Source organism: Pantoea sp. Cy-639, assembly GCF_011752525.1.
In the GTDB taxonomy this organism is placed as follows: domain Bacteria; phylum Pseudomonadota; class Gammaproteobacteria; order Pseudomonadales; family Pseudomonadaceae; genus Aquipseudomonas.
Genome location: NZ_VWXI01000002.1, coordinates 115,344 through 228,073 on the forward strand (window position 1 = coordinate 115,344; position 112,730 = coordinate 228,073).

At 64.9% G+C, this 112,730-nt stretch carries 106 protein-coding genes and 1 pseudogene (2 of these 107 cut by a window edge); 44 read left to right on the top strand and 63 right to left on the bottom strand.

What is annotated here, in order from left to right:
- A protein-coding gene (locus tag F3J43_RS02800) for a LysR substrate-binding domain-containing protein (protein ID WP_166883295.1) crosses the window boundary here: on the top strand, positions 1-102 show its end. The gene continues 780 nt to the left of window position 1, outside the view; only the last 102 of its 882 coding nucleotides appear in the window; the start codon falls outside the window, past its left edge; it ends in the stop codon at positions 100-102.
- Between the two features lie 79 nt (positions 103-181).
- On the opposite strand, the gene F3J43_RS02805 is transcribed toward F3J43_RS02800, so the two are convergent.
- The 6 genes from F3J43_RS02805 to F3J43_RS02830 form a co-directional block, all read right to left on the bottom strand.
- Positions 182-1,600 carry an amino acid permease gene (locus F3J43_RS02805; RefSeq protein WP_166883296.1) on the bottom strand — a complete coding sequence of 473 codons (1,419 nt, stop codon included), beginning with the start codon at positions 1,598-1,600 and terminating at the stop codon, positions 182-184.
- 661 nt (positions 1,601-2,261) lie between these two features.
- Positions 2,262-3,332, bottom strand: coding sequence for a 23S rRNA pseudouridine(2605) synthase RluB (rluB, locus tag F3J43_RS02810; protein WP_166883297.1), 1,071 nt, complete (start codon positions 3,330-3,332; stop codon positions 2,262-2,264).
- A gap of 217 nt (positions 3,333-3,549) precedes the next feature.
- Positions 3,550-4,314 (bottom strand): SMC-Scp complex subunit ScpB, encoded by a 765-nt coding sequence (scpB, locus tag F3J43_RS02815; RefSeq protein ID WP_166883298.1) that lies wholly within the window; start codon positions 4,312-4,314, stop codon positions 3,550-3,552.
- Positions 4,315-4,325: 11 nt separating this feature from the next.
- Positions 4,326-5,153 carry a segregation and condensation protein A gene (locus F3J43_RS02820; protein ID WP_166883299.1) on the bottom strand — a complete coding sequence of 276 codons (828 nt, stop codon included), beginning with the start codon at positions 5,151-5,153 and terminating at the stop codon, positions 4,326-4,328.
- The gene (locus F3J43_RS02825; protein WP_166883300.1) at positions 5,150-5,779 is read right to left on the bottom strand and encodes an L-threonylcarbamoyladenylate synthase; all 630 of its coding nucleotides are present in this window, start codon (positions 5,777-5,779) and stop codon (positions 5,150-5,152) included. Before F3J43_RS02825 ends, F3J43_RS02820 begins: the two co-directional genes overlap by 4 nt.
- 13 nt (positions 5,780-5,792) lie before the next feature.
- Positions 5,793-6,653: a PHP domain-containing protein gene (locus tag F3J43_RS02830; RefSeq protein WP_166883301.1), complete on the bottom strand. Its 861-nt coding sequence runs from the start codon at positions 6,651-6,653 to the stop codon at positions 5,793-5,795.
- A 67-nt stretch (positions 6,654-6,720) separates the two neighbouring features.
- Between F3J43_RS02830 and F3J43_RS02835 the strand changes: the two genes are divergently transcribed.
- The 6 genes from F3J43_RS02835 to F3J43_RS02860 all read left to right on the top strand — a co-directional run bounded on the left by F3J43_RS02835 (position 6,721) and on the right by F3J43_RS02860 (position 10,834).
- On the top strand, positions 6,721-7,317 hold the full coding sequence (locus F3J43_RS02835; protein ID WP_166883302.1) for a septation protein A: 597 nt from the start codon (positions 6,721-6,723) through the stop codon (positions 7,315-7,317).
- A 1-nt stretch (position 7,318) separates the two neighbouring features.
- Positions 7,319-7,618, top strand: coding sequence for a YciI family protein (locus F3J43_RS02840; protein ID WP_166883303.1), 300 nt, complete (start codon positions 7,319-7,321; stop codon positions 7,616-7,618).
- A gap of 141 nt (positions 7,619-7,759) precedes the next feature.
- Positions 7,760-8,152: an SH3 domain-containing protein gene (locus F3J43_RS02845; RefSeq protein WP_166883304.1), complete on the top strand. Its 393-nt coding sequence runs from the start codon at positions 7,760-7,762 to the stop codon at positions 8,150-8,152.
- A gap of 7 nt (positions 8,153-8,159) precedes the next feature.
- Positions 8,160-8,837 (top strand): response regulator transcription factor, encoded by a 678-nt coding sequence (locus tag F3J43_RS02850; RefSeq protein WP_166883305.1) that lies wholly within the window; start codon positions 8,160-8,162, stop codon positions 8,835-8,837.
- 178 nt (positions 8,838-9,015) lie between these two features.
- Complete coding sequence (locus tag F3J43_RS02855) at positions 9,016-9,432, top strand: Spy/CpxP family protein refolding chaperone (RefSeq protein ID WP_166883306.1); 417 nt, start codon at positions 9,016-9,018, stop codon at positions 9,430-9,432.
- Positions 9,433-9,502: 70 nt separating this feature from the next.
- Complete coding sequence (locus F3J43_RS02860) at positions 9,503-10,834, top strand: sensor histidine kinase (protein ID WP_166883307.1); 1,332 nt, start codon at positions 9,503-9,505, stop codon at positions 10,832-10,834.
- A gap of 52 nt (positions 10,835-10,886) precedes the next feature.
- On the opposite strand, the gene F3J43_RS02865 is transcribed toward F3J43_RS02860, so the two are convergent.
- Positions 10,887-11,444: an NAD(P)H nitroreductase gene (locus F3J43_RS02865; protein ID WP_166883308.1), complete on the bottom strand. Its 558-nt coding sequence runs from the start codon at positions 11,442-11,444 to the stop codon at positions 10,887-10,889.
- A 169-nt stretch (positions 11,445-11,613) separates the two neighbouring features.
- Here F3J43_RS02865 and F3J43_RS02870 point away from each other — a divergent pair, with 169 nt between their 5' ends.
- Positions 11,614-13,068, top strand: coding sequence for a TrkH family potassium uptake protein (locus F3J43_RS02870; RefSeq protein WP_166883309.1), 1,455 nt, complete (start codon positions 11,614-11,616; stop codon positions 13,066-13,068).
- On the opposite strand, the gene F3J43_RS02875 is transcribed toward F3J43_RS02870, so the two are convergent.
- On the bottom strand, positions 13,025-14,071 hold the full coding sequence (locus tag F3J43_RS02875; RefSeq protein ID WP_166883310.1) for an AraC family transcriptional regulator: 1,047 nt from the start codon (positions 14,069-14,071) through the stop codon (positions 13,025-13,027). The genes F3J43_RS02870 and F3J43_RS02875 overlap by 44 nt on opposite strands.
- 156 nt (positions 14,072-14,227) lie before the next feature.
- Here F3J43_RS02875 and F3J43_RS02880 point away from each other — a divergent pair, with 156 nt between their 5' ends.
- A complete protein-coding gene (locus F3J43_RS02880; protein WP_166883311.1) occupies positions 14,228-14,539 on the top strand; it encodes an Mpo1-like protein in 312 nt (103 codons plus the stop codon).
- Between the two features lie 36 nt (positions 14,540-14,575).
- Here the strand turns inward: F3J43_RS02880 and F3J43_RS02885 are convergent, their stop codons facing one another.
- Complete coding sequence (locus F3J43_RS02885) at positions 14,576-15,391, bottom strand: UDP-2,3-diacylglucosamine diphosphatase (RefSeq protein WP_166883312.1); 816 nt, start codon at positions 15,389-15,391, stop codon at positions 14,576-14,578.
- Positions 15,392-15,525: 134 nt separating this feature from the next.
- Between F3J43_RS02885 and F3J43_RS02890 the strand changes: the two genes are divergently transcribed.
- Together F3J43_RS02890 and F3J43_RS02895 are read left to right on the top strand one after the other, a co-directional pair.
- Entirely contained in the window at positions 15,526-16,293 is a 768-nt protein-coding gene (locus F3J43_RS02890; protein WP_166883313.1) for an AraC family transcriptional regulator, read from the top strand.
- Between the two features lie 121 nt (positions 16,294-16,414).
- The gene (locus tag F3J43_RS02895) at positions 16,415-17,305 is read left to right on the top strand and encodes a DMT family transporter (RefSeq protein WP_166883314.1); all 891 of its coding nucleotides are present in this window, start codon (positions 16,415-16,417) and stop codon (positions 17,303-17,305) included.
- Here the strand turns inward: F3J43_RS02895 and F3J43_RS02900 are convergent, their stop codons facing one another.
- A complete protein-coding gene (locus F3J43_RS02900) occupies positions 17,306-17,587 on the bottom strand; it encodes an Rdx family protein (RefSeq protein WP_166883315.1) in 282 nt (93 codons plus the stop codon).
- Between the two features lie 67 nt (positions 17,588-17,654).
- Here F3J43_RS02900 and F3J43_RS02905 point away from each other — a divergent pair, with 67 nt between their 5' ends.
- Positions 17,655-19,841: a patatin-like phospholipase family protein gene (locus F3J43_RS02905; RefSeq protein WP_166883316.1), complete on the top strand. Its 2,187-nt coding sequence runs from the start codon at positions 17,655-17,657 to the stop codon at positions 19,839-19,841.
- Positions 19,842-19,924: 83 nt separating this feature from the next.
- Here F3J43_RS02905 and F3J43_RS02910 read toward each other — a convergent pair whose 3' ends face one another.
- On the bottom strand, positions 19,925-20,362 hold the full coding sequence (locus tag F3J43_RS02910) for a MarR family transcriptional regulator (protein WP_166883317.1): 438 nt from the start codon (positions 20,360-20,362) through the stop codon (positions 19,925-19,927).
- A 489-nt stretch (positions 20,363-20,851) separates the two neighbouring features.
- Positions 20,852-22,648 (bottom strand): annotated as a pseudogene (gene recQ / locus F3J43_RS02915) (DNA helicase RecQ); the annotation flags it as partial.
- Positions 22,649-22,894: 246 nt separating this feature from the next.
- On the opposite strand from recQ, the gene F3J43_RS02920 reads away from it, so the two are divergent.
- Both F3J43_RS02920 and F3J43_RS02925 read left to right on the top strand, forming a co-directional pair.
- Positions 22,895-23,482 (top strand): YecA/YgfB family protein, encoded by a 588-nt coding sequence (locus F3J43_RS02920; protein ID WP_166883319.1) that lies wholly within the window; start codon positions 22,895-22,897, stop codon positions 23,480-23,482.
- Positions 23,483-23,491: 9 nt separating this feature from the next.
- Positions 23,492-23,857: a YbaN family protein gene (locus F3J43_RS02925; RefSeq protein WP_166883320.1), complete on the top strand. Its 366-nt coding sequence runs from the start codon at positions 23,492-23,494 to the stop codon at positions 23,855-23,857.
- Positions 23,858-23,901: 44 nt separating this feature from the next.
- Here F3J43_RS02925 and F3J43_RS02930 read toward each other — a convergent pair whose 3' ends face one another.
- Positions 23,902-30,294: a retention module-containing protein gene (locus tag F3J43_RS02930; protein WP_166883321.1), complete on the bottom strand. Its 6,393-nt coding sequence runs from the start codon at positions 30,292-30,294 to the stop codon at positions 23,902-23,904.
- A 485-nt stretch (positions 30,295-30,779) separates the two neighbouring features.
- Here F3J43_RS02930 and F3J43_RS02935 point away from each other — a divergent pair, with 485 nt between their 5' ends.
- From F3J43_RS02935 to F3J43_RS02945, 3 genes are all read left to right on the top strand, one after another.
- Complete coding sequence (locus tag F3J43_RS02935) at positions 30,780-32,153, top strand: TolC family outer membrane protein (RefSeq protein WP_166883322.1); 1,374 nt, start codon at positions 30,780-30,782, stop codon at positions 32,151-32,153.
- Between the two features lie 76 nt (positions 32,154-32,229).
- Positions 32,230-34,365, top strand: coding sequence for a type I secretion system permease/ATPase (locus F3J43_RS02940; RefSeq protein ID WP_166883600.1), 2,136 nt, complete (start codon positions 32,230-32,232; stop codon positions 34,363-34,365).
- 78 nt (positions 34,366-34,443) lie between these two features.
- The gene (locus F3J43_RS02945; protein WP_166883323.1) at positions 34,444-35,799 is read left to right on the top strand and encodes an HlyD family type I secretion periplasmic adaptor subunit; all 1,356 of its coding nucleotides are present in this window, start codon (positions 34,444-34,446) and stop codon (positions 35,797-35,799) included.
- Between the two features lie 139 nt (positions 35,800-35,938).
- Here F3J43_RS02945 and F3J43_RS02950 read toward each other — a convergent pair whose 3' ends face one another.
- The 3 genes from F3J43_RS02950 to F3J43_RS02960 all read right to left on the bottom strand — a co-directional run bounded on the left by F3J43_RS02950 (position 35,939) and on the right by F3J43_RS02960 (position 39,275).
- Positions 35,939-36,538, bottom strand: a complete 600-nt coding sequence (locus tag F3J43_RS02950; RefSeq protein ID WP_166883324.1) for a tRNA-uridine aminocarboxypropyltransferase — start codon at positions 36,536-36,538, stop codon at positions 35,939-35,941.
- Between the two features lie 137 nt (positions 36,539-36,675).
- Positions 36,676-38,241: a PAS domain-containing methyl-accepting chemotaxis protein gene (locus F3J43_RS02955; RefSeq protein WP_166883325.1), complete on the bottom strand. Its 1,566-nt coding sequence runs from the start codon at positions 38,239-38,241 to the stop codon at positions 36,676-36,678.
- 140 nt (positions 38,242-38,381) lie between these two features.
- Positions 38,382-39,275 carry a LysR family transcriptional regulator gene (locus tag F3J43_RS02960; protein ID WP_166883326.1) on the bottom strand — a complete coding sequence of 298 codons (894 nt, stop codon included), beginning with the start codon at positions 39,273-39,275 and terminating at the stop codon, positions 38,382-38,384.
- A gap of 225 nt (positions 39,276-39,500) precedes the next feature.
- Here F3J43_RS02960 and speB point away from each other — a divergent pair, with 225 nt between their 5' ends.
- Both speB and F3J43_RS02970 read left to right on the top strand, forming a co-directional pair.
- Positions 39,501-40,451: an agmatinase gene (gene speB, locus F3J43_RS02965; protein WP_166883327.1), complete on the top strand. Its 951-nt coding sequence runs from the start codon at positions 39,501-39,503 to the stop codon at positions 40,449-40,451.
- Positions 40,452-40,658: 207 nt separating this feature from the next.
- Positions 40,659-42,038, top strand: coding sequence for a sodium:solute symporter family protein (locus tag F3J43_RS02970; RefSeq protein WP_166883328.1), 1,380 nt, complete (start codon positions 40,659-40,661; stop codon positions 42,036-42,038).
- Between the two features lie 176 nt (positions 42,039-42,214).
- On the opposite strand, the gene F3J43_RS23970 is transcribed toward F3J43_RS02970, so the two are convergent.
- Together F3J43_RS23970 and ptrR are read right to left on the bottom strand one after the other, a co-directional pair.
- Complete coding sequence (locus F3J43_RS23970) at positions 42,215-42,343, bottom strand: PA1414 family protein (RefSeq protein ID WP_256660254.1); 129 nt, start codon at positions 42,341-42,343, stop codon at positions 42,215-42,217.
- 124 nt (positions 42,344-42,467) lie between these two features.
- Complete coding sequence (ptrR, locus tag F3J43_RS02975; RefSeq protein ID WP_166883329.1) at positions 42,468-43,361, bottom strand: putrescine utilization regulator PtrR; 894 nt, start codon at positions 43,359-43,361, stop codon at positions 42,468-42,470.
- A 106-nt stretch (positions 43,362-43,467) separates the two neighbouring features.
- Between ptrR and F3J43_RS02980 the strand changes: the two genes are divergently transcribed.
- A complete protein-coding gene (locus F3J43_RS02980; RefSeq protein WP_166883330.1) occupies positions 43,468-44,634 on the top strand; it encodes a YbfB/YjiJ family MFS transporter in 1,167 nt (388 codons plus the stop codon).
- A gap of 34 nt (positions 44,635-44,668) precedes the next feature.
- Here the strand turns inward: F3J43_RS02980 and F3J43_RS02985 are convergent, their stop codons facing one another.
- The 4 genes from F3J43_RS02985 to F3J43_RS03005 form a co-directional block, all read right to left on the bottom strand.
- Positions 44,669-45,595 (bottom strand): DMT family transporter, encoded by a 927-nt coding sequence (locus tag F3J43_RS02985; RefSeq protein ID WP_166883331.1) that lies wholly within the window; start codon positions 45,593-45,595, stop codon positions 44,669-44,671.
- 91 nt (positions 45,596-45,686) lie between these two features.
- Positions 45,687-46,091, bottom strand: a complete 405-nt coding sequence (locus F3J43_RS02990; protein WP_166883332.1) for a transcriptional regulator — start codon at positions 46,089-46,091, stop codon at positions 45,687-45,689.
- A gap of 262 nt (positions 46,092-46,353) precedes the next feature.
- The gene (locus F3J43_RS24265) at positions 46,354-46,632 is read right to left on the bottom strand and encodes a BrnA antitoxin family protein (RefSeq protein WP_353618185.1); all 279 of its coding nucleotides are present in this window, start codon (positions 46,630-46,632) and stop codon (positions 46,354-46,356) included.
- A gap of 276 nt (positions 46,633-46,908) precedes the next feature.
- Positions 46,909-48,234: a DEAD/DEAH box helicase gene (locus F3J43_RS03005; protein WP_166883334.1), complete on the bottom strand. Its 1,326-nt coding sequence runs from the start codon at positions 48,232-48,234 to the stop codon at positions 46,909-46,911.
- 145 nt (positions 48,235-48,379) lie between these two features.
- Between F3J43_RS03005 and F3J43_RS03010 the strand changes: the two genes are divergently transcribed.
- Positions 48,380-49,672 (top strand): mechanosensitive ion channel family protein, encoded by a 1,293-nt coding sequence (locus F3J43_RS03010; RefSeq protein ID WP_166883335.1) that lies wholly within the window; start codon positions 48,380-48,382, stop codon positions 49,670-49,672.
- 366 nt (positions 49,673-50,038) lie between these two features.
- Here F3J43_RS03010 and F3J43_RS03015 read toward each other — a convergent pair whose 3' ends face one another.
- From F3J43_RS03015 to F3J43_RS03025, 3 genes are all read right to left on the bottom strand, one after another.
- Positions 50,039-50,908: a carboxylate/amino acid/amine transporter gene (locus F3J43_RS03015; RefSeq protein WP_166883336.1), complete on the bottom strand. Its 870-nt coding sequence runs from the start codon at positions 50,906-50,908 to the stop codon at positions 50,039-50,041.
- A 214-nt stretch (positions 50,909-51,122) separates the two neighbouring features.
- Positions 51,123-51,722 (bottom strand): FMN-dependent NADH-azoreductase, encoded by a 600-nt coding sequence (locus F3J43_RS03020; RefSeq protein WP_166883337.1) that lies wholly within the window; start codon positions 51,720-51,722, stop codon positions 51,123-51,125.
- Positions 51,723-51,826: 104 nt separating this feature from the next.
- Positions 51,827-52,147: a 3-phosphoglycerate kinase gene (locus F3J43_RS03025; RefSeq protein ID WP_166883338.1), complete on the bottom strand. Its 321-nt coding sequence runs from the start codon at positions 52,145-52,147 to the stop codon at positions 51,827-51,829.
- Between the two features lie 49 nt (positions 52,148-52,196).
- Between F3J43_RS03025 and F3J43_RS03030 the strand changes: the two genes are divergently transcribed.
- The 4 genes from F3J43_RS03030 to F3J43_RS03045 are packed head-to-tail and all read left to right on the top strand — an operon-like array spanning position 52,197 to position 56,381.
- Entirely contained in the window at positions 52,197-53,120 is a 924-nt protein-coding gene (locus tag F3J43_RS03030; RefSeq protein ID WP_166883339.1) for a PA3225 family LysR-type transcriptional regulator, read from the top strand.
- 13 nt (positions 53,121-53,133) lie between these two features.
- Positions 53,134-53,946, top strand: a complete 813-nt coding sequence (locus tag F3J43_RS03035; protein ID WP_166883340.1) for an alpha/beta fold hydrolase — start codon at positions 53,134-53,136, stop codon at positions 53,944-53,946.
- Positions 53,940-54,497: a peptidylprolyl isomerase gene (locus F3J43_RS03040; RefSeq protein ID WP_166883341.1), complete on the top strand. Its 558-nt coding sequence runs from the start codon at positions 53,940-53,942 to the stop codon at positions 54,495-54,497. Before F3J43_RS03035 ends, F3J43_RS03040 begins: the two co-directional genes overlap by 7 nt.
- A gap of 51 nt (positions 54,498-54,548) precedes the next feature.
- A complete protein-coding gene (locus F3J43_RS03045; RefSeq protein WP_166883342.1) occupies positions 54,549-56,381 on the top strand; it encodes an ABC transporter ATP-binding protein in 1,833 nt (610 codons plus the stop codon).
- A gap of 59 nt (positions 56,382-56,440) precedes the next feature.
- Here the strand turns inward: F3J43_RS03045 and F3J43_RS03050 are convergent, their stop codons facing one another.
- The gene (locus F3J43_RS03050; protein WP_166883343.1) at positions 56,441-57,568 is read right to left on the bottom strand and encodes a GNAT family N-acetyltransferase; all 1,128 of its coding nucleotides are present in this window, start codon (positions 57,566-57,568) and stop codon (positions 56,441-56,443) included.
- A 238-nt stretch (positions 57,569-57,806) separates the two neighbouring features.
- Here F3J43_RS03050 and F3J43_RS03055 point away from each other — a divergent pair, with 238 nt between their 5' ends.
- Positions 57,807-59,051 (top strand): putative porin, encoded by a 1,245-nt coding sequence (locus F3J43_RS03055; RefSeq protein ID WP_166883344.1) that lies wholly within the window; start codon positions 57,807-57,809, stop codon positions 59,049-59,051.
- A 142-nt stretch (positions 59,052-59,193) separates the two neighbouring features.
- On the opposite strand, the gene F3J43_RS03060 is transcribed toward F3J43_RS03055, so the two are convergent.
- The gene (locus F3J43_RS03060; protein ID WP_166883345.1) at positions 59,194-60,315 is read right to left on the bottom strand and encodes a beta-ketoacyl-ACP synthase III; all 1,122 of its coding nucleotides are present in this window, start codon (positions 60,313-60,315) and stop codon (positions 59,194-59,196) included.
- 247 nt (positions 60,316-60,562) lie between these two features.
- On the bottom strand, positions 60,563-64,468 hold the full coding sequence (gene hrpA, locus F3J43_RS03065) for an ATP-dependent RNA helicase HrpA (RefSeq protein ID WP_166883346.1): 3,906 nt from the start codon (positions 64,466-64,468) through the stop codon (positions 60,563-60,565).
- Between the two features lie 571 nt (positions 64,469-65,039).
- Here hrpA and F3J43_RS03070 point away from each other — a divergent pair.
- Both F3J43_RS03070 and F3J43_RS03075 read left to right on the top strand, forming a co-directional pair.
- Entirely contained in the window at positions 65,040-66,404 is a 1,365-nt protein-coding gene (locus tag F3J43_RS03070) for a glutamine synthetase family protein (protein ID WP_166883347.1), read from the top strand.
- A 26-nt stretch (positions 66,405-66,430) separates the two neighbouring features.
- Positions 66,431-67,738 (top strand): NAD(P)/FAD-dependent oxidoreductase, encoded by a 1,308-nt coding sequence (locus F3J43_RS03075; protein WP_166883348.1) that lies wholly within the window; start codon positions 66,431-66,433, stop codon positions 67,736-67,738.
- 117 nt (positions 67,739-67,855) lie between these two features.
- Here the strand turns inward: F3J43_RS03075 and fadD1 are convergent, their stop codons facing one another.
- Together fadD1 and fadD2 are read right to left on the bottom strand one after the other, a co-directional pair.
- Entirely contained in the window at positions 67,856-69,550 is a 1,695-nt protein-coding gene (gene fadD1 / locus F3J43_RS03080; protein ID WP_353618199.1) for a long-chain-fatty-acid--CoA ligase FadD1, read from the bottom strand.
- Positions 69,551-69,855: 305 nt separating this feature from the next.
- Positions 69,856-71,544 (bottom strand): long-chain-fatty-acid--CoA ligase FadD2, encoded by a 1,689-nt coding sequence (gene fadD2 / locus F3J43_RS03085; RefSeq protein WP_166883350.1) that lies wholly within the window; start codon positions 71,542-71,544, stop codon positions 69,856-69,858.
- Between the two features lie 205 nt (positions 71,545-71,749).
- On the opposite strand from fadD2, the gene F3J43_RS03090 reads away from it, so the two are divergent.
- Positions 71,750-72,694: an alpha/beta hydrolase gene (locus F3J43_RS03090; RefSeq protein WP_166883351.1), complete on the top strand. Its 945-nt coding sequence runs from the start codon at positions 71,750-71,752 to the stop codon at positions 72,692-72,694.
- A gap of 34 nt (positions 72,695-72,728) precedes the next feature.
- Complete coding sequence (locus tag F3J43_RS03095; protein ID WP_166883352.1) at positions 72,729-73,199, top strand: MaoC family dehydratase; 471 nt, start codon at positions 72,729-72,731, stop codon at positions 73,197-73,199.
- 64 nt (positions 73,200-73,263) lie between these two features.
- Here the strand turns inward: F3J43_RS03095 and F3J43_RS03100 are convergent, their stop codons facing one another.
- The 8 genes from F3J43_RS03100 to F3J43_RS03135 form a co-directional block, all read right to left on the bottom strand.
- Positions 73,264-74,502, bottom strand: a complete 1,239-nt coding sequence (locus F3J43_RS03100) for an RNA polymerase sigma factor (protein ID WP_166883353.1) — start codon at positions 74,500-74,502, stop codon at positions 73,264-73,266.
- Entirely contained in the window at positions 74,502-74,987 is a 486-nt protein-coding gene (locus F3J43_RS03105; protein ID WP_166883354.1) for an SRPBCC family protein, read from the bottom strand. The genes F3J43_RS03100 and F3J43_RS03105 overlap by 1 nt, the downstream gene beginning before the upstream one ends.
- 21 nt (positions 74,988-75,008) lie before the next feature.
- Positions 75,009-75,353: a YciI family protein gene (locus F3J43_RS03110; protein ID WP_166883355.1), complete on the bottom strand. Its 345-nt coding sequence runs from the start codon at positions 75,351-75,353 to the stop codon at positions 75,009-75,011.
- 46 nt (positions 75,354-75,399) lie between these two features.
- Positions 75,400-75,825, bottom strand: a complete 426-nt coding sequence (locus F3J43_RS03115; RefSeq protein WP_166883356.1) for a YybH family protein — start codon at positions 75,823-75,825, stop codon at positions 75,400-75,402.
- Positions 75,826-75,929: 104 nt separating this feature from the next.
- Complete coding sequence (aac(6'), locus tag F3J43_RS03120; protein ID WP_166883357.1) at positions 75,930-76,382, bottom strand: aminoglycoside 6'-N-acetyltransferase; 453 nt, start codon at positions 76,380-76,382, stop codon at positions 75,930-75,932.
- Positions 76,379-76,852, bottom strand: coding sequence for a GyrI-like domain-containing protein (locus tag F3J43_RS03125; protein WP_166883358.1), 474 nt, complete (start codon positions 76,850-76,852; stop codon positions 76,379-76,381). The genes aac(6') and F3J43_RS03125 overlap by 4 nt, the downstream gene beginning before the upstream one ends.
- 274 nt (positions 76,853-77,126) lie before the next feature.
- Complete coding sequence (locus tag F3J43_RS03130; RefSeq protein WP_166883359.1) at positions 77,127-77,768, bottom strand: LysE family translocator; 642 nt, start codon at positions 77,766-77,768, stop codon at positions 77,127-77,129.
- A gap of 80 nt (positions 77,769-77,848) precedes the next feature.
- On the bottom strand, positions 77,849-78,814 hold the full coding sequence (locus tag F3J43_RS03135; RefSeq protein ID WP_166883360.1) for a threonine dehydratase: 966 nt from the start codon (positions 78,812-78,814) through the stop codon (positions 77,849-77,851).
- 91 nt (positions 78,815-78,905) lie between these two features.
- On the opposite strand from F3J43_RS03135, the gene F3J43_RS03140 reads away from it, so the two are divergent.
- Positions 78,906-80,258, top strand: a complete 1,353-nt coding sequence (locus F3J43_RS03140; protein ID WP_166883361.1) for an aminotransferase-like domain-containing protein — start codon at positions 78,906-78,908, stop codon at positions 80,256-80,258.
- Positions 80,259-80,287: 29 nt separating this feature from the next.
- Here the strand turns inward: F3J43_RS03140 and F3J43_RS03145 are convergent, their stop codons facing one another.
- Complete coding sequence (locus tag F3J43_RS03145; protein WP_166883362.1) at positions 80,288-80,545, bottom strand: DUF2790 domain-containing protein; 258 nt, start codon at positions 80,543-80,545, stop codon at positions 80,288-80,290.
- Between the two features lie 265 nt (positions 80,546-80,810).
- On the opposite strand from F3J43_RS03145, the gene F3J43_RS03150 reads away from it, so the two are divergent.
- Complete coding sequence (locus F3J43_RS03150) at positions 80,811-81,260, top strand: GNAT family N-acetyltransferase (protein ID WP_166883363.1); 450 nt, start codon at positions 80,811-80,813, stop codon at positions 81,258-81,260.
- On the opposite strand, the gene def is transcribed toward F3J43_RS03150, so the two are convergent.
- From def to F3J43_RS03165, 3 genes are all read right to left on the bottom strand, one after another.
- On the bottom strand, positions 81,215-81,751 hold the full coding sequence (gene def, locus F3J43_RS03155; RefSeq protein WP_166883364.1) for a peptide deformylase: 537 nt from the start codon (positions 81,749-81,751) through the stop codon (positions 81,215-81,217). The two genes, F3J43_RS03150 and def, sit on opposite strands and share 46 nt — an antisense overlap.
- On the bottom strand, positions 81,751-82,707 hold the full coding sequence (locus F3J43_RS03160; protein ID WP_166883365.1) for a YihY/virulence factor BrkB family protein: 957 nt from the start codon (positions 82,705-82,707) through the stop codon (positions 81,751-81,753). Before F3J43_RS03160 ends, def begins: the two co-directional genes overlap by 1 nt.
- 192 nt (positions 82,708-82,899) lie before the next feature.
- Entirely contained in the window at positions 82,900-83,079 is a 180-nt protein-coding gene (locus F3J43_RS03165; protein ID WP_166883366.1) for a CsbD family protein, read from the bottom strand.
- A gap of 232 nt (positions 83,080-83,311) precedes the next feature.
- Between F3J43_RS03165 and F3J43_RS03170 the strand changes: the two genes are divergently transcribed.
- Entirely contained in the window at positions 83,312-83,692 is a 381-nt protein-coding gene (locus tag F3J43_RS03170) for a hypothetical protein (protein ID WP_166883367.1), read from the top strand.
- Here F3J43_RS03170 and F3J43_RS03175 read toward each other — a convergent pair whose 3' ends face one another.
- The gene (locus tag F3J43_RS03175; protein WP_166883368.1) at positions 83,693-84,529 is read right to left on the bottom strand and encodes a CvfB family protein; all 837 of its coding nucleotides are present in this window, start codon (positions 84,527-84,529) and stop codon (positions 83,693-83,695) included.
- A 130-nt stretch (positions 84,530-84,659) separates the two neighbouring features.
- Between F3J43_RS03175 and F3J43_RS03180 the strand changes: the two genes are divergently transcribed.
- Positions 84,660-85,394, top strand: a complete 735-nt coding sequence (locus F3J43_RS03180; RefSeq protein WP_205297603.1) for a DUF6279 family lipoprotein — start codon at positions 84,660-84,662, stop codon at positions 85,392-85,394.
- A gap of 126 nt (positions 85,395-85,520) precedes the next feature.
- Here F3J43_RS03180 and aceK read toward each other — a convergent pair whose 3' ends face one another.
- Entirely contained in the window at positions 85,521-87,236 is a 1,716-nt protein-coding gene (gene aceK, locus F3J43_RS03185) for a bifunctional isocitrate dehydrogenase kinase/phosphatase (protein ID WP_166883369.1), read from the bottom strand.
- A gap of 172 nt (positions 87,237-87,408) precedes the next feature.
- Between aceK and F3J43_RS03190 the strand changes: the two genes are divergently transcribed.
- Positions 87,409-88,287 (top strand): DMT family transporter, encoded by an 879-nt coding sequence (locus F3J43_RS03190; RefSeq protein ID WP_166883370.1) that lies wholly within the window; start codon positions 87,409-87,411, stop codon positions 88,285-88,287.
- A gap of 67 nt (positions 88,288-88,354) precedes the next feature.
- Here the strand turns inward: F3J43_RS03190 and F3J43_RS03195 are convergent, their stop codons facing one another.
- The 3 genes from F3J43_RS03195 to cysK all read right to left on the bottom strand — a co-directional run bounded on the left by F3J43_RS03195 (position 88,355) and on the right by cysK (position 91,725).
- Entirely contained in the window at positions 88,355-89,242 is an 888-nt protein-coding gene (locus tag F3J43_RS03195) for a DMT family transporter (RefSeq protein WP_166883371.1), read from the bottom strand.
- Positions 89,243-89,659: 417 nt separating this feature from the next.
- Entirely contained in the window at positions 89,660-90,595 is a 936-nt protein-coding gene (locus F3J43_RS03200) for an aspartyl/asparaginyl beta-hydroxylase domain-containing protein (RefSeq protein ID WP_166883372.1), read from the bottom strand.
- A 155-nt stretch (positions 90,596-90,750) separates the two neighbouring features.
- Positions 90,751-91,725 carry a cysteine synthase A gene (gene cysK / locus F3J43_RS03205; RefSeq protein WP_166883373.1) on the bottom strand — a complete coding sequence of 325 codons (975 nt, stop codon included), beginning with the start codon at positions 91,723-91,725 and terminating at the stop codon, positions 90,751-90,753.
- A gap of 298 nt (positions 91,726-92,023) precedes the next feature.
- On the opposite strand from cysK, the gene F3J43_RS03210 reads away from it, so the two are divergent.
- Together F3J43_RS03210 and F3J43_RS03215 are read left to right on the top strand one after the other, a co-directional pair.
- Positions 92,024-92,869 (top strand): AAA family ATPase, encoded by an 846-nt coding sequence (locus tag F3J43_RS03210; RefSeq protein WP_166883374.1) that lies wholly within the window; start codon positions 92,024-92,026, stop codon positions 92,867-92,869.
- 13 nt (positions 92,870-92,882) lie between these two features.
- Positions 92,883-94,061, top strand: a complete 1,179-nt coding sequence (locus F3J43_RS03215) for a vWA domain-containing protein (RefSeq protein ID WP_166883375.1) — start codon at positions 92,883-92,885, stop codon at positions 94,059-94,061.
- Between the two features lie 108 nt (positions 94,062-94,169).
- Here F3J43_RS03215 and F3J43_RS03220 read toward each other — a convergent pair whose 3' ends face one another.
- From F3J43_RS03220 to F3J43_RS03235, 4 genes are read right to left on the bottom strand one after another with little or no spacing between them, the layout of a single operon-like run.
- Positions 94,170-95,093, bottom strand: coding sequence for a 5-oxoprolinase subunit C family protein (locus F3J43_RS03220; RefSeq protein WP_166883376.1), 924 nt, complete (start codon positions 95,091-95,093; stop codon positions 94,170-94,172).
- Positions 95,090-95,785 carry a 5-oxoprolinase subunit PxpB gene (pxpB, locus tag F3J43_RS03225; RefSeq protein WP_166883377.1) on the bottom strand — a complete coding sequence of 232 codons (696 nt, stop codon included), beginning with the start codon at positions 95,783-95,785 and terminating at the stop codon, positions 95,090-95,092. Before pxpB ends, F3J43_RS03220 begins: the two co-directional genes overlap by 4 nt.
- Positions 95,782-96,561, bottom strand: a complete 780-nt coding sequence (locus F3J43_RS03230; RefSeq protein WP_166883378.1) for a 5-oxoprolinase subunit PxpA — start codon at positions 96,559-96,561, stop codon at positions 95,782-95,784. The genes pxpB and F3J43_RS03230 overlap by 4 nt, the downstream gene beginning before the upstream one ends.
- A gap of 10 nt (positions 96,562-96,571) precedes the next feature.
- Positions 96,572-97,858, bottom strand: a complete 1,287-nt coding sequence (locus F3J43_RS03235) for an MFS transporter (RefSeq protein ID WP_166883379.1) — start codon at positions 97,856-97,858, stop codon at positions 96,572-96,574.
- A 128-nt stretch (positions 97,859-97,986) separates the two neighbouring features.
- Between F3J43_RS03235 and F3J43_RS03240 the strand changes: the two genes are divergently transcribed.
- A complete protein-coding gene (locus F3J43_RS03240) occupies positions 97,987-98,898 on the top strand; it encodes a LysR family transcriptional regulator (RefSeq protein WP_166883380.1) in 912 nt (303 codons plus the stop codon).
- Positions 98,899-98,934: 36 nt separating this feature from the next.
- On the opposite strand, the gene F3J43_RS03245 is transcribed toward F3J43_RS03240, so the two are convergent.
- From F3J43_RS03245 to F3J43_RS03255, 3 genes are read right to left on the bottom strand one after another with little or no spacing between them, the layout of a single operon-like run.
- A complete protein-coding gene (locus F3J43_RS03245; protein WP_166883381.1) occupies positions 98,935-99,456 on the bottom strand; it encodes a DUF2937 family protein in 522 nt (173 codons plus the stop codon).
- 10 nt (positions 99,457-99,466) lie between these two features.
- The gene (locus F3J43_RS03250; protein WP_166883382.1) at positions 99,467-100,240 is read right to left on the bottom strand and encodes a class II glutamine amidotransferase; all 774 of its coding nucleotides are present in this window, start codon (positions 100,238-100,240) and stop codon (positions 99,467-99,469) included.
- Positions 100,241-100,256: 16 nt separating this feature from the next.
- Complete coding sequence (locus F3J43_RS03255) at positions 100,257-100,766, bottom strand: MFS transporter (protein WP_166883383.1); 510 nt, start codon at positions 100,764-100,766, stop codon at positions 100,257-100,259.
- A 91-nt stretch (positions 100,767-100,857) separates the two neighbouring features.
- Between F3J43_RS03255 and F3J43_RS03260 the strand changes: the two genes are divergently transcribed.
- Both F3J43_RS03260 and F3J43_RS03265 read left to right on the top strand, forming a co-directional pair.
- Positions 100,858-102,906 (top strand): S9 family peptidase, encoded by a 2,049-nt coding sequence (locus tag F3J43_RS03260; RefSeq protein WP_166883384.1) that lies wholly within the window; start codon positions 100,858-100,860, stop codon positions 102,904-102,906.
- A gap of 119 nt (positions 102,907-103,025) precedes the next feature.
- Entirely contained in the window at positions 103,026-103,499 is a 474-nt protein-coding gene (locus F3J43_RS03265; protein ID WP_166883385.1) for a cyclic nucleotide-binding domain-containing protein, read from the top strand.
- 15 nt (positions 103,500-103,514) lie between these two features.
- On the opposite strand, the gene F3J43_RS03270 is transcribed toward F3J43_RS03265, so the two are convergent.
- The gene (locus tag F3J43_RS03270; RefSeq protein WP_166883386.1) at positions 103,515-103,805 is read right to left on the bottom strand and encodes a hypothetical protein; all 291 of its coding nucleotides are present in this window, start codon (positions 103,803-103,805) and stop codon (positions 103,515-103,517) included.
- Positions 103,806-103,937: 132 nt separating this feature from the next.
- On the opposite strand from F3J43_RS03270, the gene F3J43_RS03275 reads away from it, so the two are divergent.
- Positions 103,938-104,303: a YajD family HNH nuclease gene (locus F3J43_RS03275; protein WP_166883387.1), complete on the top strand. Its 366-nt coding sequence runs from the start codon at positions 103,938-103,940 to the stop codon at positions 104,301-104,303.
- Between the two features lie 72 nt (positions 104,304-104,375).
- Positions 104,376-104,846, top strand: a complete 471-nt coding sequence (locus tag F3J43_RS03280) for an RNA methyltransferase (protein WP_166883388.1) — start codon at positions 104,376-104,378, stop codon at positions 104,844-104,846.
- A gap of 25 nt (positions 104,847-104,871) precedes the next feature.
- Here F3J43_RS03280 and F3J43_RS03285 read toward each other — a convergent pair whose 3' ends face one another.
- Both F3J43_RS03285 and F3J43_RS03290 read right to left on the bottom strand, forming a co-directional pair.
- Positions 104,872-106,080, bottom strand: a complete 1,209-nt coding sequence (locus F3J43_RS03285; RefSeq protein WP_166883389.1) for a hypothetical protein — start codon at positions 106,078-106,080, stop codon at positions 104,872-104,874.
- A 49-nt stretch (positions 106,081-106,129) separates the two neighbouring features.
- Entirely contained in the window at positions 106,130-106,579 is a 450-nt protein-coding gene (locus tag F3J43_RS03290; protein WP_166883390.1) for a YcgN family cysteine cluster protein, read from the bottom strand.
- A gap of 144 nt (positions 106,580-106,723) precedes the next feature.
- On the opposite strand from F3J43_RS03290, the gene F3J43_RS03295 reads away from it, so the two are divergent.
- Positions 106,724-107,317, top strand: a complete 594-nt coding sequence (locus F3J43_RS03295) for a nitroreductase family protein (protein WP_166883391.1) — start codon at positions 106,724-106,726, stop codon at positions 107,315-107,317.
- Between the two features lie 63 nt (positions 107,318-107,380).
- On the opposite strand, the gene F3J43_RS03300 is transcribed toward F3J43_RS03295, so the two are convergent.
- The 5 genes from F3J43_RS03300 to F3J43_RS03320 all read right to left on the bottom strand — a co-directional run bounded on the left by F3J43_RS03300 (position 107,381) and on the right by F3J43_RS03320 (position 112,076).
- A complete protein-coding gene (locus F3J43_RS03300) occupies positions 107,381-108,313 on the bottom strand; it encodes a D-2-hydroxyacid dehydrogenase (protein ID WP_166883392.1) in 933 nt (310 codons plus the stop codon).
- Positions 108,314-108,387: 74 nt separating this feature from the next.
- A complete protein-coding gene (locus F3J43_RS03305; protein WP_166883393.1) occupies positions 108,388-108,681 on the bottom strand; it encodes a YcgL domain-containing protein in 294 nt (97 codons plus the stop codon).
- Positions 108,678-109,811 (bottom strand): ribonuclease D, encoded by a 1,134-nt coding sequence (gene rnd / locus F3J43_RS03310; RefSeq protein ID WP_166883394.1) that lies wholly within the window; start codon positions 109,809-109,811, stop codon positions 108,678-108,680. Before rnd ends, F3J43_RS03305 begins: the two co-directional genes overlap by 4 nt.
- 85 nt (positions 109,812-109,896) lie before the next feature.
- Positions 109,897-111,534: a phosphoethanolamine transferase gene (locus F3J43_RS03315; RefSeq protein WP_166883395.1), complete on the bottom strand. Its 1,638-nt coding sequence runs from the start codon at positions 111,532-111,534 to the stop codon at positions 109,897-109,899.
- Between the two features lie 176 nt (positions 111,535-111,710).
- Complete coding sequence (locus F3J43_RS03320) at positions 111,711-112,076, bottom strand: 5-carboxymethyl-2-hydroxymuconate Delta-isomerase (protein WP_166883396.1); 366 nt, start codon at positions 112,074-112,076, stop codon at positions 111,711-111,713.
- Positions 112,077-112,193: 117 nt separating this feature from the next.
- Between F3J43_RS03320 and F3J43_RS03325 the strand changes: the two genes are divergently transcribed.
- A complete protein-coding gene (locus F3J43_RS03325) occupies positions 112,194-112,430 on the top strand; it encodes an HP1242/YdcH family protein (protein WP_166883397.1) in 237 nt (78 codons plus the stop codon).
- A gap of 86 nt (positions 112,431-112,516) precedes the next feature.
- Here the strand turns inward: F3J43_RS03325 and F3J43_RS03330 are convergent, their stop codons facing one another.
- Positions 112,517-112,730 carry the 3' end of a trans-sulfuration enzyme family protein gene (locus tag F3J43_RS03330; protein ID WP_205297604.1) on the bottom strand. 956 nt of this gene lie beyond the right edge of the window, so the window shows 214 of its 1,170 coding nt (coding positions 957-1,170); the start codon falls outside the window, past its right edge; the stop codon is at positions 112,517-112,519.

Consider the following 112,730-nt stretch of genomic DNA (forward strand, 5'->3'; position numbering starts at 1 on the left):
CCATTCGCCAGCCAGCGCAGCTACTACCTGATCTACCCACCACGCAACGAAGCGCTGCCATCGCTACGCGCGTTTCGCAGTTGGCTGCTGGAACAGATCTGAGCCCCCAACAGCGCGGGAACAAGCAATAAAAAACCCGATGCCAGTCGCCCGGCATCGGGTTTCTTCAAGCCATTACGGCTTACTTGGCAATACTGCTCGCGGCACCGTTGGTCGATGCGCCACGCTTGCCCTTGATCAGGTAGGCCAGGTACATCACCACCAGCCAGACCGGCATCGCGTAAACCGACACCTGGATGCCCGGGATCTGCAGCATGATGCCCAGGATCAGCACCACGAACGCCAGCACCAGGTAGTTGCCATAGGGGTACCACAGCGCCTTGAACAGCGGCTTCTGGCCGGTACGGTCCAGGTGCTGGCGGAACTTCAGGTGCGAGTAGCTGATCATCGCCCAGTTGATCACCAGGGTCGCCACCACCAGCGACATCAGCAGTTCCAGGGCGTTCTGCGGCATCAGGTAGTTGAGCAGCACAGCGATCAGGGTCACGGCCGCCGACACCAGGATCGAGCGCACCGGCACGCCGCGACGGTCGACCTTCGCCAGCGCCGCCGGGGCATCACCCTGCTCGGCCATGCCCAGGAGCATGCGGGCGTTGCAGTAGGTGCCGCTGTTGTACACCGACAGCGCAGCGGTCAGGACCACGAAGTTCAGCAGGTGCGCGGCAACGTCGCTGCCCAGCAGCGAGAACACCTGGACGAACGGGCTGCTGCCATAGCTGCCGCCGGACGCGTCGATGCTGGCCACCAGGCTGTCCCACGGGGTCAGCGACAGCAGAATCACCAGGGCGCCGACATAGAAGATCAGGATGCGATAGATGACCTGGTTGATCGCCTTGGGGATCACGGTCTTCGGCTTGTCGGCCTCGGCGGCGGTGAAACCGAGCATTTCCAGGCCGCCAAAGGAGAACATGATGAACGCCAGGGCCATCACCAGGCCGCTGACACCATGCGGGAAGAAGCCACCATGGGCCCACAGGTTGGTGACCGATGCCTCAGGACCGCCGCTGCCGCTGGTCAGCAGGTAAGCGCCCAGGGCGATCATGCCGACGATGGCGGCGACCTTGATGATCGCGAACCAGAACTCGGCCTCGCCGAAGATCTTCACGTTCATCAGGTTGATGGCGTTGATCAGGATGAAGAAGCCCGCCGCCGTGACCCAGGTCGGGATCTCCGGCCACCAGTAGTGGATGTACTTGCCCACCGCCGACAGCTCCGACATGCCCACCAGGATGTACAGCACCCAGCAGTTCCAGCCCGACAGGAAGCCGGCGAAGCCGCCCCAGTACTTGTGCGCGAAGTGGCTGAAGGAGCCGGCCACCGGCTCCTCGACGATCATCTCGCCAAGCTGGCGCATGATCATGAAGGCGATAAAGCCGCAGATGGCGTAGCCGAGGATCATCGACGGACCGGCGGACTTCATCACGCCGGCCGAGCCCAGGAACAATCCGGTACCGATCGCGCCACCCAGGGCGATCAGCTGGATATGGCGGTTCTTCAAGCCACGCTTGAGTTCGCCAGACTGTGAGTTATGTCCACTCATGAACGAAGTCACCTGCTTGTTTTTATCTGTGACGGAATCGGACCCACCGCGCTCGTGGCGCAGCGGAATGGCAAGGTGGTTACCTTGGGTTCTTGGACGGGTCTCTCGTGAAGGGCAGCAAAGCCCCAGGCGGATCAACCGGGTGTCGGCAAGAGTGCGCGGTACGCAAGGGAGTCACAGGTAAAACGCGGCGCATTGTATACCCCTGCGAACGCGCAGGCGTCAACGCGTTGCGTCGTTTCCTGTGGAAAAAACGCACCGGTCCTGGGGTGAAAGCCTGGAAAGGCGGAGTGATCGGCGTACATGGCGCCTCCATTTGTTGTTTTCGATGCCCGGCTCTGCGGCCCGGCCCTGCACACGGCAATGGCGCTATAACAGCGTGGGGACGGGGGTTTGGGAAGGGGGCGCGGGGTAATGCGCAGGCTCTGGGGCGGAGGATTCGGCAAATTTTTGTTACGCCAGCCGCCAAAATAAGTGTCGAGACACGAGAAATCGACCAGATGCGTATAAATTTCTTTACAAGCCGGTTCAAAAAGTTTCCACATGGCATGGAAAATTCTTTTTGATCAGTGGCTTGGGGCGGCCAAGTGACGCAGCAGCGCTTTTCCACCCGGCACAAAAAAGCCAGCCCGAAGGCTGGCTTGTTCAGGACCTAGGCCGATCAGCCGCGCGGCTTCTCGCGACCACGACCACGCCCTGCCGGCTTGTCGCCCTCAGGACGCACCGGACGCTTGCGCATCTCGCTCGGGCGTTCGGCAACGGCGCTACCGCGGCCACCCTTGCGTGGCCCAGCCTCTTCGCGCGGCGCACGAGCCGGGCGCTCGCCCTGGCCTTCGGCGGCCGGGCGCAGGGTACGAACACGCTCGCCACGCCCCAGCGGACGCGTCGACTTGCGCTGCAGACGCTCGAGCTTGTCCTTGGCCTTGAGTTTCATTTCCGGCAGCGCCACTGGCTGCAGGCCGACTTCGGCGGCAAGGATGTCGATTTCACCCTGGCTCATTTCGCGCCAGCGCCCCATCGGCAGGTCGGAGTTGAGGAACACCGGGCCGAAACGCACGCGCTTCAGGCGGCTGACCACCACGCCCTGGGATTCCCACAGGCGCCGCACCTCACGGTTGCGGCCTTCCATCACCACGCAGTGATACCAGTGGTTGAAGCCTTCGCCGCCCGGCGCCTTCTGGATGTCGGTGAACTTGGCCGGGCCGTCCTCGAGCATCACGCCCGCCTTGAGGCGGTCGATCATGTCGTCGTCGACCTCGCCACGCACACGCACCGCGTACTCGCGGTCCATCTCGTAGGACGGGTGCATCAGGCGGTTGGCCAGCTCACCGTCGGTGGTGAACAGCAACAGGCCGGTGGTGTTGATGTCCAGGCGACCGATGTTGATCCAGCGCCCTTCCTTAGGACGCGGCAGGCGGTCGAACACGGTCGGACGCCCTTCTGGGTCGTCACGGGTGCAGATCTCGCCATCGGGCTTGTTGTACATGATCACCCGGCGGGTCGCCTCGGCGGCCTCGACGCGCTTGATCAGCTTGCCGTCGACGGTGATGGCGTCGTGCAGGTCAACACGCAGGCCGAGGGTGGCCTCGACGCCGTTGACCTTGATACGGCCCTGGCTGATCCAGGCCTCGACGTCACGACGCGAGCCGACACCGATGCGTGCCAGCACCTTCTGCAGCTTTTCGCCGGACGGCGGGGTGGGTTGTTGGTCTTGCAGGTCTTTGTCACTCATCTGGGCACCTCCCGGTGTAGAAGTGAAAGCGGTTCGCGGCGACAGATGCGCCGCAGGGGGCGCGAATCATACGCGGTTCGGCGGGGGAACGCACTGCAGGGTAGTAGGTTTTTTGCCAGGTGCCCGGGCTTTGCGCCCAACGGTGTGTCGACCGGGCCTGCGTCTTCGCGGGGCCAACCCGCTCCCACCAGGCCTCGCACCTTGCCGCGTGAAGGGCCTAGGCCTTGGGCTCGACCTCAGGCGCCTGCGCCTCGTCGCGCAGGTCGTCGAAATCAGTCTTGAGCCCCTCCTCCATCGCATCCAGTTCCACCAGCAAGCTGCGGAAACTGGTCTCCTCCTTCGGCTCAGCTGGCTCGGCCTCTTCCTCCTCGCCCAGGCTGGCATCGGCCAAGGCCTGCAGGTGCGCCGGCACTGGCGCCTCGTCCGGATCGAGCAGCGGCTCCGGCTCCAGCTCACGCAGCTCGGCCAGGGCCGGCAACTCGTCGAGACTCTTGAGGTTGAAGTGATCGAGAAACGCCTTGGTGGTGGCGAACATCGCCGGACGCCCAGGCACTTCACGGTAGCCGACGATCCGGATCCACTCGCGCTCCATCAAGGTCTTGATGATATTGCTGTTGACCGCCACACCGCGCACATCCTCGATCTCGCCACGGGTGATGGGCTGGCGGTAGGCAATCAGCGCCATGGTCTCCAGCAAGGCACGCGAATAGCGCTGCGGGCGCTCCTCCCACAGGCGGCCGACCCACGGCGCGTACGCCTCGCGGATCTGCAGGCGATAACCACTGGCCACCTCCTTGAGTTCGAAGGCGCGGCCGCTGCATGACTTGGCCAGCACGTCCAGGGCTTTCTTGAAGACAGCCGGCGCCGGACGCTCGGCTTCTTCGAACAGCTCGTAGAGGCGCTCGAGGGATTGCGGCTTGCCCGAGGCCAACAGGAAGGCCTCGATCAGCGACGCCAGTTCGCGGGGTTCGTTCAGGTTCATCGGTCGTCAGGTCACTCTGCCCGGGCACGGACATGGATCGGGGCAAAAGGCGCATTCTGCACCAGTTCGATCAGCGATTCCTTCACCAGTTCGAGAATCGCCATGAAGGTCACCACCACGCCGAGCTTGCCCTCCTCGGCGCTGAACAGCTCGACGAAAGGCACGAAGGCACCGCCCTTGAGACGCTCGAGCACCTCGCTCATGCGCTCGCGGGTCGACAGCACTTCGCGGGTGATCTGGTGGCTCTCGAACAGGTCGTTGCGGCGCATGACCTCGGCCATGGACAACAGGATCTCCTCGAGGGCCACCTCGGGCAGCAACTTGCGCGCCTTGGCCTGAGGCGCCTCCAGACGCGGCACCAGCACCTCGCGCCCCACCCGCGGCAGCTCATCGAGGCCTTCGGCGGCGGCCTTGAAGCGCTCGTACTCCAGCAAGCGGCGCATCAGCTCGGCGCGAGGATCACCCTCCTCCTCTTCCACCTCGCTGGAACGCGGCAACAGCATGCGCGACTTGATCTCGGCCAGCATGGCCGCCATCACCAGGTACTCGGCAGCCAGCTCCAGGCGCACGTTCTTCATCAGCTCGACATAGCTCATGTACTGGCGGGTGATCTCCGCCACCGGGATGTCGAGGATGTCGATGTTCTGCTTGCGGATCAGGTACAGCAGCAGGTCCAGCGGGCCTTCGAAGGCTTCGAGGAACACTTCCAGGGCGTCGGGCGGGATGTACAGGTCCACCGGCATTTCGGTGAGGGCTTCACCGTAGACCAGGGCCAACTGCAGTTGCTGCGGCGCATCGGCCTCTTCGGCCGGCGCCTCGGGCGCCTCTACCTGGCTCACGCGCTGACCAGGAACGGGGTCGGGTCGCCGCAGCCTTCGCGGATCAGCTCGGCTTCGTCACCGGACAGGTCGATGATGGTGGACGCCTTCAGGTCGCCAAAACCGCCGTCGATCACCAGGTCGACCTGGTGCTCCAGGCGTTCGCGGATCTCGTAGGGATCGACCATCGGCTCGTCATCGCCCGGCAGGATCAGGCTGACGCTCATCAGCGGCTCGCCCAGCTCTTCGAGCAGGGCCAGGGTGATCGCATGCTTCGGCACGCGCAGGCCAATGGTGCGGCGCTTTTCGTGCAGCAGCAGGCGCGGCACCTCGCGGGTGCCATTGAGAATGAAGGTATAGGGGCCAGGCACATGGGCCTTGAGCAAGCGGAAGGTGCCGGTGTCGACCTTGGCGTACAGCCCCAGCTGCGACATGTCGCAGCACATCAGGGTGAAGTTGTGGGTCTTGTCCAGGCCGCGCAGCTTGCGCACCCGCTCGATGGCGGACTTGTTGCCGATCTGGCAACCCAGGGCATAGGCCGAGTCCGTCGGATAGACCACCACACCGCCCTTGCGGATGATTTCAGCGGCCTGCTTGATCAGGCGTGGCTGTGGGTTCTCCGGATGAATCTGGAAAAATTGGCTCACGTAGTCGTCCTGTTCATACCGCCATAGGCTGTTCATGTCGGAAGCGGCGCCACAGAGGTGGCAGGTCCTCGGGCAATGGCCGATAGGCACCGATCTCGCCCCAGGTGCCGGGGCCGTGGAAATCGCTACCGGCGCTTGCCAGCAGGCCGAACTCACGGGTGAGGATGGACATCGTTCCCACCTGTTCGGGCGGCATCATCCCATTGACCACTTCCAGTGCCTGCCCACCTGCCTGAATATAGTCGGCAATCAGCCGTCTGCGCTTGCTGCGGGTGAGCTCGTAGTGCATGGGATGAGCCAGGCTCACCCAGGCGTTGGACTCGCGCAGGGTCGCGACAGTTTCCTCCAGCGTCGGCCAGTGCAACTTGACATCGCCCAGCTTGCCGGCGCCCAGCCACTTGCGAAACGCCTCGCCACGGTCCTTGACGAAGCCGGCACGCACCATGAACTCGGCAAAATGCGGACGCGCCGGGGCATTGCCGCTGTCGCCCAGTTCCTGCTGCACCGCCCGCGCGCCTTCCAGTGCGCCTGGCATGCCCTTGGCCGCCAGCTTGCGGTCGATCTCCTCGGCCCGCAGCCAGCGACCACGGTGCAGGTTGTCGATGGCCGCGAGCAGCGGCGGCGCGTCCAGGGGGAAGTCGTAGCCGAGCACATGGATGGTGGCGCCGCCCCAGGTGCATGACAGCTCCACCCCGCTGACCCAGTGCAGGCCCCGCTCGGCACAGGCCTGACGCGCTTCGGGCAGGCCTTCGAGGGTGTCGTGGTCAGTGAGCGACAGCGTCCGCACCCCGTGCTCGTGGGCCCGGGCGACCAGCGCCGTGGGCGACAGGGCGCCGTCGGAGGCTGTGCTGTGACAGTGCAGATCAACATTCATGGAGGAGCGCTTTCGCAGGAATCGATGTTTGTTATTATGCCGTCACATCCCGCTTCTGGCTGCCACTGTGAAACAATTCATCGATTTCATCCCGCTGCTGCTGTTCTTCATCGTCTACAAACTTGACCCGCGTCCCGTCGAAATCGCCGGCCACGGCTTCGAGTTCGGCGGGATCTACAGTGCCACCGCCATGCTGATCGTCAGCTCGCTGGTGGTCTACGGCGCATTGTTCCTGCGCCACGGCAAGCTGGAGAAGGGCCAGTTGCTGACCCTGGTGGCCTGCCTGGTGTTCGGTGGCCTGACCCTGGCCTTCCACAGCGAGACCTTCCTCAAGTGGAAGGCGCCGGTGGTCAACTGGCTGTTCGCCCTGGCCTTCGCCGGCAGCCACTTCATCGGCGACCGGGTGCTGATCAAGCGCATCATGGGCCACGCCCTGACCCTGCCGGACACCATCTGGACCCGTCTGAACCTGGCCTGGATCGGTTTCTTCCTGGTCTGTGGCGCGGCCAATCTGTTCGTCGCCTTCACCTTCCAGGACTTCTGGGTCGACTTCAAGGTGTTCGGCAGCCTGGGCATGACCGTTCTCTTCCTGGTGGCCCAGGGTGTCTACCTGTCGCGTCACCTGCACGACAACGATCCCTCCACCTCCAAGACCAAGGACTGACATGCTCTACGCCATCATCGCCAGCGACGTGGAAAACTCCCTGGAAAAACGCCTCGCCGCCCGCCCCGCCCATATCGAGCGCCTGCAGCAGCTCAAGGCCGAGGGCCGTGTGGTCCTCGCCGGCCCGCATCCGGCCATCGACAGCAACGACCCGGGCGCAGCCGGCTTCAGCGGCAGCCTGATCGTTGCCGAGTTCGATTCCCTGGCCGCCGCCCAGGCCTGGGCCGACGCCGACCCGTACATCGGCGCGGGCGTCTACGACAAGGTCGTGGTCAAGCCGTTCAAGCAAGTCCTGCCCTAGTCTCTGTACAAAAAGAAACCCTGAGCAAGACCACTACAGGAGCCCGCCTTGCTGGCTCCTGTAGCCTGCGCAAGCCAGCCCATTCATAAATTCCGACCTACGGCCGACAACCTCCTGAACCGATTCGAATCAGGAGTTCCAATGCGTCAAGGTCCGATGTCCCTGCTGCTTTGCCTGTTGCTGCTGTCCCCCTTCGCCATGGCCGAACAGCCGCTGTCGCTGGAAGCCGGGGCGCGGATCACCGAACTGCAGCAGCGCCTGGAAGAAAGCGAGCAACAGCGCAATGCGCTGGCCCAGCAGTTGCAAAACCAGGACAACCAGCGCGAAAGCGCCCAGCTCACCCGCCTGCGCCAGGACAACCAGCGCCTGAAACTGGCGATCAAGGAGCTGCAGGCGGCCGCCAGCGCGCCTCAACGCCTGATCACCGACCAGCAGCAGTGGTTCCTGATTGGCTCGGTCGTTGCACTGTTGTCGGTAGTCTGCGGTATCTTAGCCAGCGGCGGACACAGAAGACGCCGTCAATGGTTGAATTGAGTGAGACATGAGCGAGCTGTTACTGATTGATGATGACCAGGAGCTGTGCGAGCTGCTTGGCAGCTGGCTGACCCAGGAGGGGTTTGCGGTCCGTGCCTGCCATGATGGCCAGAGTGCACGCCAGGCCCTGGCCGACCACGCCCCGGCGGCGGTGGTACTGGACGTCATGCTGCCCGATGGCAGCGGCCTGGAACTGCTCAAGCAACTGCGCAGCGAACACGCCGAGCTGCCGGTGCTGATGCTGTCGGCCCGCGGCGAACCGCTGGACCGTATCCTGGGCCTGGAACTGGGCGCCGACGATTACCTGGCCAAACCCTGCGACCCCCGCGAACTCACCGCCCGCCTGCGCGCGGTGCTGCGCCGTAGCCATCCCAGCGCACCCAGCAGCCAGGTCGAAATCGGCGACCTGACCTTCAGCCCGGTGCGCGGCGTGGTCAGCATCGACGAACGCGAGATGACCCTCACGCTCTCCGAAAGCCGGATTCTCGAGGCCCTGCTGCGCCAGCCCGGCGAACCGCTGGACAAGCAGGAGCTGGCGCAAATCGGCCTCGGCCGCAAGCTCACCTTGTACGACCGCAGCCTGGACATGCACGTCAGCAACCTGCGCAAGAAGCTCGGCCCGCACCCCGACGGCCGTCCGCGGGTGGTTGCCCTGCGCAGCCGTGGCTACTACTACAGCCTCTGAAAGCCGCCACACGCCATAAGCTGCAAACGCCAGGAAAGAGCAGATCGCCCACTGCGCTGCTTTTTCTTGCAGCTTGCTGCTCTTTACCCTTCCTTTACCCTCCCCTGACCGCCCTTGACCTTGATCTCCCTAGACTGTGCTCATCCGGTAACCACCGGCCCCAGAAAGGAGAGACACCATGCGCAAGACCCTTATCGCCCTGATGTTCGCCGCCGCCCTGCCGACCGTGGCCATGGCCATGCCCGACGGCGGTTCGCGCCACGACGGCCCGCATCACCGCGGTGACGCGCCTTTCGCCCAGCTGGACCTGAGCCGCGACCAGCGCCAGCAGATCGGCAAGCTGATGGGCGAGCAGATGCAACAGCGCCGCGAAATCACCGAGCGCTACATCAACAAGCTGCCGGCCGCCGACCAGAAAGCCATGAAGGACGAGCTCAAGGCCAGCCACGACAAGACCGACACCCAGGTCCGCGCGCTGCTCAAGCCTGACCAGCAGAAGAAGTTCGACGAACTGCAGAAGGAACGCGCCGCCCGCAAGGCCGAATGGAAGGAGTTCCAGGCCTGGAAAGCTGAAAAAGCCGGCAAGGCCCAGTAAGCTGTGACCCTCGACGCCCGGCCCGCTGCACAGCGGGCCGGGCTTTCGTCCTTTCACGGAGGTGCTCGTCTTGCGTTCACTGTTCTGGCGCATCCTGGCCAGTTTCTGGCTGGCCATCGCCCTGGTCGCCGGCCTGTCGATCCTGCTCGGCCACATGCTCAACCAGGACGCCTGGATTCTCAGCCGCCACCCCGGCCTGAACTCCCTCGCCAGCCATTGGGCCCAGCATTACGAACAGGAAGGCCTGGAAGCGTCCCAGCGCTTTCTCGAACGCCGCAAGCAGCGCTACAAGATCGACGTCCAGGTGCTCGACGAAAGCGGCGACGCCGTGGTGCCCGGCACCTTCCCGCGCCGCGCCGCGGCCTTCGAGGCACGCCAGCACAACGACGAGCGGCGCCTGCCCTGGCGACGCCTGACCGAGGAATACACCAGTCCGACCTCCGGCGAGACCTACCTGCTGATCTATCGCATCCCCCATCCGGAACTGGCCGCCTGGCACCGCGAAAGCCTGATCTGGCCGCTCAGCGCCCTGGGCATCGCGCTGGTGGTGCTGACCCTGTTCAGCTTGCTGGTGACCCTGTCGATCACCCGCCCGCTCAGCCGCCTGCGCGGCGCCGTGCACGACCTGGGGCAGACCAGCTACCAGCAGAACAGCCTGGCCAGGCTGGCCGCGCGCCGTGACGAGTTTGGCGTGCTGGCCAACGACTTCAACAAGATGGGCGCACGGCTGCAAAGCCTGATCGGCAGCCAGCGCCAGTTGCTGCGCGATGTGTCCCACGAGTTGCGCTCGCCGCTGGCGCGCCTGCGCATCGCCCTGGCCCTGGCCGAACGTGCCGAACCAGAGCAGCGCCAGGCCTTGTGGCCACGCCTGACCCGTGAGTGCGACCGCCTGGAAGACCTGATCAGCGAGATCCTGGTGCTGGCCCGGGTCGACGCCGAGCAGGCCCACGCCGAAGCGGTCGATCTCAACGCCCTGCTCGGCGCGGTACGCAAGGATGCCCAACTGGCCGCGCCGGAGCAGGAGGTGCGCCTGGACATGCCACCGGGCCTGACCCTGCAAGGCTGGCCGACGCTGATCGAACGAGCGGTGGACAACCTGGTGCGCAACGCCTTGCGCTTCAACCCACTTGGGCAACCGATCGAGATCCAGGCACGGCACGAACAGGAGCGCATCATCCTCAGTGTGCGCGACCATGGCCCCGGCGTAGCGGCGGAGCATCTGGCACAGCTGGGCGAGCCGTTCTACCGGGCTCCAGGACAGGAAGCCCCGGGGCATGGCCTGGGGTTGGCCATCGCGCGCAAGGCGGCCGAGCGCCACGGCGGCAGCCTGGTGCTCGGCAATCACCCACAAGGAGGCTTCATGGCGACGCTGGAGCTTCCCCAGCAGATCGACGCCGGCTGATCCGGCGCCTAGTCGTGGCCGACGATGGGCCGCCAAGCGGCCCCAGGCTCAGTCACTCGCCCCAGGCGTTGACGAACTGGGCGGTTTCCAACACCGGCGCCGTGCGCGGTTCGCCCAAGGGCGTGCCGACATACAGGTAGCCGATCACTTCCTCGTTCGCCTCAAGCCCCAGCCCCTGGTGCACATGGGCATCGAAGGCCATGTCGCCAGTGCGCCACACCGCGCCGATGCCCTGGGCATGCGCGGCGATCAGGATGCCATGGGCGGCGCAGCCGGCGGCCAGGCGCTGCTCGATCTTCGGCACCTTGAAATGTTCCTGCAGCCGGGCGATCACCACGATCAGCAACGGGGCCCGCAGCGGCATGGCACGGGCCTTGTCCAGCGCCGCCTGGCTGGCGTCGCCCTTGGCCTGCACGGCCTCGGCGAACAGTTCGCCGAGCTTTTCCCGGCCCTGCCCCTCGATGGTCAGGAACCGCCAGGGCCGCAGTTGGCCATGGTCCGGCGCGCGCAACGCGGCCTGGAACAGCGCCTCGCGCTGGGCGGCATTGGGCGCGGGCTCGGTCAGGCGCGGCACGGATACACGGTTGAGCAATGCGTCGAGAGCCTCCATCGGCTACCCTCCTGGCAAGTTGAAAGTGCCGCCATTCTCAAGCTGCGAGCCACAAGCTGCAAGCCGCAAGAAAAGCCGCCTGCACAAGCCTTGTTGGCGCTTGGCCCTTGCAGCTTGCAGCGTGCGGCTTAAAATGGCGCCCTTTCCGTAGCGAGTCAGAGCAGATCACATGGCGTTGCCGACCTTAAGGATCATTGGTTTCATCATCGGCATCTTCCTGATCACCCTGGCGGTGAGCATGGTGGTCCCCATGGCGACCCTGGTGATCTTCGAACGCACCGGCGACATGCCGTCGTTCCTCTGGGCCAGCCTGATCACCTTCATTGCCGGACTCGGCCTGGTGCTGCCGGGACGTCCCGAACACGTGCACCTGCGCCCCCGCGACATGTACCTGCTGACCGTCAGCAGCTGGCTGGTGGTGGCGGTGTTCGCCGCCCTGCCGCTCCTGCTCACCCAGCACATCAGCTACACCGACGCCTTCTTCGAGAGCATGTCCGGCATCACCGCCACCGGTTCCACTGTCCTCAGCGGCCTGGACACCATGTCGCCGGGCATCCTCATGTGGCGCTCGATGCTGCACTGGCTCGGCGGCATCGGCTTCATCGGCATGGCGGTGGCGATCCTGCCGCTGCTGCGCATCGGTGGCATGCGCCTGTTCCAGACCGAGTCCTCCGATCGCTCGGAAAAGGTCATGCCGCGCTCGCACATGGTCGCCAAGTCGATCGTGGCGGTGTACGTCGGCATCACTATCGTCGGCAGCCTGGCCTTCTGGTGGGCCGGCATGAGCCCGTTCGACGCCATCAACCACGCCATGTCGGCAATCTCCACCGGCGGTTTCTCGACCTCCGACCAGTCCCTGGCCAAGTGGGACATCCCGGCGGTGCACTGGGTGGCGGTGGTGGTGATGATCATGGGCAGCGTGCCGTTCACCCTGTACGTGGCCACCCTGCGCGGCAACCGCAAGGCACTGCTGCGCGACCAGCAGGTACGCGGTTTCCTCGGCCTGCTGCTGGTGACCTGGCTGGTCATGGGCACCTGGTACTGGGCCACCACCAACCTGCACTGGCTCGACGCATTGCGGCACGTGGCGCTGAACGTCACCTCGGTGGTCACCACCACCGGCTTCGCCCTGGGCGACTACAGCCTGTGGGGCAACTTCTCGCTGATGCTGTTCTTCTACCTCGGGTTCGTCGGCGGCTGCTCGGGCTCGACCGCGGGCGGAATCAAGATCTTCCGCTTCCAGGTGGCCTACACCTTGCTCAAGGCCAACCTCAACCAGCTGATCCACCCGCGCGCGGTGATCAAGCAGAAGTACAACGGTCACCGTCTCGACGAAGAGATCGTGCGCTCGATCCTGACATTCTCGTTCTTCTTCGCCGCCACCATCGCCCTCATCGCCCTGCTGCTGTCACTGCTGGGGCTGGACTGGATGACTGCGCTGACCGGCGCGGCAAGTACCGTGTCCGGCGTCGGCCCGGGCCTGGGCGAGGTGATCGGCCCGGCCGGCAACTTCGCCTCGCTGCCGGATGCCGCCAAGTGGATCCTCGCCGGCGGCATGCTGCTCGGGCGCCTGGAGATCATCACGGTGCTGGTGTTGTGCATGCCGGCGTTCTGGCGTCACTGACCGCCCGCCGCGCCCGGTATTCACTCGGGGTAGTGTCGAACCAGCGCCGAAACGCCCTATAGAAGTTGCTCGGGTCAGCAAAGCCCAGCAGGTAGGCGGTCTCCAGCAACGTGGTGCCTGACTGGGCCAGGTACTGTTCGGCCAGCTCGCGGCGAGTGTCGTCGAGCAGCGCCTGGAAACTCGTGCCCTCGTCCTGCAGGCGACGCTGCAAGGTGCGTTGCGACAGGTGCAGGACCTGGGCGACAGTTTCGCGCTTGGGCTCGCCCTGGGGCAGGACGCGGCACAGCACCTGGCGTACCCGATGGGTCACGCGGGTCTCGGAGAAGCGCGCAAGGTACTCCCCGGCGAAACGATCGTGCAGCACCGCCATGGCTTCGTTGGCAGTGGGTAGCGGCGCCTCCACGTCGGCGCGCTCGAACACCAGGCCGTCATGGGGTGCGCCGAATACCAGCGGTGCGTGGAACGTCGCCCGATAGGGCTCGACGTTCTTCGGCTGGGCTCCCTGGAACAGTACCCGCCGCAGCTGGATCGGCCGCCCGCTGAGCCAGCTCGACAAGGCCAGCGCGCAGGCCATCGACGCTTCGGCACTGTGCCGGGTCGGCGTCAGGTGGTCGCCGCGCACGGTCAGCGCCAGCACATAGCCATCAGGCTCCAGGCGCAAACTCAGGTCAGAGCTTTCTGCGATGATCCGCTGATAACGCACCAGGCGCTCGAACCCTTCGACCAGGGTGCGACTGGACATCAGCGCATAGCCCACCACATGGAAAGAGGCCGGCCGCACTACCCGCGCCATGTTCAGGCCGATGGCCTCGTTGCCGGACAGCTCCACCGCCAATTGCCACAGCCGGGTCATGGCGTCCTGGGGGAAGCGGGCATCGGGGTCGTCAAGGGCAGCGAAGTCGAGCCCCAACTGCCTGAACATGGCCGGGCAGTCGAGGCCCTCCAGCTCGAGGGCCTTGACGATCCCTGATGCCCAGGCGGCAGACGTGGTTCTCTCACTCATGGCAGGCTTCTTGTGCTCGACGCCGTGCAGGCGAATCGAAAGGATACTCAATTGGCGCCTATTGTCACTGGCCAGCGCCTCCAATGACTCTAGACTCGATTCAGGCTCCACGTCGTCCATCCTGTCGCCAGCCTCGCAGATCCGGAAACCACCGCCATGACCCACACCGCGCAGTTCCGCAGTTTTGCCGAGTTCTATCCCTACTACCTGGGCGAGCACAGCAACGCCACCTGCCGCCGCCTGCACTTTGTCGGTACCAGCCTGGTGATCGCCCTGCTCGCCTACACCCTCGCCAGCGGCAAGTGGCTGTTGCTGCTGGTGGTCCCCCTGGCAGGCTACGGCTTCGCCTGGATCGGGCATTTCTTTTTCGAGAAGAACCGCCCGGCCACGTTCACCCACCCCTGGTATAGCCTGGTGGGCGACTTCGCCATGTTCCGCGACATCCTGCTCGGGCGTATCGCCCTCTGAACACACCTGAAGCGGCTCCAGGCCCAGACGCCGCCGTCAGGCCGGCTCGCCCTGCCCCGCCAACCGTCGCGCCACCTCCTGCGCCTGGGCTTGGGCAAAGCGGTACAGCTCGATCTGCCCATCCCAGTGCTCGATCAAGGCCGTGCACGATTCCACCCAGTCACCGCAGTTGAGGTACTCCACCTCACCGACCCGACGGATCTCGGCATGATGGATATGCCCGCACACCACGCCCTGGAAGCCGCGCCGCGTGCACTCATGGGCAATCGCGTCCTCGAAGTCGCTGATGTAGCTCACCGCCCCCTTGACCTTGTGCTTGAGGTACGCCGACAGCGACCAGTAGCCGTAGCCATAGCGGGCCCGCCAATGGTTCAGCCAGCGATTGAGCACCAGGCTGAGCTCATAGGCACGATCGCCGAGAAAGGCCAGCCAGCGGTGGCAACGGGTAATCACGTCGAACTGGTCGCCATGCACCACCAGCAGGCGTCGACCGTCGGCGGTCAGGTGCTCGGCTTCGTCCACCAGTTGGATGTTGCCGAGGATCAGCTTCGAATAGCGGCGCAGGAACTCGTCGTGATTGCCCGTGACATAGATCACCTCGGTGCCGCGTTTGCTCATGGTCAGCAGGCGCCGGATGACATTGGTGTGGGCCTGCGGCCAGTAGATGCCGCCGCGCAGCTTCCAGCCGTCGATGATGTCGCCGACCAGGTAGATGCGATCGGCCTGGTAGCCCTTGAGAAAATGCGACAGGTGCTCGGCCTGACAATCCCGAGTCCCCAGGTGCACATCGGAGATCCACAAGGTACGAACCCGCTGCTTGCGGGACGGGCGGGCGGTTTCGACGTGGGTCATGGGCAGTCTCCGGCACTGTTTGCTGGAGCCTGGCAGGCACAGATGACAGCCAGGTGGCCGTCCGATGACCATCCTGCGCGCGCGGCAAAGCCTGCGCCAGGTGTACACTCGCCGCTGTCTCGCGAGGATCTGCCATGACCATCGGCCCGCTGCTTTCGCTGCGCCACTACCGCCACGACCTGATCGCCCATAGCCATGAACATCCGCAGCTGGTGTTCGGCTTGCACGGACACCTGGATTTCGAGGTCCAGGGACGCGCAGCGCAGGTCGAACGCCAGGACCTGATGGTGGTGCCCGCCGGCGCCCATCACGCCTGTGGCAGCAGGGCCGGCAGCCATTGCCTGGTACTGGACGTGCCAGGCGAGCACTGGCTTGCCCAGCACCTGGGCGAGCATGCCGATCACAGCCGCCACCTGCTCGACCGCCCTGGCGCCATGGCCCTGGACAACCGCCAGCAGCAACTGGTGGACTGGCTCGCCGCCCGTCCGGTGGACGATCCGCTGATCGCACGCCAGGGTGCCGTCCTGCTGCTGGCCAGCCTGCTGCCAAGCGCGGGAGCCACGCCGATCTTCGGCAAGCGCCTGCCTTATGCCGCCTTCGACGCCCACATCGAGCAGCACGCCGCCCACCCGCTGCAGGTGGCCGACCTGGCGCGGCTGGCCGGCCTGTCCAGCACACGGCTGCACGCACGCTTCACCAGCGAATGCGCGATGACGCCGATGGACTACATCCGCCAGCGTCGGCTGTTGCTGGGGCGTCGACTGCTGCGCGAGACCTTGCTGCCGGTAGGTGAGATCGCCGCGCGGGTGGGATATGGCTCGCAAAGCGCCTTCAGCGCGGCAGTGATGCGCGCGTTCGGCTGCACGCCGAGCATGTTGCGGCGAGAGTCTGGCGACAATTGACGGCGGCTGCGCGACAGACAGCCAGGGCCGCGGCTCTTACACTCGAGGCCAGGATTTCTGCTGACCGAGCCGCCCCCGTGACGGCCCAGGCACAACCCACCCTCGCATGCAAAGGACTTCAATGAACCACCGCACCGCCCTCGGCGCCCTGCACATCGGCGCGCTGTTCTTCGGCCTGACCGGCGTCTTCGGCAAACTGGCCGCCAGCGCCAGCCCCTCGATCATCGTCTTCGGCCGCGCCGCCTTCGCCGTGCTGGCCCTGGGCCTGTTCGCCAGCCTGGCACGCCAGGCCTGGCAACCACTGCGCGGCCAGGACCTGCGCCGACTGCTGCTGGGTGGCGTGCTGCTGGCCGGACACTGGGTGAGCTTCTTCGTCGCGGTCAAGGTCGGCGGCGTGGCCATCGCCACCCTGGGCTTCGCCAGCTTCCCGGCCTTCACCGTGATCCTCGAGGGCCTGCTGTTTCGCGAGCGAATCCGCCGCAACGAAGCGTTGCTGGTAGTGCTGGTGAGCATCGGCCTGGTGCTGGTCACCCCGCAGTTCGACCTGGCCAGCGAAGCCACCGGCGGGTTGCTCTGGGCGCTGCTGTCGGGCTTGCTGTTCTCGCTGCTGTCGTTGACCAACCGCGCCGGCTCCGGACGACTGCCAGCCGTGCAGGCCGCGCTATGGCAGAACCTGGTGGTGGCCCTGTGCCTGCTGCCGTTCGCCGCGCCAGGGTTGGCTGGCGTGACAGCGATGGACTGGCTGTGGATCGCCCTGCTGGGAATCTTCTGCACAGGCGTCGCCCACAGCCTGTTCGTCGCCAGTCTGGCGGTGATCAAGGCCCGCACCGCGGCGGTGGTGTTCGGCATGGAGCCGGTGTATGGCATCGCCGTGGCCTGGGTAGTGTTCGCCGAGACCCCGACCCTGCGCATGCTCGCCGGTGGCGGCTTGATCATCTTCGCCATCGTGCTGTCCAGCCGCATGGCCGCCGAGCAGCCACCCAAGCCGCGGCCCTTGGCCGAAGGCACCTGATCAGCGATCGATGTGGCCCAGGTCGCGTTGCGGGTCGATCAGGTCACGTACCCGCTGCTTGAGCACCTTGGCCTCGGGAAAACCACCATCGGCCTTGCGCTCCCAGATCTGCACGCCGTCGCAGGTGATGCGGAAGGCGCCCCCGGTCGCCGGCTCCAGCGCCACCCGGCCGAGTTCGTCGGCGAAGGTGCTGAGCAACTCCTGGGCCAGCCAGGCGGCTCGCAGCAGCCACTGGCACTGGGTGCAGTAAACGATGACAATTTCCGGCTTGGTGTCGGCCATGATGAAGCGTCTCCAGAGAATGTGCCGCTTATACTAGCGATCTTTACCCTCTGACTTGAGACTCACGATGCGCCGCCTGCTGTTCTGCCTTCTGCTGACGCTCACTTCGCTTTCCGTGCTCGCCGCCGAGCAGGCCCGACCGAAGATCGGCCTGGTGCTGTCCGGCGGCGCGGCCCGTGGCCTGGCCCATATCGGCGTGCTCAAGGCACTGGAGGAACAGGGCGTGCATATCGACGCCATCGCCGGCACCAGCATGGGCGCGGTGGTCGGCGGGCTCTACGCCTCGGGCTACAGCATCGAGGAGCTGGAAAAGCTGGCCACCACCCTGGACTGGCAGCAGGCGTTGTCGGATGCCCCACCGCGCAAGGACGTGCCGTTCCGGCGCAAGCAGGACGACCGCGACTTCCTGGTCAAGCAGAAGCTGAGCTTTCGCGACGATGGCAGCCTGGGCCTGCCGCTGGGAGTGATCCAGGGCCAGAACCTGGCCCTGCTGCTGGAAAGCAAGCTGGCCCACACTGCCGACATCCGCGACTTCGACAAGCTGCCGATCCCCTTCCGCGCCGTGGCCACCGACATCGCCAGCGGCGAGAAGGTGGTGTTCCGCCGTGGCCACCTGCCCCAGGTGATCCGTGCCAGCATGTCGATCCCGGCTGTATTCGCGCCGGTGGAGCTGGATGGCCGGCTGCTGGTGGACGGCGGCATGACCGACAACATCCCCCTGGACGTGGTGCGCGAGATGGGTGTCGACCTGGCCATCGTGGTCGACATCGGCACACCGCTGCGCAACCGCAAGCAACTGGCCACGGTGGTCGATGTGCTCAACCAGTCGATCACCCTGATGACCCGCCGCAACTCCGAGGAGCAACTGGCCAGCCTGGGGCGCGAAGACATCCTCGTGCAACCGCCCCTGGCCAGCTTCGGCGTCACCGATTTCGGTCGCGCCCGTGACATGATCGATGCCGGCTACCGCGCCACCCGCGCCCTCGATCCGCGCCTCGCCGCGCTGCACCGCCCCGACGGCGGCGGCAACCTGGCCGCGGCCCGCTCGCCGGGTCAGCGCACCCCGGTCATCACCGCGATCAAGGTCGAGAACGACTCCAAGGTCAGCGACGACGTGATCCGCTACTACATCCGCCAGCACGTCGGCGAACCACTGGACCTCGACCGCCTGCAGACCGACATGGGCACCCTGTACGGCCTCGACTACTTCGACCAGGTGCAGTACCGGGTGGTGCACAAGGGCGATGACAACACCCTGGTAATCAACGCCCGAGGCCGCCGCGGTGGTACCGACTACCTGCGCCTGGGCTTGAACCTGTCCGACGACATGCGTGGCGACAGCGCCTTCAACCTGGGCGCCAGCTACCGGGTCAACGGCATCAACCGGCTGGGCGCGGAATGGCTGACCCGGGCGCAGATCGGTGACAAGCAGGAGCTCTACAGCGAGTTCTACCAGCCGCTGGACATCGGTTCGCGCTATTTCGTCGCCCCGTATCTGGACCTCGGCTCGCAAAACGTCGAGTCCACCCTGGACAACGACCCGATCGCCGAGTATCGCCTCGAGCGCTATGGTTTCGGGCTGAACCTGGGGCGCCAGATCAGCACCTACGGCGAAGTGCGCCTGGGCGTGGGCAAGGCCTGGGGCAAGGCCCAGGTACGCGTGGGTGACCAGGACCTGCCGGATGTCAGCTTCAATGAAGGCTTCTACGAACTGAAGTACTCCTACGACACCTTCGACAACGTGTACTTCCCCCACAGCGGCGAGGACATCGGCCTGACCGTGCGCAAGTACGACAAGTCGCTGGATTCGGACCAGAGCTACCGGCAGTGGGCGCTGAACCTGGACAAGGCCTTCAGCAGCGGGCCGAACACCCTGGTACTGGGCGGCCGCTACGGGCGCACCCTGGACACAGCCGAGGTGGTGACCTCGAGCTTCGTGTTCGGTGGCGCACGGCAGTTGTCAGGCTTCCGCCAGGATTCGGTGTCCGGGCAGAACATGAGCCTGCTGCGCATGGTCTACTACCGTCGCCTCACGCCGAGGGCCTACCTGCCGCTGGACTTCCCGCTGTACCTGGGCGGCTCGCTGGAGCGGGGCCGAGCCTGGAACAACGACAATGAGTTCGACAGTGGCTACATCAACGCAGCGAGTATCTTCCTGGGACTGGAAACGCCGCTGGGACCACTGAATCTGAGCTACGGGGCCAACAGTGACCATGAGAAGGCGGTGTACCTGAACCTGGGGCACACCTTCTAGGCTCTGTGTGAAATGACCGCGGGGCAAGCCCGCCCCCAGATCATGCCTGGGAGCGGGCTTGCCCCGCGATGGCGTGCAGCCGCTCAGGATTTTTCGAGGTTGCCGAGAATCTTCGCATGCACCCGCATGCACACTTCCAGATCAGCTTCGTCCACGCCAGTGAACAGTTCGACGCGCAAGGCGTTGGCGATGGTCTCGATCTGCTCGATCAGCGGCTTGGCCGGCGGGCAGAGCAGGATCTTCTTCGCCCGGCGATCCTCCACCACCGCCTGGCGGCGCACCAGGCCCTGGCTTTCCAGGCTGTCGAGCAAGCGAGCCAGGGTTGGCCCCTCGACGCCGACGCTCTGCGCCAGCTCACGCTGGGTGGGCGCTTCTTCGAAACGCGCCAGGTGCAACAGCACCAGCCAGCGTGCCTGGGACAGGTTCAGCCCGGCCAGGCGGCGGTCCAGTTCGGCGCGCCAACCCCGGGACATCTGGGCCAGCTGCATGCCGAAGCGGTGTTGGTTGTCGGTCAGGGGCATAAGCAACTCGATGTATAGAACTAATTATTAGTCAGCTAATCATGGCCCGACCGATCAGGCAAGGCTCAGCCGTGGAGAAATAGCTGAAACCCGTGTAAGAGCCTGACAAAGATCAGCAAATGGCATGAATGCCGGCGATCAGAGTTCGAACTCCGCCGCCAGTGCCGCACGCACGCAGTACAGCACGCCCTCTGGCACCCGCTGGCCAAACTGCGGCGCCACGGTGGATACCGGCGGCAGCTCGCCCTCGCCATCGAGGAAGGCATCCTGCACTTCCATCATCAGCTCTTCCGGCAGGTCCAGGGCCTGCTCCAGGCTCAGCTCCTGGCGACCGATAGCCTCGGCCAGCAGGCTGTACACGTTCTTCTCGCTGCAGTTGAGCTGGCCGGCGATCTGCGCTGGCGTCATGCCCGCGCGTGCCAGGCTGACCAGTTCATGGCGCAGGTCGAGCACTACCTTCGGTGCCTCCTCCGTGCCGCCAGCGCCATTGAGCACTTCGAGGAAAGCCTGGCCGTAGCGCTCCAGCTTGCGCGCGCCAACACCACTGACCTGGGCCATGTCGCCGAGGCTGGCGGGCATGCTGCGCAGCATCTCCAGCAGGGTCGAGTCGGGGAAGATGACATAGGGCGGCACGCTGTGCTCCTCGGCGAGCTTGCGCCGCAGGGTGCGCAGCGCCTCCCACAGCTCGCGCTCCTCGGCCCGCACCAGTTGGCTGGCCGGGCTGCCGCCGCTGCCACCGGAGGCCTTGGCCACGGTCTGCGGCTTGAGGTCGCGGCGCAGTTGCAGGTTCACCTCGCCACGCAACAGCGGGCGGCAACTGTCGGACAGGCGCAGGCCGCCATAGCCTTCCAGGTCGATGTCCACCAGGCCACGGGCCACCAACTGGCGGAACAGCGAACGCCATTCGGCCTCCGCCAGCGTCTTGCCGACGCCGAACACCGAGAGCTTCTCGTGGCCGAAATTGCGCACTTTCTCGTTGTCCTTGCCCAGCAGCACGTCGATCAGGTGGCCGACACCATAGCGCTGGCCGGTGCGAAATACCGCCGACAAGGCCTGGCGCGCGGGCTCCGTGGCATCCCAGGTCTGCACCTGGTCGACGCAGTTGTCGCAATGCCCGCAAGGCTGTTCCAGCACTTCGTCGAAATACGCCAGCAGCGACTGGCGACGGCAGCGGGTCTCCTCGCACAGGGCCAGCATGGCATCGAGCTTATGCTGCTCGATACGCTTGTGGCGCTCGTCGCCTTCGGAGTTCTGCAGCATCTGCTTGAGCATCACCATGTCCTGCAGGCCATAGGCCATCCAGGCGTCCGACGGCAGGCCGTCACGGCCGGCGCGACCGGTTTCCTGGTAATAGGCCTCGAGCGACTTGGGCAGGTCGAGGTGGGCGACGAAGCGCACGTTGGGCTTGTCGATGCCCATGCCGAAGGCGATGGTGGCGACCATGATCAGCCCTTCCTCGTTGAGGAAGCGATGCTGGTTGGCAGCGCGGGTCTCGGCGGCCAGACCGGCGTGGTACGGCAGCGCCGGGAAACCCTGGTCGCAGAGGAACGCGGCGGTCTCGTCGACTTTCTTGCGCGACAGGCAGTAGACGATGCCGGCGTTGCCACGACGCTCGCCGAGAAACGCCATCAACTGCTTGCGCGGCGACTCCTTGGGCACGATACGGTAGAAGATGTTCGGCCGGTCGAAGCTCGACAGGAAACGCTCGGCGCCCTGCAGGTGCAGGCGCTGGACGATCTCCTCGCGGGTACGCATGTCGGCGGTGGCAGTCAGGGCGATGCGCGGCACATGGGGGAACAGCTCGGCGAGCTGGCCCAATTGCAGGTATTCCGGACGGAAGTCATGCCCCCATTGCGACACGCAATGGGCCTCGTCGATGGCGAACAGGGCAATGTCGAGGCCACGCAGGAACTCCAGCATGCGTGGCTGCACCAGGCGCTCCGGCGCCAGGTAGAGCATCTTCACCTCGCCGCGGCGCAGGCGCGCGGCCAGCTCGCGCTGCTGCTCGGGGCTCAGCGTCGAGTTCAGCGCTGCGGCGGCCACGCCCAGCTCGTCGAGGGTGGCGACCTGGTCGTCCATCAGCGCGATCAGCGGCGAAACCACTACCGTCAGGCCCGGACGCAGCAAGCCCGGCACCTGGAAACACAGGGACTTGCCGCCGCCAGTGGGCATCAGCACCAGGGCGTCGCCGCCGTTGGCCACACATTCGATGATCGCCGCCTGGCGCCCGCGGAAACTGTCGTAACCGAAGACATCCTTGAGGACGCGCTGAGCCTGTTCGAGCATTTGCCACTCCAAAAATCGCCGTACCATCCTGGACTCAGGCTGGACGATAAATCCGCCGCGCACACACTGAATGCGTAAGCGGTTTTTGCCAGCTGCAACGAAAATCGGCAGCCGGCACGAAAAACCGCGGAGTATACCCGAGTGCCCTGCCCCCCGGCATGCTCCGGTGACAGACGTTCCCTTTGCCCGCCGGCCGCCGCAAGGTGCTAGAATCCACTATCGTTTATTCCCCAAGGTAGCCCCGTAATGTCCTTCGCCGAGCAACTGACCCGCCTGCAAGCCTTCCTCGACGCCGACGAGCTGCACGAAGAAGCGCTGGACTACGTCGCCGCACACGGCTACCTGACCGCGCTGTCGATCTGCTCGGAAGAAGTGCCAGAGCGCGAATGGATCGACGCGCTGTTCGCCGAGGAACCCCACTACGCCAGCGAGGCCCAGCGCACCGAGATCGAAGCCACCCTGGTCGCGCTCAAGGGCCACATCGCCCGCCAACTGGCCAGCGACGAGGAGTTCGACCTGCCATGCGAGCTGGACCTGACCGACGAGCCGGACGATTCCGACCTGCGCGGCTGGTGCATTGGCTTCATGGAAGGTGTGTTCCTGCGTGAAGAGGCCTGGTTCGAGAACGCCGAGGAAGAAGTCAGCGAAATGCTCCTGCCGATCATGGTCGGCTCGGGCCTGTTCGACGAACAGCCGGAGTTCGCCGACATCGCCAGCAACGCCAACCTGCAGGACGACATGATCGTGCAGATCCCCGAGGCGCTGAGCGCCCTGTTCCTGCTGCTGCACGCCCCCGAAGAAAAACCTGCCCTGCTCAAGCCTCGCCACCACTGATCACGCGTGGTGCGCTACCTGCTGCTGGCCACCGGCTGGCTCAGTGTCGCGCTGGGGGTGGCAGGAATTTTCCTGCCGGTGTTGCCCACCACCCCGTTCCTGCTGCTCGCGGCGGCCTGCTTCGCCCGTAGCTCGCCGCGCTTTCACCACTGGCTGGTGAACCACCCGAAGCTCGGGCCATGGATCCACGACTACCTCAGCGGTGAAGGCATTCCCTTGAAGGGCAAGGTCTACGCCATCGGCCTGATGTGGGCGAGCATCGGGCTCTCCTGCTACCTGGTGCCGCTGTTCTGGGCGCGAGCGTTCATGTTGACCAGCGCGGTGCTGGTCAGCGCGTGGATCCTGAAGCAGAAGACCCTGCGGCGCCTGCGCTGACCCCCATCGCGGGGCAAGCCCGCGCCCACGCTGGCGCAGTGGGCTTACACCGTGTCCACCTTCAGCGAATGGTCATTGAGCATGCCGTTGATGATGGTCGCGGTGTCATGCCCTGCCGCGATCACCCCGCCCGCCCCGGCAGAAACCCCATAATGCTGGGCCAGGTCGACACCCGCCAGGTCGATGGTCTGGGTCGGTGCCGCGCCAGCGACACTGCTGACCTCGATGGTCGACACGACATTACTGCCGGTACCGCTGACCTTGAAGTGCAGGTAGTCGTCCAGTGACGCACTGGTGGCGTTCTCGCCCTGCAGCAACTGCGACAGGTCGAGGTGATCGCTGCCTGGCGTGAAGTCGGTCACGGTATCGTGCCCCGTGTCGCCCTTCTGCCAGACGAACGTGTCGTTGCCCGGGCCACCGGTCATCACATCGTCGCCCGGGCCGCCGATCAGGGTGTCATTGCCTGCGCCGCCCTTGAGCACATCGTTGCCAGCACCACCATTGAGCACATTGTCGCCATCGTTGCCGATCAGGGTGTCGTTGTAGTTCGAGCCGATCAGGTTCGCGATGTTGACCAATGTGTCCATGCCCGCGCCCACGGTGTTCTGCACACCGACATGGCTCAGGTCGACCACCACCCCAGCGCTTGCCCGGGCGAAACTGGCCGTGTTGATGCCCGCCCCGCCATCGAGCAGGTCATTGCCAGGGCCGGCGATCAGCAGGTCATTGCCGTCGCCGCCATACAAGTGATCGTTGCCCGGCCCCGCCACCAGTACGTCATTGCCAGCGCCGCCATTGATGATGTTGTCACCAGGCCCGCCCACCAGCACATCGTCGCCACTGGTACCGGCCAGGGTGTGCCCGGCCTGGTAAGTGATGTCGACGGCGCCGGTGGCCGTGCCGCCATGCCCATCGCTGAGGTTGTAGCTGTCGTGGATCACCTCGTTGGTGGCGTTGCTGTAGTCCACCACCAGGCTCAGCTTGTAGTTTTCCGCCGCTTTGCTATTGCCCACGGCATTGTCGGTATTCACCAGGTGCACGCTGTACACCCCATCATGGCTGGCGGTGAAGCTGCCACCATCGGCGATGGCCTGGTAGCTGCCGCCGGCCTCCTTCCACTCCATCGCCAGGTTGCCTGCGGGCCGGTCGTGGTCCAGGGTCAGCGTCTCGCCTTTGTGCAATGTCACCGTGAAGGTGTCCTCGTCGTTGGCGTTGGCGCTGCTGATCACGCCCAGGTAGCCGACCACCACCAGGGCAGCGGTCATGCTGCCGGATACGCTGGTGAACTCGCTGCGCGCAAGATCGCGGAACTGGTTCTCGGGCTTGTTGGGTACACCATCGAACAGCACGGTCTGGACCTGGGCCCCGACCGTGAAGCCCGCGCCTTTGTCGGCAAAGCCGGTATTGAAAGTGATCGGCGAGGCACTCAGGCGATCGTGATCCGGATCACTGTCGTTGGCCAGCAAGGCTTCGGCCGGCACGCTGAGGCTGCTGCCCGCGATGTTGGTGATGATGTGATCGGCCACCGCCACCGGCGCGCCATTGCTGTTGACGTTGATCGTCAGGTTGGCAGCGCTGGTGTCGCCGTCGTTGTCGGCGGCGACGAAACCGATCTTCTCCACCTGGTTGCTGCCGATGTCCTTCGGCGGCGTGTAGGTGAACTCGCCGCTGTCCATCGCCACCCGCAGGCTGCCGCCCAGGCCGGTCCTGATGATCAGGCTGTTGTCGCTGCTGTCGAACAGCCCCTTGTCGGCCCCGCCGCTTACCGTATACCCCCCATGCCCGGCGTTGGCCTTGGGATCGTAGGTATAGGTGGTGCCATCGACCAGCAGCGCCTTGATGAAACCACCGTCGGCGCCAAAGGTGCCGCCGCTCATCAGGCTGCCGGAGACCGGCGCGCCCTGCACCGTGCCCGACAGCACCGCGCTGAGTTGGCCAAGATCGGTGACCACCACCGAGTTGGTGTCGACATGACTGCTGCCGTCATAGGCCAATGGATTGAGGTTGCCCTCGTTGACCCCGGCCCCCAGGCCAATCGCGTAGGACTTGATGCCATTGCTGTCGAGGAAGCTTTCCCAGGTTGCCTCGCGGCCGGCCGTCATGCCATGGCCACTGCTGGGGGCACCATCGGAAAAGAAGTAGGCGACGTTCTGCGCCCCTTCGAGCTTGCCGCTGCTGGCAAAGACCTGCTGGGCCTTGGTGGCGGCCGCGTCGTAGTAAGTTGCACCACCCGCGCTGAGCCCGGCGACGATGCTCTTGGCTTCGCTGATCGAGACCCACACTGGCGACTGGGCAGTGGCGCCGCTGGAGAAGGTGACGATCTGCACCTTGATCTCGCCCATGGCGTCGTAGCGGTCAAGCAGGCTGTTGATGGCCTGCTTGGCCAGGGCCAGGCGGGTCAGGCCCTGGACACCAGAGGCATCGTTCATGCTGCCCGAGACATCGATCACCAGCAGCAGGTTGGAGTCCACCGGACTCGGCGTGATGCTGCGCACCGCCGATTCAGTCTGCGGCACGTCATCGACGATGTTGATGACGATGCTGCTGGTGACACTATTGCCCTGGGCATCAGTGGCCTTGTAGGTGAACGACTCGGTGACTGTGTTCGCACCATCATCGGCACCGCCTGGCGTCTTCGGCGCACTGGTCAAGGTGTAGGTGTAGGAGCCATCGGGGTTGAGCTGAATCTGTCCGTATTGCCCCACTGCGTTTCCAACCAAGGTGAACGTCAGGGCTCCGGAACCTCCTGTGACCGACCCCGCCAACGAGCCCGACGCCGTCTCGGCGGTCGAGGTCGGATCGCTGCCGGTGACGTTGCCCGCCGCCAGGTCATTGCCATCGCGGACCAGGTCCAGGGCCTTCTCATACACCGTCACTTCGCTGTCCGGGCTGGCGATCAGTTGGCTGTCGTGCACGTTGATGTGGATGGTCGCCGTACTCTCATCGCCGTCGGCATCGCGGATGGTGTAGACGAATGTGTCGCTAGCCCATGCGGGCAGGTCCAAATTGGGATTGGCGTGATAAGTGCCGTTGCCTTGGGAGTCGAGGGTCAAATAGCCGTACAGGCCCATGATCTGCTCGCCCACGTGGCCGATAGCCGAGGTGCTGGTATCACTGCCTGCACGCACGCCCACCACATACTGGTGATCGGCTCGCACATCGGCGCCGATCACATCGTTGGCCAGCACATTGCCGCTGACAGTGCCGCCCTCGGTGACGTCGGCGTAGTCGCAATGGGCTTTGGGCACGTCGTCGACGATGTTGATGACGATAGTGCTGGTGGTCGAGTTGCCCAGCGCGTCTTTCACCTGGTAGGTGAAGGCCTCGGTCACCACGTTCGGCCCATCGTTGATGTGATTGGGCGAGTTCGGCGCCGACGTCAGGGTGTAGGTGTAGGAGCCGTCGGCGTTGAGCTGAATCTGCCCATATTGCCCCACGGCGTTGCCGACCAGGGTGAAGGTCAATGCTCCGGAGCCGCCCGTGACCGAACCCGCCAGCGAGCCCGACGCCGTCTCGGCGGTCGAGGTCGGATCGCTGCCGGTGACGTTGCCCGCCGCCAGGTCATTACCATCGCGGACCAGGTCCAGCGCCTTCTCATACACCGTCACTTCGCTGTCCGGGCTGGCGATCAGTTGGCTGTCGTGCACGTTGATGTGGATGGTCGCCGTACTCTCATCGCCGTCGGCATCGCGGATGGTGTAGACGAATGTGTCGCTAGCCCATGCGGGCAGGTCCAAATTGGGATTGGCGTGATAAGTGCCGTTGCCTTGGGAGTCGAGGGTCAAATAGCCGTACAGGCCCATGATCTGCTCGCCCACGTGGCCGATAGCCGAGGTGCTGGTATCACTGCCTGCACGTACACCCACCACGTACTGATGATCGGCTCGCACATCGGCACCGATCACATCATTGGCCAGCACATTGCCGCTGACAGTACCGCCTTCGGTGACGTCGGCGTAGTCGCAATGGGCTTTGGGCACGTCGTCGACGATGTTGATGACGATGGTGCTGGTGGTCGAGTTGCCCAGCGCGTCTTTCACCTGGTAGGTAAAGGCCTCGGTCACCACGTTCGGCCCATCGTTGATGTGATTGGGCGAGTTCGGCGCCGACGTCAGGGTGTAAGTGTAGGAGCCGTCGGCGTTGAGCTGAATCTGTCCGTATTGCCCCACTGCGTTTCCAACCAAGGTGAACGTCAGGGCTCCGGAACCTCCTGTGACCGACCCCGCCAGCGAGCCCGACGCCGTCTCGGCGGTCGAGGTCGGATCGCTGCCGGTGACGTTGCCCGCCGCCAGGTCATTACCATCGCGGACCAGGTCCAGCGCCTTCTCATACACCGTCACTTCGCTGTCCGGGCTGGCGATCAGTTGGCTGTCGTGCACGTTGATGTGGATGGTCGCCGTACTCTCATCGCCGTCGGCATCGCGGATGGTGTAGACGAATGTGTCGCTAGCCCATGCGGGCAGGTCCAAATTGGGATTGGCGTGATAAGTGCCGTTGCCTTGGGAGTCGAGGGTCAAATAGCCGTACAGGCCCATGATCTGCTCGCCCACGTGGCCGATAGCCGAGGTGCTGGTATCACTGCCTGCACGTACACCCACCACGTACTGATGATCGGCTCGCACATCGGCACCGATCACATCATTGGCCAGCACATTGCCGCTGACAGTACCGCCTTCGGTGACGTCGGCGTAGTCGCAATGGGCTTTGGGCACGTCGTCGACGATGTTGATGACGATGGTGCTGGTGGTCGAGTTGCCCAGCGCGTCTTTCACCTGGTAGGTGAAGGCCTCGGTCACCACGTTCGGCCCATCGTTGATGTGATTGGGCGAGTTCGGCGCCGACGTCAGGGTGTAGGTGTAGGAGCCGTCGGCGTTGAGCTGAATCTGCCCATATTGCCCCACGGCGTTGCCGACCAGGGTGAAGGTCAATGCTCCGGAGCCGCCCGTGACCGAACCCGCCAGCGAGCCCGACGCCGTCTCGGCGGTCGAGGTCGGATCGCTGCCGGTGACGTTGCCCGCCGCCAGATCATTACCATCGCGGACCAGGTCCAGCGCCTTTTCATACACCGTCACCGAGCTGTCGGAACCAGCGAGCAACTGGCTGTCATGAAGGCTGACGGTGATGGTGGTGGTGCTCTCGTCACCGTCGGCATCGCGAATGGTGTAGACGAACGTGTCGCTGGCCCACGCAGGCAGGTCCAGGTTGGGGTTGGCGTGATAAGTGCTGTTGCCTTGAGCATCGAGGGTCAGGTAGCCATACAGCCCCATGATCTGTTCGCCCACATGGCCGATGGCCGAAGTGCTGGTGTCACTGCCTGCACGCACACCCACCACGTATTGATGATCGGCTCGCACATCGGCACCGATCACATCGTTGGCCAGCACATTGCCGCTGACGGTGCCACCCTCGGTGACGTCGGCAAAGTCGCGATGGGCATTGGGCACGTCATCGACAATGTTCACGTCCAACATGCCACTGGCGCTGCTGCCATTGCTGTCGGTAGCCGTGACGCTGAAGTGTTCGGCCAGGCTGTTGGTACCGTCGCCCGGAGCATGGCTTTCGCTACCTTGCAGGGTATAGCTGTAACTGACCACTCCGGTCGCCGGATTGTAGCCAGTGATGGTCAGGGTGTTGCCCAGTGCCGTGGTGATCGACTGCGGGAAACCGGCTGCCACCCCGCCACTGACGATCGCGATGCCACCCACGCTCAGGCTTTGCAAGCCATCAGGGGCGCTCAGGATGAAGGTACCGCGCTGGGTCAAGGCAGTGGCGTCAGGGGCACTGCCGTCGGCCAGGTTCTTTTCGAAGAGCGTGAGCTCGCCACCCTGCACATCCAGGCCGCTGAGGGTGACCGGATGATCCGGCACGATCACCGGCGGCGTCACCACAGGTGTCGATGTCGTGGGGCGCGTATCGGCGTTCGGCGTGGTGTCCTGGCCACCGATGTAGCGGTTATCCAGTTCCGGGAAGCCGTTGAAGCCCGCCGTGGGAAAACCGATCGTTGGATCGACCCGCCCGCCCACTTCCGTCAGCAGGACAAAACTGTGACCACCACCGAGCACGCCCGAAAGGTTACCGTTGCCAACACCAGCTGCTGGGGCCTCGCCTTGCTGGGTCGGGTCGGCACCTGCGGCAATGGCCTGTTGCATACGTTCGACATCGGTGAGCTGCGCCGCACTGGGCGTCGTGTCACCGGCATGCCCAGGGGGAGCCTGGACAGCCAGCAGGTTCGGCGTCAGTTGCAGATTGCTGTCGCGGCCCAAGGTCAGTTCGGCGCCACTGTGCAGGTGCACGGCTACCGCACCTGCGGCCCCGGTCTCCAGCTGTTCGCCCACGAACAGACGGTCGCCTTCCACCAACTGGCGGCGGTGCCCGTCACTGCCCACCGCGAAGACCTGGCCCACCACCTTGCTGACCACACCGATTAACTTAGCCATGCGCTCACGCCTCCCCTGCCGATGGGTATGCAGTCAAAGGCGTACCGGGTAATACGGGCAGCGCACCGGGATGATTCATCCGTCGGTGCGTTGCTGTCACCTGCGTGAGAAATCACGCGCCCTGTGACGTTTGTCGCGATAGCGGTGATAGATAATGGCCATCATTAGGCGACAATTTTTTGTCGCCATATTCCGCCCTCGCCCTCCTCCCCTGCTTCCTTAGCTGCAATAAATGCTGGAACTTTCTTGATACCCCGGAAATCGCCGGCTCAAGCGGATCCCCGTAAACACTTGCAAGAAACAATGTGCCGAATAGCTTAGAACTCATAAGTTTTTTTTCGCATATACCTTATGAAAATTTCTTCTTAGCTCGCGCGATAAATGTTCTTAGCTCTGTTGTTACAAGCCTGAAAAGGTTTGATTCTTATAAGTCGTCAAGTTATTGACGAATGCAGGACATTTTTTAGACCAGGGAGAAGTACCCCATGCGCGTTTTAACCCCCATCACCAGTGCGATCTTGTTGGCCATGGCGTGTGCCGACACGCAGGCGATGTCCATCACCGAGGCCGTCCAGAGCGCCGTGGACCAGCATCCGGAAATCAGCGCCAGCCGTAACAGCCGACTGTCTGCCGACGAGGATGTGAAATTTGCCCGCGGTGGCTACTACCCGACCGTAGACCTGGTCGCCGGTTATGGCCGTCAACGCTCGGATAACCTCAACACCCGTGGTTTCAACCCCGACGGCACGCGCAACCACAACAAGGAAACCCTCAACTACACCCAGTCCGAATTGCGTCTGCGGCAGATGCTGTTCGACGGCTTCAATACCGCCAACGAAGTCGGCCGCACCGAGGCGGTCGCCACATCGCGCGCCTACTACACCCAGGCCACCGCCGAAACCGTGGCCCTGCGTACCGTCGAGGTCTACCTCGAGGTGCTCAAGCGCCGCGAACTGGTGACCCTGGCCAAGAACAACCTGCAAGCCCACCTGCGGGTCAACGACCAGATCAGCCTGCGCAGCGAACGCGGCGTGGGCAGCACTGCCGACCTCGACCAGTCCCGTGCCCGTCGCGCCCTGGCCGAGAACAACCTGGATACCGCCGAAGTCGACCTGGCCGACGCCGAGGCCAACTTCTTCAGCGTGGTCGGACGCCTGCCCGACGAGCTGGAAACCCCGGCGACCATCAAGGGCGAGGTCCCTGCCGATCTGCAGGGCGCACGCCAGGGCATGCTCGAGAACAACCCCTACCTGAAGTCGGCCCAGGCTGACGTGCAATCCGCCGAGCAGCAGTACGAAGTGGCCAAGTCGCCCTTCTACCCACGCCTGGACGCAGTACTGGCCACCGGCGCCGACAACAACATCAGCGGCCAGCCGGGCCACGCCAACAACGACTGGCAAGCCGGCGTCGAGCTCAGCTACAACCTGTTCCGCGGCGGCAGCGACAAAGCCCGCCTGCAATCGGACGCACACAAGATCAACCAGGCCATGGACATCCGCAACAATGCCCTGCGCGAGCTCAACGAAAACCTGAGCCTGGCCTGGAACGCCATGAACAACGCCCGCAAGCAGACCCCGAGCGCGCGTGAATACGCCGAAACCACCAAGCGCGTGCGCACCGCCTACCAGGACCAGTTCGGCCTTGGCCAACGCACCTTGCTCGACCTGCTCGACAGCGAAAACGAGCTGTACAACGCCAACCGTCGTTACACCGAGGTGCGCTACACCGAAGAGTTCTCCATGTACCGGGTGCTGGCCAACATGGGTGAGTTGCTGAGCAAGCAGCGCATCTCGCTGCCACCCGAGGCGATCGCCAAGACCGACGTGCGCAATGAGGCGAGGCTGCCCGACATGCGCTGAGGCCGAGGCGAAAAGGACTTTTCCAGCAGCGCCCGTTTCCCGTCCACCGCGGCAGGAGTAGGCCATCGTGACCAGTATGCAAAGCGCGCAGCCGCGCCCGGATGTCGATGATCCTTTGCTTGATGGCCTGCTGATCCTGTGCAAGCTGCATGGCTGCCCGGCCAGCCGGGCCAGCCTGTGCAGCGGCCTGCCCCTGGCCCGCCAACGCCTGGCGCTGGCGCTGCTGCCTCGCGCGGCTGCCCGTGCCGGACTGCAAGGGCGGGTGCTGGCGCGTGCGCTGGAAGATATATCCAGCCTCAACCTGCCGGTGCTGCTGGTCTTCAACGACGGTCGCTGCGCCGTGCTGCGGCGCTGGGGCGACGATGGCCGGGCCCTGCTGCTGCCCTGCGAGGCCGACGGCGGCGAGCAGTGGGTCGAACGCGACAGCCTGGCCGAGATCTATAGCGGCCAGGCCTTGTTCGCCCGCCCCCGGCATACCCTGGAAGACCTGCGCACACCGCTCATGCCAAGGGTCAACGCCTGGTTCCGCGACACCTTGCGCCATTCGCGCTGGCTGTACGGCGACGCCCTGCTGGCCAGCCTGCTGATCAACCTGCTGGGCCTGATGGTGCCGCTGTTCGTCATGCAGACCTACGACCGGGTGGTGCCCAACCAGGCGCTGTCGACCCTGTGGGTACTGGTCGCCGGACTGTTTATCGGCACTGCCTTCGAGCTGGTGCTACGCATGGTCCGCGCCCACCTGCTGGACCAGGCCGGCAAGAAGACCGACCTGATCCTCTCTGCCACCCTGTTCGAACGCATCACCGGCATGAGCATGAAGGCTCGCCCGGCGACCATCGGTGGTTTTGCCCAGAGCATCCATGACTTCCAGGGCCTGCGTGAATTTCTCACTGCAGTCACCCTGACCAGTATCATCGACCTGCCCTTCGTCGCCCTGATGCTGCTGGTGATCGGCCTGCTGGGTGGCTGGCTGGTACTGATCCCACTGATTGCCTTCCCGGTGGCCGTGGGCCTGGCACTGTTCATCCAGGTGCGTCTGCGCGACACGGTGCAGAAGAGCCTGAGCCTGGGCGCAGTGCGCCAGGCCCTGCTGATCGAGACCCTCGGCGGTCTGGAGACACTCAAGGCCTGTGGCGCCGAGAGCGAGCGCCAGTACCAGTGGGAACACACCAACGGCGCCATCGCCCGCCTCGACGCCCATGCCCGCAATCTGTCGTCGCTGGCCAGCAACGGCACGCTGTTCATCCAGCAGTTCTGCGGCATGGCCACCATCGTTGCCGGGGTGTACAGCATCATCGCCGGCAACCTCAGCGTCGGCGCCCTGGTCGCCAGCTACATGCTCGGCAGCCGGGTGCTCGCGCCATTGGGCCAGATCGCCGGGTTGATCACTCGCTACCAACAGGCGCAACTGACCATGCGCAGCACCGACGCGCTGATGAGTTTGCCCCAGGAGCGCCAGTCGCAGCAGCAGGCCCTGGAACACACCGCGCTACTGGGCCGGGTAGGCGTCAGCCACGCCTCCTTCCGCTACGCCGGACAGGCAGCCCCGGCGCTCAGCGACGTCAACCTCACGCTCACACCGGGCGAACGCATCGGCATCATCGGCCGCAGCGGCTCGGGCAAAAGTACCCTGGCGCGCCTGCTGATGGGCTTCCATCACCCCGACGAGGGCCAGGTGCTGCTGGACAATCTCGACCTGCGCCAGCTGGACATCGCCGACCTGCGCAGCCAGATAGGCTACGTCGCCCATGACCTGCCCCTGCTGGCCGGCAGCCTGCGCGACAACCTAACCCTGGGTGCCCGCCATGTCAGTGATGCGCGCATGCTCGAGGTGGCCGAGCTGACGGGGGTCAGCGAACTGGCCCGGCAACATCCACAGGGGTTCGAGCGCCCGGTGGGCGAGCGCGGGCAACTGCTCTCCGGCGGCCAGCGCCAGGCCGTGCTGCTGGCTCGGGCGCTGCTGCTGGAGCCGCCGATCCTGATCCTCGATGAACCCACCAGCCACATGGACAACAGCAGCGAGGAGCAACTGCGCCAACGCCTGCTGGAAACGGTGCCGGGCAAGACCGTGCTGCTGGTCACCCATCGCACCTCGATGCTCAGTCTGGTGGACCGGCTGCTGGTGCTGGACAACGGCAAAGTAGTCGCCGACGGGCCCAAGGACGCGGTGGTAGACGCCCTGCGCAAGGGCCGCATCGGCGCGGCGCTCTGAACCAACCCTGAGAGATCCCGCGATACCACCATCGCGGGGCAAGCCCGCCCCCACGTTGCCACTTCGGCGAGGTAGCCCATGACCCTCCTCCACAGCGTGCGCAGTTACCTCCAGGGCGCCGGCAATCGCGCCGAGCGCGACTACATGCCGGAGCTGGCCGGAGCCACCCTGCAGGACTCGCCGAGCCTGTCGCGCCTGACGGTGTGGCTGGCAGCGATCCTGTTGCTGGTGGCATTGCTCTGGGCCAACTTCGCGGTGCTCGACGAGGTCACCGTCGGCGAGGGCAAGGCGATCCCCTCGAGCAAGGTCCAGGTGGTGCAGAACCTCGAGGGCGGCATCGTCACCGAGATCTTCGTGCGCGAAGGCCAGATGGTCGACAAGGGCGCCACCCTGCTGCGCCTGGACGACACCCGCTTCAAGTCCAACAAGGGCGAAAGCGAGGCCGACCGCTATGCCCTCACCGCCCAGGTCGAACGTTTGTCGGCCGAAGCCGAAGGCCGCCCCTTCGTACTCTCGGACGAAGTGCGCAGCAAGGCGCCGCAGGTAGCCGAGGACGAAACGTCGCTGTACGACTCGCGCCAGCGACGCCTGGCCAGCGAGAAGCAGACCCTGAATGAACAATTGCGCCAGAAGACCCAGGAGCTCGCCGAGTTTCGCTCCAAGGTCGAACAGTACCGCTCGGCCGTCGGCCTGTTGCAACAGGAACTGGACATGTCCTCGCCGCTGGTCGGCAAGGGCGCCATCTCGCCCGTGGAGATCCTGCGCCTGAAGCAACGCACCGTCGAGGCCCGTGGCCAGCTCAACGCCACCAGCCTGGCGATCCCCCGCGCCGAGGCCGCGGTGGCGGAGATCCGCAGCAAGATCCAGGAGTCCGATGCAAGCTTTCGCTCCGACGCGGCCAAGGAACTCAACGACAAGCGCACCGAACTGTCGAAGATCACCGCCACCAGCATCGCCATCGACGACCGGGTCAACCGCACCACCGTGGTCTCGCCGGTACGCGGCATCGTCAAGCAGCTCAAGGTCAATACCATTGGCGGGGTGGTCCAGCCCGGCAGCGACCTGATCGAGATCGTACCGATCGAGGACAACCTGCTGATCGAAGCCAAGGTGCGTCCGCAGGACGTGGCCTTCCTGCATCCGGGGCAAACGGCGATGGTCAAGTTCAGCGCCTACGACTACACCATCTACGGCGGCCTGAAGGCCAAGCTGGAACTGATCGGCGCCGACACCGTCACCGACGACAAGGGCAACGCCTTCTACCTGATCCAGGTACGCACCGACAAGAACCACCTGGGCGGGGACAACAAGCCGCTGCTGATCATCCCCGGGATGGTGGCCACGGTGGACATCATCACCGGGCAGAAGAGCGTGCTCGATTACCTGTTGAAACCGGTGTTCAAGGCCCGGACCGAGGCACTGCGCGAGCGCTGAGAGCGCCTGTAACCATCGTGCTCGATACTTGAGAGAATGCCACCCCGGCAACCGGCAAAGCCGATGTCCAGACCGAGTCGCCTGCAAGGCTGACGCCTACACGGTATGGGTTCGCCAGCATGACATGTTAACCGAGCCCTCAGTTGCCACCATGGTTGCGCGTGAAAGTCTCACTCCCCATGGCACTGATCTGCCCCTCGATCAACGCTTCGAATGGGCGCAGCAGGGTATCGAAAAGGACAGGGGCCTCCAGCACGTTCAGCGCCTGGACAATCGCCTCCAGCGTCGACACCGCGCCCGGCTCCGGTGCCTTGCGCAGGCGGTAGCGCGAGGGCTGGACATCGGCCAGCGTCACCCGTGGCAGGGATTCCAGCAACGGGTTCAGGTACAGCAGCTTGCGCGCCTTGCGCCAGGTACCATCGGGCACGATCAATAGCAGCGGGATGCCGCTCGTTTCGCCATAGGCGGTCAGAACCTGGGCTTGCTCGCCCGGGAACAGCAGCACCGGTCGATAGCCAGGGGTCGCCAGCAGTTCGGCAAGGTCGTCGAATACTTCGCCAATGCGCAGTTCGGCATTGACCAGGCCCAGGGCAGCCAGGCGGGCGGTATTCAGGGCGTGGCGGGTCTCGCTCGGGTGCTGCAGCAGGACCACGCGGGTACGACTGGCGAGCGACGGAATCAGCGCGCAAAGGCATTGGGCAAGCGGGCGCAGGCAGCGCTCGCAACGGGGTCTGGACATCGTGGGCTCCTTGGGGCGGGTAGTTTGCCACAGGGTTGCCACACTTGGTCTGGCCGGACGTGGGAACGGGCTTGCCCCGCGACGGGGCCGCTCGCGCAATCGCGGCGCAAGCTCGCTCCCACGCGCCTGGTGCAGCGTCAGCGATTGAACCGCTCGGCCAGGCTATGCAGGTACTCGGCCATCCGCTCCAGGTCCTGGCTGATCTCGGCCCCCTGCCTGGCCTGCCCGGCGCTCTCGTCGCACAGGTGGGCAATGCGCACGATCTGCTGGTTGATGTCCTCGGCCACATGACTCTGTTGCTCCGAGGCCGTGGCCATCTGCTGGCTCATGCCGGTAATGCGACTGACCGCCTGGGCGATCCCCGACAACGCCTCCTGCACCGCCTCGACACTGTGCACGCTGTCGCTGGAAATCTGCTGCCCGCGACTGGCGCTGGCTACCGCGCGGTCGGCACCGGTACGCAAGGTCGAGATGATGTGGTGGATTTCCTCGGTCGAGGCCCGGGTGCGCTGGGCCAACGACCTCACCTCGTCGGCCACCACGGCGAAGCCTCGCCCCTGCTCACCGGCCCGTGCGGCCTCGATGGCCGCATTGAGCGCCAGCAGGTTGGTCTGCTCGGCGATCGAGGTGATCACGTCCACCACGCTGCCGATCGACTGGGTCTGCTCGGCCAGGGCGTTGACCGCCTGGCCAATGTCGCTCACCGCCTCGCGCATGCTGCCCATGGCCTGCAGGCTCTGCTGGGCCAGGTCGCTGCCGTGCTGGGCCAGCTGGTCGGCGTCGCTGGCCGCGTGAGCAGTGCTCTGCACGTTGTGGGTGACCTGCTGGATGGTCGCGGCCATCTGCGCGATGGCGGTGGCCGACTGGTCGGTCTCGCTGCGCTGGCGGTCGAGCATCTGTGCCTGGGCATCGGACAGATCAGCCGACTGCGCGGCGCGCGACTTGACCCCGACCCCGGCGTCCACCAGGCGGGTCAGGGCTGTCTGCAGGCGCGCCTCCTCGCTGATGATCGCCAGGTCGAGCTGGCCCTGCAGCCCTGGGTTGTCGCTGTAGGTCAACGCCACCAGCGGGCTGGTGAAGGCCTTGGGGTGCTCTTCGAGAGTCCGACGGATCGACTGGTTCTGCCGGTGCTCGACCACGTACCAGGCGGCCAGCAGGCTGGCCGCCAGCACACCGAGCGCTGCGTAAGGGGGCAGCCACAGGTAGGCGGCCGCCGACACCAGGCCGACACCGATCAGCGGCCAGCCATGGCCAACCCCGTAGGCCACGCGAGCGGCCAGTGGCACCGGCGAACGCCCGGCGCGCAAGCGCGCATAGAGCTTCTCGGCGCGGCGGATCTGCTCGCGGCTCGGCACCGAGCGCACCGACTCGTAGCCGCTGATGCGACCGTTCTCGTACACCGCCGTGACATAGGCGCTGACCCAGTAGAAGTCGCCGTTCTTGGCGCGGTTCTTGACCACGCCCATCCACGGCTTGCCTTGCTTGATGGTCTCCCACATATGGCCGAACACCGAAGGCGGCATGTCGGGGTGACGCACCAGGTTGTGGGGCTGGCCCACCAGTTCGTCGTAGGTGAAACCGCTGATGGCCACGAATGCGTCGTTGCAATAGGTGATGCGGCTGTTCAGATCCGTAGTGGAGATGAGCCGCTGATCTTGTGGGAAAGTTCTTTCGTGCTCGGTGACGGGCAAATTCATGCGCATCGGTGGCGATCCCTTGCTTATCCAGATGAATGGGAAAATCATCAAAGCAAGTAGATATTTAGCAGATGGCCAGCACGTCAGCGGTCAAGCTTTGTAGGAAATTTACTCACCCTGACGGAATGCCCTCAGCGCGACACCCCTCAACCGACGTTGAGCTGGCTCTTGAGCAAGTCGCGGAACGTCTGGATCAAGGGTTCCCGGCTGCGGCCACGGCGAATGATCAGGGAAAACGGCGCCTGGTAGCCGAAGGTCGCCGGCGACAGTACCCGCAAGTCGCCCTTGTCGACCCAGGCCTGGGCGTAGTGCTCAGGCAGGTAGCCGATGTAGGCGCCGGAGAGAATCAGAATCAACTGCGCCTCCATGCTCTCCACAGTGGCGGCACTGTGCTTGAAGCCATGCCGGGCCAGTTCGGCCTGGCTCCAGTAGCCGCGCCCGACCATGCGCTGCTGGGTGACCACCGGTTCGGGGATGCGCCGCTCGCCGAACAACGCGTGACGGTTGCTGCAGTACAGCCAGTGCTGCTCGCGGTACAACGGCTGGTACACCAGGCCGCTCATGCGCGAGGAAAACGCGCCGATGGCCAGGTCCAGGCGGTTGTCCTGCACGCCCAGTTGCAACTCGTAGGGACTCGACACCGACAGGTGCAGGTGCACCGCCGGGTGCTCCTGGCTGTAGGCGCCAATCGCCTCGGCCAGCGGCAGCGCCCGATCCCCGACGGTGGAGTCGATCACCCCGAGGTTGAGGGTGCCGCGCAGTTCCCCCTTGAGCGCCGCCGCGTATTGCTCGAAACCATCCAGCTCGCCGAGCAGGCGCAGGGTCTCCTGGTGGAACAGCTCGCCCTTGCTGGTCAGGCTGAACCCGCCCCGGCCCCGGTGACACAGCACAATACCCAGGGCGCTCTCCAACTGGCTCATGTAGGTGCTGATCGCCGAAGTGGACAGGTTGAGGTCGCGCTGGGCATTGGCGAAGCCCTGGTGACGCACCACGCTGGCGAAGATGCGCAGCAGTTTCAGATCGGGCAGCGATGAGGCCATGGCACGGGCTTCCGCAGGCAGGAAATCGGCAGAGTCTAACGCGCCTGACGCTGGATAGTTCAGAAATTCCTGAAGTAAGTTTTTGTCGGTAGCGATTCTTCCCGGCCACTACCTTGCGCAGACTGCGGCGAAATGTCCCTGCCCGCCGGCCATATCCGATCCGAAAGGCGTGCGGCGGCACAGGTTCGAACAAACAGAACAATCGACCGACTGATGAGGCCCACCGTGGACAAGATTCTCCACCAACCACTGGGCGGCAACGAAATGCCGCGTTTCGGCGGCATCGCCACCATGCTCCGCCTGCCCCACCTGCAAAGCGCCGAAGGCCTGGACGCCGCGTTCATCGGCGTGCCACTGGACATCGGCACCTCGCTGCGCTCCGGCACCCGCTTCGGCCCGCGACAGATCCGCGCCGAATCGGTGATGATCCGCCCATACAACATGGCCACCGGCGCTGCCCCGTTCGATTCGCTGTCGGTGGCCGACATCGGCGACGTGGCGATCAACACCTTCAACCTGCTCGACGCCGTGCGCATCATCGAGGAGGCCTACGATGAAGTCCACGAACACAACATCATCCCGCTGACCCTGGGTGGCGACCACACCATCACCCTGCCGATCCTGCGTGCCCTGCACAAGAAGCACGGCAAGATCGGCCTGGTCCACATCGACGCCCACGCCGACGTCAACGACCACATGTTCGGCGAGAAGATCGCCCACGGCACCACCTTCCGCCGCGCCGTCGAGGAAGGCCTGCTGGACTGCGACCGCGTGGTGCAGATCGGCCTGCGCGCTCAGGGCTACACCGCCGACGACTTCAACTGGAGCCGGCGTCAGGGCTTCCGTGTGGTCCAGGCCGAGGAATGCTGGCACAAGTCGCTGGAACCGCTGATGGCCGAAGTGCGCGAGAAAGTCGGCGGCGGCCCGGTGTACCTGTCGTTCGACATCGACGGTATCGACCCCGCCTGGGCGCCAGGTACCGGTACCCCGGAAATCGGCGGCTTGACCACTATCCAGGCGATGGAGATCATCCGCGGCTGCCATGGCCTGGACCTGATCGGCTGTGACCTGGTCGAGGTTTCCCCACCCTACGACACCACCGGCAACACGTCGCTGCTGGGCGCCAACCTGCTGTTCGAGATGCTCTGCGTGCTGCCAGGCGTGGTGCGCCGCTGAGCATTTGGCAGCGCCCGTGCAGGAGCGGCCTTGTGTCGCGAAAGCGCAGAAATCCGGGGGCGTTGCGCTGCAATCAATAGCTTGACCCCGGCAGGAGCCATTCGGGAGGGCCATAGAGGCCCGCCAATACAAGACAGGACCGCCGGACGCCGTGAACCCGTCCGGACGGCCGATCTCGCCATAATAAAGATAATCGGGAGACCCCCAATGGCCTTGGACATCATCGTTGTACTGATCTATGCCGCCGGCATGCTCGGCCTCGGCTGGTATGGCATGCGACGCGCGAAGACCCATGAAGACTATCTGGTGGCCGGGCGTAACCTCGGCCCCACCCTGTACATGGGCACCATGGCCACCACTGTGCTCGGCGGCGCCTCCACCGTCGGCACCGTGCGCCTGGGCTATGTCCACGGCATCTCCGGCTTCTGGCTGTGCGCAGCGCTGGGCCTGGGGATCATCGCCCTCAACCTGTTCCTCGCCAAGCCGCTGCTGCGGCTGAAGATCTTCACCGTCACCCAGGTGCTCGAACGTCGCTACAACCCGATGGCTCGCCAGGCCAGCGCGGCGATCATGCTCGCCTACGCACTGATGATCGCGGTCACCTCGACCCTGGCCATGGGCACCGTGCTGCAGGTGCTGCTCGACGTGCCGTTCTGGATGGCCCTGCTGTTCGGCGGCGGCGTGGTGGTGGTGTACTCGACCATCGGCGGCATGTGGTCGCTGACCCTCACCGACATCGTTCAGTTCGTGATCAAGACCGTCGGCCTGATGTTCATCCTGTTGCCGGTGTGCCTGTACAAGGCCGGCGGCTGGGACATGCTGGTGGCCAAGCTGCCAGCGTCCAGCTTCAGCTGGACCAGCATCGGCTGGGACACCATCATCACCTACTTCCTGATCTACTTCTTCGGCATCCTGATCGGCCAGGACATCTGGCAGCGGGTGTTCACCGCCCGTGACGAAAAGGTCTGCCAGCGCGCCGGCACCACCGCCGGTATCTATTGCGTGCTGTACGGCCTGGCCTGCGCCCTGATCGGCATGGCCGCCCATGTGCTGATGCCTGACCTGGTCAACCCGAACAACGCCTTCGCCGAGATGATCAAGGGCCAGTTGCCCGAGGGTATCCGCGGCCTGCTGATGGCGGCGGCCCTGGCGGCGATGATGTCGACGGCCAGCGCCGGCCTGCTGGCAGCCTCGACCACCCTGACCGAAGACCTGTTGCCGAAACTGCGAGGAGGCAAACAGTCGAGCCTGGGCGTCAACCGCCTGTTCACCCTGATCACCGGCCTGGTGGTGCTGGCCATCGCCCTGGCGGTTAACGATGTGATCAGCGCCCTGACCCTGGCCTACAACCTGCTGGTAGGCGGCATGCTGATCCCGCTGATCGGTGCGATCTTCTGGAAACGCGCGACCACCGCCGGCGCCATCGCCAGCATGTCGCTGGGCTTTACCACCGCGCTGTTCTTCATGTTCAAGGATGGCCTGGAAGCCAACACGCCGATCTACTACAGCCTGGCCATCGGCCTGGTGAGCTTCGTGGTGGTCAGCCTGGCTTCGCGCAAGCCGGTAAGCGCCGTGAAATTGGCCTGATACCGTCAGTTCTGGCCTCGATCATCGTAGGCGCCGGCCTTGCCGGCGCAGCCACTGCCATCGCCTGCTTCGCCAACAAGGCTAGCTCCTGCACCAAGCGGATGACGCGCTTACCCAGCGCCAGAACGCAAAAGGCCGCCGCATCGTGCAGATGCGGCGGCCTTTTTTGTCGATGGTCAGCGCCGACGTGGCTGGCGCTTGCGTTGCTCTTCGTCGGTCGGGATCGGCACCGGCTGCAGCGGTGGCGGGAGCAAGCCCAAGGCGACGGCGAGGTCGTGGAGCCAGTTGTACATGCGTTGGTTCATAGTGCCCCCTTGACGGGTCAGCCTCACGGTCAATCAGTCCTGCGATGCGTCATACAGATCATAGTCCCATGTCCTGTATCGCGCATGCTTCTGCTCTTACAGATATGGGCGATTCTGACCCGGATCAAGCCGAGATGGCAGCTTCCGACGGTCGGTCAATCGTTTCGCTTTGTTGCAAATCGACCCAGGCCTGCAGGTTCGCACCACACATGCCCTGGCGCCACATCAGCCAGGTCTGCGCCTGGTCGAACGGTGCCTGCAAGCGATGGACACGCACCCGTTCCCGCCCCGGCAGGCTATCGAGCATCGACTGCGCCATCAACGCCACCCCGGCGCCGGCGATCACGCAAGCCAGCATGCTCTGGTACGACTCGATCTCCATCACCCGCCCCATGGGGGTATGGGCATGGGCGTACCAGGCCTCCAGGCGCATGCGGTACGAACAGCCCTGGCGAAAGGCGAACACCGCCTTGCCCGCCACATCCTTGGCCGTGTACACGACTGGGTGTTGCGGACTTGTGATAAGCACTAGTGTCTCGTCACACAGCCGCACCCCGTCCAACCCAGCCAGGCTCGGTGGCCCATCCACCAGCGCGGCGTCCAGCCGATGGCTGAGCAAGCCCTCCAGCAGCTCGCCGCTGGGCGCTGCCCGCACCTGCAGGTTCACCGCCGGATAGGCCTGGTGATAGCGCGCCAGCAACGCTGGCAGGTGCGTGGCGGCGCTGCTGTACATGGTGCCGAGCACGAAGTCTCCGGCCGGCTGGCCGCCCTGCACTGCCGCCATGGCCTCGTCGCGCAGCGACGACAGACGGCTGGCATAGTCCAGCAGCACCTTGCCCGCCGGTGACAGTTGCAGGCGCTGGCGCTCACGCAGGAACAGCTCCACCCCCAATTGCTCCTCGAGCTGGCGCAGGCGTGTCGACAGGTTAGATGGCACCCGGTGCAGCCGTTCGGCGGCACGGGTCACCGAGCCTTCCTCGGCAACGGCCTGGAAGATGCGCAGTTGGCTGAACTCCATGACATTCTCCAAAACAGAACAACTTGATCATCATTATTCAATTTTGTTGAAAGTCAATCCGCCCTACCCTGCCATCCATCGCATCCCTTCGAACAGGAAACCTGCCATGTCGCCCTTCGTGCAACTGCTGGCCAGCGCCGTGGCCCTGATGATGGCCATGGGTATCGGCCGCTTCGCCCTGACCCCGCAATTGCCCCGGCTGATCGCCGAGGGTCAGCTCGACCTGAGCGCCGGTGGCCTGGTCGCCGCCGCCAACTACCTCGGCTACTTCCTTGGGGCGGTGGACGGCATGTTCGCCCGCCAGCCGGCTCAGGTGCGGCTACGCCTGTACGGTGGGCTGTGGCTGTGCGTGCTGCTGACCCTCGCCTCGTGGGCCGCCGAGGGTTTCTACAGCCACCTGCTGCTGCGCTTCGGTACTGGCGTGGCCAGTGCCTGGGTACTGGTGATGATCACCAGCCTCAGCCAGCAACTGGCCAATGCCCAAGGTCGCCAGCGACTCGGTGCGCTGGTGTTCGCCGGCCCTGGCGCCGGCATCGCGCTGACGGGGCTGCTGGCTCTGGTCGCACATTTGCTGGGGCTGGGCTCGGCGGCACTGTGGTTGGTGTATGGCGTGGCGGCACTGGTGATGCTGCTGGCCATCCTGCCATGCTTGCCCCGGGCGCTGGAGGCCGCGCCCGTGGTGCTGAACAACAATGCTGGCGCAGGTGGCGGCATCGGTCGCCTGGGGCTGGTCTATGCGCTTTACGGTATCGGCTACATCCTACCGGCCACCTTCCTGTCGCAAATGGCCAGCCAGCAGTTTCACGGAGAGTGGCAGGCTGACCTGTTCTGGCCAGCGTTCGGCCTGGCTGCCGCGCTTGGCGTGGTCATCGTCAGCCTGCGTCGCCCGGGGCGCACGTCGACCTGGCTCGTCGCCACGCTATGGTTGCAAGGACTGGGCGTGCTGGCATGCCTGCTGGGCGGCGGCATCGGGCTGGGGCTCGGCGTACTGCTGTGCGGCGGCCCGTTCCTGGCCTGCATGCAACTTGTCATGCAGCGCTCGCGGGAGCTGGCGCCTCACGCCACGCAGCGCAATGCGGGCTTGTTGACCGCATGCTTCGCGCTGGGGCAGTTGAGCGGCCCCTTGCTGGCGACATTGAGCAGCCATTTCAGTGGTGGGTTGCAGCCAGCGCTGGTGCTGGCTGCCCTGGGGATGGGGCTCGCCGGGATATTGGTGCTCACGACCAGCCTGTCCCCCGCCGAGCCTTGCCCTGGCCTGCGGCAAACAGGTTGAGTGTGGCGCACCCAAGCGGGACCAGCCAGCGACGCTAACCTACGACCCTGCGCAATTGCTGACGTACCCAGCCCTCGGCACTGACCATGATCACACCCAGCAGCACCATCACCGCCCCGATCACGAAATTCAGGCTCAGTGGCTCGCCCAGCAGCACCACGCCGAAGGTCACCCCGAACAGCGGTGTGATGAACGAGAACACCGCCAGGTTCGACGCCAGGTACTTGCGCAGCAGCCAGAACCAGGTCAGGTAGCTGACGAACGACACCACGATCCCCTGGAACAGCACGCTGCCCACCGCCAGCGGGGTAAGCGAGAAATCAGCGATCTGTCCGCTGAGCAGGGCTATCAGCATCAGCCCGACGAACCCTACTCCCAACTGATAGAACAGAGTCAGGGTCGCGGGTGCCTCGGACAACCGCGAGCCACGCACCACCACCGTGGTGGCACCCCACGCCAGCCCCGCCAGGATCGCCAGGCCATCGCCCAGCAACATGCGCCCATCGAGGTGCTCCAGGGAAACTCCGCCCGCGAACGCCAAGGCGATACCGGCAAAGGCCAGCAAGATGCCCAGCCACTGCAACAACCGCAGTCGCTCGCTGGGCATCATGAAATGCAGCCCCAGCGCCGTGAAGATCGGCGCGGTATAGAGGAACACCGACATATGCGCCGCCGAGGTCAGTTTCAGCCCCTCGGCGATGAACAGGAATTCCAGCCCGAACAGCGCGCCGGCCAGCAACCCGGCGCGCCACGTGGTGCCCACCAGTTCCCAGCCGCCGCGAAAGCAGACCAGCACCCCCACCAGCACGGCGGCGATACCATTACGGAAAGCCGCCTGCATCACAGGCGCGATATCGACCGCAGCCGATTTGATCAACACCTGTTGGCAACCCCAGATCAAGCACAGCCCAAGCATCACCTGGAAGGCGAAGGCGTCAGGATTCTTGCGGGCCGCGGTCATGGGCGGCCCCTTTGCTGGTTGAGCGTCATGGCATGGCTCGGCAGTGAGAATGGATCCCGATTATCAGACGCCAGGCCTTGCCGATGCCAGCCTAAATTGCGCCCCCTGCGATTCGTGCCTCGGCAGACACCCAATCGAAGGTGTTCTCATCCAGTGCATCCTCCTGTTGATCGAGTACCTGGCGTGGGTACTCGAAACCGGGGATGCTGCTGTCGATCAAGCTGAGCAGGCGCGAGCCACGTTCGGTTAGGACGAAGTTCTCGCCGTTGCCACCGACCTCTTCGGGCCGACTCTCGATGAATCCGCGCTCGAGAAGACGCTTCTCGTACTCGCAGGCACGGGTCTTCAGATGGTCGAGATCGCCTGGTGGCTGGCCCTTGGCGGCCAGCGCCGCGGCATGCTGCTCGGCATAGGGGCGTGGGGTGAAGCTGTGACCGGCGCCATTGTGCACTTCGTGCAGCAGGCGTTCGATCAGGTCCCAGTCGTAGGTACTCATGGTGGAGTCTCCTGCCGTGGACGGTTGGGGTACACAGCGTGGGACTGGCGAGGTTGGCACGCGTTCCCAAAGAACGCTGACTGGCTGCTTTAGCAGAGAGTGCCGGATATCGCGTGCCGAGGCGATACCGCCCGGCCAACCTCGTCGAACTTTCCAGGCATTGCGCTCCTCCACCCTTCACATCCACTGCTGGAGGTCGCAAGCCAGGACTTGCCCGACAAGTGCCAACTAATCGACAAGCGAATCCTGAACCACGCCACGCTCAGCGCCGCTGCTGGGCTTGCATGTACTGGCGCAGCAACTGGTTGATGCGGGTCTGGTAACCGGCACCCTGCTCCTTGAACCAGGCCAGTACATCGGCATCCAGGCGAATGGTCACGGTCTGCTTGGCGGGTACCCGCAACTCGGCGTTGTGAAAGAAGTCGTCATCCAGTTCAGAAATGTCCGAGGTATCGACGGTGGGTTTATCGGCAGCAGTGTTTCTGATCGAACCGTCGATCCTGATGCACCAGGTGAGGCTGCTGGAACATCGGCGGGACATCGTTGAAGTCGATGCCATGCTTGTGGATGTTGCGTCGGTTCTTCTCGGCATCCCATTCAAACCGCATGGGATACCTCGTATTTACGGACGTAAATACGCCACTCCTCCCTGACTGATCGCGACAGAGAAGTTTGGCGCCCAAATGGGCAAAAGGGAGGGGGTAAAAGGGGTTTGGGGAAAACGCCTACAGGCACTATGGATAAATCGAAAAACCCACCACCGTTGCAGTGGCAGGCCTGAGTCGACAGGGGCCTGCGGCCCCTGTCGACAACCGGCTTACTCAGCCTTAGGCGCGCGCTTCTTCAACGGTGCCATGCCATCGGCGCTGGCCAACGGGGCCTTGGCCTTCGGCTTGGCGGCCGGCTTGCGCTTGGCGGTGCCCTTCTTCTCGGCGCCGGTCTTCTTCTCGACCTTTTTCTTCTTGCTGCCGGCGGCCTTGCCCGAGGCCTTGACCTTCTTCGGCCCGCTGTAGGTGCCCTTGACCTCCTTGATGACACGGCGCTCGAACTGCTGCTTGAGGTAGCGCTCGATGCTCGACATCAGGTTCCAGTCGTTGTGGGTGATCAGCGAGATCGCCAGGCCTTCGCCACCGGCACGGCCAGTGCGGCCCACACGGTGCACGTATTCGTCGCCGCTACGCGGCATGTCGAAGTTGATCACCAGGTCCAGGCCGTCGATGTCCAGGCCGCGGGCGGCGACATCGGTGGCCACCAGCACCTTGGAGCTGCCCTGCTTGAAGCGCTCGATGGCCTGCTTGCGGTCCTTCTGGTCCTTCTCGCCGTGCAGCACGAAGGCTTTGACGTCCTTGGCCACCAAGTGCCCGTAGATGCGGTCGGCCAGGGCACGGGTATTGGTGAAGATGATCGCCTTGTCGAAGGTCTCGTTGGCCAGCAGCCACTGGGCGATCTGCTCCTTGTGCTGGTCGTGGTCGGCGGTGATGATCTGCTGGCGGGTACCTTCGGCGAGCTGCGAGACGCTGTTGAGCATCAGGTGCTCAGGGTCCTTGAGCACCTTGCCGATCATGTCGCGCAGGGCCGCACCACCGGTGGTGGCGGAGAACAGCAGGGTCTGCTCGCGGTTCTCGCATTCCTTGCACAGGCGCTCCATGTCCTCGGCGAAGCCCATGTCGAGCATGCGGTCGGCTTCGTCGAGGATCAGCACCTGCACATGGGACAGGTCGAGGTTGCCGGCGTTGAGCTGCTCCAGCAGGCGCCCCGGGGTGCCGATCAGCACGTCGGGGACCTTGCGCAGCATCGCGGCCTGCTCCTTGAAATCCTCGCCGCCGGTGATCAGGCCCGACTTGATGTAGGTGAACTGCGAGAACAGCTGCACTTGCTTGAGGGTCTGCTGGGCCAGCTCGCGGGTCGGCAACAGGATCAGCGCGCGGATCTCGACGCGGCGCTCGCGCAGGTCGACCAGGCGGTTGAGCAGCGGCAGCACGAAGGCAGCGGTCTTGCCACTGCCGGTCTGTGCCGTCACCCGCAGGTCACGCCCTTGCAGGGCCAGGGGAATGGCCGCCGCCTGCACCGGGGTCGGCTCGACAAATTTCAGCTCGGCCACGGCTTTGAGCAGGCGTTCGTGCAGGGCGAATTGGGAAAACACGGAGGTAACCTCGGGCAAGTGCGAAAAATTCAAGTTGCATAGGGTAACGTTTTCCGTGGCCGGAGCCGAATTTCTTTTGGCAACTTTGCGCCGATCCACGCTCTAATGTTGCTTCATACCGCAACACAGACCGTTTTCTACGCTCATGGATATCCAACGCTTCTGGCGCGACGCCCTCGACCTCTGGGGCACCCTCGACCAACATCCACTGCTGCACGCCGCCCTCGGCCTGGCCGTGCTGCTGCTCGTCTCGCTGCTGATCGGCCGCCTGGCACGCTTCCTGGTGCTGCACGCCGGCCGTCTGCTGGGGCGCCAGCCGGCCCTCAGGTGGCTGGACGACCTGCGCCACAACAAGGTGTTCCACCGCCTGGCGCAGACCACGCCGTCACTGGTGGTGCAATTCGGCCTCAAGCTGGTGCCCGAGCTGTCGAACACCACCCAGCACTTTCTCGGCAACATCGCCCTGGCGGTCACCCTGCTGTTCATGACCCGCGCCCTGTCGTGCCTGCTCGACGCCCTGCTGGACATCTACGCCCGTACCGAGCATGCCCGCACGCGCTCGATCAAGGGCTACATGCAATTGGCCAAGATGATGCTGTGGATCTTCGCCGCCATCGTCATCGTCGCCACCTTGATCGACCGTTCGCCGCTGTTGCTGCTGTCGGGCCTTGGCGCCATGTCGGCGGTGCTGCTGTTGGTCTATAAGGACACCCTGCTGTCGTTCGTCGCCAGCGTGCAGTTGACCAGCAACGACATGCTGCATGTCGGCGACTGGATCGAGATGCCCCAGGCCGGTGCCGACGGCGATGTGGTGGACATCACCCTGCACACGGTCAAGGTGCAGAACTTCGACAAGACCATCGTCTCGATCCCCACCTGGCGCCTGATGAGCGAGTCGTTTCGCAACTACCGCGGCATGCAGCAATCCGGTGGCCGGCGGATCAAGCGCAGCCTGTTCATCGACGCCGCCGGCGTGCGTTTCCTGACCCCGGAAGAAGAACGACGCCTGGGCCAGGTGAACCTGCTGGGCGACTACCTGACGCAAAAACGCCAGGAACTGCACCAGTGGAACGAAGCACTGGGGCCGACCGCCGAACTGGCAGCCAACCGCCGCAAGCTGACCAACATCGGTACGTTCCGCGCCTTCGCCCTGGCCTACCTGAAGAACCACCCCAACGTGCATGCCAACATGACCTGCATGGTCCGCCAGATGCAGACCACCGCCGAAGGCGTGCCGCTGGAGATCTACTGCTTCACCACGACCACGGCCTGGGCCGAGTACGAGCGCATCCAGGGCGACATCTTCGACTACCTGCTGGCGGTGCTGCCGGAGTTCGGCCTGAGCCTCTACCAGCAGCCCAGCGGCAACGACATGCGCGCCGGCCTGGCTGCCAGGTCTCAGGCGCAGGCACAGCACCTGGAGGTCGAGCGGGCCTGACCCGGACCACTCGTCGTGGGCGCGGGCGCCCCGCCTGCGCCCATGACAAAACAGCAATGAAACAACCAGTTATAAATATTTCAGAGTTACTAAACGCCAGCCTTCGAGAAATACGAATACCCACCCCAGCACGCTTCTCCTAACCTGATGCGAACAGGCCGCCCCGGATGCGCGCGGCCCGGTATCGATCAAAGGACTGCGAGCAAACGATGCGTCAGGACATCTCCCTGGAAAAACAACTCGACGAACCCGACGGCACCGACCAGCCGTCGCGGCGCAAGGCGCTGGCCGCTGGCAGCCTTGCCCTTGGTATTGCCCCAGAATGACGAAGGCGCCCGTACAGGCGCCTTCGCATCAAGTGGAACCTCAGTGTGCCGGCAACCCTGTACGCGGATTGCCGAGGCGGCTGAGCCAGACCGAGGCGAGAATCACCGCGCCGCCGACCGCCAGCCGTCCGAGCGGCTCGTCGTGGTTCCAGATCAGCAGGTTCAGCACCAGCCCCACCGGCACATGCAGGTTGTTCATCACCGCCAGGGTGCCGCCCGATACCAGGCAGGCGCCTTTGTTCCACCAGTACAGGCCCAGTGCCGTCGGGCACAGGCCGAGGAACAGCAGTACCAGCCACTGGGTATCGGTGCTCGGCAGGTGCTGGGCGTTGCCGAACGCCAGGAAGGCCGGCAGCACCACCAGCAACGCGCCCAGATAGAAGTAGCCGAAACGCCGGTAATGCGGCAGGTCGCTGGGATGACGGGCGACCAGGTGCCGGTACAGCACCTGCCCGGCGGCATAGGTGAAGTTGGCCAGTTGCAGCAGCAGGAAGCCCATGAAGAACTCGCCGGTGACCGTGTCGAAGCGGATCACTGCCGCGCCGGCCACCGCCACCAGCGCGGCCAGCAGCGCCCAGGGGTTGAAGCGCCGGTTCAGGGCGTCCTCGATCAGCGTCACGTGCAGCGGGGTGAGGATGGTGAACAGCAGCACCTCGGGCACGGTCAGCACCCGGAAACTCAGGTACAGACAGACATAGGTGATGCCGTACTGCAGCGCGCCGATCAGCAGCATCGCGCGCAGGAAGCGTGGCTCCACCTGACGCCAGCGAGTCAGCGGCAGGAATACCAGCCCGGCCAGCACGACCCGGGCAAGCACGGCGAAGTAGCTGTCGACATGCCCGGCCAGGTATTCGCCGATGAGGTTGAAGGAGAACGCCTGGATCAGCGCGACGATTATCAGGTAGCCCATGGTTGGCCCTCGTGGATCAAGGCGGGGGACCATAGCGGGTTGGGTCCGGCCAGTTCAACCCTGAGGATTGTGGGGCCACCAGCAGAAAGGGCTACAAAATGGCCCCGGCAATCTCTGCATGAGCAGCGCTCGGCAATAAAAAAGCCCGGCCATCGAGGCCGGGCGGGTACACCCAAGGAGCAACAAGGTGTCAGGGTTGGGAATTCGTCCGGGCTCAGGCCACTGCGGCCAGTTTCGCCTTGGCCTGGTTCAGGCCCTTCTCGTGGAAGTCACCGCTCATGTTCAAGCCTTCGGCATGGATGAACTCGACCTCGTGAATACCGATGAAGGCCATCACTTGGCGCAGGTAAGGTTCCTGGTGGTCGCTGCTGGCACCGGCGTGGATGCCGCCACGGGCGGTCAGCACGATGGCGCGCTTGCCGGTGAGCAGGCCCTGCGGGCCGGTCGGGGTGTACTTGAAGGTGATCCCGGCGCGCAGCACATGGTCCAGCCAGGCCTTCAGGGTGCTGGGGATGGCGAAGTTGTACATCGGTGCGGCCATCACCAGCACGTCGGCGGCCAGGAGCTCGTCGGTCAGGGCGTTGGAACGTGCCAGTGCCTCGCGTTCGGTGGCGCTGCGCTGTTCCTCGGGCTTCATCCAGCCACCGAGCAGGTCGGCGTCCAGGTGCGGCACCGGAGCCACGGCCAGGTCACGCACCTTGATCTGGTCGGCCGGATGCGCCGCCTGCCACTGCTCGATGAAGTCACGGGTCAGTTGACGGGAAACGGAATCCTGCTGGCGGGCGCTGCTTTCGATGATCAGTACGCGGGACATGGGGTGCCTCCATCGGCGGAAAGGGGTGCGATTCGATGGAGGTGAGATTAAGGGTTGACCTATCGATAAAAAAGCGTAAAAAGTGGGTTCAATCTATCGATTTATCAGTTCTGTTGCGGCTTGCAGTCCAACGCGATCCGCAGCCTGATGATCTGCCGGTTGAACCTGGCGGTCACATCGGCGTGCTTGCCGGCCGCCACATTGACCCGCCGCACCCGCGGCGCCTCGGGACCGTTGCGGAAGGTGACCTTGCACGCCGCCGGGACCTGGCCATAGTTGGTGAGGGTGATCGAGCCGATGTCATAGGCGGTGTCATAGGCGGTGTAGTCGACCTTGACCCCGGTCAGCGCCTTCTCCACGTCGATGGGATAAGCCATGGCAGCAGAAGGCAGGCACAGCAGCAAGGCCAGACAACTTTTCTTCATTGGGCGCTCTCCGTGAGAAGAGCGCAGCTTAGGACAACAGGAGCCCTAGATGAAAGCGCCGCGCGTAACCCTGGATCAGTGGCGGACCCTGCAGGCGGTGGTCGATCACGGTGGGTTCGCCCAGGCGGCCGAGGCCCTGCATCGCTCGCAGTCGTCGGTGAGCTACACCGTGGCGCGCATGCAGGAGCAACTGGGCGTGCCGCTGTTGCGCATCGACGGCCGCAAGGCGGTGCTCACCGAGGCCGGCAGCGTGCTGCTGCGCCGCTCGCGCCAACTGGTCAAGCAAGCCAGTCAACTCGAGGACCTGGCCCACCACATGGAGCAGGGCTGGGAAGCCGAGGTGCGCCTGGTGGTCGATGCCGCCTACCCCAGCGCCCGCCTGGTGCGCGCCCTGAGCGCCTTCATGCCGCAGAGCCGCGGCTGCCGGGTACGTCTGCGCGAGGAGGTGCTTTCCGGGGTCGAGGAAGTGCTCCAGGAAGGCGTTGCCGACCTGGCCATCAGCGGCTTCAACATCAGTGGCTACCTGGGCACCGAACTCAGCCCGGTGGAGTTCATCGCCGTCGCCCACCCGGAACACAGCCTGCACCGCATGGGTCGTGACATCACCTTCCAGGACCTGGAAAGCCAGCTGCAGGTGGTGATCCGCGATTCCGGCCGCGCCCAGCCCCGGGATGTCGGCTGGCTTGGCGCCGAACAGCGCTGGACGGTCGGCAGTCTGGCCACCGCCGCCACCTTCGTCGGCAGCGGCCTGGGCTTCGCCTGGCTGCCCCGGCACATGATCGAACGCGAACTGCGCGAAGGCGTGCTCAAGCCCTTGCCGCTGGACCAGGGTGGCAGTCGACACCCGCTGTTCTACCTTTACTCGAGCAAGGAAAAGACCCTGGGCCCGGCCACGCAGATCCTCATCGAGCTGCTGCGCAACTTCGACACCGCGCCACTGGACGTGCCCTTCGCAGCCCCCCCGCAAGCCTGAAAGGACCGCGCCCATGGCCTGTTTCGAACACGACGGATGCCTGCTGCATTACGAGGAACATGGCCAGGGCGAGCCCCTGGTACTGCTGCACGGACTGGGCTCGAGCAGCCAGGACTGGGAGCTGCAGGTCGCTGAGTTCAGCCGCCATTACCGGGTGATCCTGATGGACATCCGCGGCCACGGACAATCGTCCAGGCCGCGTCGGGGCTACCAGATCAAGACCTTCAGCGAAGACCTGCTGGCCCTGCTCCGGCACCTGGGCCGCGGCCCGGTGCATTTCGTGGGGTTGTCCATGGGCGGGATGGTCGGTTTCCAGTTCGCCGTCGACCATCCCGACTGGCTGCGCAGCCTGTGCATCGTCAACAGCGCCCCTGAAGTGAAACGCCGCAGCCGCAGCGACTGGCTCTGGTGGCTCAAGCGCTGGGGCCTGGCGCGCCTGCTCAGTGTCGAGACCGTGGGCAAAGGCCTGGCCGCACGCTTGTTCCCCAAGCCACAACAGGCCGAGCTGCGGCGCAAGATGGCCGAGCGCTGGGCGCGCAACGACAAGCGCGCCTACCTCAAGAGCTTCGACGCCATCGTCGACTGGGGCGTGCAGGAACGCATCGGCCAGATCCACTGTCCCACGCTGGTGATCGCCGCCGAGCACGACTACACCCCCGTACAACTGAAAGAGCGATACGTCGCCCTGATGCCCAACGCCAGACTGGCGGTCATCGCGGATTCACGGCACGCTACGCCCCTGGACCAACCCGAGGTCTTCAACCAGACCCTGCTGCCCTTCCTCGCAGCCGCTTCCAACTCTCAAGGATCTTTGAGCCCATGCTGAAAAAACTCCTGCTCACCGCCTGCTCGGTCGCCTTCGCCACCAGCGTCATGGCCTCCGACAAGACTCCGCACGTATTGCTGGACACCAGCTTCGGCCCGGTCGAGATCGAGCTCAATGCAGAAAAAGCGCCCATCAGTACGAAAAATTTCCTCGCGTATGTCGAGAGCGGTTTCTATGACAATACGATCTTCCACCGCGTGATCCCGGGCTTCATGGCCCAGGGCGGCGGCTTCACCGCGCAGATGCAACAGAAACCGACCCAGGACCCAATCCGCAACGAAGCCGGCAACGGCCTGCAGAACACCCGTGGCACCCTGGCCATGGCCCGTACCTCCGACCCGAACTCGGCCACCAGCCAGTTCTTCATCAACGTCGCCGACAACGATTTCCTCAATCCGGGTCGCGACCGTGGCTATGCGGTGTTCGGCAAGGTCACCAAGGGCATGGAAGTGGTCGACCAGATCGTCAACTCGCCGACCACCGTGAAGAACGGCATGCGCGACGTCCCGGCCGACCCGGTGTACATCAAGTCGGCCAAACGCATCGACTGACCCCGTGCCACACAGGGACGTGGGTCGGGTCACACAGGAGTCTTGTCACCCATGCTGTACCGTCGCTTCGAGCAATTGATCGACATTTTCCGCGAGGCGCCCAGCGAGGCGCCTCCCGGTAAAGTCTGGCCCTTCTACCTGTACTACCTGCGCCAGGTCTGGCCCAGCTTCGTGGCCTTGCTGGTGGTCGGCCTGATCGCCTCGCTGATCGAGGTCGCCTTGTTCAGCTACCTGAGCCGGATCATCGACCTGGCCCAGGGTGCGCCCAACGCCAACTTCTTCAGCGAGCACAGCGGCGAGCTGATCTGGATGCTGGTGGTGGTGCTGATCCTGCGCCCGGTGTTCTTCGGCCTGCACGACCTGCTGGTGCACCAGACCATCAGCCCGGGCATGACCAGCCTGATCCGCTGGCAGAACCACACCTACGTGCTCAAGCAGAGCCTGAACTTCTTCCAGAGCGATTTCGCCGGGCGCATCGCCCAGCGCATCATGCAGACCGGCAACTCGCTGCGCGACTCGGCAGTGCAGGCGGTGGACGCACTGTGGCACGTACTGATCTACGCCATCAGCTCTCTAGTGCTGTTCGCCGAGGCCGACTGGCGGCTGATGCTGCCGCTGCTGGCCTGGATCGCTCTCTACATCGGCGCGCTGTATTACTTCGTGCCACGGGTGAAGGAGCGTTCGGTGGTGTCCTCCGACGCCCGCTCCAAGCTGATGGGGCGCATCGTCGACGGCTACACCAACATCGCCACCCTCAAGCTGTTCGCCCACACCGACCACGAGCGCCAGTACGCCCGCGAGGCGATCAGCGAGCAGACCGAGAAGACCCAGCTGGCGTCGCGCGTGATCACCAGCATGGACGTGGTCATCACCTCGCTGAACGGCCTGCTGGTGGTCGCCACCACGGGGCTCGCGCTATGGCTGTGGAGCCAGTCGCTGATCAGCGTCGGCGCCATCGCCCTGGCCACCGGCCTGGTGATCCGCATCGTCAACATGTCGGGCTGGATCATGTGGGTGGTCAACGGCATCTTCGAGAACATCGGCATGGTCCAGGATGGCCTGCAGACCATCGCCCAGCCGGTGACCGTCAGCGACAAGCCTGATGCGCCAGCGCTCAAGGTGAGCCACGGCGCGGTGCGCTTCGAGCATGTCGACTTCCATTACGGCAAGGGCAGCCAGGTCATCGACGCACTCGACCTGGACATCCGCCCCGGCGAGAAGATCGGCCTGATCGGCCCATCCGGCGCCGGCAAGTCGACCCTGGTCAACCTGCTGCTGCGCCTGTACGACGTGCAGGCCGGGCGCATTCTCATCGATGGCCAGGACATCGCCGAGGTCAACCAGGCCAGCCTGCGCGCACAGATCGGCATGATCACCCAGGACACCTCGCTGCTGCACCGCTCGATCCGCGACAACCTCCTGTATGGCCGGCCCGAAGCCAGCGACGAGGAAGTCTGGGAGGCAGTGCGCCGGGCCCGGGCCGACGAGTTCATCCCGCAGTTGTCCGACGCCCAGGGCCGCACCGGCTTCGACGCCCATGTCGGCGAGCGCGGGGTCAAGCTCTCCGGCGGCCAGCGCCAGCGCATCGCCATTGCCCGGGTGCTGTTGAAGAACGCGCCGATCCTGATCATGGACGAGGCCACTTCGGCGCTGGACTCGGAGGTCGAGGCGGCGATCCAGGAAAGCCTGGAGACGTTGATGCAGGGCAAGACGGTGATCGCCATCGCCCACCGCCTGTCGACCATCGCCCGCATGGACCGGCTGATCGTGCTGGACAAGGGGCGCATCGTCGAGAGCGGCAGCCACAGCGAGCTGCTGGCGCACCACGGGCTGTACGCCCGCCTGTGGCATCACCAGACTGGCGGGTTCGTCGGGGTCGACTGAACAGGCAGCTGTGTGGGGGCAGAACCGCCCCCGCACAGCCTGTACCTGCCACCTCTCCCTCAGGCCTGGCGATAGGGCAACATCCCCCGCGCCTCTTCGGCATAAGCCTGCACGCCTGCACGCTCCTGGACCAGGAAATCCTCCACCGCCCGCCGCAACCCCGGATGCAGCAGGTAGTGCCACGAGCGTGTGAGCACCGGCTCAAAGCCACGGATCAGCTTGTGCTCGCCCTGCGCGCCGGCATCGAAGCGCTGCAGCCCTTCGGCGATGGCGAAGTCCATGCCCTGGTAGAAACAGGTTTCGAAATGCAGCCGGTCGAATGCGTCCAGGCAGCCCCAGTAGCGGCCATACAGGCTGTCACCACCGACCAGGCTGAAGGCCATCGCCACCTCGCGCCCCTGCTGGCGGGCGATCACCACGCGAATGGCCTCGGGCATGCGCTCGGCCAGCAGACTGAAGAACTCACGGGTCAGGTAGGGCGCGCGACGGCGCACCGCATAGGTGTTGGCATAGCAGCGATAGACGAAATCCCACTGTGCCTCGCTCAACTGCTCGCCCCGATACCAGACGAAATCGATCCCCTGCCCGGCCACCTGCTCACGTTCCTTGCGCATCTGCTTGCGCTTGCGCGAACTGAGGCTGTCGAGGAAATCCTGGAAATCCCGATAGCTGCGGTTGCGCCAGTGGAACTGACAGCCCAGACGCTCCATCCAGCCCGGCAAATGGCTGATGGTTGCGTCCAGCGAAGGCTCGGTGAAGTTGATATGCGCCCCGGACAACCCGCCCCGGCCCAGGTAATCCGGAAGCGCCTGCAGCAGCAACAGGCCATCGCCCGGCTCGGCGGCCAGCAATCGCGGCCCGCTCACCGGGCTGAACGGCACGGCGCCCAGCAGCTTGGGGTAGTAGGCAATGCCGGCGCGCTCGCAGGCATCGGCCCAGCCATGGTCGAACACGTATTCGCCGAACGAATGCCACTTGCGGTAGGCCGGCAGTAGCGCGCGCACCTCGCCATCGCGTTCCAGCACCAGGTGCTCGGCGGCCCAGCCCGTGTCGAGCGACACGCTGGCGCTGTCCTCCATCGCCGTGAGAAAGGCATGGCGCAGGAAAGGCTGGCCATCAGGCACCAGGGCATCCCAGGTGGTCGCCGGCAGGTCACGCAGGTGGGCAAGGCTGTGAAGGCTGGACACGGTTCCGACTCGCAGGGAAAGAGCGCCAGTATTGCCAAGTCGCCCGTGACACTCAAATGACAGACCGCTGACTTAACAACAGTGCCACTGTTTAGACATTATTCTGTCATTCCCCCTCGCAATACTTGCGCCTGTTTTCCGGAACCCCAGAACCTGTCTATTCAGGCCCTTTCCGAAGACATGCCAACTTGGGGGCGGGCGCTTGAGCCTCCCCACTTTTTCCAACAGGGAGAACCTTATGCGTCTTGTTTCTACACTTACCGGAGTGAGCCTCACCGGCATGATGCTGGCTCTGAGTACTCCGGCCAGTGCTGCTGTCGACGCCAAGCTGCTCGAAATGCTCCGCGCCAACGGTTCGATCAACCAGGCGCAGTACAACGAACTGCAAGGCGACCTGGCAAAGGAAACCAAGGAAAAGGCCGACCAGAAAGCTCAGTCCGAACGTATGAGCTCCTTCGAACAAAAAGTGGCATGGGCCGCCAAGACCCAGATCAAGGGTGATGTGCGCCTGCGTTACGAAGACGTCAACGTCGACAACCCGAACGCCCGCAGCGGCAACCAGGACCGTGAGCGCGTCCGCGCCCGCGTCGGCTTCTACAGCGAGATCAACCCACAGGTCGACGCCGGCGTGCGTGTCGCCACCGGCAGCAGCGCCGATGCCCGCTCGACCAACCAGAGCCTGGACAACTACTTCGAGAAGAAATCGCTGTGGGTCGACCTGGCCTACCTCGACTGGCACCCGACCGCCGTTCCGAACTTGCACCTGATCGGCGGCAAGATGAACCAGCCATGGGTGAGCATGGGCGACATCATCTGGGACAGCGACATCAACCCGGAAGGCGTGGCCGTCACCTACAAGACCAACCTGGGTGCCGCCGAACTGTTCGGCAGCGCCGGTCACTACACCCTCAAGGACAACGTCGACGGCGACGGCGTGCAGTTCAAGCACGACGCACAGCTGTACCACGGCCAGTTGGGTACCAAGTTCAACGCGGCGGATACCGTCAAGGTCACCGTGGGCGGCAGCATCTACGGCTACGACAACGACAAGAAGTCGGCAGCCCTGCGCTCGCTGGGCAACACCACCAACGAGTTCAACCTGGTGGAAGGCTTCGGCCAGCTGGACTTCACCGGCTTCGCCATCCCGCTGTCGGCCTACGGCCAGTTCGTCAAGAACACCGACAGCACCGACGGCATGGACAAGGGCTGGCTGGCCGGTCTGAAGAGCAAGGTCGGCGCCTGGAGCCTGGACTACAACTACCGCGACGTGCAGCGTAACGCCGTGGTCAGCCTGTTCACCGATTCCGACTTCGGCAACGGCTTCACCGGTTCGCGTGGCCACAAGTTCAAGGTCGGCTACGAGATCGACAAGAACTTCACCCTCGGCGCGGCCTACATGATGGCCAAGACCGACTACTCCAACCTGCCGAACCGCGATGCCGACGTCGACACCCTGCAGGTCGACCTGGAAGCCAAGTTCTAAGCGCACCGCTCCTTTGCTTTGACCTGAAGCGGGAAATGCCGACCCCATCCGGCATTTCCCGCTTTTTTGCCTGTGGCTTTGCAGACCTGTCGCGGCACAAGGCCGCAGGGCGGCCCCGGCAATTCCGGATCTGGTGCAGCGATCAGCGCTTGCGCAGCACCACGCTACCGATCGAATAGCCTGCACCGAACGAGCTCAGCACGCCCAGCGAGCCCTTGGCCAGGTCGTCCTGGTACAGGTGGAAGGCGATGACCGACCCCGCCGAGCTGGTGTTGGCGTAGCGATCGAGAATCACCGGTGCCTCCTGCTCATCCACTTCGCGCCCAAGCAGCTTCTTGACGATCAGGTGGTTCATGCTCAGGTTGGCTTGGTGCAGCCAGAAACGCTTGACGTCCGACGGCTGCAGGTCATTCTCGGCCAGGTGCTGGCCGATCAGCTCGGCGACCATCGGGCAGACTTCCTTGAACACCTTGCGGCCTTCCTGCACGAACAGCTTGTCGCGGGCACCGATCCCCTCTTCCGCCGCACGGTTGAGGAAACCGAAGTTGTTGCGGATGTTGTTGGAGAATGCCGTCAGCAGTTTGGTGCTGACGATGTCGAACTGATGCTGGGAAGTGGCCTGGTCGGCACGCTCGACCAGCACGGCCGTGGCAGCGTCACCGAAAATGAAGTGGCTGTCGCGGTCACGGAAATTCAGGTGCCCTGTGCAGATCTCCGGATTGACCACCAGCACCGCGCGAGCCTGGCCCAGTTGCACACTGTTGGCGGCGGTCTGGATACCGAAGGTGGCCGACGAGCAGGCCACGTTCATGTCGAAGGCGAAGCCCTGGATACCCAGCGCCTGCTGCACCTCGATGGAAATGGCCGGGTACGGGCGCTGCAGGTTGGAGCAGGCGACGATCACCCCATCGACATCGGCGGCGCTGCGACCGGCGCGCTCCAGTGCCTGGCGGGCGGCGGCCACGGCCATTTCACAGAGGATCGACTGCTCGTCGTTGGAACGCTCCGGCAGGCGCGGCTTCATGCGCTGCGGATCGAGGATGCCGGCCTTGTCCATGACGAAGCGGCTCTTGATGCCCGAGGCCTTCTCGATGAAGGCCGCGTCGGAAACCGGCGCGGCTTCGAGTTCGCCACGCTCGATGGCTGCGGCATTGTCACGGTTGTACTGTTGCGACCAGGTGTTGAAGGACTCCACCAGCTCTTCGTTGGAAATGCTCTGGGCCGGGGTATACAGGCCGGTGCCGCTGATCACGACGTTCTGCACGGTCGTTCCTCTGTCAGAGGCCATCGCCAAACCGGCGCTGGCCGAAAAAAGGTCGATACTGGCACCTTGGTGCCAATTAGCAATCGTAATGCACCGCATCGGCGGCACATTCGTCGAGGGCACTGCCCTCGTCCGCGAGGCAAGCCCGCGCCGACAACGAACAGGACATCCGTGTCGGCGCTGACGAAGCCTGCAATGGGCCGCAAAGCGACCCAAATTCCGCCAAGTTTGCCACAACTTGCCAGCGTTAGGCTTCCACCTGGCTCCACTGCTTGCCGAGGCGCTTGTCGGAAATCGGCACCTTCGTCCCCAACTGCTGGGCGAACAACGAGACCCGGTATTCCTCCAGCAGCCAGCGGTACAAGACCAGTTGCTCGTCACGCTTGCCCTCCTGGGCGTGCTTGTCGGCGCGTGCCTTGTACTGGGCCCAGCAATTGGCCAGCTCGCCGCTCCACACCCGGTCTTTCTGGACCTGCGAGCCGAGCTTCTCCAGGCGCAGTTCCACCGCCTTGAGGTAGCGCGGCAGTTCCTTGAACCAGAGGCCTGGCGTCTCGCGCACGAAGCCTGGATAGACCAGGTTGGCCAACTGTTGCTTGATGTCGTTGAGCGCCACCGCCTGGGTCAGGTCGATCTTGCCCTTGAAGCGCTTCTGCAGGCCATGCCACAGCTTGAGCACTTCGAGCGTCAGGCGGGCCAGACGCTCGGCATGCTCGGCCCAGTCGCCGCGCTTGCGCTCGGCCAGCGACGCCAGGCCTGCGCCATCGCGCGGCAGCGGGTCCTCGCCTTCGAGCACGCAACTGTCGAGGCTGGCCAGCAGGATATCTTCCACCAGCGCCTCGACCCGGCCCAGTTCGCGGTACAGCAGGCCCAACTCGGTCAGCCCAGGCAGCTTGCCCCGCAGGAACTTGGCCGGCTCGGCCAGTTGTTGCAGCAACAGGCGCTGCAACGCGCGGCGATGCTGGTACTCGGCCTCGGCCTGGGTGGAGAAACGCCCTTCACGCACCGTGCCGTTGTCCTCGACCAGCGCCGGGTAGACAGTCATCGACAGCCCGGCGATCTTCTGCTGGACGGTCTGCGCCACTTCGGCGAAGGCCTTGGCCTGCACCGGTTGCTCGGCCTTTTCATTGCGCGGCAGGGCCAGCGCGGCCTGACTGGCGGCAGCGAAGCGCGCGGTCAGCTCGACCAGGTCGCGGCCTTCGCCGAGGAACTTGCCCTGGGCGTCGACCACTTCGATATTCATCCGCAGGTGACCTTCCACCAAGCTCGCAGCCTCGGCCCAGGCCTCGTCGGTGACCCGCGCGCCGGTCATGCGCAGCAACTCCTGGCCGAGCGCCTGGGGCAACGCGCCCTGGCCGAAGCTCATGCGCGCCAACGCCGCCTTGACGAAGTCCGGCACTGGCACGAAGTTCTTGCGCAACGCCTTGGGCAGGTTGCGCACCAGGGCGATGCACTTGGCCTCGAGCAACCCCGGTACCAGCCACTCCAGGCGCTCGCCCGGCAGGCTAGGCAGCAACGGCGCCGGCACCCGCACGGTCACGCCGTCACGCGGGTGATTGGGCTCGAAGTGATAGCTCAGCGACAGGCGCAACTCGCCCACCTGCAGGTGGTCCGGGTACTGCGCGGCGGTAACTTCGCTGGCCTCGCGGGCGAGCACGTCCTCCTCGCGCATGATCAGCAGGTTGGCGTCCTTCTGGCTGTTCATCCGGTACCAGCTGTCGAAGGTCGCGGTCTGGTGGATCTCTTGCGGCAAGCGCGCCTCGTAGAAGGCGAACAAGGTTTCCTCGTCAGCGAGGATGTCACGTCGGCGGGCCTTGGCCTCCAGTTCGTCGAGCTGCTCGAGCAGGCGCTTGTTGGCAGCCAGGCACTTGGCCCGCGACTGGATCTCGCCACCGACCAGGCCATCGCGGATGAACAGCTCGCGAGAGGTCGCCGGGTCGATCGGACCGAAGTGCACAGGACGACGACCGACCAGGATCAACCCATACAAGGTGATCTGCTCATAGGCCACCACCTGGCCGCGCTTCTTCTCCCAGTGCGGTTCGAAGTGGTTCTTCTTGATCAGGTGGGTCGCCAACGGCTCGATCCAGTCCGGCTCGATCTTGGCCACCATCCGCGCGTACAGCTTGGTGGTCTCCACCAACTCGGCGGCCATCACCCACTGCGGGCGTTTGCGGCCGATGCCGGAGGATGGGTGAACCCAGAAGCGACGCTGGCGCGCGCCCTGGTAATCGCCCTCCTCGGTCTTGTGGCCGATCTGGCTGAGCAGGCCGCTGAGAATGGCCTTGTGCACACGCTGGTAGTCGGTCGCATCCTTGTTCACCGTCAGTTGCAGGTCACGGCAGATCAGCGCCAGCTGGCGATGGGCATCGCGCCATTCGCGCAGGCGCAGGTAATTGAGGAAGTTCTTCCGGCACCAGTTGCGCAGCGGGCTGGCGGTCAGTGCCTGGCGCTGCTCCTCGAAACCGCGCCACAGGTTGACCAGCGCGGCGAAGTCGGAGTCGACGTCCTTCCATTGCGCGTGGGCCTGGTCGGCGGCCTGCTGGCGCTCCGGCGGACGCTCGCGCGGATCCTGCACCGACAGCGCACTGGCGACGATCAGCACTTCCTGCAAGCTGCCCTGGCGGGCCCCTTCGAGCAACATGCGGCCCAGCCGCGGATCGATCGGCAGGCGCGCCAGCTGGCGCCCCAGTGGGGTGAGCTGGTTCTCGCGGTTGACCGCCGAGAGCTCCTGCAACAGGTTGAAACCGTCGCTGATGGCCTTGCCGTCCGGCGGCTCGATGAACGGGAAGGCATCGATGGCGCCCAGGCGCAGGTGCAGCATCTGCAGGATCACCGCAGCCAGGTTGGTGCGCAGGATCTCCGGATCGGTGAACGCCGGGCGGCCGTTGAAATCATCCTCGCTGTACAGGCGGATGCAGATACCCGGCTCGACACGGCCACAGCGGCCTTTGCGCTGGTTGGCACTGGCCTGGGACACCGCCTCGATGGGCAGGCGCTGGACCTTGGCACGGTAGCTGTAGCGGCTGATGCGCGCGGTGCCGCTGTCGATCACATAGCGGATGCCCGGCACGGTCAGCGACGTCTCGGCGACGTTGGTCGCCAGCACCACGCGGCGGCCGCTGTGGGACTGGAAGATCCGCTGCTGCTCGGCCGGCGACAGACGCGCGTACAGCGGCAGGATCTCGGTGTGGCGCAACTGGGCCTTGCGCAATATCTCCGCCGCATCGCGGATCTCGCGCTCGCCGGGCAGGAACACCAGCACATCGCCCGGCCCCTTGCCCTGGCTGCGCTCGTGCTGGGCGATCTCGTCCAGCGTGGCGAGGATGGCCTGGTCGACGGAGATATCGTCCTCGACCTGGTTACCCTCCTCGTCCTGTTCGCGGGTCAGCGGTCGGTACCAGGTCTCCACCGGGTAGGTACGCCCGGACACCTCGATGATCGGCGCGCCATCGAAATGCCTGGAGAAACGCTCCAGGTCGATGGTCGCCGAGGTGATGATCAGCTTCAGGTCCGGGCGACGGTGCAACAGGGTCTTGAGGTAGCCGAGCAGGAAATCGATGTTCAGACTGCGCTCGTGGGCTTCGTCGACGATGATCGTGTCATAGCGCTCGAGGAAGCGGTCGTGCTGGGTCTCGGCCAGCAGGATACCGTCGGTCATCAGCTTGACCAGGGTGTTCGAGTCGCTCTGGTCCTCGAAACGCACCTGGTAGCCGACCAGCGCCCCCAACGGCGTGCCCAGCTCCTCGGCGACCCGCGCCGCCACGCTGCGCGCGGCGATCCGCCGGGGCTGGGTATGGGCGATCAGGCCATGGCTGCCGCGGCCCAGCTCCAGGCAGATCTTCGGCAACTGGGTGGTCTTGCCCGAACCGGTTTCGCCAGCGATCACCAGCACCTGGTGCTCGGCCAGGGCCTTCTTGATCTCGTCGCGCTTGGCGGCGATGGGCAGGCTGTCATCGTAGCGGATCGTCGGCACGCTCTGCTGGCGCGCGGTGACCTGGGCGCAGGAGGCCTGGACCTTTTCCACCCACTGCGCGAGCTTCGCTTCGTCGGGGCGCTTGCGCAGCTCGTGCAGTTGCCGGCGCAACCGATGACGGTCGGCGATCATGGCGTGGTCGAGGTTTTGCAACAGTTTGTCGATGGCTTGGTCAGTCATGGGGCTTTTTAGTGATGCAGGTGGGCCTGCTTTTTCATGATCGGCATGCGGAAAGTCGGGCGATTGTCGCAGATTTGGGCCTTCTTTGCTGTCCAGGCTGGCGCGCGCCCGGCAGCAGCGGCCTTGTGTCGCGAAAGGGACGCAAAGCGACCCGGGATATCCAAGGCGATGCAGAAATCGTTGGGGCTGCTGCGCAGCCCTTTCGCGACACAAGGCCGCTCCTACAGGGGATCGTGCAACGGCGGAATGTTTAGTGAACAACGATGTGAACGTTGCCATTCACTGCTTTAATCAACCTTACGCTGCATGTGAGTATCAAAGTCATGACTCCCGTCCAGACCATCGCCCCACCGTCGTCCCGCCCTTCGCCAGCGAAGGCCCGGTCCCGCGCCGGTGAAAATCCGCTGGTCCACATCATCCTCGCCTTCTGGGCCCTGTGGCATTGCCGCCACGCGCGCCCACCGGATGCTTCGCTCACGCCTTTGTGACCAAACCCGGCCGGTATACGGCCGCTTGTCTCGTCTGGACCACGCCTGCGCGCCGGTCCTGCGCACCTGTGAGCGAACCCTTCATGCACTTTGCACCTGTAGAGCACGCCAGCCGCTTCCTGGCAGAAAACCCTGATATCGAACTGTTCGAACTGTTCATCCTCGACGCCAACGGTGTACCACGCGGCAAGCTGCTGCATCGCGAGGAACTGCTGGCGGTCTACCAGAGCGGCCGCCCGCTGCCCAGCACCATCCTCGGCCTGACCCTCAACGGCGACGACGTGGAGAACTCCGGCCTGGTCTGGGACGTCGGCGACATCGACTGCCGCGCCTACCCTCTGGAGAACAGCCTGGTACGCCTGCCCTGGCGGCGGGTGCCGACTGCCGCGGTGCAGGTCAGCATGCACCCGAGCGAAGGCCTGCCGGCCAGCATCGCCGACCCGCGCCACGTGCTGCTGCGGGTCGTCGACGCACTCAAGGCCGATGGCTACCACCCGGTGATGGCCTGCGAACTGGAGTTCTACCTGCTCGACCAGCGCCGCGATGCCCAAGGCCACCCGCAACCCGCGCTGGACAGCGACGGTGGCCGGCCACGCGCCACCCAGGTCTATGGCCTGCGCGAACTGGAGCAGATCGAACCGTTTCTCGCCGATCTCTACGCCGCCTGCAAGGCGCAAGGCATCCCGGCACGCACGGCGATCTCGGAATATGCCCCGGGCCAGGTGGAGATCACCCTGGAGCATGGCGACGCCTTGGCGGCGATGGACCAGGCGGTGCGCTACAAGCGCCTGGTCAAGGGCGTGGCCAACGCCCACGGCATGCAGGCCTGCTTCATGGCCAAGCCGTTCGCCCAACTGGCCGGCACCGGCATGCACATGCACCTGAGCCTGGCCGACGCCGAGGGCAACAACCTGTTCGCCAGCGCGGACAAGGCCGGCACCCCACTGTTGCGTCAGGCCGTGGCGGGCATGCTGCGCCACCTGCGCGAGTCGCTGCTGCTGTTCTGCCCCAACGCCAACTCCTACCGCCGCTTCCAGGCCAACAGCTACGCGCCACTGGCACCTACCTGGGGTGTCGACAACCGCACCGTCAGCCTGCGCGTGCCAGGTGGCCCGGCCAACAGTCGGCATGTGGAGCACCGCATCTGCGGCGCCGACGCCAACCCCTACCTGGCCGCCGCCGCCATTCTCGCCGCCAGCCACCAGGGCATCCGCCAACAGCTCGACCCCGGCGCGCCGGTCGAAGGCAACGGCTACGCCCAGGCTAGCGAACACCTGCCCACCGACTGGCTGACCACCCTCGAGGCCCTGGAGCATTCCCCCTGGGCCCGCGAAGCCTTCGGCGCCGAGTTCCTCGGCGTGTACCTGAAGGTCAAGCGCGCCGAGTACCGCCAGTTCATGGCCGAAGTCGGCGAGCAGGACTGGCGCTGGTACCTGCACCAGGCCTGAGATATGCATCAGAACAAGGAACACTCATGAACGCAGCAGTGAACAATGGACCGGCCCAGCGCGCGCCGTCCTACTACAGCGCCACCCTCAACGACAGCACCGAGTACCCCTCCCTCAAGGGCACGGTGCAGGTCGACGTGGCAATCATCGGTGGCGGTTTCACCGGCGTGGCCACCGCAGTGGAGCTGGCCGAGCGTGGCCTGAAGGTGGCCATCGTCGAGACCCACCGCATCGGCTGGGGCGCCAGCGGTCGCAACGGCGGCCAGGTCACCGGCAGCCTGTCCGGCGACGAAGCCATGCGCACACAGATGCGCAACCGTCTGGGCAGCGAGGTGGACGACTTCATCTGGCACCTGCGCTGGCGCGGCCACCAGATCATCGAGCAGCGCGTGGCACGCTACGGCATCGACTGCGACCTCAAGCGCGGCCACCTGCACGCGGCGATGAAAGCCTCGCACATGGATGAGCTGCGCAGCTTCCAGGCCGAGGCCGAGCGCCGCGGCATGGGCGAGCAGGTGCAACTGCTGGATCGCCAGGGCATGGCCGAGCACCTGCAGAGCCCGCTCTACCTCGGCGCCTTGAAGAACCTGCGCAACCTGCACCTGCACCCGCTCAACCTGTGCCTGGGCGAAGCCCGCGCCGCCAGCAGCCTGGGCGCGCTGGTGTTCGAGAATTCCGAGGTGCTGGAGATCGTCCATGGCCCGCGTCCGGCGGTGGTCACCGCCCACGGACGGATCGAGGCGCGCCAGGTGATGCTGGCCGGCGACGTGTACCACAAGCTGGAAAAGCGTCAGCTCAAGGGCAAGATCTTCCCGGCCATGGGCGGTATCGTCACCACCGCGCCGCTGGGCGAGCTGGCGCAGCAGATCAACCCGCAGGATCTCGCGGTATACGACTGCCGCTTCGTCCTCGACTACTACCGCCTGACCGCCGACAAGCGCCTGCTGTTCGGCGGCGGCGCCAACTATTCCGGGCGTGATTCGCGGGATATCGAAGCCGAGCTGCGCCCATGCATCGAGCGCACCTTCCCGGCACTCGAGGGCGTGCCGATCGAGTTCCAGTGGAGCTGTGCCATGGGCATCGTGGTCAACCGCATTCCACAGTTGGGCAAGCTTTCGGACAACGTCTGGTACTGCCAGGGTTATTCCGGGCACGGCATCGCCACCAGCCACATCATGGGCGAGATCATGGCCGAAGCGCTGACCGGAACGCTGGAGAAATTCGACACCTTCGCCGGATGCAAGCACATCAAGGTGCCGCTGGGGGACTTGCTGGGCAACCCGCTGCTGGCGGCGGGGATGTGGTACTACCAGATGCTCGAGAAGCTGCGCTGATAGACAAAGGGGCCGCCTCGCGGCCCATCACCGGCTGGCGCCGGCTCCCACCGAGCATGCCCTTGTGGGAGCCGGCGCCAGCCGGCGATGGACCGTGAGACAGCCCCCGGCCTGGGATCAGGCGATCTTCTTCAGGCCTTGTTTCTTCAGTTCTTCGTCGCGCAGCTCACGACGCAGGATCTTGCCGACGTTGGTGGTCGGCAACGCATCGCGGAACTCGATCTGACGCGGGACCTTGTAGCCGGTGACATTGGCACGCATGTGCTCCATCACCTGCTCCTTGGTCAGGGTCATGCCCGGCTTGACCACGATGAACACCTTGATCACCTCGCCGGATTTCTCGTCCGGCACACCGATGGCCGCGCACTGCAGCACGCCCGGCAGGGCGGCGAGTACATCCTCGAGCTCGTTCGGATACACGTTGAAGCCCGAGACCAGGATCATGTCCTTCTTGCGATCGACGATACGCATGTAGCCATCCGGCTGGATCACTGCGATGTCGCCCGTCTTCAGCCAACCGTCGCTGTCGAGAATTTCCTGGGTGGCCTCTTCGCGCTGCCAGTAACCCTTCATCACCTGCGGACCCTTGACGCACAACTCGCCGACTTCACCCAGCGGCAACTCCTGGCCCTGGTCGTCGATCACCTTGCACAGGGTCGACGGCACCGGGATGCCGATGGTGCCGACCTGGTTGGCTTCGGCCGGATTGACCGCCGCCACCGGGCTGGTCTCGGTCATGCCGTAGCCTTCGCAGATGGCGCAGCCGGTGACCGCCTTCCAGCGCTCGGCCACGCTCAGTTGCAGGGCCATGCCGCCGGACAGGGTGATCTTCAGCGACGAGAAGTCCAGGCGGCGGAAGGTCTCGTTGTTGCACAGGGCGACGAACAAGGTGTTCAGGCCAACGAAACCGCTGAACTTCCACTTGCCCAACTCCTTGACCATCGCCGGCAGGTCGCGGGGGTTGGTGATCAGCACGTTGTGGTTGCCGATCAGCATCATCGCCATGCAATGGAAGGTGAACGCATAGATGTGGTACAGCGGCAGCGGCGTGATGAGGATCTCGCAACCTTCGTGCAGGTTGGAGCCCATCAGCGCCCGGCATTGCAGCATGTTGGCCACCAGGTTGCGGTGGGTGAGCATCGCCCCCTTGGCCACACCGGTGGTACCACCGGTATACTGCAGCACGGCGACGTCGTTGGCCTGCGGGTTGGCCTCGGTAACCGCGCCACCCTTGCCCAGTGCCAGCGCATCGTTGAAGCGGATGGCGCTCGGCAGGTTGTAGGCCGGGACCATCTTCTTCACGTACTTGATGACGCTGTTGATCAGCAGGCGCTTGAGCGGCGGCAGCAGGTCGGCCACCTCGGTGACGATCACGTGCTTGATCTGCGTCTTGGGAATGACCTTCTCGGCCAGATGCGCCATGTTGGCCAGGCACACCAGCGCCTTGGCCCCGGAGTCGTTGAACTGGTGCTCCAGCTCCCGCGCGGTGTACAGCGGGTTGGTATTGACCACGATCAAGCCGGCACGCATGGCACCGAACACAGCGACTGGGTACTGCAGGACGTTAGGCAGTTGGACGGCGATGCGATCGCCGGGCTTGAGGTCGGTGTGCTGTTGCAGCCAGGCGGCGAAGGCGCCGGACAGGGCATACAGCTCGCCATAGGTGATGGTCTTGCCCAGGTTGCTAAAGGCCGGTTTGTCGGCAAAGCGTTGGCAGGATTGCTTGAGCACCGCCTGGATATTGGGGAATTCGTCAGGATTGATTTCCGCCGTAATTCCGGCTGGGTACTTATCCTTCCAAAAATGTTCGATCATGGAAGCCCGCTCCTTCAGCAACAGCGAATTCGGTTACGCGTCGATGCGCTTATTATTGATATGGGATGACGGTTCATTGCAAACCGGATCATCTGAAAGCGCGCCGAGAGTAACAGCTTTGCCTGGGGTCGCCTAGAGGTCGCGACAGGCCTTGTGGTCACAAAAATGACTCAATGAACACTGCAAGTCATTTTTAGAGTAATTATCCAAAATGTCGCAAAACAAGCTGAAAGTCCTGCACTAGAGCGATCAGGCTTTGGCCTTGGGCGCGAGCCTGGGCAAGCTCGCGCCCACGCGCAGCGTCAGGCGATATCGCGCAACTCACGGCGCAGGATCTTGCCCACCGGGGTCATCGGCAGCGAGTCGCGCAGGACGATATGCTTGGGCACCTTGTACCCCGTGAAGTTGGCTTTGCAGTAGGCCTTGAGCTCATCGACGCTGAGCCCACCCTCGCGCGCGACCACGAACAGTTTCACCGCCTCGCCCGAGCGCTCGTCCGGCACCCCGATGACCGCGCAGTTGGCAACTTGCGGATGGTTCATCACCACGTCCTCGATCTCGTTGGGGTATACGTTGAAGCCCGAGACGATGATCATGTCCTTCTTGCGGTCGACGATGCGGGTGAAGCCATCCGGGTCGATCACCGCGATATCGCCGGTCTTGAACCAACCCTGCGCATCCAGCGCCTCGGCGGTGGCCTGTGCTTGCCGCCAGTAGCCCTTCATCACCTGCGGCCCCTTGATCAGCAGTTCGCCGCGCTCCCCCAGGGGCTGCTCGTTACCCTCGTCATCGACCACCTTGAAGGTCGTGCCCGGCACCGGCATGCCCACGGTACCCAGGCGTGCCAGTTGGCCATAAGGGTTGGTGCTGGCCACCGGCGAGGTTTCGGTGAGCCCGTAGCCTTCGACGATGCGACACCCGGTCAGCGCCTCCCAGCGCTCGGCGGTGGCCTTGACCAGCGCGGTCCCCCCCGAGTTGGTGACCTTGAGCGCGGAGAAGTCCAGCGCCTTGAAGCCGGGATGGTCCATCAACGCGACGAACAGCGTGTTCAACCCCAGCAACGCCGAGAACCGCCATTTGCCCAGCTCCTTGATGAAGCCTGGAATATCGCGGGGATTGGTGATCAGCACGTTGTGGTTGCCGGTGACCATCATGCACATGCAGTTCGCGGTGAAGGCATAGATGTGGTACAGCGGCAGCGGCGCGATCATCACCTCCTGGCCTTCCTTGATCAGTGGCTGGCCATCGGGGCCATGCTGGCCGAAGCAGGCCAGTACCTGGAGCATGTTGGCGACGAGGTTGCCGTGACTGAGCATCGCCCCCTTGGCCAACCCGGTGGTACCGCCGGTGTACTGCAGCACCGCGACGTCATCCAGGGCCTGTGGCACCGGGGTATGGACCAGCTCGCGGCCCTGGCGCAGCACCTGCTTGAACGACACCGCACGGGGCAGATCATAGGCCGGCACCATCTTCTTGAACCTGTCGACCACGGTATTGACCAGCCAGCCCTTGAGGCTGGGCAGCATGTCGCCCATCTTCGCCTCGATCAGGTACTCGATGCCGGTGTCGGGCAGCACCTCCTGTACCCGGCTGCCGAACATGTTCAGGTACACCAGCGCGCGGGCCCCGGAGTCCTTGAACTGATGGCGCATCTCCCGCGGGGTGTACAGCGGGTTGGTATTGACCACGACCAGGCCGGCACGTAGGGCCCCGAACACGACGATGGGATACTGCAGGACGTTGGGCATCTGCACCGCGATGCGGTCGCCCGGCACCAGGTCGGTATGCCGTTGCAGCCAGGCGGCGAAGGCCGCGCAATGACGATCGAGCTCGGCATAACTGAGGGTGACGCCCAGGTTGCTGAACGCCGGGCGGTCGGCGAAGCGCTTGCAGGAGCGCTCGAACACTTCGACGACAGACTTGTAAGCAGTCAAATCAATGGTGGAAGGCACGCCCGCCGGGCGTTTGTCGTTCCAGAAATCGGCTTGCATTTATTGTTGTTCCTCTGCCGGGACCGTCCCTTGACCTGATCGCCTGATGGCAAAAAGGCGTTCTGCCGACGTTAGCAGCTAACCCCGAGGTGGCAAACACGCCAAGTGCCGCCATTAACATTGTGAATCTCTTTTTCTGCCTTTCCTGCAATTGCCCGCTTTGCGCATACACTGTCTGACGAACTTCAGCGCGCAAGGACCCGCCATGCCCCACGACGCCTTCTGGCTACCCGCCAGCGAGCATTGCCGTCTGTACCTGCACCAATGGCTGCCGGCCACGCCGGTCAAGGCCGTGGTGCTGCTGGCCCATGGCATGGCCGAGCATGCCGGGCGCTACCAGCGCCTGGGGCAGGCACTCAATGCCGCCGGATATGCCCTGCTGGCCCACGACCAGCGCGGTCACGGCCGTACCGCCGAACAGGGCGAGCTGGGCCTGTTCGCCCGCAGCAATGGCTGGAATGCCGTGGTCAACGACCTTGGCCTGCTGGCCCAGCACATCGGCCAGCAGTTCCCGGGCACGCCACTGTTCCTGTTCGGCCACAGCATGGGCAGCTACATCGCCCAGGCCTACCTGCTGCATCACAGCGCCAGCCTGCAGGGGGCGATCCTCAGCGGTTCGAATTTCCAGCCGGCGGCGTTGTACCGCGCGGCACGCCTGATTGCCCGCCTGGAAACCTGGCGCCAGGGCCCTGAAGGTAAAAGTGCGCTGATCGACTGGCTGTCGTTCGGCTCGTTCAACAAGGCGTTCAAGCCCAACCGCACCGCCTTCGACTGGCTCAGCCGCGATCCTGCGCAAGTCGACGCCTATGTGGCCGACCCGCTGTGCGGCTTTCGCTGCAGCAACCAGTTGTGGCTCGACCTGCTGCAGGGGCTTGCGCAGATCAGCCAGGCGAAGAACCTGGCGCAGATCGATCCGAACCTGCCAATGCTGGTGCTCGGTGGCGAATGTGATCCGGTGAGTGCCGGCAAGCGTCTCACCGATCTGGCCGTCGCCTTGCGCGCGACCGGCAACCGTCATGTACAGTTGCGCATCTACCCCGGTGCACGACATGAAGTGCTCAACGAAACCCATCGCGACGAGGTCACCGCCGACATCATCGCCTGGCTGGAGCAGGCCCTGGCCCTTGGTCGCCCTGCCCGCAGCGAATGACCGGCCCCCTCGCCCACCCCACAAGGAAGCCCCGATGACCCAGGTCACCAACACGCCTTACGAAGCCCTCGAAGTCGGCCAGAAAGCTGAGTACCAGAAGTTCGTGGAAGAGCGCGACATCCAGCTGTTCGCCGCCATGTCCGGCGACCACAACCCGGTGCACCTGGACGCCGAGTTCGCCGCCAAGAGCATGTTCCGCGAGCGTATTGCCCATGGCATGTTCAGCGGCGCGTTGATCAGCGCCGCCGTGGCCTGCACCCTGCCTGGCCCAGGCACCATCTACCTGGGCCAGCAGATGAGCTTCCAGAAGCCGGTGAAGATCGGCGACACCCTGACCGTGCGCCTGGAAATCCTCGAGAAACTGCCCAAGTTCAAGGTGCGCATCGCCACCAACGTGTACAACCAGAACGACGAGCTGGTAGTCGGCGGCGAGGCCGAGATCCTCGCGCCCCGCAAGCAGCAGACCGTCGAGCTGGTGAGCCCGCCGAACTTCGTCGCCAGCTGATCGGGAAAACCTGGCACAACGTCGTCACGACCGATGCCAGGGTCGCCACCTCTCGCCCAGGCACTCACTCAAGCTCGCGCAGGCGCCGCTCGATATGACGGCGCTCCGGCCCCTGGCGGGTCAGCGCCAGCGCCTGCTGCCAAGCCGCGCGTGCCTGCTCGAGGTTGCCCAGTTGCCGATGCAGCTCGGCCCGGGCGGCATGGGCCAGGTGATAATCACCGAGCTCGCCCTGGGCAAGGATCGCCTCGACCGCCTGCAGCCCAGCGCCGGCGCCATCGCGCCTGGCCAGCGCCGCCGCCCGGTTGAGCGCCACCACCGGCGACGGCCAGTGGCGCAGCAATACGTCGTACAACCCCACGATCTCGTCCCAGTCGGTGGCCTCGGCGCTGGGAGCCTCGGCATGCACCGCGGCAATCGCCGCCTGCAGGCTGTACGGTCCGAACTGGCGGCTACGCAGCGCCTGCTGCACCAACTGGCAGCCCTCGTCGATCTGCGCCCGGTCCCACAGCCGTCGATCCTGCTCGTCGAGCAGCACCAGTTCGCCATTGGCATCGCTGCGTGCACGCTGCCGCGCGGCCTGCAGCAACATCAACGCCAACAGCCCGAGCACCTCGGCATCGGGCAGCAATTGCGCCAGCAGCCGCCCCAGGCGGATGGCCTCGTCCATCAGCGCGCACGTCGTCACATCCTCGCCCGATGAGGCTGAATAACCTTCGTTGAACACCAGGTAGATGACCCGCAGCACACTTTCCAGACGCTCGGGCAACTCGGCCAGCACCGGCACCTGATACGGGATCCTGGCGTCACGGATCTTCGCCTTGGCCCGCACGATACGCTGGGCGATGGTCGCCGGGCTCTGCAGGAAGGCCCGGGCGATCTGCTCGGTGGTCAGGTCGCAGACTTCGCGCAGGGTCAGCGGCACCTGGGCGTCGGCGGCCAGGGCCGGGTGGCAGCACGTGAAGATCAGTCGCAGGCGGTCGTCGGCAAGCAGCTCGTCCTCGGCCGGGTCCGGCACCTGGCTTTCCAGCAGCAGGATCAGGTCGGCCTGCGAACGATCGAAGCGTGCCCGTCGGCGCAGCGCGTCGATGGCCTTGAAGCGGCCAGTGGACACCAGCCAGGCCCTTGGGTTGCCCGGAACGCCGTCGCGCTGCCAGCGTTCGACGGCGATGAAGAACGCATCGTGCATGGCCTCCTCGGCCAGCTCGAAGTCCCCCAACAGACGGATAAGCGTCGCCAGGATCCGCCGCGAGTCGCGACGATAGACCGCCTCGACCTCCTCGCGTACCTGCTGCGCCGTCACCATCAGTCCGGCATCCGCTGGGTCACTACCTCCACCAGTCGCTCCAGGCTCTCCCCCCAGCCCTGGTGGAAACCCATTTCCTCATGGGCCCGACAGTCGCTGGCAGTCCAGTGCCAGGCACGGGCGGTGTAGCGGGTCTTGCCGTGCTCCTCGTCGAAACTGATCACGGCGGTCATGAAGGCCTTGTCCGAGGGTACCCAGCCGGGCCGGAACGCATCGGTGAACACCAGCCGGCGCGGCGCCTGGATCTCCAGGAACAGCCCCTGGTGCGGATACTCGGCGCCATCCGGCGCCCGCATCAGGGTGCGGAACACCCCACCGGGCCACAGTTGCATCTCGCACTCGGGCGTGGTCATGCCGTGCGGCCCCCACCATTGCATCAACCACTCAGGCTCGGTCCAGGCGCGGAACACCTTGGCCGGTGGCGCGTCGATCAGGCGACTGATGGACAGTTCGTGCTGCGGTTGCGCCGATGGATTCAGCGTCATTGTTGGCGTACTCCGTCAGGTTCAGGGTTGCAGTTCGCGCACCGGCCGCACTTCGACGCTGCCGACCCGCGCCGCCGGAATGCCCTTGGCGATGTTCAGCGCCTCGTTCAGGTCGCGGGCATCGACCAGGTAGAAACCGGCCAGTTGCTCCTTGGTCTCGGCGAACGGGCCATCGGTCAGGCTCATCCGGCCACCGCGCACGCGCACCGTGGTGGCTGTCTGCACGGGCTTGAGCGCCTCGGCTGCCAGCATGCGCCCCGAACCTTGCACGGATTCGGCGTAGGCCATGCATTCGGCGTCTTCGGGGCTGTCGGGCAGGCTGTGCAGCAGCCCTTCGTCACAGTAGACCAGGCACAGGTATTTCATGATCGTCTCCAACGGTTCATGGCGGTGTGGGCGGCGATGGACGGTATCAGGGCTTGAGATTGAACAGCGCCTTTTGCGTTTCCATGTCGAATGGCGCCGACCAGTGCTCGTGGATGACCTGCCACTGGCCAGCGCGACGCCGGTAGCCCACGGTGGCCCGCATGAAGACGCACTGGCTGTCGTCGTCGGCCGGCCCGCAGCGGTTGAGCCAGTGGGCCAGGCCCAGGTCGCCATCGGCCTGCACGCTCAACTGTTGCATTTCGAAGACCATGGGGCCGGTGCAAAACCCCATGCACATCTCCCAATGCGCGCGGTAGGCCGCCTTGCCTTTGAATTGCAGGGACTGGATGGCATCGAAGGCAAGCATGTCATCGGCGTAGGGGGCAACGATGCGCGCCAGGTCACGGTCGCGCACGGCCTGCATCCACTGCTCGATCAACTCACGGATTTCGCTTTCGGCTGCGCTGTTCATCGGTACGTCCTCCAAGGCTTCATCAGTGGCAGGCGGCGATCACTCCACCGCCTTCAACACTGGTCGAACGGAAAAACGAAAAATCGACAACGGCTCGAAAACTTTCAGGCGAGGGGCGCGACCGGCTTGAGGAAGTACACGACCCGCTCGGTCTCGGCAAAGCCCAGGGCCGCGTGCATCCGCTGGCTACCGAGATTGTCCAGCGCGGCGTCCGAGGCCAGCTCGCGACAGCCTTGGGCCGCAGCCCACTGCTCGATGGCCGCGATCAGGCGCCGGGCGATACCTTGGCCACGCCAGGCGGGGTCGACGAAGATGCCTTCGAGATACGCTACCGGCGAGGTATTGCTGCCGTTGACGTAGTCATGACGCACCGACGCCTCGGCCAGCCCTTGCGCCCTGCCCTGCTCGTCGTACGCCAACAGGGCCACGAAGGTGTCGGGCCGGCGGGCGATGGCAGCCATTTCCGCCAGGTGCCTGGCCGGAACGCTGCCGGGCCAGAGCGCGCTACGCAGTTGCAGCCAGGCGGTGCTGGTCGGATCGGCGCAGGAATGGATCATGGGCGCTCCAGGGGAATCCAGATTTCCATCAGTGCCTGCGGGGCCGCCGGGTCGTAGCCGGCCGGGTAGCGCTCAAGGACGGCGGCCTCGGCCTGGCGCCAGTCCGAGGCCGGCAGCCACTGGGTGAAGATGGCGTCGAAGGTTGCCTTGATGCCCTCCAGGCTGCCCCGGTGTTCGAACACCGCATAGTGCTGGGGTGCCAGGACGAGGGTGGTGAAGCCTTCGGGAAGCGTGGTCGTGCCGGTCACCTCGACACCCGCCAGGTAGTCGAACGCGCCTTGCTCGTCGGGGTTGTAGCACACGCCGTAGCTGTCGTGGCCGTGCTGGCCAGGGACATGCCCGAGCCATGGGCCGAAACGCTGCCAGAGCAGCTTGAGCTCGGTCAGCCGGGAGAGGTCATAACGGTTGGACAAGCCGGCCAGGTGCAGCGTGCGGCCGTCCTCGAAGCGGGAGGGGGTTGGCAGGGTCATGGGGACGGGTCTCGGTGGGCGCGTTCCAGGGAGCCTTTCGCACGGGGCTGCGCGTGGCCTCGTGGCTTGAAGGCACGGTAGTGGCAGCTTGCGTTTGCGTCAATCCGGGGGATTAGGGCTATAAGCCCGAGGAGCCAACACGAGGTACTGGGTGCAATAGTCGCGCATGGGTAGGTGGTGGGGCCGAGCTGGAAGCGATAGCCATCTCACCCACACGAAAGTGCAAGTACGTGACGCACCATTCAAGTTCAGCCAATACCGCGACGGCCAACACTCAACCAGATGCAGCCAGGATGAACTCACGATAACCAGAGAGGATCACGTACCCCGCGAAGTAGCAGAAGATCGCCGCCGACAGCAGGTATGACCACGTCAGCAGCCGGTCACCGAGCAGACGCCCGCCATGGCTGGCGATGCCACACAGCGACAGGCACCAGACCAGCCCGGCGACGAAGAAGCCTCCCAGGAACAACCCCGCGTCGAGCAAGCTGCCGCCACCGGACCTGGAGATCAGCACCCCACCCACCGCCGCGAACCAGAGGATCGCACTGGGCGAAGACATGGCCAGAAAGATCCCGCGCAGGAACTCGCGCCAGCCCGACTCCACCACCACCTCGCCCCGCGACGCCAGGTGCCCGCCGCGCCAGGCCGCCAGCAGCATCTTCAGGGCGAACCACACCAGCAGCACCGAGCCGCCCAGCCACAGGGTCCAGCGCACGCTTTCGAACTGCAGCAGCACGGTCATCCCGGCCAGCGCAGCGATGGCGTAGATCAGGTCGCCGACACAGGTCCCCAGGCCCAGCCAGAACCCCTGGAGAAAGCCACGCTGCATGGCCAGGGTGATCATGGCGATATTGGCAATGCCGATATCCAGGCAAAGGGACAGGCTGAGCAGGAAACCGTTGGAGAAAGGCATGGCACACTCTGGGCGCATTCAGGGGTGCCCATTGAACCCGAGGGCAGGCTCATCGTACAGCCGCAACAGCGCCCAGCCCTTCAGACGCCCTGCCCAGCCGACAGCACCTGCGCATACCGTGCGCGGTCCACATTCGCGCCGCTCAATATCACCGCGACACGCTTGCCGGCCTGCTGCCCGCGCTCCTGCATCAATGCCGCCAGTGCCGCGGCGCCCGCCCCTTCGGCGGTGTTATGGGTAGCCTCGTGGTACAAGCGCATGGCTGTCGCGATCTCATGATCGTCCACCCGCACGATGCGCGCGGCATTTTCGCGTACCAGGGCAAAGGCATCAGGATGCGGCACGCGGCAGGCCATGCCGTCGGCGAAGGTGTCGGCGCTTTGCGTGGTGACGATGCGTCCCTGTTCGAAACTGCGCGCATAGGCGTCCGCAGCATGGGATACCACGCCGACGATTTCGGTCCGCAGGCCCAGCAGGTTGCGCGCCTGGATCAGGCCGCAGATCCCCGAGCCCATGCCGATCGGCACATACACACAGTCCAGGTGGGCCACCGCCTCGAACAGTTCCAGGGCATAGGTGGCCACGCCACGTACCAGTTCCGGGTGGAACGACGGCACCATCGCATAGCCGCGAGCCTCGGCCAGCCGCGCCGCCTCCTCGCGGGCCACGTCGAAATCGACGCCGTACTCGACCAGCTCGGCGCCCAGGGCGCGCATGGCGGCGTTCTTCTCCCGCGAGTTGCCTTCGGGCACCACGATCACCAGCGGTATGCCGGCCTGGCGCGCCGCCAGGGCCATGCTCTGGCCATGGTTGCCGCGGGTGGCGGTGACCAGCCCGCGTGGCATCTGCCCCGCTGCCAGCAGCGAGCGCACATAGACCAGCCCGCCACGCACCTTGAAGGCACCAGTCGGGGCATGGTTCTCGTGCTTGACCCAGACCTGGCAGCCCAACCGCTCGGCCAGCAGGGGCCAGGCGTGCTGTGGGGTCGGGGGAACGTGCTGGTGTACGAATGCGGCGGCTTCGCGCAGGGCTGGCAAGTCGAACATGGCGATCATCCTTCATCGGTGCAGGGTTGAACCGATGCTAAGCGCCGGGCATTGTATGGGGCTAACTCTATATTGCATGGGCTGCAATTTCGTGTGGACCCCTACCCTCCCGGACAATGACCGTCCCCGCTACCTGGCACTGGTCGACGCCATCGCCAGCGCCATCGAACGCGGCGAGCTCAAGGTCGGTGAGCGCCTGCCACCGCAGCGGCGCCTGGCCTGGAACCTGGGCCTGAACCCCAGTACCACGCAGCAGGCCTATCGCGAGGCAGCGGCACGGCACCTGGTTTCCGGCGAGGTGGGCCGGGGCACCTATGTACTGGCGGGCAGCCAGGAGGCAACGCTGTTCCGCCTCAAGCAACCCCCTCACCAACCGGCGCTGATCGACCTGTCGACCAACGTGCCAGTGATGGACCCACACAACAGCGACCTGGCAAGCAGCCTGCACCAATTGCTCGCCCAAGGCGACAGCACCCTGCTCGATCACTACCTGGACCCTGAGCAACTGCTGCTCGGCCGTATCCAGTGCAGCCGCTGGCTGGCCGGCCGAGGCCTGACGCTGACAGCGGACGACCTGGCGCCCTGCGCGAGCGCCCAGCAGGCGCTGGGGGTCGTGTTGCAGTCGTTGTGTCAGGCGGGGGAAGCGGTCATGGTGGAAGCACTGACCGCCCCCGGCATCAAGGCAGCCTGCCGCCAGTTGCGCCTGCCGGTTCACGGCGTGGCCCTGGACCGGGAAGGCTTGCGCCCCGACGAGCTGGACCGCGTCGCCCGGGCCAGTGGCGCACGGGTACTGGTGACCACCCCGACCCTGCACAACCCCACCGGCGCCTGCATGAGCGAAGCCCGGCGGCAGGCCCTGGCCGAGGTGATCCGGCGTCGCGGGCTGCTGGTCATCGAAGACGACGTGTATGGCGCGCTGACCGACCAGCCGCCCCTCTACCCGTTGCTCGAAGGCCAGGGGGTGCTGATCGGCAGCCTGTCCAAGACCGTGGCCGCCGGCCTGCGTCTGGGCTGGATCGTCGCCCGCCCGGCACTGCTGGCGCAGATCGACCCGCATACCCAGGCGCCACACTGGCCACTGTCGCCACTGGACCTGCGCATCGCCTGTCAGTGGCTCGCCGACGGTACCGCGGCACGGCGCCTGGCCTGGCAGCGCCAGGAGATCGGCGAGCGCTGGCGACTGGCACGTGTCCTGTTCGGCAATGCGCTGGTCAAGGGTGGCACGGCATCGCCGCATGCCTGGCTGAACACGCCAGGAGATGCCGCGACGCTGGTCAGTCAATGTCGCGCACAGGGTGTGGAGATCGTGCCGGCCAGCGCTTTCGCCGTCGGCACGGAAATCCCGCAGGCGGTGCGCATCAGCTTGTCGGCGGCCAGCAGCCGGGCCTGCCTGAAGCAAGGCCTGGAGATCGTCCGCGACCTGATGCGCTCACCTGCCCTCTAGGCTTTTCGTACAGAACCTCGCCCCCGGCCTCAGTTCTGCCGGCAGCCGTCGCCCATGGCACGGTACTGGATGGTGTGCACCTGGCCGTGGTGGTCTTCGTAAGTCATGGTGGCCGGCACCACTTCGCAGACGTTGGGGATGGTCGACAGGTTGATGACGCGTTTGATGTCCAGGTTGGTGGAGTAGTCGTACTGCTCGACTGCTGGCTGGAAAGAGGCGGTCTTGAGCTGGTCCGCGAGGGCGAACGAGGACATGCCGACCAGTGCAAGAATCAGTAGGGCTTTCATGGGTTTCGACCTTGATGGCTATCAAGCTGATCGAGTGACTTCTGATGCCGTCAGTGGCGCGGAGAAGTTGTCATCGACTGCGAAGATGACACGAAGTACCGGATCCCGCCGTGTCGTACTGCAGGGGGAGTGAGAAAAATTCTACTCCCCAGCGGTAATAGTTGAACCCCAAACTCGGACAATCACTCTTGCCGTAAATGCAACAATCTGCGACAAAGATCCGCCCTCGAAACCCGCCTGCACCTGCCGCCTCATCCTGAAGACCATGCCCCCACTGACCTGCACCCGACTTCCCGAGCTACAGCGCCGATTGCTGGCGCACTTCTACCGCCAGCACGGTTCGCACATGCGCGTTGCCGGTGAGGGGCAGCAATGGGTGGCGCGCGCAGGCGATATCGTCGCCGGGCTGAACCTGACCCCAGTACATGGCGGCCAGTGGCTCACGGGCCTGTTCGTGGCACCGCAGTGGCGCGGCAGGCAGGTCGCCTCGCAACTGGTCGACGCCGCGCTGGCCGAACAGCCCGGCGCGACCTGGCTGTTCTGCCATCCCGACCTCGTACCCTTCTACCAGCGCCTGGCGTTCACCTGCGCGATGCAACTGCCCGAGGCACTGGCCACGCGACTGGCTCGCTACCAACGCAGCAAGCCGTTGGTGGCGCTGGTACACGGTCAATCGTCGGCGACCTCGAGCCCGGGAAACAGCACCTCGGTATAGCCGAACTTGGCGAAATCCTGGATCCGCGAGGGGTACAACCGGCCGATCAGATGATCGCACTCGTGCTGCACCACCCGGGCATGGAAGCCATCGGCGAAGCGCTCGATCGGATTGCCCTGCGGGTCAATGCCTGAATAGCGGATGTGCTTGAAGCGCGGCACCACGCCGCGTAGCCCGGGCACCGAAAGACAGCCCTCCCAGCCTTCCTCGATTTCACTGGCCAACGGCGTGATCACCGGATTGAGCAGGATGGTCCGTGGCACCGCCTCGGCATCCGGGTAGCGCTCGCTGCGCTCGAAACCGAAGATCACCAGTTGCAGGTCGATACCGATCTGCGGCGCGGCCAGACCCACGCCACCGACATGGGCCATGGTCTCGAACATGTCATCGATCAGTTGCTGCAATTGCGGGCTGCCGAGCATGTGCTCGGGCACTGGCGGGGCGATGCGCAGCAGGCGCTCATCGCCCATCTTGAGGATGTCACGGATCATCAGCTATTCGACTCGCGGGGCTGGGGTTCGACGGTGGGCGGGTGCTCATGGCCGAGCACGGTGATGGTTTCCTGCGGGTTGTCGTGGGTGAATTCCTTCTCGCCGGGATTCTTGCCCTCGGCCGACATATGTTCGATCACCGCGTTCATTTCCGCCCCAAGCAGCAGCACGGCGGCAGAAATATAGAAGTACAGCAGCAGCACGATGATCGCACCGATACTGCCATACATGGCGTTGTAGTCGGCGAAGGTCTTCACGTAGTAGGCAAAGCCCAGCGAGGCGACGATCCACACCACCACCGCCAGCACCGAGCCCGGGGTGATGAAGCGAAACTTCTGCTTCACGTCGGGCATCACGTAGTACATCAACGCCACCGCCACCATCATCAGAATGATGATCGCCGGCCAGCGCAGGATGGTCCAGACCACCACCACAGCTTCCTCCAGCCCGACCTGGGAGGCGATCCACTCCATCACCTGGGGCCCGAGCACCATCAGCGCGGCGGCGGCCAGCAGCATGCCGGCGATGCCCACGGTGTAGATGATCGACAGCGGAATGCGCTTCCACACCGGGCGCCCCTCGGGCACATCGTAGGCGGCGTTCATCGCGCTCATCATCAGGCGCACACCGGCCGAGGCGGTCCACAGGGCGATCACGATACCCACCGACAGCAACCCGCCCTTGGATTGCTGCAACTGGTCGATCACTGGATTGACCTGGTCCAGCGCCTGGGGCGGCAGCACCAGTTCGGTCTGCAGGCGCAGCCAGGTGAAGAAGTCCGGCAGGTGCAGGAAACCGATCAGGGCGATCAGGAACAGCAGGAAGGGGAACAGCGAAAACAGCATCTGGTAGGCCAGCGCGGACGCGTAGGTGGACATCTCGTCATCGAGGAACTCCTTGACGGTGCGCACCAGCACGCGGTGCAGGGGCAGGCCGCGCAGGTCGGGGAAAATCATAGCGTCTCCTTTCGCCGCTTGATCATCGAGTGGTTGGCCAGGGCCATCAGACGGCCTGGCGATGCAGACAAGTCTAATAGACCGTGCCGCAACTGTGACGGCTCAATGGCCAAAGCAGGAAAACGGCTACCCCGGAGCATGATGAAACCGTAGGCGCCAGCGTGCTGGCGCCTACGGCCAGTCAGGCGTGGCTCACGGCTTCTTGACGGCGTCCTTGACCTTGCCTACGGCCTGCTGCGCCTCGCCCTTGAGCTCCTGGACCTTGCCTTCGGCACGCAGCTTGTCGTCGCCAGTGGCCTTGCCGATGCCTTGCTTGATGTTGCCCACGGCCTCGTTGACCAGCCCTTTCGCTTTATCCTTGGTGCCACTCATGGGATGTCTCCTAACAGGAAAGACACGGGAAGTCGTGTCGACACCTGATCGACCCATGTCCTGCGGCCAGAGTTTCAATCGAATCGTGACCTTCCAGCCAAACGGCCAGCTCGAGCGCTGGGCACGCCTGCCAGCAGAGGATTTTCTGACATCCCGAGGGTACGGGCTTGCCCCGCGATCAGGCCACCCGCACAATATCGGGCCTTTATGGCGTCAACCCGCAGGAACCTGCATGAAACTCGACAAACCCACCGCCATCGCCCGCCGCAACGAAGCGCTGGAGCGACCGGTGCTCACCCGCGACAACACCCTGTTCGCCATCCTCGACAAGAAGCGCAACCTGTGGTGGTTCGAAGTACCGGTGGCACTGCTGCGCAAGGGCCAGCCCGACTGGATCAACCTGCTGCTGCACACCCCGGAGACCGACGAGCTGCAACACCTGAAGGTGCCGACCAATTTCCTGCGCGCTCACCAGGAGCAGATGGAAGTGCGCCACCCGGGCAAGCGTCGCTCGACCATCAGCCTGGCGCTGAGCGCCGACCGCGACTCGCGGCTGCGCGACACCCGTCCGGGTGGCGAGCAGCTGAACTTCAGCACCTTCGTGCAGGCCTGATCAGGCCCGCTCGATCCGGTCGTCATGGATGACGATCCGGCCCTGCTTGAACAACGCGCCGATGGCTTTCTTGAAGTTGCCCTTGCTGACGTTGAACATCTGGCTGATCACCGCCGGATCGCTCTTGTCGCACACCGGCAGCACGCCACCGGCTGCGTCCAGGCGCTGCATGATCTGCTCGTGCAGGCCGTCGGCCAGGGCCTGGCCCACCGGCTGCAGGCTCAGGGCGATCTTGCCGTCGTGGCGCACTTCCTTGATGAAGCCCTTCTCGTGCATGCCCGAACGCAGGAACTTGAATACCTCGTTCTTGTGGATCAGGCCCCAGTGGCGGTTGTTGATGATCGCCTTGAAGCCCATCGGCGTCTCGCCGGCCACCAGCAGCTCGACCGGCTGGCCGGGCTTGTAGTCCACCGGGGTGCGGTCCAGGTAGCGGTCCAGCTTGGCCGTGGCGGTGATGCGCCGGGTGCGCTTGTCCAGATAGGCGTGGACCACGCAGTAATCGCCGATCTTCAGCGGCCGCGACTCTTCCGAGTACGGCATCAGCAGGTCCTTGGACAGCCCCCAGTCGAGGAAGATACCGGCACCGTTGATGTCCTTGACCTTGAGGCTGGCGAACTCGCCGACCTGCATCTTCGGTTTCTCGGTGGTGGCGATCAGCTGGTCTTCGCTGTCCAGGTAGATGAACACGTTGAGCCAGTCATCGAGTTCCAGCTCCGCATCCTTGGGGAAGTAACGCCGTGGCAGGAGAATCTCCCCGTCGGCGCCGCCATCCAGGTACAGGCCGAATTCCACGTGCTTCACGATTTGCAAACTGTTGTAGCGCCCAAGCAGAGCCATTTCCGAAGATCCTCAAGACAAGGCGGCTATTCTAACACCTGCGCAGCCGGGTCGCCCGATGGCACATGCTGCACAACCGTCACGCCCACCTTGCGCCTACCGCCTGGCCAGCCCCAGCAAGGATTCGCCCATGCCCGTTCGTCGGACCGCAACGCTGCTCGCCCTTCTCGCCACCTGTCTGGTGCACCTGGCCTGGCACTGCCAGACCCAGTTGCCCGGTTACCTCGACTGGCTCGACCAGGTGCGCCTGATGGTGGCCAATGATGCAGTCACCGACCAGGCCCTGCGCCAACGCACCGCCGAAGCGCGCCAGGCCATCGGCCGGGTCGCCGAGGCGATCACCCCGTCCGCCAGCGAGCTGTTGCGTGGCATGAGCGACGCGCAGGTGGCCACGATGCGCAGGGCCTTCCACGACGACATCGCCAAGCGCCAGCAGGACTATGTCGACACACCGCTGGCCGAGCAGATCGACGAGCGCGCCAGGCGCATGCAGAAGCGCCTGCGCCCCTGGTTCGGCGAACTCAGCGCCAGCCAGCGCCTGCGGGTGGTGAACTGGTCCCAGGCGCTGGGCGACCAGAACCGTCAGTGGATCGCCAACCGCGCCCACTGGCAGCAGCAACTGGCATTGGCGATGGACCAGCGCGACACCCCGGGCTTCGAGCCCCGCCTGGCGCAGTTGCTGCAACACAAGGAGAGCCTGTGGACGCCCGAGTACCGCCAGGCGTTCCAGAACACCGAGCAGCAGGCCCGCAGCCTGCTGGTGGACCTGGTCAGGCAGAGCAGCCCGGCGCAGCGGGCGTTCCTGCAACAGCGGCTGGGCAAGGTGCGGGCGGACTTCAGCGGGCTCAAGTGCCTCCAAGGCTGAGATTGGACGAGGCGATCACCTTGGATTTCGCCTGGCGAAACGAACCTCGCTGGGCATGGCGCCGGTGCTCGCCGGCAAGGCCGGCTCCTGCAACGTCGTTGCCAGTGGTTTCTTGCCCTGGCCTTGTCAGCGTCCCTTGCGCCGATACGGGAACACATCGATCACCTTCCCCGCCCGGATCGCCTCCTGCAGCCCCTTCCAGTAGTCGGCATCGTACAGCTCGCCGTGCAGGCGACTGAACAGCTGGCGCTGGCCGATATCGGCGAACAGGAACGGCGGGAACTCCTCGGGGAACACGTCGTGCGGGCCGATCGAATACCACGGCTCGCCCGACATTTCGTCCTCCGGATAGCGCGGCGGCGGGATATGGCGGAAGTTGACCTCGGTGAGGAAACTGATTTCGTCGTAGTCATAGAACACCACCCGGCCATGACGAGTGACGCCGAAATTCTTCAAAAGCATGTCGCCGGGAAAGATGTTCGCCGCCGCCAGTTGCTTGATCGCCAGCCCGTAGTCCTCCAGCGCCTCGAGCACCTGGCCCTCGCTGGCATGCTCCAGGTACAGGTTCAGCGGGGTCATGCGCCGCTCGGTCCAGCAGTGACGGATCAGCACCGTATCGCCCTCCAGGCTTACGGTCGACGGCGCCACCTCGAGCAGCTCGGCCAGGCAGTCGGGCTCGAACTTGTCCCGAGGAAAGCGAAAATCGGCGAACTCCTGGGTATCGGCCATGCGCCCGACGCGGTCGACGCTCTTCACCAGGCGGTACTTCTCGATCACCGTGGCGCGATCGACGGTCTTCGACGGCGAGAAGCGGTCCTTGATGATCTTGAACACGGTATTGAAACCCGGCAGCGTGAACACGCTCATGACCATGCCGCGCACCCCAGGCGCCATCACGAAACGGTCGTCGCTGCCGGCCAGGTGGTTGATCAGCGCGCGGTAGAACTCCGACTTGCCCTGCTTGTAGAAACCGATCGAGGTGTACAGCTCGGCAATATGCTTGCCCGGCAGGATGCGCTTGAGGAAGTTGACGAACTCCGCCGGCACCGGCACATCGGCCATGAAGTACGAGCGGGTGAACGAGAAGATGATCGATACCTCGGCCTCGTCGGTGATCAGCGCATCGACCTCGATGCCGTGCCCTTCGCGGTTCAGCAGGGCGATGACCAGCGGCCACTGCTCGTCGCGGTTGTACAGGCGCCCGACCAGGTAGGCGCCCTTGTTGCGGTACAGGACCGGCGTGAACAGCTCCACGGTCAACGCCGGGTCCTTGCACACCCAGTCAGGCAGGCAATCGCGCAATTGCTCTTCGAGCCGCGCCAGGTCGCCCTCGAGGTCGCCATAGGGCACGGCGAACGCATAGTCGGCCAGGATGCTGCGCAGCAGCGCCCTGAGCCCGCCGTCAGGACGATAGCTGCGGATCTGCGTCGCTCGCTCGTGGCTGCGCAGGGAGGGCCGGGTGGTGTGGATGAACATGCAGCCATCGCTGATCAGGTCGTGACTGAACAGGCTGCAGAACAACGAGTTGTACCAGGTCTCGGACAACTCGTCGTCCAGGCGCGGGTCGATCAGGCGGATATAGGCGTTCTTCACCAGCGGCCACTGCTCGACGTCCAGCAGCACCGGGGCACTGAAGCGCTGGTGCAGCCAGCCGTTGACCTCGGCGACCTTCGCCTCGTACAGGCTGATGCGCGCTGCCGCCGCGAGCTGGATGTCCTGCCAGCGCGCCTGCTCGAAACGTTCGCGGGCGCCAAGTGTGATCCGGCGAAAATGCTCGCGGTAGTCGTCGAAGCCGTCGAGGATCAGCCGGGCGATTTCAGCCGCGGGCCAGGATGAGGTCATGCGCGAGGTCTCGCTGTGGGGGGTGAGTAGAGAGCTTAGTCGTCTACCGGCGCTGCACTGGCAAATGCCGAACAAGCCTCGCCTGGCTGCGCTGCACACAGCAAGAAAGCACAAGAATACCCATCCGCCCTGACGTACACTCGCGCCCCTGCCCCACCGCCGGAGACCTCCCGTGAGCCCCATCGCCCTCGCCCGCCTGCTGATCCTTGCTGCAGTGTGGGGCGCCAGCTTCCTGTTCATGCGCATCATCGCCCCGGAAATCGGCACCGTGCCCACGGCATTCTTCCGCGTGTCGATCTCCTGCCTGGGGCTGATCGCGATTCTCGCCGCCGCGCGGGTGCGCTGGAACTTCCAGGGCAAGCTGGGCGCCTGCCTGGTGCTGGGCATGATCAACTCCGGCATTCCTGCGACCTTCTATTCGGTGGCGGCGCAGGTGCTGCCGGCAGGCTACTCGGCGATCTTCAACGCCACCACGCCGCTGATGGGCGTACTGATCGGCACGCTGTTCTTCCGCGAGACGATGACCCTGCCCAAGCTGTGCGGTATCTTCCTCGGCCTGTTCGGCGTCGGCATCCTCAGCGGCGCCGGCCCGGTGGCGCTGGACATGGCCCTGGTACAAGGCGCCCTGGCCTGCCTGGCGGCTACCACCTGCTATGGCTTCGCCGGCTTCCTCGCCCGCCGCTGGGTCGGCACCCTGGACAGCCGCCTGTCGGCGCTGGGCAGCATGCTCGGTGCCACCCTGCTGCTCAGCCCGCTGTTCGCCTGGAGCGCACTGACCCAGCCGCCGGCCAGCTGGGGTGGCTGGCAGGTGTGGCTGTCGCTGCTGGGCCTGGGGCTGTTGTGCACCGCGTTCGCCTACATCCTGTACTTCCGCCTGCTCAACGAGATCGGGCCGATCAAGGCCAGTACCGTGACCTTCCTGATTCCGGTGTTCGGGGTGTTGTGGGGAGCATGGCTGCTGGGCGAGCCACTGTCGATGGCGCACCTGTATGGCGGGGTATTGATCGGCGCGGCGCTGTGGCTGGTACTGCGCCCGGCACGATCGACGTAGGAGCCGGCCCTGCCGGCGAACACCGGCAAGGCTGGCTCCTGCGCAACGACGACGTCAGTCCTGCGCCTTACGTCCTGGCCTGTGCCGCACGTAGCGCTGGCTTGCGGAAGACGAACAGCAGGCCGACCACGATCAGCCCCATCCCCAACAGGCTCAGCGGCGCCAGGCGATTGCCGAAGATGATGAAGTCCATCACCGCGGTCACTGCCGGGACCAGGTAGAACAGGCTGGTGACATTGACCAGGTTGCCCTTGGCGATCAACCGATACAGCAGCAACGTGGCCAGCAACGACACCACCAGCCCCATCCACAGCAGGGCGCCGATGAAACTGGCGTTCCACTGCACGTGCAACGGCTGCAGCGGCGCGAACAGCGCGCACAAGGCGAAGCCGGCGATGTACTGCAGCGGCAGGGTGCCCATGGGATTGTCGGTGATGCGTTTCTGCAGGATCGAACCGGCGGTCATGCTGGCCAGTGCCAGCAAGGCGAACAGCATCCCGGCCAGGGAAACCCCACCCAGGTTGATGCCCTGGTAGACCACCATCACCAGGCCTGTCAGGCCCAGCCCCAGGCCGAACAGGCGGCTCCAGGAACGCTGACGCTCCATCAGTGCCACGGTGAGGATCGGCTGCACGCCCATGACCGTGGCCATGACGCCGGGGGTGACGTGGGTGTTCAACGCCAGCAGGTAGAAGATCTGGTAGGCGCCGAGCAGCACGCAACCGGTGCCCAGCGCACGCAGCACCGCGCCACGACTGCGCGGCCAGCGCAGCCCCAGCAACGGGCCGATCAGCAGCAGACCGGCAAGCGCCAGTGCCGAGCGCAGCAGCAGGAACGCGAAGGGGCTGGCTTGGGCCAGGCCGAGTTTGGAGACGATCGCCCCGCTGCTCCACAGCAGGACGAACAGGCTGGTGGTGGCCGCCGAGGCCACGGAGGTTTTGCTAAGCAAAGACATGTATTGCCACCTGTATAGGCAGGAAAGCCGTACGGGCGGATCTATCGCGTATCGAGGAGATAGCCGACCGTGTTCAGTAGGTTGCGCGTGCGGTGGGGATGCGGCCAGCGGCCGATCAGCCCAGCACCACGACTGCGCGAGGAGGCGGAGCTACGCCGCCTACCACGCCACTGACAGGTGGTGGATAGTGACTGATCATGGCCGGTTGCTGGCTGCCACGCACGACAACGCCCGCGACAGGCGCGAGAACGTCAGCAGTGGTGGAAGGGATGGCAGGCATGAACAGGTCTTCTGAGAAGAAAGTGTTTCGGAATATAGCGGGGGATTCAGCGCGGGGCAAGCCCGCTCCCACTCATCATCCCACCTGACATGCTCAGGGCGGACTTGTGGAAGCAGGCTTGCCCTGCGGCCGAAGGCTCAGAACAGCCAGCGATACAGCGCGTACGCGACCAACACCGCCAGCACCGGCCGCAGGATGCGGTAGGCCTTGGGATTGGCGCGCTTGAACTGCTTCACACGGGTGCTGATCTTGTTGCTGAAGCGCTTGCTCCAGGCATAGGCCTGGTTGATCCCGCCGACACGCTCGTCATCAGTGTTCTGCGGCGCGGTGGCACGGCCGAGGAAGGCGCTGACCTTGCGGTTGATGCGGGTCATCAGCGGACTGTTGAGCGGGCGTTCGACGTCGCAGAACAGGATCACCCGGGTGACCTCGGTCTCGTTCTTGACCCAGTGCACGAAGGTCTCGTCGAACATCACGTCCTCACCGTCGCGCCAGGCGTAGGGCTGGCCGTCGACATAGATGCGGCAGTTGTCCGAGTTCGGCGTGGACAGGCCCAGGTGATAACGCAGCGAACCGGCGAACGGGTCGCGGTGCGGGTTCAGGTGGCTGCCGCCGGGCAGCAGGGCGAACATCGCGCCCTTGACGTTGGGGATGCCGCTGACCAGCTCGACGGTCTTCGGGCAAAGCATTTCGGCGGACGGCAGGGGCTTGTCGTACCACTTCAGGTAGAAGCGCTTCCAGCCCTTCTTGAAGAACGAGCCGAAACCGGCATCGTTGTCTTTTTCCGCGGCGCGGATGTAGCCCTCGTCGAACAGGCGCATGGCCTCTTCGCGGATCACTTCCCAGTTATCCTTGAGCACGTCCAGCTCAGGGAAACGCTGGCGGTCCAGGTACGGCTTGGAGGGAACGCCGGAGAACAGGTACATCAAGCTGTTGTAGGGGGCGAACAGCGCCGAGTGGTTGACGAACTGGCGCAGTACCGGCAGGCGTGCCTTGCCGCGCAGGTGCACGAACAGCACGCTGCCGAAGAACACCAGCAGGACACCCGCCTTGGCGACAAAGGAAAAGGTCATGCAACACTCCTTGGAGGGGAAATCAGGCCATCCCCGGATAGCCGGACATGATAAACCCCTGAGGAGCAGCCGCAAGCTTCAAGCTGCAGGCGGTAAGCTGATCTGCATCAACGACACCCGCCTTGCCTTGCAGCCTGAAGCATGCAGCCCGACGCTTACTGCTGGTTCTCCTGCTCGCTGAACAGGTCGCTGAACAGCATGCTCGACAGGTAACGCTCGCCCGAGTCCGGCAGGATCACCACGATGGTCTTGCCCTGCATCTCCGGCTTCTCGGCCAGGCGTACCGCCACCGCCATCGCCGCGCCACAGGAAATCCCGCAGAGGATGCCCTCCTCCTGCATCAGACGAATGGCCATGGCCTTGGACTCTTCGTCGCTCACCGTCTCCACCTGGTCGACGATCGACAGGTCGAGGTTCTTCGGCACGAAACCGGCGCCGATGCCCTGGATCTTGTGCGGGCTGGGCGTGAGCGCCTCGCCGGCCAGGGTCTGGCTGATCAGCGGCGAGCTCACCGGCTCCACCGCCACCGACAGGATCGACTTGCCCTGGGTGTGCTTGATGTAGCGCGACACGCCGGTGATGGTGCCGCCGGTACCGACACCCGCCACCAGCACGTCGACCGCGCCGTCGGTGTCGTTCCAGATTTCCGGACCGGTGGTCTTCTCGTGGATGGCCGGGTTGGCCGGGTTGTCGAACTGGCCCGGCAGGAAGTACTGCGCCGGGTCCGAGGCGACGATCTCGCTGGCCTTCTCGATCGCGCCCTTCATGCCCTTGGCTGGTTCGGTCAGCACCAGCTCGGCGCCCAGCGCCTTGAGCACCTTGCGTCGCTCCAGGCTCATCGACGACGGCATGGTCAGGATCAGCTTGTAGCCGCGGGCGGCGGCGACGAAGGCCAGGCCGATGCCGGTGTTGCCCGAGGTCGGCTCGACGATGGTCATGCCCGGCTTGAGCTTGCCGCTGCCTTCGGCGTCCCAGACCATGTTCGCGCCGATCCGGCACTTGACCGAGTAGCCCGGGTTGCGCCCTTCGATCTTGGCCAGGATGGTCACCCCGCGCGGGGCGATGCGGTTGATCTGCACCAGCGGCGTGTTGCCGATGGAGTGGGCGTTGTCTGCGTAGATACGGCTCATGGCAGGGTCCTTGAACAGTCGAATAACAGAAGAAAACCCTGAGGGTAAGCCCGCTCGCAGGGGGCGTAAAGCCTGCTCTGGGCACGCCTGCGCAACCTGTGCGATGACAGCCATGGGCACCACTGACCGAGCCCGCCCCGAATCCGACCGGGCTCGGGGTGACGGGCCATTCAGGGACTGAATACCCGGTCTGCGTTTGCAGGCGCCGGGCGCGGCGTTATAGTCGCGGACACATCAATAGACAGGTGTTGGCTGGACTGGCGCGTTGGCCGGTACATCCACGCCAGAGGATCGGTTCATGAAGTTCGAAGGCACCCGCGACTACGTCGCCACAGACGACCTGAAGCTGGCGGTCAACGCGGCCATCACCCTGGAGCGCCCATTGCTGGTCAAGGGCGAACCGGGCACCGGCAAGACCATGCTCGCCGAACAGCTGGCCGCCTCCTTTGGCGCGCGCCTGATCACCTGGCACATCAAGTCCACCACCAAGGCCCACCAGGGGCTCTACGAGTACGACGCGGTCAGCCGCCTGCGCGACTCGCAACTGGGCGTGGACAAGGTCCACGACGTACGCAACTACTTGAAGAAGGGCAAGCTGTGGGAGGCCTTCGAGGCCGACGAGCGGGTGATCCTGCTGATCGACGAGATCGACAAGGCCGACATCGAGTTTCCCAACGACCTGTTGCAGGAACTCGACAAGATGGAGTTCTACGTCTACGAGATCGACGAGACCATCAAGGCCAAGCAGCGCCCGATCATCATCATCACCTCCAACAACGAGAAAGAGCTGCCCGACGCCTTCCTGCGCCGCTGCTTCTTCCACTACATCGCCTTCCCCGACCGTAGCACCCTGCAGCAGATCGTCGACGTGCACTACCCGAACATCAGCCAGGCGCTGGTCAGCGAGGCATTGGACGTGTTCTTCGATGTGCGCAAGGTGCCGGGGCTGAAGAAAAAACCGTCCACCTCCGAACTGGTCGACTGGCTCAAGCTGCTGATGGCCGACAACATCGGCGAGGCGGTGCTGCGCGAGCGCGACCCGACCAAGGCGATCCCGCCGCTGGCCGGTGCTCTGGTGAAGAACGAACAGGACGTGCAGTTGCTCGAGCGCCTGGCCTTCATGAGCCGGCGCGGCAACCGCTGACAGGAGCCGGGCCATGCTGCTCAACCTGTTCAATGAAATGCGCGCGGCCAAGGTGCCGGTTTCGGTGCGCGAGCTGCTCGACTTGCACCACGCTCTGCAAAAAGGCGTGGTGTTCGCCGACATGGACGCCTTCTACTACCTCGCCCGCGCCATCCTGGTGAAGGACGAGCGCCACTTCGACAAGTTCGACCGCGCCTTCGCCGCCTACTTCAAGGGCCTTGAAAACCTCGACCGGCACATCGAGGCGCTGATCCCCGATGAATGGCTGCGCAAGGAATTCGAACGCTCGCTCACTGACGAGGAACGCGCGCAGATCCAGTCGCTGGGTGGCCTGGACAAACTCATCGAGGAGTTCAAGAAGCGCCTCGAAGAGCAGAAGGAACGCCACGCCGGTGGCAACAAGTGGATCGGCACCGGCGGTACCAGCCCGTTCGGCTCGGGCGGTTTCAACCCCGAGGGAATCCGCGTCGGCGAGGCCGGCAAGCGCCAGGGCAAGGCGGTAAAAGTCTGGGACCAGCGCGAATACAAGAACCTCGACGACCAGGTCGAGCTGGGCACGCGCAACATCAAGCTGGCGTTGCGCCGGCTGCGCAAGTTCGCCCGCGAAGGCGCCGCCGAGGAGCTGGACATCGACGGCACCATCGACCACACCGCCCGTGACGCCGGGCTGCTGAACATCCAGATGCGCCCGGAACGGCGCAACACCGTGAAGTTGCTGTTGCTGTTCGACATCGGCGGCTCGATGGATGCCCACATCAAGGTCTGCGAAGAGCTGTTCTCGGCGTGCAAGACCGAGTTCAAGCACCTGGAGTACTACTACTTCCACAACTTCGTGTACGAATCGGTGTGGAAGAACAACCTGCGCCGCACTTCGGAGCGCTTCTCCACCTTCGACCTGCTGCACAAGTACGGCGACGACTACAAGGTGGTGTTCGTCGGCGATGCGGCCATGGCGCCGTACGAGATCACCCAGCCGGGAGGCAGTGTCGAGCACTGGAACGAAGAGGCCGGGTATGTGTGGATGCAGCGCTTCATGGAGAAGTTCAGGAAGATCATCTGGATCAACCCGTATCCGAAGCAAGCCTGGGACTACACGGCGTCGACCCATCTGGTGCGCGACCTGATCGAGGACAAGATGTACCCGCTGACCTTGCAGGGGCTGGAGGAAGGGATGCGCTACCTGTCCAAGTGATCCTGCCTGTACCGGTCCTTTCGCAGGACAAGCCCGCTTCCACGCCAGCCGCCCAATGGATGGAGACCTGCGCGGGAGCGGGCTTGCCCCGCGAACAGACCGGAACGCTTACGCCCAGCGGGCCAGGTAATCCTGCTGCTCCCGCCAGGCCTCCTCCTGCAACACCGCCCTGAACCGTACCAGCGTTCCCGGCATGCACTGCGCCAGCTGCGCCAGTGCCAGCGGCGTCAACGCCCCCAACCGTGGATAACCGCCAATGGTCTGGCGATCATTGAGCAGCACGATCGGCTGCCCATCGGGTGGTACTTGCACCGCGCCCAGCGAAATCCCCTCGGAGATCATCGGCGCGCCCTGATAGACCAGTTGTGGCCCGAGCAGACGAATGCCCATGCGGTCGGCACGACTGTCCAGCGTCCAGTCGCGGTTGAACGCCTCGAACAGGCTCGTCCCACTGAAGTCGCCAATCTGCGCGCCCATCACCAGGTCCAACACCGGTTTCTCGGCATGCACCGGCCGCAACGCTTCCGGCACGTGGGAGCGGGCTTGCCTCGCGATGGTTCCACCAGCATGCAGTACCTCCCCTTTCGCCAACGCCCGGCCTTGGCCGTCCACCCCTCCCAGCCCTTCCCTTGCCACCGTGGCGCAACTGCCCAGCACCGCCGCACCCATGAACCCGCCAGGCGCCGCCAGATAAGCGCGTACGCCCTGCCGTGGCTGGCGCAGCGTCAGGCGCTGGCCACGGCCCAGGTGAACGCTGCTCCAGGCTGCCAGCGGTTGCCCATCGACCTGCGCCTCCAGATCCGCCCCGGTCAGCGCCAGCATGCAATCCTCTTCGGCCACCACGCTGAAACCGCCCAGCGCGACCTCGACCACGGCGCTGTCCAGGGCATTGCCCAGCAGCCAGTTGGCCCAGCGCATCGCCACCCAGTCCAGCGCACCACCCTGGGTCACACCCAGGTGGCGCACGCCAAAGCGCCCAGCGTCCTGCAACTGGCACAGCGCGGTGCTGGCTTCGATCCTCAAGCGGCTCATGCCTGGCCCTCCAGCGGGCTGTCGTCACCGCCCAGGTTGATGAACTCGGCGCGCTCGACCGCCACGAAGCGCACCCGGTCCCCCGGATGCAGCAGGCTGTAGCCGTCACGCTCACGGTCGAACAGGTGTACCGGCGTACGCCCGATCAGGTTCCAGCCCCCCGGCGACACGGCCGGGTAAGCGGCAGTCTGGCGCTCGGCAATCCCCACGCTGCCCGCCGCCACGCGCTTGCGCGGGGTGCTCAGGCGCGGCGTGGCCAGGCGCTCGTCGACCAGCCCCATGAAACCGAAGCCGGGCGCGAAGCCAAGGGCGAATACCGGGTAGTCACGGCCGCTGTGCAAGGCGATCACCTCGGCCTCGCTCAACCCACTGCGGGCAGCCAGCACGGGCAACTCGGGGCCGACACTGGCGTGGTACCACACCGGGATTTCGTGATGACGTCCAGCGCCGCCGGCATCCGGGCGCAGGCCGTCGAGGGCCTTGAGGATGCGCTGGCGTGCTTCACCAGGCGCCAGGTCGAACTGCACCAGCAGCGTGGTGTAGGACGGCACCAGGTCGACCAAGCGCTCGCCGAACACGGCTCGCAGACGCTGGTCGGCGGCCAGGATCCACGGCATGTTGGCTTCGTCGATGTGCTCGAACAGACGCACCATGAAGCTGTCGATGGCCACCACCTCGATGCGTGGCGTCATGCTCGCTCCAGGGTATCGAGGGCCTGGCGGATCTGCCGCACCGCGGCCACCGAACTGTCGTTGTCACCGTGCACGCAGAGTGTCGTGGCGTTCAGGCGTACGGCGCTGCCGTCATCGGCGACCAAGGCTTCGCCCTTGGCCAGGCGCACAGCCTGCTCGACCACCACCGTCGGATCATGATGCACCGCGCCTGGCAGGCGTCGTGACAGCAAGTGGCCGCTGGCGGTGTAGGCCCGGTCGGCGAAGGCTTCGAACCACAGTTGCACGCCGATCTCGTCGCCCAGGGCCTGGGCCGCGCGGTCGTCGGCGGTGGCCATGAGCATCAGCGGCAGACTGCTGTCGTATGCCGCCACTGCCTCGAGCACGCCACGCAGGATGGCCGGGTTGGCCATCATGTCGTTGTACAGCGCGCCATGGGGCTTGACGTAGGCCAGCCGCGCGCCGAGCACCTTGCAGATGCCATCCAGCGCGCCGATCTGGTAGTGCAGCAGGTCACGGATCTCATCGCTGCTGCAAGCCATGGTGCGGCGGCCAAAACCGACCAGGTCCGGGTAGGCCGGGTGCGCGCCGATGGTCACCCCGTGCTCCAGCGCCAGCGCCACGGTACGGCGCATGGTGCCCGGGTCGCCGGCGTGATAGCCGCAGGCGATGTTGGCGCAGTCGATGTGGGGCATCACCTCGGCATCCCGGCCCATGCGCCAGTTGCCGAAACTTTCGCCCATGTCGCAGTTGAGTAGCAGGCGTTTCACCTGGCGGACTCCCGTGTCGATGTTCATGTCGTCTACCTTATCGCGCCTGCAACTGCTTGCCACAGGTTTCCGGCAGGCTCAGCGCCGCCAGGATCACCACGCCATAGGACACGGCAGCGAATGCGCCGATGCCCAGTCCCAGCGGTATCTTTTCGCCAAGCAGGCCGATCAGCAACGGGAACATCGCCGCGATGACCTTGCCGATGTTGTAGCAGAAGCCCTGCCCCGAACCGCGTACACGGGTGGGGAACAGCTCGGTGAGGAACGCTCCCATGCCGCTGAAGATGCCCGAGGCGAAGAAGCCCAGCGGGAAACCCAGCCACAGCATCACGTGATCGCTGACCGGCAACTGGGTGTAGAGCAGCACGATGACGAACGAACCCACGGCGAACAGGATGAAGTTCTTCTTGCGCCCCAGCAGGTCGCACAGGTAGGCGCTGACCACATAGCCGATGTAGGAACCGACGATGACCATGGCCAGGTAGCCGCCGGTACCCAGCACGCTCAGGCCGCGCTCGTTCTTGAGGAAAGTCGGCAGCCACGAGGTGATCGCGTAGTAGCCTCCCAGGGCGCCAGTGGTCAGCAGCGAGGCTCGGATGGTGGTCCAGAGCATGCCGGGGGCGAAGATCTCGTAGAAATGCGAGGGGGCCTCGGCATTTTCCACGGCCTTGGCCTGGCGATAGATCTCCGGGTCCTTGACCAGGCGCCGGACGAAGATCACGAACAGCGCCGGCAGCAACCCCAGCAGGAACAGCGCGCGCCAGGCCTGCTCGGCCGGCAGCCAGGAGAACAGCAGCGCGTAGAGGACCGCGGTCAGGCCCCAGCCGATGGCCCAGCCCGACTGCACCATGCCCACTGCCTTGCCACGGTCCTGGGCGCGAATCACCTCGCCGATCAGCACCGCGCCGGCGGTCCACTCGCCACCGAAGCCAAAGCCCATCAGCGTGCGGGCGATCAGCAACTGCTCGTAGTTCTGGGCGAAGCCGCAGAGGAAGGTGAAGAAGGCGAACCACAGCACCGTCAGTTGCAAGGTGCGCACCCGGCCGATGCGGTCGGAAAGAATGCCGGCGATCCAGCCCCCCAAGGCCGAGGCGATCAGGGTACTGGTATGAATCAGCCCGGCCTCGGCGGTGGTGATGCCCCACAGCATGATCAGGGTGGGGATCACGAAACTGAGCATCTGGGTGTCCATGCCATCCAGGCCGTAGCCGATCTTGCAGCTCCAGAAGGTGCGTCGTTGCTGGGAGTCGATGTCGCGGTACCAGGCGAAGGGGCCGCCCGAGGATTGGGCGGGGGCCTGCTGCTGCACGCCGGTCGGGTTCATGATTGCCTCGGCTTGTTGGTATTGTTCTACGGGCGACGTCGAGGTCGCGGCCTGGGCGTCATGTTCGAAGGCCACCGCCCGCGCGTCCAACGAGAAAAACCGTCGGTCTGGAACAAGAAAAACTGATCATGAACCTCCGTTTCCTCGAAACCTTCGTCTGGGTCGCCCGGCTCAAGAGCTTTCGCCTCACCGCCGAGAAGCTGTTCACCACCCAGGCCTCGGTGTCCAGCCGCATCGCCGCGCTGGAGGCCGACCTGGGGGTGAAGCTGCTGCTGCGCGACTCGCGCGGGGTCAGCCTGACCCCGGAAGGCAGCAAGGTGCTCGAATATGCCGAGCGCATGCTGGACACCGCCAAGGCCATGAAGCAGTCGCTGGACAGCGACCGCAGCAAGACCGGGCGCATCCGCCTGGGGGTGATGGACACCGTCATCCACACCTGGATGAGCGCGCTGGTGGCCGAGCTCGGCGAGCGCTATCCGCAGGTGGAGATCGAGCTGGTGGCCGACACCGCGCTGAACCTGCGCGAGCAGTTGCACAAGGGTTTTCTCGACGTGATCCTGCAGACCGACCTGCTGCGCGAGCCGTCGATCCGCAGCCAGGACCTGGCGCGCTATCCCATGGGCTGGATCGCCGCCGCCGGCTCGCCGCAACACCGTGACTACGCGTCCCTGGCAGAACTGGGACGCGAACGGATCATCACCTTCTCGAAAAATTCCCGGCCACATCAGGAAGTGCTCAGCTTGCTGCAAGGTGCCGGGGCCGAGACGCCACGGTTGAACTGCGTGAACTCGGTGGCGGCGATCACCCGCCTGCTGCGCGATGGGTTCGGCATCGGCGCGTTGCCGCCGGCGCTGGTGGACGGCGAACTGGGCCGGGGTGAACTGGTGCTGCTGCAGGGCCTGCAACCACCGCCAAGCCTGGAGCTGGTGGTGGCCTGGCAGACCGGGGTGGCACTGGTGGACGAGGTGGTGGAAGTTTGCCGGCAGGTGCTGGGGCGCTATGCGCGGGATGTGGGTGGGCAGCGGATCGTGCTGGTCTGAACGCCATCCGGCGTCTGTACCGCCCCGCGGCAAGCGCTAGCGCCAGCTCTCTTTGACAGCCTTGCGCCGCCCGCCAAGGATTACCCAACCCATCAGCAGCAGCAGGCTCTCGACCACCAGCGCCAGCACGAACCCGGCGCCGATGCCCCAGCCAACCGCCTCGGGCACCAGCAGGATCTGGTAGCTGTAGCCCTTGAGCGTCTCTTCGCGCAAGGCCGGTTCCGGTTGCACCAGCACATGCCAGGCGCGGCTCAGCCACGAACCTTGCAACGCCTGCCACTCCTGCTCCAGCGCCTGGTTGCGGAGCAACAGGCTGTCGATGCTGTTGGCATCGCTGTTGAACACCGGGTCGTCGCTGCTGCGGTAATGCCGCACCAGCGCCTGCAGGTCGCCGCTGAAGAAACGCTGCGCAGTCTGGCGGAAGCCATCGAGGGCCTGCCGCGACTCGAGCAGGTGCGCCTCGACCCGCTGGCTGTAGTCCTTGACCAGCCCCGGTACCTGGATACCGGCCAGCAGGCCGAAGGTGAACAACAGCAGGCGCAGGTAGCTTCTGAACATGCGGGCGTCCTCAGCTCTGCCCGTGGGCGACGCACTCGCCGTGACGCCACAGGGCCCATTGACCCGGCGCGTAGCGATTCCAGGTCTCGTTCTCGGTCAGGGCCTCGGTGGCGATCACCGTGACCACGTCGTTGGGTGTGGTTTGCGTGTGGAAATCGACGATCAGGTCGACATCCTTCAGGCGTGCCGCGCCAAACGGCGCACGCCGGGTGATGTGCACCAGCTTGGTCGAGCAGAAGCAGAACAGCCAGTCGCCGTTGCTGAGCAGGCAGTTGAACACGCCCTTGCCACGGTATTCGGCGCACGCCTCGACCAGCACCGGCAGCAGTTGCTCGGCTTCGACAGGTTCTGGGAACGCCTCGCGGACCCGGTTGAGCAGGTCGCAGAAAGCCGCCTCGCTGTCGGTGTCGCCCACGGGCCGGTAGAAAGTGCGCAGGCCGCTGAAATCGCCCAGTTGACCGTTATGCGCGAAGCACCAGTTGCGCCCCCACAGCTCGCGCACGAACGGGTGGGTGTTGGACAGGCAGACCTTGCCGACGTTGGCCTGGCGGATATGGCCGATGACCACTTCGCTCTTGATCGGATAGCGCTGCACCAGGTTGGCCACTTCCGACTCGCTGCTCGCCGCCGGGTCCTGGAACAGGCGCAGGCCACGCCCTTCGTAGAAGCCGATGCCCCAGCCATCGCGATGCGGGCCGGTGCGCCCGCCGCGCTGCATCAGGCCGGTGAAGCTGAAGACGATGTCGGTGGGGACGTTGGCGCTCATGCCCAGCAGTTCGCACATGCTAGCGGCTCCTGGCTTACAGACGTGGCTCGACGCGTCCCGTCCCAGGGCCGGGGCGGCGCGCCGGGGCGACGGGCGGATCATCGCGGTAACGGTCCTTGCGCTCGGCGGCCAGCGAGGTCTCGACCCGCACTTCGTCCTCTTCCTTGGCCTGGCGCTGGGCCGCGGCCTCGCGCTGGGCGCGGCGCTCGCGGGCACGGCGCTCCAGGGGCCAGCGGATCAGCACGAAGACCAGGTACAGGACAAAGGCGATCATGCCGTACATGGCCAGGTCGGACACTGCGCGCCAGGCGTTGTTGCCGACCTTGAACGCCATGTCCAGGGCGGTGATGGCGATGGCCGGGGCGAAGCTTTCCTTGACCGGGTCGACGATGGTCGGCGAGAGCAGCAGCACGGCAACGATCAGGCACAGCGGCTCGCGCAGCCAGCGCCACATCCAGCCAGTGAGCTTGAAGGCCACCAGCAGACAGCCCAGGGCGGCGACGGCGTAAAGGCCCCAGGCCAACATATAGTCGTGTTCGGTCATGGTGTTCGTGCATGCCAGGCAAAGAGGCGCCTATGATAAACATTTTTCCCGGCGCAGGCTGCCCCCGCGCCACCACCGCATAGAGATCGCCATGCCTGCCACCCCTTCCCCGCTTCCGCCGATCGCCCGCCAGGCCGAAGGCAACGACCCCTACGCCTGGCTGCAGGAGCGCGACGCGCCCGAGGTGCTGGACTACCTGAACGCCGAGAACGCCTACCAGGAAGCCTGCCTGGCCGGCCAGGCGCCGCTGCGCGAGCAACTGTTCGAAGAGATCAAGGGCCGTATCCTCGAGACCGACCTGTCGCTGCCTTCGCCCTGGGGCCCCTACCTGTACTACACCCGCACCACCGCCGGTGACGAGTACCCGCGCCACTACCGCTGCCCGCGCCCGGCCAACGACGACAACACGGTCGACGAGCGCCGCGAGGAACTGCTGCTCGATCCCAACGCCCTGGCCAACGGCGGCTTCCTTGCCCTCGGCACGTTCAACGTCAGCCCCGACCACCGCCTGCTGGCCTACAGCCTCGACACCAGCGGCGACGAGATCTACACCCTGTACATCAAGGACCTGGCCAGCGGCACGTTGACCACCCTGCCGTTCGACGACTGCGATGGCAGCATGACCTGGGCCAACGACAGCCAGACCCTGTTCTTCGCCGAACTGGACGACACCCACCGGCCCTGGCGCCTGCGCCGTCACCGCCTGGGCGAAAGCGGCGCCAGCACGGTGTTCGAAGAGCCCGACGGGCGTTTCTTCCTGCACTGCTACCGCGCCAGCTCCGAGCGCCAGTTGGTGCTGCTGCTCAACAGCAAGACCACCAGCGAAGCCTGGGTCCTCGACGCCAGCACCCCGCAGGCCGACTTCACCTGCCTGGCGCCACGGGTCGAGGGGCACGAGTACTTCCCCGACCATGGCCAGCTCGATGGCCAGTGGCGCTGGTTCATCCGCAGCAACCAGGACGGCATCAACTTCGCCCTGTACCAGGCCGCCGCAGAGCAGGTGCCGACCCGTGACCAATGGCAAGTGCTGGTGGCGCACCGCGACACGGTGATGCTCGAAGGCGTCAGCCTGAATGCCACGGCCCTGTCGTTGAGCCTGCGCGAAGGCGGCCTGCCGGTCATCGAAGTCCATCCCCGGGGCCTGCCGGCCTACCGCGTGGAACTGCCGGATGCGGCCTACAGCCTCTACGTGCAGGACAGCCTGGAGTTCGCCAGCCCTCGTATCCGCCTGCGCTACGAGGCCCTCAACCGCCCGGCCCAGGTCCGCCAGCTGGAACTGGCCAGCGGTGCCCAGCAGGTGCTCAAGCAGACCCCGGTACTGGGCACGTTCGACGCCGACGACTATGTCAGCGAACGCCTGTGGGCACAGGCCAAGGACGGCACCCAGGTACCGATCAGCCTGGTCCGCCGCCGATCCGATCAAGACCAGACCGTGCCGCTCTACCTCTACGGCTATGGTGCCTATGGCGAAAGCCTCGACCCGTGGTTCTCGCATGCCCGCCTGAGCCTGCTGGAGCGCGGCGTGGCCTTCGCCATCGCCCACGTGCGCGGCGGCGGCGAACTGGGCGAGGCCTGGTACCGCGCCGGCAAGCAGGAGCACAAGCACAACAGTTTCGACGACTTCATCGCCTGTGCCGAACACCTGATCAGCACTGGCGTCACCCGCCGCGAGCAACTGGCTATCAGTGGTGGCAGTGCCGGAGGCCTGCTGATGGGCGCGGTGCTCAACCTGCGTCCGGACCTGTTCCGCTGCGCCATCGCCGAAGTGCCATTCGTCGACGTGCTCAACACCATGCTCGACCCGGAGTTGCCGCTGACCGTCACCGAATACGACGAATGGGGCAACCCCGAGGAGCCGGAGGTCCATGCGCGGATCAAGGCCTACGCCCCCTATGAGAACGTCGCCGCCCAGGACTATCCGGCCATGCTGGTGATCGCCGGCTACAACGACAGTCGCGTGCAGTACTGGGAAGCGGCCAAATGGGTGGCACGCCTGCGCACGCGCAAGACCGACCACAACCTGCTGCTGCTCAAGACCGAGATGGGCGCCGGCCACGGCGGCATGAGCGGCCGTTACCAAGGCTTGCGCGACGTGGCGCTGGAGTATGCGTTCGTCTTCAATGAACTGGGCGTGGTGTAAAACGCGTTTTTCGTTGTCATAGCGTCCAGCGGGACTGTGGGAATCGGCATTGTGCAAGCCTGCTCCCACAGCGACGCCACATTTGCGGCGCTTTTCAGACACTCGAAGAAGAACAATCCATGCCCGACACCCAGCACCTGAACGCCGAAATCCGCGACATGCTCATGGACTGCGGCCTGTTCGACACCCTGCAACCTGGTGATTTCCAAAGCGCCGCCGGTTATTTCAGCCTTACCGCCATCGACGCCGGCCAGACCATCTTCAGCGAAGGCGACGCCGGCACCTTCATGTGCATCCTCCACCACGGCGTGGTCTCGGTGCGCAAGACCGACGGCAACGGCGCCCTGGTGGAAATCGCCACCCTGCGCAAGGGCCGCGCCTTCGGCGAAATGGCCGTGCTCGACGGCGAGCGACGCTCGGCCACCTGCGTGGCCGCCAGTGACTGCCAGTTGCTCACCCTGGGCAAGGATTCGCTGGACAAGATGCTCAATGACGCCCCGCGCATCGCCGCACGGATCATCCGCGCCCTCGCCGTGGCGCTATCCAGGCGTCTGCGCATGCAGGATGGCCAGCGCCTGGCGCAGCAAGTCTAGCGTGGCATTTCAGCGCTAGTCCTGTCCCTGGTCGCGGGCCGGCGGCGCTGCCGGGGGATCTGCCTGCAGCCCCGGCAGCGGTTGGTCCTTGGGCGGCCCTGGTACCGGCATCGGTGGCAGCAACGGTCCGCCTGTCTGGCTGTCGCCGGCCCGCGGCGGCGTGCTCGGGGTGATCTGCGGATACGGTGTGGGCGTCGGTGTGCCGGGCGCACCGGGCACCGGCGTCAACGGTCGTGGCTGCTGCGGGCCGGCGGCGTCGGCCAGGGGCGTCAGCGTCAGCAGCGCGGCGAAGATCGCATGGAGCATCGGCAACCTCCTGTCGGGAACCTTCCTACAGGCTATGCCCATCCTGAGTTTTTTGCCTGTCCGCCAACGCTACAGGCGCGCTAGACTCGACGGCATAACCGTCATCCGCCTGATCAGAAAAAAGGTAACACCATGAGCTCCACCTCCGCCGCCACTGCCCGCCTCGACCGCATCCTCGCCGACGCCAAGCGCGACAAGGAAATGGGCTACCGCGACAAGGCGCTGAAGATGTATCCCCACGTATGCGGCCGCTGCACCCGCGAGTTCTCCGGCAAACGCCTGTCGGAACTGACCGTGCATCACCGCGACCACAACCACGACAACAATCCCCAGGACGGTTCGAACTGGGAGTTGCTGTGCCTGTACTGCCACGACAACGAACACTCGCGCTACACCGACCAGCAATACTTCGGCGAAGGTTCGCTGAGCTCGCCGAAGACCGCCGTGGCCACCCACAACCCGTTCGCCGGCCTGGCCGCGCTGATGAAGAAGGACTGATCGTCGATTGCCCCCCCAGCGGGTCGGCAAGCCCGTATAATCGCGCTCTTTTTTTGCGAAGGGCCCCGACTCGTGGCGAACAAACGGTACAGCTGCATCGGCCTGTTCAACCCCAAATCCGCCGAGAACGTCGGTTCGGTGATGCGCGCGGCAGGCTGTTATGGCGTCAACTCGGTGTTCTACACCGGCAAGCGCTATGAGCGCGCGCGCGATTTCGTCACCGACACCAAGCGCGTGCACTACGATATCCCGCTGATCGGTATCGACGACCTGCAACGCATCATCCCGCTGGGCTGCACGCCGGTGGCGGTCGAACTGGTGGACGGCGCCCGGCCCCTGCCGGAATACACCCACCCCGACCGCGCCCTCTACATCTTCGGCCCCGAGGATGGCAGCCTCGACGACAGCGTGCGCGCCTGGTGCGAAGAGACCATCTACATCCCCACCAACGGTTGCATGAATCTCGCGGCCACGGTCAACGTGGTGCTCTACGACCGCATGGCCAAGGGTCTGAACACCCGCTCCGGGCCGAAGTTCAAGTAACCCACGCCCACAGCGGGTCCGGCGCCTAACGCAGTACCTTGCTCTGCAGCACCTCGGACTGGCGCCCGAGCACGTTCTCGCTGATCTGCACGAACTCCGCGGTGCTGACACTGGAAAGCCGCATCAGCGCCCGGGCGACGTCGTCCAGCGAACGCTTGTCCTGGCTGTGCAGGCGAATCTCGCGATCCAGCGACTGCAGTAGCAACACGCCACGTGCCACCTGCGCCGAGTCGGCCTTGGCGCCCCTGAGATGGGCGACCTTGGCGCCGAGCTTGTGCAGACGCGCCTGCAAGGCGGCATAGCGGTCATCGCTCATGCCGCCGGCCCGGCGCAACAGCTCGGTGGCGTAATAGTCGGCAAGGCTCTCCTTGAGCCAGTCACTGTCGTCACGGGCGTTGATCTGCGCAAACAGCTGCACCAGCTCGCGCAGCACCGGGCTGGTCCCCCGCTCGCTCACCAACGGCTGGCCACTGTTCAGGTACAGCGAGTTGTACCCGCCCAGGGTCCCGCGCCACATCTGGTCACGGGCACCGACCACCAGCAGCTTGGCGGGATTGCGCGGGAATACCGCCTGCAACTGCGGCCAGACGAAGGTCAGCAACGTCAGCGTGTCCATGCGCCGCATGCCCTGCCCCTGCGGCGCCACCACGCTGACCTCGGTTTCGCCGAGGCGCGCCCGGCGGCTGCCAAGGTTGCCGGCGAGCATCCAGCCGGTGGGGCGGTCGAACAGCCGCGACACATCGTCGATGCGAAACTTCTGCCGGCCAATACGTGGCCAGGCGGTTTCCACGCTCTTCCAGCCGTCGGGCAAATCGAAGCTCAGGCGCGACACCAGCTCGGTGCCATCCTGCTGGTCGAGGCGAGCCGCCGGCACCAGTTGATCCCCCCGAAACAATGCCCACTGCGGCGTGATCCGGGTTTCGTGGGCAGTACCGCGGCGTGGCTGCTCCAGCAGCACCCGGTAGCTCAGGCTGGTCTTGCCCGGTGCCGGGCGCCAGACGCCACGCCCCTCGTGTACCTGCCACTGGCCATCGGCGAGAAAATCGCTGTAGGCCCCCTCGCTGCCCAGGTCGAAATCGAGGCTGCGCACCACGCTGCCGTCGGCCAGGGTCAGGCGCACCTCGGCCTGGCCGCTCTGCGGCAGCAGGCGAACCCGGTAGTCGAGGTCGACTTTCTTGGCCAGGACGGGCGAGCTGGCAAGCAGGCCTAGCAACAGCAACAGCGGGCGACGCATACAGAAACTCCTTGTTCCCCAGAGGCGGAAAGCGCCGGCTCGTTCGGACTCAACCGGCGCGGAAAATCAGGTGGTCTTCCCAGTCGTCCTCATCCACAGCGTTCTCGCTGAGCATGCGCCCGGACCGGGAAATACGCTGCTCGTGCACTTGCTCGCGGTCACCGCTGACCAGATGGTGCCAGGCCGGCAGGTCCTTGCCTTCGCTGACCAGGCGATAACCGCAGGTCGGCGGCAGCCATTTGAACTGGTCGGCCTTGCCCGGGGTGAGCTGGATGCAGTCGGGGACGTGGGCGAAGCGATTGGGATAGTCGCTGCACTGGCAGCTCTGCAGGTCGAGCAGCTTGCAGGCGATGCTGGTGTAGTAGACGCTGTTGTCGTCTTCATCCTCGAGCTTCTGCAGGCAGCACAGGCCGCAGCCGTCACAGAGCGACTCCCATTCCTGGCGATCGAGCTGGTCGAGGGTCTTGCGCCGCCAGAAGGGCGCGGTATCGGCGATCATCACACGTGTTCCTGCAGTCAACTTGAGTCCGCGGCGCGCGGCGGCGCCAGTCTAGAGGCTGTCCGGCGGCAAAGCCAGACCGCTTGTCAGTGCTCGCCGGAGGCAGTAGCGTGCGCTCTTCGCCCACCCCGTGCCGGAGCCCCCATGAGCGCCACGCCTCGCATCGCCGACTACGCCATCAACGAGCAGTTCATCAACCGCTGGTCCCCCCGCGCCTTCACTGCCGAGCCGATCAGTCAGGAAACCCTGCTGAGCTTCCTTGAAGCCGCGCGCTGGGCACCGTCAGCCTACAACTCGCAGCCCTGGCGTTTCCTGTATGCCCGCCGCGACACGCCGAGCTGGGCGCGCTACCTGAACATCCTCAACGAGTTCAACCGCAGTTGGGCGCAGCACGCCTCGGCGCTGGTGCTGGTGATCTCCAAGACCACCTTCGCCGCCCCTGGTTCGGACGAGGAGAAACCTGCCCTGTGGCACACCTTCGACACCGGTTCCGCCTGGGGTCACCTGGCACTGCAGGCCAGCATCAGCGGCTGGCACACCCACGGCATGGCCGGTTTCGACCAGGACCTGGCCCGCCACGAGTTGAAGATCCCCGAGGGCTATGCCCTGCACGCGATGGTGGCGATCGGCAAGCTGGGCGACAAGGCCTCGCTGGCCGAGGCCCTGCAAGCTCGCGAAATGCCCAGCCCGCGTCGCCCGCTGAGCGAGCTGGCGGCCGAAGGCGAGTTCAGCCTGTAAAGCGCGCGCCCGCTCTCACGCAATCCGCGTGGGAGCGGGCTTGCCCCGCGAAAACGCCCTCGCTCAATAGCCCCGGGCGAACGCCACTTCCCCACGCAATGCCTGGCCCGCTGCGTAGGCTCGCGCATTCTCGACGAACAACCGCACCATCGCCGCTGGCGAAGTGGGCGCCGAGCTGTGCCCGGTCAGCAGCAGCCCCCAGGCGGTCCAGAACGGATGACGCTGGGGCAGCGGTTCCTGGCGGCAGACATCGATCACCGCGCCCGCCAGGTGCCCTTGCTTGAGCGCCTCTACCAGGTCGGCGTCGACCACCGCAACGCCGCGCCCGGCATTGATGAACAATGCGCTGGGCTGGAAGCACTTGAACAGCGTGGCGTCGTACAGGTCCTGGGTCGACGGTGTGTCGGGCAGCAGGTTGAGGACGTAGTCGGCCTGGCCGACCATCCGCGGCAGTTGATCGAGCCCGGCCACCTCGACGAACGGCGCCTGCTCGCGGGCGCTGCTGGCGATGCCGTACAGCGTGACGCCGAACGGGGCGAGAAACTCGGCGACCCGCTGGCCGATATCACCGGTACCGACGATCAGCGCCCGACGCCCTTCCAGGGTGCGCCCCGGACGGTCATCCCAGCGCCGCTCGACCTGGCTGACCAGGCGCGACAGCACTTCGCGCTCGTGCACCAGCATGTAGGTGAGCATGTACTCGGCCATCACCTGGCCGAAGATCCCCACCGCCCGAGTCAGGCGGTAGTCGCGCGGCAGGCCCTTGGCCAGCAATGGCGTGACGCCGGCCCAGGTCGATTGCATCCAGTCCGGCTTGTGGCCTTGACGCAACAGGCTGGCCAGCAGGTCCGGCTGCCCCAGCCAGACCGGACAATCAGGGGCGAAGCGCGCCAGTTCGGCGGAGTCGCCACTGGTCAGGACCTCCAGGTCCGGTGCCGTCTCGCCCAGCAGGCGAGCGTAGTTGGCATGATCCTGTTCAGCGATCAGAACGCGCATGTGAAACACAACCTTGGCAGACAACGAAAGCGGCCCGCCAGGCGGGCCACGCAATGAGGGAGACCGCGCCCGGATCAGGCGGGGTCGTTGCGGCGCAGCAGCTCTTCGGGCAGGTGTTCGATGTAGTCGTCTTCCGGCGGCGGCATCTGCAGGTGGTAACCCTGGTTGTCGAGGTTCTCCAGGACCTTGGCGATGTCCTCGCGGGCCAGCTTGCGCTCGGGACTGAGCACCAGGTCGAAGGCATGCACCGGCGTGCCGAAGAACGGCAGCAAGGCTTCAGGCACGCGCTCCAGGCCTTCGGCCTTGAGCACGTAGAGGTACATCTCGTTCTTGCGAGGGCTCTTGTAGATCGAGCAAATGCGTTTCATCGGGAATCTCCGGCGCCCGCCAGGTCGTCCAGCAGGGCCTGGCCCATGCGTTCGCGGCGCCAGCCGCGCAACGTCTCGGGCAGTTGATAGGGGCCGTCGGGATAGCCGCTCTTGAGCAGGGCCTCGAGGGCTTTCTTGCGCAGCATCAGCTCCGGAGCGATGCCCAGCCGTTCGCCTTCGGCCTGGCCGATGGCACGCAGGCGCTTGAGGATGCCGGCGGCCTCGATCGGCAGTGGCTCGGGCAGCGGCTCGGGCCATTGTTCCTGGGGCAGGCTGGCGGCGCGCTTGATCAGTTGGATCAGGGTCTCGCCGTCCTGGCGGATGGTGCGCGGATGCATCTCGTCGATTTTCCCCAGGGCCGACGGCGAGTCGGGCTGGCTCTTGGCCATGGGCCACAACGAGTGTTCTTTCAGGATACGGTTGCGCGGCACGTCGCGGCTGCGGGCTTCACGTTCGCGCCAGACGCACAGCTCACGCAGCACCGCCAACTGCTGGCGACCGAGTTTCCAGGCCAGCTTGACGTCGCGGTAGAGGGTCTCGGGCTCGACTTCGCGACGCAGCGCGGCGACCAGCTCGGCACCGTCCTCCAGCACCCAGGCGTACTTGTCGTCCGACAGCCGCGGGCGCAGGCCGGTGAACAGCTCGGCCAGGTGCACGGCGTCTTCGGCGGCGTAGCTGACCTGGGTGTCCGACAGCGGGCGCTGCAGCCAATCGGAGCGAGTCTCGCCCTTCGGCAGGTCGATGCCCAGCACCTCATGGACCAGACGCGAATAGCCCATCGAGAAACCGATGTTCAGGTAGCCGGCGGCCAGTTGGGTGTCGAACAGCGGTTGCGGCAACTTGCCGGTCAGGCGCAGCAGCACTTCGAGGTCTTCGCTGCAGGCATGCAGCACCTTGACCACGCCGCTGTCTTCCAGCAGCCCGGCCAGCGGTTTCCAGTCACGGATCAACAAGGGGTCGATGAGGTAGGCGCGTTGCCCGTCGCCCACCTGGATCAGGCCGGCTTTCGGATAGAAGGTGTCGACCCGCATGAATTCGGTATCGAGCGCTACGAAGGGCAGTTCGTGCCAGCTTTGGCAGTGCTCGGCCAGGGTCTGGTCGTCACGGATCCAGTGAATTTCGATGGCCACGAGGCTCTCCCACTAACATTGGCGCGCAGTATATACGGCGCGGGCCCTACGGGTGAAACCTCGCGCCATCCATGGTGCTGTACGGTCAGCGTCCGGCGGTCAACCAAGGCCGGCAACTGGCGAACATGTCCAGCGATTGCTGGTAGACCTCGGTGCGGACCTGCAACAGGCCGAGCATCGAGTGGAACAGGTTGTCCTGGGACAGCGGCGCGTCGCGCAGCCTGGCCAGGCAGTCGGTGTCCAGACCGAAGTCCTGCTTGTAGCTGTCGGAGAACCAGGTCAGCAACGGCACGTGCTTCTGCTGGTCCGGGGCAATGGCATAGGGCGTGCCATGCAGGAACAGGTTGTACTCGCCCAGCGACTCGCCATGGTCGGACAGATAGATCATCGCCGTGTCGACCTTGTCCTGCTTGCTGCGCAGCGTGTCGATCAGCGACGACAGCACCTTGTCGGTATAGGCCAGGGTGTTGTCGTAGCCGTTGACGATCTCCTCGTCGCTGCACTGGTTCAGGGCATTGCTGCGGCAGACCGGGGTGAACGGCTCGGCGCCCTGCGGATAACGCTTGAAGTACTCGGGGCCGTGGCTGCCCATCTGGTGCAGCACCAGCACGGTGTCCTTGTCGAGATTGTCGATCAGCTCGCCCAGGCCCTGCAGGAGGATCTCGTCGTGGCATTCGCCGTCGCCGCACAGGGTCGGATCCTTGAGGTTGCTGAGGTCGATGAACTGCACGCGGTCGCAGGTGCCCTTGCACCCGGACTGGTTATCGCGCCACTGCACGGCCAGGCCGGCGCGCTGGAGGATATCGAGCAAGCCTTCACGGTTCTTCGCCACGCTGGCGACATAGTCCTTGCGGCCCATGCCGGAGAACATGCACGGCACCGACACGGCGGTCTCGGTGCCGCAGGAATGCACGTCGGTAAAGCTCAGCAGGCCATTTTCCTGCGCCAGCTTCGGCGTGGTGTCGCGCTCATAGCCCAGCAGGCCGAAGTTCTGCGCCCGGGCACTCTCGCCCACCACCAGCACGGTCAGCGACTTGCGCTCATGACGCTGCCAGGCGGCATCCCGATGGGCATCCTCGCCATAGCTCTGGAACGGCTGCGCGGCACTGCCGATCTGTTCACGGACATAACCGATGGAGGCGCCGACGACGTTGCTCGGCGTCAGCATCAGGCGCAGCTCATGATGATTGCGCAGCAACGACGACAACCCCTGGTAGTTGACCAGCGCCACCGAGGCCAACGCCGCCAGGCAGGCGCCGCTGACCACCAGCTTGCCCAGCAGGTCGCGCTGCCAGGGACGATAGTCGATCTTCACTTTCCACAGCACCAGCGAAGGCACTACCCCCAGCAGCAGGATATAGAGCGCAAACTTGATCGACAGCAGGTCCCGGACTTCCGCGGCATTGGTTTCGGCGACATTGCGAAACATGCCGGCATCAATAAGCACGCCATATTGATTCATGAAGTAGGCAACACCGGCACCGCTCATGAACAGCAGCACAAGTACCGGTTTCAAAACATACCGGAAGGCCAGCAGGGTGAGCACCAGGTTGAACGCGAACAGCATCAGCACGGCAAACGCCAGCCCCAGCCACAGCCCTACCATGCCTGGCGGCACGATGGATTCGAGGTGTTCCCAGAGAAACGTGTTGAGGCCAATCAGCAGGTAAAGACTGGCCAGCAGCGTGACCCATTCAGTCCGCAGGGATTTGAATTTCAGCATGGCATTCGCAGGTGGAGTTCATCGACAACCAACGCGCCCGCGCGGGCACGTGGGAAAACTGGCGGAACTCTAGGAAGCGCTGCATCAATTTTTTGTGAAAAAGACGCCAACAAATTGCCGCGCCGGCGTCTTTCATCAAATTTAATGATTAAAGATACGCTTCATTAAGCGTGTATTCAGCCAGGCAGGTGCTGTTTTGCGTAGGCGTCGCGGTCGATATCCAGCACTTCCACGCACAACTGGATATCCAGTCCGTCCTGCGCGGGAATGGCGCCCTGCAGCACCTTGAGCAACGCGCCGGAGAGCTGTTTCTTCACCTCCGGCGAGCGGCCGCTGAGGATCGCCAGGCGCACGTGGGCGAACGCGCGGTCACCGTCAGCGGTACCGATGCGGTAGCGGGAGAACCTCTGCGCGCGGCTCTTGATGTCCAGCTCATCGGCGAATTGGCCACTGGCGACCAGGGCATGGTTCAGGCGCATGAGCAGCACATCGACATCCAGGTCGCCAAGGCTGTCGCTGTATTCGAGGTTCAGGTGAGGCATGGTGCGGGTTCCGGTGACGGGAGAGATGCCAGAAGCCTACCTGCAGTCCCGCAATCACGCAAAGGCGGCTATCCTCATGGTTCAGGCCCGATCGCCAACCCTGACAGAGGTGAAGAAATGCCAGTCCCGCACGATCTGCTCGCTGACCTGCACATTACCGCTGAGAAGTTCCAGGCACTTATCGACAAGGACCACGACCTGCACAAGCTGCACAAGGAATACAACGCCAAGGACAAGGAAGTGGAAGCCGCCGAAGGCAACAGCAGCACCGACGACACCATCAACCGGTTGCGCAAGGAGCGGTTGCTGATCAAGGACAAGATCGAACGGATCGTCCACCCGCCCAAATCCTGAATTCCCGCCTGCAAACGTCCTGTAGGAGCCGGCCTTGCCGGCGAACACCGGCAAGGCTGGCCCCTACGGTACGCAATACCAGTCGGTCAAGACTGGGCCGAGGCATTCAAGGCTGCGTCCAGATCCTCGATCAGGTCACGATAGTCCTCGATGCCCACCGACAGTCGCAGCAGGTTCTCGCTGATCCCCATCACCCCCTTCTGCTCCGGGCTGAGAGAGTTGTGCGACATGCTCCAGGAGTGGTTGATCATGCTCTCCACCCCACCCAGCGAGTCGGCCAGGACGAAAATCTGCAACGCC

Coding starts and splice junctions, on each gene's coding strand:
- F3J43_RS02805 (WP_166883296.1), bottom strand. CDS start 1,600: ATGAGTGGACATAACTCACAGTCTGGCGAACTCAAGCGTGGCTTGAAG.
- rluB (WP_166883297.1), bottom strand. CDS start 3,332: ATGAGTGACAAAGACCTGCAAGACCAACAACCCACCCCGCCGTCCGGC.
- scpB (WP_166883298.1), bottom strand. CDS start 4,314: ATGAACCTGAACGAACCCCGCGAACTGGCGTCGCTGATCGAGGCCTTC.
- F3J43_RS02830 (WP_166883301.1), bottom strand. CDS start 6,653: ATGAATGTTGATCTGCACTGTCACAGCACAGCCTCCGACGGCGCCCTG.
- F3J43_RS02840 (WP_166883303.1), top strand. CDS start 7,319: ATGCTCTACGCCATCATCGCCAGCGACGTGGAAAACTCCCTGGAAAAA.
- F3J43_RS02845 (WP_166883304.1), top strand. CDS start 7,760: ATGCGTCAAGGTCCGATGTCCCTGCTGCTTTGCCTGTTGCTGCTGTCC.
- F3J43_RS02850 (WP_166883305.1), top strand. CDS start 8,160: ATGAGCGAGCTGTTACTGATTGATGATGACCAGGAGCTGTGCGAGCTG.
- F3J43_RS02855 (WP_166883306.1), top strand. CDS start 9,016: ATGCGCAAGACCCTTATCGCCCTGATGTTCGCCGCCGCCCTGCCGACC.
- F3J43_RS02865 (WP_166883308.1), bottom strand. CDS start 11,444: ATGGAGGCTCTCGACGCATTGCTCAACCGTGTATCCGTGCCGCGCCTG.
- F3J43_RS02870 (WP_166883309.1), top strand. CDS start 11,614: ATGGCGTTGCCGACCTTAAGGATCATTGGTTTCATCATCGGCATCTTC.
- F3J43_RS02875 (WP_166883310.1), bottom strand. CDS start 14,071: ATGAGTGAGAGAACCACGTCTGCCGCCTGGGCATCAGGGATCGTCAAG.
- F3J43_RS02880 (WP_166883311.1), top strand. CDS start 14,228: ATGACCCACACCGCGCAGTTCCGCAGTTTTGCCGAGTTCTATCCCTAC.
- F3J43_RS02885 (WP_166883312.1), bottom strand. CDS start 15,391: ATGACCCACGTCGAAACCGCCCGCCCGTCCCGCAAGCAGCGGGTTCGT.
- F3J43_RS02890 (WP_166883313.1), top strand. CDS start 15,526: ATGACCATCGGCCCGCTGCTTTCGCTGCGCCACTACCGCCACGACCTG.
- F3J43_RS02895 (WP_166883314.1), top strand. CDS start 16,415: ATGAACCACCGCACCGCCCTCGGCGCCCTGCACATCGGCGCGCTGTTC.
- F3J43_RS02900 (WP_166883315.1), bottom strand. CDS start 17,587: ATGGCCGACACCAAGCCGGAAATTGTCATCGTTTACTGCACCCAGTGC.
- F3J43_RS02905 (WP_166883316.1), top strand. CDS start 17,655: ATGCGCCGCCTGCTGTTCTGCCTTCTGCTGACGCTCACTTCGCTTTCC.
- F3J43_RS02910 (WP_166883317.1), bottom strand. CDS start 20,362: ATGCCCCTGACCGACAACCAACACCGCTTCGGCATGCAGCTGGCCCAG.
- F3J43_RS02920 (WP_166883319.1), top strand. CDS start 22,895: ATGTCCTTCGCCGAGCAACTGACCCGCCTGCAAGCCTTCCTCGACGCC.
- F3J43_RS02930 (WP_166883321.1), bottom strand. CDS start 30,294: ATGGCTAAGTTAATCGGTGTGGTCAGCAAGGTGGTGGGCCAGGTCTTC.
- F3J43_RS02935 (WP_166883322.1), top strand. CDS start 30,780: ATGCGCGTTTTAACCCCCATCACCAGTGCGATCTTGTTGGCCATGGCG.
- F3J43_RS02940 (WP_166883600.1), top strand. CDS start 32,230: ATGCAAAGCGCGCAGCCGCGCCCGGATGTCGATGATCCTTTGCTTGAT.
- F3J43_RS02945 (WP_166883323.1), top strand. CDS start 34,444: ATGACCCTCCTCCACAGCGTGCGCAGTTACCTCCAGGGCGCCGGCAAT.
- F3J43_RS02950 (WP_166883324.1), bottom strand. CDS start 36,538: ATGTCCAGACCCCGTTGCGAGCGCTGCCTGCGCCCGCTTGCCCAATGC.
- F3J43_RS02955 (WP_166883325.1), bottom strand. CDS start 38,241: ATGCGCATGAATTTGCCCGTCACCGAGCACGAAAGAACTTTCCCACAA.
- F3J43_RS02960 (WP_166883326.1), bottom strand. CDS start 39,275: ATGGCCTCATCGCTGCCCGATCTGAAACTGCTGCGCATCTTCGCCAGC.
- F3J43_RS02970 (WP_166883328.1), top strand. CDS start 40,659: ATGGCCTTGGACATCATCGTTGTACTGATCTATGCCGCCGGCATGCTC.
- F3J43_RS23970 (WP_256660254.1), bottom strand. CDS start 42,343: ATGAACCAACGCATGTACAACTGGCTCCACGACCTCGCCGTCGCCTTG.
- ptrR (WP_166883329.1), bottom strand. CDS start 43,361: ATGGAGTTCAGCCAACTGCGCATCTTCCAGGCCGTTGCCGAGGAAGGC.
- F3J43_RS02980 (WP_166883330.1), top strand. CDS start 43,468: ATGTCGCCCTTCGTGCAACTGCTGGCCAGCGCCGTGGCCCTGATGATG.
- F3J43_RS02985 (WP_166883331.1), bottom strand. CDS start 45,595: ATGACCGCGGCCCGCAAGAATCCTGACGCCTTCGCCTTCCAGGTGATG.
- F3J43_RS02990 (WP_166883332.1), bottom strand. CDS start 46,091: ATGAGTACCTACGACTGGGACCTGATCGAACGCCTGCTGCACGAAGTG.
- F3J43_RS24265 (WP_353618185.1), bottom strand. CDS start 46,632: ATGTCCCGCCGATGTTCCAGCAGCCTCACCTGGTGCATCAGGATCGAC.
- F3J43_RS03010 (WP_166883335.1), top strand. CDS start 48,380: ATGGATATCCAACGCTTCTGGCGCGACGCCCTCGACCTCTGGGGCACC.
- F3J43_RS03015 (WP_166883336.1), bottom strand. CDS start 50,908: ATGGGCTACCTGATAATCGTCGCGCTGATCCAGGCGTTCTCCTTCAAC.
- F3J43_RS03020 (WP_166883337.1), bottom strand. CDS start 51,722: ATGTCCCGCGTACTGATCATCGAAAGCAGCGCCCGCCAGCAGGATTCC.
- F3J43_RS03025 (WP_166883338.1), bottom strand. CDS start 52,147: ATGAAGAAAAGTTGTCTGGCCTTGCTGCTGTGCCTGCCTTCTGCTGCC.
- F3J43_RS03030 (WP_166883339.1), top strand. CDS start 52,197: ATGAAAGCGCCGCGCGTAACCCTGGATCAGTGGCGGACCCTGCAGGCG.
- F3J43_RS03035 (WP_166883340.1), top strand. CDS start 53,134: ATGGCCTGTTTCGAACACGACGGATGCCTGCTGCATTACGAGGAACAT.
- F3J43_RS03040 (WP_166883341.1), top strand. CDS start 53,940: ATGCTGAAAAAACTCCTGCTCACCGCCTGCTCGGTCGCCTTCGCCACC.
- F3J43_RS03045 (WP_166883342.1), top strand. CDS start 54,549: ATGCTGTACCGTCGCTTCGAGCAATTGATCGACATTTTCCGCGAGGCG.
- F3J43_RS03055 (WP_166883344.1), top strand. CDS start 57,807: ATGCGTCTTGTTTCTACACTTACCGGAGTGAGCCTCACCGGCATGATG.
- hrpA (WP_166883346.1), bottom strand. CDS start 64,468: ATGACTGACCAAGCCATCGACAAACTGTTGCAAAACCTCGACCACGCC.
- F3J43_RS03070 (WP_166883347.1), top strand. CDS start 65,040: ATGCACTTTGCACCTGTAGAGCACGCCAGCCGCTTCCTGGCAGAAAAC.
- F3J43_RS03075 (WP_166883348.1), top strand. CDS start 66,431: ATGAACGCAGCAGTGAACAATGGACCGGCCCAGCGCGCGCCGTCCTAC.
- fadD2 (WP_166883350.1), bottom strand. CDS start 71,544: ATGCAAGCCGATTTCTGGAACGACAAACGCCCGGCGGGCGTGCCTTCC.
- F3J43_RS03090 (WP_166883351.1), top strand. CDS start 71,750: ATGCCCCACGACGCCTTCTGGCTACCCGCCAGCGAGCATTGCCGTCTG.
- F3J43_RS03095 (WP_166883352.1), top strand. CDS start 72,729: ATGACCCAGGTCACCAACACGCCTTACGAAGCCCTCGAAGTCGGCCAG.
- F3J43_RS03100 (WP_166883353.1), bottom strand. CDS start 74,502: ATGGTGACGGCGCAGCAGGTACGCGAGGAGGTCGAGGCGGTCTATCGT.
- F3J43_RS03105 (WP_166883354.1), bottom strand. CDS start 74,987: ATGACGCTGAATCCATCGGCGCAACCGCAGCACGAACTGTCCATCAGT.
- F3J43_RS03110 (WP_166883355.1), bottom strand. CDS start 75,353: ATGAAATACCTGTGCCTGGTCTACTGTGACGAAGGGCTGCTGCACAGC.
- F3J43_RS03115 (WP_166883356.1), bottom strand. CDS start 75,825: ATGAACAGCGCAGCCGAAAGCGAAATCCGTGAGTTGATCGAGCAGTGG.
- F3J43_RS03125 (WP_166883358.1), bottom strand. CDS start 76,852: ATGACCCTGCCAACCCCCTCCCGCTTCGAGGACGGCCGCACGCTGCAC.
- F3J43_RS03130 (WP_166883359.1), bottom strand. CDS start 77,768: ATGCCTTTCTCCAACGGTTTCCTGCTCAGCCTGTCCCTTTGCCTGGAT.
- F3J43_RS03135 (WP_166883360.1), bottom strand. CDS start 78,814: ATGTTCGACTTGCCAGCCCTGCGCGAAGCCGCCGCATTCGTACACCAG.
- F3J43_RS03145 (WP_166883362.1), bottom strand. CDS start 80,545: ATGAAAGCCCTACTGATTCTTGCACTGGTCGGCATGTCCTCGTTCGCC.
- F3J43_RS03150 (WP_166883363.1), top strand. CDS start 80,811: ATGCCCCCACTGACCTGCACCCGACTTCCCGAGCTACAGCGCCGATTG.
- def (WP_166883364.1), bottom strand. CDS start 81,751: ATGATCCGTGACATCCTCAAGATGGGCGATGAGCGCCTGCTGCGCATC.
- F3J43_RS03160 (WP_166883365.1), bottom strand. CDS start 82,707: ATGATTTTCCCCGACCTGCGCGGCCTGCCCCTGCACCGCGTGCTGGTG.
- F3J43_RS03165 (WP_166883366.1), bottom strand. CDS start 83,079: ATGAGTGGCACCAAGGATAAAGCGAAAGGGCTGGTCAACGAGGCCGTG.
- F3J43_RS03170 (WP_166883367.1), top strand. CDS start 83,312: ATGAAACTCGACAAACCCACCGCCATCGCCCGCCGCAACGAAGCGCTG.
- F3J43_RS03175 (WP_166883368.1), bottom strand. CDS start 84,529: ATGGCTCTGCTTGGGCGCTACAACAGTTTGCAAATCGTGAAGCACGTG.
- F3J43_RS03180 (WP_205297603.1), top strand. CDS start 84,660: ATGCCCGTTCGTCGGACCGCAACGCTGCTCGCCCTTCTCGCCACCTGT.
- aceK (WP_166883369.1), bottom strand. CDS start 87,236: ATGACCTCATCCTGGCCCGCGGCTGAAATCGCCCGGCTGATCCTCGAC.
- F3J43_RS03195 (WP_166883371.1), bottom strand. CDS start 89,242: ATGTCTTTGCTTAGCAAAACCTCCGTGGCCTCGGCGGCCACCACCAGC.
- F3J43_RS03200 (WP_166883372.1), bottom strand. CDS start 90,595: ATGACCTTTTCCTTTGTCGCCAAGGCGGGTGTCCTGCTGGTGTTCTTC.
- cysK (WP_166883373.1), bottom strand. CDS start 91,725: ATGAGCCGTATCTACGCAGACAACGCCCACTCCATCGGCAACACGCCG.
- F3J43_RS03210 (WP_166883374.1), top strand. CDS start 92,024: ATGAAGTTCGAAGGCACCCGCGACTACGTCGCCACAGACGACCTGAAG.
- F3J43_RS03215 (WP_166883375.1), top strand. CDS start 92,883: ATGCTGCTCAACCTGTTCAATGAAATGCGCGCGGCCAAGGTGCCGGTT.
- F3J43_RS03220 (WP_166883376.1), bottom strand. CDS start 95,093: ATGAGCCGCTTGAGGATCGAAGCCAGCACCGCGCTGTGCCAGTTGCAG.
- pxpB (WP_166883377.1), bottom strand. CDS start 95,785: ATGACGCCACGCATCGAGGTGGTGGCCATCGACAGCTTCATGGTGCGT.
- F3J43_RS03230 (WP_166883378.1), bottom strand. CDS start 96,561: ATGAACATCGACACGGGAGTCCGCCAGGTGAAACGCCTGCTACTCAAC.
- F3J43_RS03235 (WP_166883379.1), bottom strand. CDS start 97,858: ATGAACCCGACCGGCGTGCAGCAGCAGGCCCCCGCCCAATCCTCGGGC.
- F3J43_RS03240 (WP_166883380.1), top strand. CDS start 97,987: ATGAACCTCCGTTTCCTCGAAACCTTCGTCTGGGTCGCCCGGCTCAAG.
- F3J43_RS03245 (WP_166883381.1), bottom strand. CDS start 99,456: ATGTTCAGAAGCTACCTGCGCCTGCTGTTGTTCACCTTCGGCCTGCTG.
- F3J43_RS03250 (WP_166883382.1), bottom strand. CDS start 100,240: ATGTGCGAACTGCTGGGCATGAGCGCCAACGTCCCCACCGACATCGTC.
- F3J43_RS03255 (WP_166883383.1), bottom strand. CDS start 100,766: ATGACCGAACACGACTATATGTTGGCCTGGGGCCTTTACGCCGTCGCC.
- F3J43_RS03260 (WP_166883384.1), top strand. CDS start 100,858: ATGCCTGCCACCCCTTCCCCGCTTCCGCCGATCGCCCGCCAGGCCGAA.
- F3J43_RS03265 (WP_166883385.1), top strand. CDS start 103,026: ATGCCCGACACCCAGCACCTGAACGCCGAAATCCGCGACATGCTCATG.
- F3J43_RS03270 (WP_166883386.1), bottom strand. CDS start 103,805: ATGCTCCATGCGATCTTCGCCGCGCTGCTGACGCTGACGCCCCTGGCC.
- F3J43_RS03275 (WP_166883387.1), top strand. CDS start 103,938: ATGAGCTCCACCTCCGCCGCCACTGCCCGCCTCGACCGCATCCTCGCC.
- F3J43_RS03285 (WP_166883389.1), bottom strand. CDS start 106,080: ATGCGTCGCCCGCTGTTGCTGTTGCTAGGCCTGCTTGCCAGCTCGCCC.
- F3J43_RS03290 (WP_166883390.1), bottom strand. CDS start 106,579: ATGATCGCCGATACCGCGCCCTTCTGGCGGCGCAAGACCCTCGACCAG.
- F3J43_RS03295 (WP_166883391.1), top strand. CDS start 106,724: ATGAGCGCCACGCCTCGCATCGCCGACTACGCCATCAACGAGCAGTTC.
- F3J43_RS03300 (WP_166883392.1), bottom strand. CDS start 108,313: ATGCGCGTTCTGATCGCTGAACAGGATCATGCCAACTACGCTCGCCTG.
- F3J43_RS03305 (WP_166883393.1), bottom strand. CDS start 108,681: ATGAAACGCATTTGCTCGATCTACAAGAGCCCTCGCAAGAACGAGATG.
- F3J43_RS03315 (WP_166883395.1), bottom strand. CDS start 111,534: ATGCTGAAATTCAAATCCCTGCGGACTGAATGGGTCACGCTGCTGGCC.
- F3J43_RS03320 (WP_166883396.1), bottom strand. CDS start 112,076: ATGCCTCACCTGAACCTCGAATACAGCGACAGCCTTGGCGACCTGGAT.
- F3J43_RS03325 (WP_166883397.1), top strand. CDS start 112,194: ATGCCAGTCCCGCACGATCTGCTCGCTGACCTGCACATTACCGCTGAG.